Origin of the sequence: Paraliomyxa miuraensis, assembly GCF_026337845.1 — a bacterium.
In the GTDB taxonomy this organism is placed as follows: domain Bacteria; phylum Myxococcota_A; class Polyangia; order Nannocystales; family Nannocystaceae; genus Paraliomyxa; species Paraliomyxa miuraensis.
Genome location: NZ_JAOVZF010000153.1, coordinates 57,672 through 173,014, shown reverse-complemented (window position 1 = coordinate 173,014; position 115,343 = coordinate 57,672). Strand labels below are relative to the sequence as shown.

General features: G+C 70.0%; 89 protein-coding genes (2 of these 89 cut by a window edge). 48 read left to right on the top strand and 41 right to left on the bottom strand.

Annotation, left to right across the window (positions count from 1 at the left end):
• On the bottom strand, positions 1 to 141 hold the 5' portion of the coding sequence (tatA, locus tag OEB96_RS21365) for a twin-arginine translocase TatA/TatE family subunit (RefSeq protein WP_266218299.1). It extends 120 nt beyond the left edge of the window; 141 of the gene's 261 nt are visible here — the first part of the coding sequence; it begins with the start codon at positions 139 to 141; the stop codon falls past the left edge of the window.
• Between the two features lie 168 nt (positions 142 to 309).
• Between tatA and OEB96_RS21360 the strand changes: the two genes are divergently transcribed.
• The 11 genes from OEB96_RS21360 (at position 310) to OEB96_RS21310 (ending at position 11,949) form a co-directional block, all read left to right on the top strand.
• Positions 310 to 2,373 (top strand): transglycosylase SLT domain-containing protein, encoded by a 2,064-nt coding sequence (locus OEB96_RS21360; RefSeq protein WP_266218298.1) that lies wholly within the window; start codon positions 310 to 312, stop codon positions 2,371 to 2,373.
• Between the two features lie 10 nt (positions 2,374 to 2,383).
• Positions 2,384 to 3,394: an AAA family ATPase gene (locus tag OEB96_RS21355; RefSeq protein WP_266218296.1), complete on the top strand. Its 1,011-nt coding sequence runs from the start codon at positions 2,384 to 2,386 to the stop codon at positions 3,392 to 3,394.
• Positions 3,395 to 3,647: 253 nt separating this feature from the next.
• Positions 3,648 to 4,964 carry a hypothetical protein gene (locus OEB96_RS21350; protein WP_266218295.1) on the top strand — a complete coding sequence of 439 codons (1,317 nt, stop codon included), beginning with the start codon at positions 3,648 to 3,650 and terminating at the stop codon, positions 4,962 to 4,964.
• Positions 4,961 to 5,602: a hypothetical protein gene (locus OEB96_RS21345; RefSeq protein WP_266218293.1), complete on the top strand. Its 642-nt coding sequence runs from the start codon at positions 4,961 to 4,963 to the stop codon at positions 5,600 to 5,602. Before OEB96_RS21350 ends, OEB96_RS21345 begins: the two co-directional genes overlap by 4 nt.
• 129 nt (positions 5,603 to 5,731) lie before the next feature.
• Positions 5,732 to 6,298, top strand: a complete 567-nt coding sequence (locus OEB96_RS21340) for a hypothetical protein (protein WP_266218291.1) — start codon at positions 5,732 to 5,734, stop codon at positions 6,296 to 6,298.
• Between the two features lie 691 nt (positions 6,299 to 6,989).
• A complete protein-coding gene (locus OEB96_RS21335; RefSeq protein ID WP_266218290.1) occupies positions 6,990 to 7,115 on the top strand; it encodes a hypothetical protein in 126 nt (41 codons plus the stop codon).
• A 190-nt stretch (positions 7,116 to 7,305) separates the two neighbouring features.
• The gene (locus OEB96_RS21330) at positions 7,306 to 8,253 is read left to right on the top strand and encodes an MBL fold metallo-hydrolase (protein ID WP_266218288.1); all 948 of its coding nucleotides are present in this window, start codon (positions 7,306 to 7,308) and stop codon (positions 8,251 to 8,253) included.
• A gap of 100 nt (positions 8,254 to 8,353) precedes the next feature.
• Entirely contained in the window at positions 8,354 to 8,986 is a 633-nt protein-coding gene (locus tag OEB96_RS21325; protein WP_266218287.1) for a hypothetical protein, read from the top strand.
• Positions 8,983 to 9,837: an SEFIR domain-containing protein gene (locus OEB96_RS21320; RefSeq protein WP_266218285.1), complete on the top strand. Its 855-nt coding sequence runs from the start codon at positions 8,983 to 8,985 to the stop codon at positions 9,835 to 9,837. The genes OEB96_RS21325 and OEB96_RS21320 overlap by 4 nt, the downstream gene beginning before the upstream one ends.
• A 460-nt stretch (positions 9,838 to 10,297) precedes the next feature.
• Positions 10,298 to 11,221 carry a hypothetical protein gene (locus tag OEB96_RS21315; RefSeq protein WP_266218283.1) on the top strand — a complete coding sequence of 308 codons (924 nt, stop codon included), beginning with the start codon at positions 10,298 to 10,300 and terminating at the stop codon, positions 11,219 to 11,221.
• A gap of 38 nt (positions 11,222 to 11,259) precedes the next feature.
• Positions 11,260 to 11,949, top strand: a complete 690-nt coding sequence (locus tag OEB96_RS21310) for a hypothetical protein (protein WP_266218282.1) — start codon at positions 11,260 to 11,262, stop codon at positions 11,947 to 11,949.
• An 81-nt stretch (positions 11,950 to 12,030) separates the two neighbouring features.
• Here OEB96_RS21310 and OEB96_RS21305 read toward each other — a convergent pair whose 3' ends face one another.
• Positions 12,031 to 13,506 carry a hypothetical protein gene (locus OEB96_RS21305; protein ID WP_266218280.1) on the bottom strand — a complete coding sequence of 492 codons (1,476 nt, stop codon included), beginning with the start codon at positions 13,504 to 13,506 and terminating at the stop codon, positions 12,031 to 12,033.
• A gap of 209 nt (positions 13,507 to 13,715) precedes the next feature.
• Between OEB96_RS21305 and OEB96_RS21300 the strand changes: the two genes are divergently transcribed.
• From OEB96_RS21300 to OEB96_RS21255, 10 genes are all read left to right on the top strand, one after another.
• On the top strand, positions 13,716 to 13,943 hold the full coding sequence (locus tag OEB96_RS21300) for a hypothetical protein (protein ID WP_266218279.1): 228 nt from the start codon (positions 13,716 to 13,718) through the stop codon (positions 13,941 to 13,943).
• Complete coding sequence (locus tag OEB96_RS21295) at positions 13,940 to 15,208, top strand: hypothetical protein (protein ID WP_266218277.1); 1,269 nt, start codon at positions 13,940 to 13,942, stop codon at positions 15,206 to 15,208. Before OEB96_RS21300 ends, OEB96_RS21295 begins: the two co-directional genes overlap by 4 nt.
• A gap of 62 nt (positions 15,209 to 15,270) precedes the next feature.
• On the top strand, positions 15,271 to 16,296 hold the full coding sequence (locus OEB96_RS21290; RefSeq protein WP_266218275.1) for a hypothetical protein: 1,026 nt from the start codon (positions 15,271 to 15,273) through the stop codon (positions 16,294 to 16,296).
• A complete protein-coding gene (locus OEB96_RS21285) occupies positions 16,293 to 18,617 on the top strand; it encodes a TonB-dependent receptor (RefSeq protein ID WP_266218273.1) in 2,325 nt (774 codons plus the stop codon). The genes OEB96_RS21290 and OEB96_RS21285 overlap by 4 nt, the downstream gene beginning before the upstream one ends.
• Positions 18,614 to 20,134 carry a hypothetical protein gene (locus OEB96_RS21280; RefSeq protein WP_266218272.1) on the top strand — a complete coding sequence of 507 codons (1,521 nt, stop codon included), beginning with the start codon at positions 18,614 to 18,616 and terminating at the stop codon, positions 20,132 to 20,134. Before OEB96_RS21285 ends, OEB96_RS21280 begins: the two co-directional genes overlap by 4 nt.
• Positions 20,135 to 20,373: 239 nt before the next feature.
• The gene (locus OEB96_RS21275) at positions 20,374 to 21,645 is read left to right on the top strand and encodes a molybdopterin molybdotransferase MoeA (RefSeq protein ID WP_266218270.1); all 1,272 of its coding nucleotides are present in this window, start codon (positions 20,374 to 20,376) and stop codon (positions 21,643 to 21,645) included.
• On the top strand, positions 21,642 to 22,583 hold the full coding sequence (locus tag OEB96_RS21270; RefSeq protein ID WP_266218268.1) for a pseudouridine synthase: 942 nt from the start codon (positions 21,642 to 21,644) through the stop codon (positions 22,581 to 22,583). Before OEB96_RS21275 ends, OEB96_RS21270 begins: the two co-directional genes overlap by 4 nt.
• A gap of 217 nt (positions 22,584 to 22,800) precedes the next feature.
• Positions 22,801 to 23,568: a PP2C family protein-serine/threonine phosphatase gene (locus OEB96_RS21265; RefSeq protein ID WP_266218267.1), complete on the top strand. Its 768-nt coding sequence runs from the start codon at positions 22,801 to 22,803 to the stop codon at positions 23,566 to 23,568.
• 118 nt (positions 23,569 to 23,686) lie between these two features.
• Positions 23,687 to 25,168 carry an AAA family ATPase gene (locus OEB96_RS21260; RefSeq protein ID WP_266218265.1) on the top strand — a complete coding sequence of 494 codons (1,482 nt, stop codon included), beginning with the start codon at positions 23,687 to 23,689 and terminating at the stop codon, positions 25,166 to 25,168.
• Between the two features lie 11 nt (positions 25,169 to 25,179).
• Complete coding sequence (locus OEB96_RS21255) at positions 25,180 to 26,421, top strand: hypothetical protein (protein WP_266218264.1); 1,242 nt, start codon at positions 25,180 to 25,182, stop codon at positions 26,419 to 26,421.
• A gap of 45 nt (positions 26,422 to 26,466) precedes the next feature.
• On the opposite strand, the gene OEB96_RS21250 is transcribed toward OEB96_RS21255, so the two are convergent.
• Complete coding sequence (locus tag OEB96_RS21250) at positions 26,467 to 27,081, bottom strand: hypothetical protein (RefSeq protein ID WP_266218262.1); 615 nt, start codon at positions 27,079 to 27,081, stop codon at positions 26,467 to 26,469.
• A 354-nt stretch (positions 27,082 to 27,435) separates the two neighbouring features.
• On the opposite strand from OEB96_RS21250, the gene OEB96_RS21245 reads away from it, so the two are divergent.
• A complete protein-coding gene (locus OEB96_RS21245; protein WP_266218261.1) occupies positions 27,436 to 28,353 on the top strand; it encodes a sulfur oxygenase reductase family protein in 918 nt (305 codons plus the stop codon).
• 93 nt (positions 28,354 to 28,446) lie between these two features.
• Here OEB96_RS21245 and gcvP read toward each other — a convergent pair whose 3' ends face one another.
• Both gcvP and OEB96_RS21235 read right to left on the bottom strand, forming a co-directional pair.
• Positions 28,447 to 31,314: an aminomethyl-transferring glycine dehydrogenase gene (gene gcvP, locus OEB96_RS21240; RefSeq protein WP_266218259.1), complete on the bottom strand. Its 2,868-nt coding sequence runs from the start codon at positions 31,312 to 31,314 to the stop codon at positions 28,447 to 28,449.
• Positions 31,315 to 31,431: 117 nt separating this feature from the next.
• Complete coding sequence (locus tag OEB96_RS21235; RefSeq protein WP_266218257.1) at positions 31,432 to 32,352, bottom strand: glycosyltransferase family 2 protein; 921 nt, start codon at positions 32,350 to 32,352, stop codon at positions 31,432 to 31,434.
• 366 nt (positions 32,353 to 32,718) lie between these two features.
• Here OEB96_RS21235 and OEB96_RS21230 point away from each other — a divergent pair, with 366 nt between their 5' ends.
• Positions 32,719 to 34,626 carry an Ig-like domain-containing protein gene (locus OEB96_RS21230; protein ID WP_266218256.1) on the top strand — a complete coding sequence of 636 codons (1,908 nt, stop codon included), beginning with the start codon at positions 32,719 to 32,721 and terminating at the stop codon, positions 34,624 to 34,626.
• On the opposite strand, the gene OEB96_RS21225 is transcribed toward OEB96_RS21230, so the two are convergent.
• A complete protein-coding gene (locus OEB96_RS21225) occupies positions 34,616 to 35,227 on the bottom strand; it encodes a hypothetical protein (protein WP_266218254.1) in 612 nt (203 codons plus the stop codon). The two genes, OEB96_RS21230 and OEB96_RS21225, sit on opposite strands and share 11 nt — an antisense overlap.
• A 103-nt stretch (positions 35,228 to 35,330) precedes the next feature.
• Here OEB96_RS21225 and OEB96_RS21220 point away from each other — a divergent pair, with 103 nt between their 5' ends.
• Positions 35,331 to 36,059 (top strand): Bax inhibitor-1/YccA family protein, encoded by a 729-nt coding sequence (locus OEB96_RS21220; protein ID WP_266218252.1) that lies wholly within the window; start codon positions 35,331 to 35,333, stop codon positions 36,057 to 36,059.
• 81 nt (positions 36,060 to 36,140) lie between these two features.
• Here the strand turns inward: OEB96_RS21220 and OEB96_RS21215 are convergent, their stop codons facing one another.
• Positions 36,141 to 37,085, bottom strand: coding sequence for a LysR family transcriptional regulator (locus OEB96_RS21215; protein WP_266218250.1), 945 nt, complete (start codon positions 37,083 to 37,085; stop codon positions 36,141 to 36,143).
• A gap of 67 nt (positions 37,086 to 37,152) precedes the next feature.
• On the opposite strand from OEB96_RS21215, the gene OEB96_RS21210 reads away from it, so the two are divergent.
• Both OEB96_RS21210 and OEB96_RS21205 read left to right on the top strand, forming a co-directional pair.
• A complete protein-coding gene (locus tag OEB96_RS21210) occupies positions 37,153 to 39,087 on the top strand; it encodes an aconitase family protein (RefSeq protein WP_266218249.1) in 1,935 nt (644 codons plus the stop codon).
• 844 nt (positions 39,088 to 39,931) lie between these two features.
• On the top strand, positions 39,932 to 41,503 hold the full coding sequence (locus tag OEB96_RS21205; protein WP_266218247.1) for a 3,4-dehydroadipyl-CoA semialdehyde dehydrogenase: 1,572 nt from the start codon (positions 39,932 to 39,934) through the stop codon (positions 41,501 to 41,503).
• Between the two features lie 35 nt (positions 41,504 to 41,538).
• On the opposite strand, the gene OEB96_RS21200 is transcribed toward OEB96_RS21205, so the two are convergent.
• A complete protein-coding gene (locus OEB96_RS21200) occupies positions 41,539 to 43,188 on the bottom strand; it encodes a carboxypeptidase-like regulatory domain-containing protein (protein WP_266218245.1) in 1,650 nt (549 codons plus the stop codon).
• A gap of 231 nt (positions 43,189 to 43,419) precedes the next feature.
• Here OEB96_RS21200 and OEB96_RS21195 point away from each other — a divergent pair, with 231 nt between their 5' ends.
• On the top strand, positions 43,420 to 44,514 hold the full coding sequence (locus OEB96_RS21195) for a penicillin-insensitive murein endopeptidase (RefSeq protein ID WP_266218244.1): 1,095 nt from the start codon (positions 43,420 to 43,422) through the stop codon (positions 44,512 to 44,514).
• Between the two features lie 85 nt (positions 44,515 to 44,599).
• Here OEB96_RS21195 and OEB96_RS21190 read toward each other — a convergent pair whose 3' ends face one another.
• The 9 genes from OEB96_RS21190 to OEB96_RS21150 all read right to left on the bottom strand — a co-directional run bounded on the left by OEB96_RS21190 (position 44,600) and on the right by OEB96_RS21150 (position 56,735).
• Complete coding sequence (locus OEB96_RS21190; protein ID WP_266218243.1) at positions 44,600 to 45,142, bottom strand: hypothetical protein; 543 nt, start codon at positions 45,140 to 45,142, stop codon at positions 44,600 to 44,602.
• A 179-nt stretch (positions 45,143 to 45,321) separates the two neighbouring features.
• Positions 45,322 to 47,301 (bottom strand): proton-conducting transporter transmembrane domain-containing protein, encoded by a 1,980-nt coding sequence (locus OEB96_RS21185; RefSeq protein ID WP_266218241.1) that lies wholly within the window; start codon positions 47,299 to 47,301, stop codon positions 45,322 to 45,324.
• Positions 47,298 to 49,025, bottom strand: a complete 1,728-nt coding sequence (locus OEB96_RS21180; protein ID WP_266218239.1) for a complex I subunit 4 family protein — start codon at positions 49,023 to 49,025, stop codon at positions 47,298 to 47,300. The genes OEB96_RS21185 and OEB96_RS21180 overlap by 4 nt, the downstream gene beginning before the upstream one ends.
• Positions 49,022 to 51,355, bottom strand: a complete 2,334-nt coding sequence (gene nuoL, locus OEB96_RS21175; RefSeq protein ID WP_266218237.1) for an NADH-quinone oxidoreductase subunit L — start codon at positions 51,353 to 51,355, stop codon at positions 49,022 to 49,024. The genes OEB96_RS21180 and nuoL overlap by 4 nt, the downstream gene beginning before the upstream one ends.
• 106 nt (positions 51,356 to 51,461) lie before the next feature.
• A complete protein-coding gene (gene nuoK, locus OEB96_RS21170) occupies positions 51,462 to 51,764 on the bottom strand; it encodes an NADH-quinone oxidoreductase subunit NuoK (protein ID WP_266218235.1) in 303 nt (100 codons plus the stop codon).
• A gap of 63 nt (positions 51,765 to 51,827) precedes the next feature.
• The gene (locus tag OEB96_RS21165) at positions 51,828 to 52,520 is read right to left on the bottom strand and encodes an NADH-quinone oxidoreductase subunit J (RefSeq protein WP_266218234.1); all 693 of its coding nucleotides are present in this window, start codon (positions 52,518 to 52,520) and stop codon (positions 51,828 to 51,830) included.
• Positions 52,517 to 53,974, bottom strand: coding sequence for a complex I 51 kDa subunit family protein (locus tag OEB96_RS21160; RefSeq protein WP_266218232.1), 1,458 nt, complete (start codon positions 53,972 to 53,974; stop codon positions 52,517 to 52,519). Before OEB96_RS21160 ends, OEB96_RS21165 begins: the two co-directional genes overlap by 4 nt.
• A 42-nt stretch (positions 53,975 to 54,016) precedes the next feature.
• On the bottom strand, positions 54,017 to 54,553 hold the full coding sequence (locus OEB96_RS21155) for an NADH-quinone oxidoreductase subunit NuoE family protein (RefSeq protein ID WP_266218230.1): 537 nt from the start codon (positions 54,551 to 54,553) through the stop codon (positions 54,017 to 54,019).
• Positions 54,554 to 54,875: 322 nt separating this feature from the next.
• Positions 54,876 to 56,735: a GNAT family N-acetyltransferase gene (locus OEB96_RS21150; RefSeq protein ID WP_266218229.1), complete on the bottom strand. Its 1,860-nt coding sequence runs from the start codon at positions 56,733 to 56,735 to the stop codon at positions 54,876 to 54,878.
• A 282-nt stretch (positions 56,736 to 57,017) separates the two neighbouring features.
• On the opposite strand from OEB96_RS21150, the gene OEB96_RS21145 reads away from it, so the two are divergent.
• Both OEB96_RS21145 and OEB96_RS21140 read left to right on the top strand, forming a co-directional pair.
• A complete protein-coding gene (locus OEB96_RS21145) occupies positions 57,018 to 57,383 on the top strand; it encodes a PilZ domain-containing protein (protein ID WP_266218227.1) in 366 nt (121 codons plus the stop codon).
• Between the two features lie 42 nt (positions 57,384 to 57,425).
• Entirely contained in the window at positions 57,426 to 58,349 is a 924-nt protein-coding gene (locus tag OEB96_RS21140; RefSeq protein WP_266218225.1) for a DUF4037 domain-containing protein, read from the top strand.
• A gap of 7 nt (positions 58,350 to 58,356) precedes the next feature.
• On the opposite strand, the gene OEB96_RS21135 is transcribed toward OEB96_RS21140, so the two are convergent.
• The 8 genes from OEB96_RS21135 to mnmG all read right to left on the bottom strand — a co-directional run bounded on the left by OEB96_RS21135 (position 58,357) and on the right by mnmG (position 68,050).
• Entirely contained in the window at positions 58,357 to 59,694 is a 1,338-nt protein-coding gene (locus OEB96_RS21135) for a GH39 family glycosyl hydrolase (protein ID WP_266218224.1), read from the bottom strand.
• Between the two features lie 11 nt (positions 59,695 to 59,705).
• On the bottom strand, positions 59,706 to 60,836 hold the full coding sequence (locus OEB96_RS21130) for a glycosyltransferase family protein (protein WP_266218222.1): 1,131 nt from the start codon (positions 60,834 to 60,836) through the stop codon (positions 59,706 to 59,708).
• Positions 60,833 to 61,927: a glycosyltransferase family protein gene (locus OEB96_RS21125; protein ID WP_266218220.1), complete on the bottom strand. Its 1,095-nt coding sequence runs from the start codon at positions 61,925 to 61,927 to the stop codon at positions 60,833 to 60,835. Before OEB96_RS21125 ends, OEB96_RS21130 begins: the two co-directional genes overlap by 4 nt.
• Positions 61,918 to 63,030 carry a CgeB family protein gene (locus tag OEB96_RS21120; protein WP_266218218.1) on the bottom strand — a complete coding sequence of 371 codons (1,113 nt, stop codon included), beginning with the start codon at positions 63,028 to 63,030 and terminating at the stop codon, positions 61,918 to 61,920. Before OEB96_RS21120 ends, OEB96_RS21125 begins: the two co-directional genes overlap by 10 nt.
• Positions 63,027 to 64,004, bottom strand: a complete 978-nt coding sequence (locus OEB96_RS21115; protein WP_266218216.1) for an SDR family NAD(P)-dependent oxidoreductase — start codon at positions 64,002 to 64,004, stop codon at positions 63,027 to 63,029. The genes OEB96_RS21120 and OEB96_RS21115 overlap by 4 nt, the downstream gene beginning before the upstream one ends.
• Complete coding sequence (locus OEB96_RS21110; protein WP_266218214.1) at positions 64,001 to 65,056, bottom strand: NAD-dependent epimerase/dehydratase family protein; 1,056 nt, start codon at positions 65,054 to 65,056, stop codon at positions 64,001 to 64,003. Before OEB96_RS21110 ends, OEB96_RS21115 begins: the two co-directional genes overlap by 4 nt.
• Before the next feature lie 85 nt (positions 65,057 to 65,141).
• Positions 65,142 to 66,119: an NAD-dependent epimerase/dehydratase family protein gene (locus tag OEB96_RS21105; protein ID WP_266218213.1), complete on the bottom strand. Its 978-nt coding sequence runs from the start codon at positions 66,117 to 66,119 to the stop codon at positions 65,142 to 65,144.
• 134 nt (positions 66,120 to 66,253) lie between these two features.
• Positions 66,254 to 68,050 carry a tRNA uridine-5-carboxymethylaminomethyl(34) synthesis enzyme MnmG gene (gene mnmG / locus OEB96_RS21100; protein WP_266218211.1) on the bottom strand — a complete coding sequence of 599 codons (1,797 nt, stop codon included), beginning with the start codon at positions 68,048 to 68,050 and terminating at the stop codon, positions 66,254 to 66,256.
• A gap of 24 nt (positions 68,051 to 68,074) precedes the next feature.
• Here mnmG and cobA point away from each other — a divergent pair, with 24 nt between their 5' ends.
• Positions 68,075 to 69,703 (top strand): uroporphyrinogen-III C-methyltransferase, encoded by a 1,629-nt coding sequence (gene cobA, locus OEB96_RS21095; protein ID WP_266218209.1) that lies wholly within the window; start codon positions 68,075 to 68,077, stop codon positions 69,701 to 69,703.
• 38 nt (positions 69,704 to 69,741) lie between these two features.
• On the opposite strand, the gene OEB96_RS21090 is transcribed toward cobA, so the two are convergent.
• Both OEB96_RS21090 and OEB96_RS21085 read right to left on the bottom strand, forming a co-directional pair.
• The gene (locus OEB96_RS21090; protein ID WP_266218208.1) at positions 69,742 to 71,595 is read right to left on the bottom strand and encodes a cytochrome b N-terminal domain-containing protein; all 1,854 of its coding nucleotides are present in this window, start codon (positions 71,593 to 71,595) and stop codon (positions 69,742 to 69,744) included.
• Complete coding sequence (locus OEB96_RS21085) at positions 71,595 to 72,131, bottom strand: ubiquinol-cytochrome c reductase iron-sulfur subunit (RefSeq protein WP_266218206.1); 537 nt, start codon at positions 72,129 to 72,131, stop codon at positions 71,595 to 71,597. The genes OEB96_RS21090 and OEB96_RS21085 overlap by 1 nt, the downstream gene beginning before the upstream one ends.
• A 681-nt stretch (positions 72,132 to 72,812) precedes the next feature.
• Here OEB96_RS21085 and OEB96_RS21080 point away from each other — a divergent pair.
• From OEB96_RS21080 to OEB96_RS21070, 3 genes are all read left to right on the top strand, one after another.
• Positions 72,813 to 73,607, top strand: a complete 795-nt coding sequence (locus OEB96_RS21080; protein WP_266218205.1) for a DUF4331 family protein — start codon at positions 72,813 to 72,815, stop codon at positions 73,605 to 73,607.
• Complete coding sequence (locus OEB96_RS21075; protein WP_266218204.1) at positions 73,604 to 74,416, top strand: DUF4331 family protein; 813 nt, start codon at positions 73,604 to 73,606, stop codon at positions 74,414 to 74,416. Before OEB96_RS21080 ends, OEB96_RS21075 begins: the two co-directional genes overlap by 4 nt.
• Before the next feature lie 104 nt (positions 74,417 to 74,520).
• Positions 74,521 to 75,900, top strand: a complete 1,380-nt coding sequence (locus OEB96_RS21070) for a tetratricopeptide repeat protein (RefSeq protein ID WP_266218202.1) — start codon at positions 74,521 to 74,523, stop codon at positions 75,898 to 75,900.
• 41 nt (positions 75,901 to 75,941) lie between these two features.
• Here OEB96_RS21070 and OEB96_RS21065 read toward each other — a convergent pair whose 3' ends face one another.
• Both OEB96_RS21065 and OEB96_RS21060 read right to left on the bottom strand, forming a co-directional pair.
• The gene (locus OEB96_RS21065; RefSeq protein WP_266218201.1) at positions 75,942 to 77,039 is read right to left on the bottom strand and encodes a hypothetical protein; all 1,098 of its coding nucleotides are present in this window, start codon (positions 77,037 to 77,039) and stop codon (positions 75,942 to 75,944) included.
• Between the two features lie 184 nt (positions 77,040 to 77,223).
• The gene (locus OEB96_RS21060; protein ID WP_266218199.1) at positions 77,224 to 78,051 is read right to left on the bottom strand and encodes a hypothetical protein; all 828 of its coding nucleotides are present in this window, start codon (positions 78,049 to 78,051) and stop codon (positions 77,224 to 77,226) included.
• 137 nt (positions 78,052 to 78,188) lie between these two features.
• Between OEB96_RS21060 and OEB96_RS21055 the strand changes: the two genes are divergently transcribed.
• Entirely contained in the window at positions 78,189 to 78,920 is a 732-nt protein-coding gene (locus OEB96_RS21055; protein ID WP_266218198.1) for a hypothetical protein, read from the top strand.
• A 141-nt stretch (positions 78,921 to 79,061) separates the two neighbouring features.
• Here the strand turns inward: OEB96_RS21055 and OEB96_RS21050 are convergent, their stop codons facing one another.
• The 3 genes from OEB96_RS21050 to OEB96_RS21040 form a co-directional block, all read right to left on the bottom strand.
• A complete protein-coding gene (locus tag OEB96_RS21050; protein ID WP_266218196.1) occupies positions 79,062 to 82,424 on the bottom strand; it encodes a hypothetical protein in 3,363 nt (1,120 codons plus the stop codon).
• An 86-nt stretch (positions 82,425 to 82,510) separates the two neighbouring features.
• Positions 82,511 to 83,887, bottom strand: a complete 1,377-nt coding sequence (locus OEB96_RS21045) for an FG-GAP repeat domain-containing protein (protein ID WP_266218194.1) — start codon at positions 83,885 to 83,887, stop codon at positions 82,511 to 82,513.
• 399 nt (positions 83,888 to 84,286) lie between these two features.
• The gene (locus OEB96_RS21040; RefSeq protein ID WP_266218192.1) at positions 84,287 to 84,811 is read right to left on the bottom strand and encodes a hypothetical protein; all 525 of its coding nucleotides are present in this window, start codon (positions 84,809 to 84,811) and stop codon (positions 84,287 to 84,289) included.
• A 704-nt stretch (positions 84,812 to 85,515) separates the two neighbouring features.
• Between OEB96_RS21040 and OEB96_RS21035 the strand changes: the two genes are divergently transcribed.
• Positions 85,516 to 86,292 carry a hypothetical protein gene (locus tag OEB96_RS21035; protein ID WP_266218191.1) on the top strand — a complete coding sequence of 259 codons (777 nt, stop codon included), beginning with the start codon at positions 85,516 to 85,518 and terminating at the stop codon, positions 86,290 to 86,292.
• Between the two features lie 167 nt (positions 86,293 to 86,459).
• Positions 86,460 to 87,104 carry a DUF3102 domain-containing protein gene (locus OEB96_RS21030; RefSeq protein ID WP_266218189.1) on the top strand — a complete coding sequence of 215 codons (645 nt, stop codon included), beginning with the start codon at positions 86,460 to 86,462 and terminating at the stop codon, positions 87,102 to 87,104.
• A 24-nt stretch (positions 87,105 to 87,128) separates the two neighbouring features.
• Here the strand turns inward: OEB96_RS21030 and OEB96_RS21025 are convergent, their stop codons facing one another.
• Positions 87,129 to 88,301 (bottom strand): hypothetical protein, encoded by a 1,173-nt coding sequence (locus tag OEB96_RS21025; protein ID WP_266218188.1) that lies wholly within the window; start codon positions 88,299 to 88,301, stop codon positions 87,129 to 87,131.
• A complete protein-coding gene (locus tag OEB96_RS21020) occupies positions 88,294 to 88,995 on the bottom strand; it encodes an RNA polymerase sigma factor (RefSeq protein ID WP_266218186.1) in 702 nt (233 codons plus the stop codon). The genes OEB96_RS21025 and OEB96_RS21020 overlap by 8 nt, the downstream gene beginning before the upstream one ends.
• 246 nt (positions 88,996 to 89,241) lie before the next feature.
• On the opposite strand from OEB96_RS21020, the gene OEB96_RS21015 reads away from it, so the two are divergent.
• Entirely contained in the window at positions 89,242 to 89,457 is a 216-nt protein-coding gene (locus OEB96_RS21015) for a hypothetical protein (protein WP_266218184.1), read from the top strand.
• Positions 89,458 to 89,490: 33 nt separating this feature from the next.
• Here OEB96_RS21015 and OEB96_RS21010 read toward each other — a convergent pair whose 3' ends face one another.
• On the bottom strand, positions 89,491 to 90,282 hold the full coding sequence (locus OEB96_RS21010; RefSeq protein WP_266218183.1) for a hypothetical protein: 792 nt from the start codon (positions 90,280 to 90,282) through the stop codon (positions 89,491 to 89,493).
• Positions 90,283 to 90,805: 523 nt separating this feature from the next.
• Here OEB96_RS21010 and OEB96_RS21005 point away from each other — a divergent pair.
• Together OEB96_RS21005 and OEB96_RS21000 are read left to right on the top strand one after the other, a co-directional pair.
• Positions 90,806 to 91,741: an SRPBCC family protein gene (locus tag OEB96_RS21005; RefSeq protein ID WP_266218182.1), complete on the top strand. Its 936-nt coding sequence runs from the start codon at positions 90,806 to 90,808 to the stop codon at positions 91,739 to 91,741.
• The gene (locus OEB96_RS21000) at positions 91,738 to 92,913 is read left to right on the top strand and encodes a zinc-dependent alcohol dehydrogenase (RefSeq protein WP_266218181.1); all 1,176 of its coding nucleotides are present in this window, start codon (positions 91,738 to 91,740) and stop codon (positions 92,911 to 92,913) included. Before OEB96_RS21005 ends, OEB96_RS21000 begins: the two co-directional genes overlap by 4 nt.
• Positions 92,914 to 92,977: 64 nt before the next feature.
• On the opposite strand, the gene OEB96_RS20995 is transcribed toward OEB96_RS21000, so the two are convergent.
• A complete protein-coding gene (locus tag OEB96_RS20995) occupies positions 92,978 to 94,267 on the bottom strand; it encodes an endonuclease/exonuclease/phosphatase family protein (protein ID WP_266218179.1) in 1,290 nt (429 codons plus the stop codon).
• 8 nt (positions 94,268 to 94,275) lie between these two features.
• Positions 94,276 to 95,121 (bottom strand): SDR family NAD(P)-dependent oxidoreductase, encoded by an 846-nt coding sequence (locus OEB96_RS20990; protein ID WP_266218177.1) that lies wholly within the window; start codon positions 95,119 to 95,121, stop codon positions 94,276 to 94,278.
• 178 nt (positions 95,122 to 95,299) lie between these two features.
• On the opposite strand from OEB96_RS20990, the gene OEB96_RS20985 reads away from it, so the two are divergent.
• Positions 95,300 to 98,998 (top strand): serine/threonine-protein kinase, encoded by a 3,699-nt coding sequence (locus OEB96_RS20985; protein ID WP_266218176.1) that lies wholly within the window; start codon positions 95,300 to 95,302, stop codon positions 98,996 to 98,998.
• Between the two features lie 22 nt (positions 98,999 to 99,020).
• On the opposite strand, the gene OEB96_RS20980 is transcribed toward OEB96_RS20985, so the two are convergent.
• The 3 genes from OEB96_RS20980 to OEB96_RS20970 form a co-directional block, all read right to left on the bottom strand.
• Positions 99,021 to 100,313: a hypothetical protein gene (locus tag OEB96_RS20980; protein WP_266218174.1), complete on the bottom strand. Its 1,293-nt coding sequence runs from the start codon at positions 100,311 to 100,313 to the stop codon at positions 99,021 to 99,023.
• Between the two features lie 125 nt (positions 100,314 to 100,438).
• Positions 100,439 to 101,860: an NAD-binding protein gene (locus tag OEB96_RS20975; protein WP_266218173.1), complete on the bottom strand. Its 1,422-nt coding sequence runs from the start codon at positions 101,858 to 101,860 to the stop codon at positions 100,439 to 100,441.
• A gap of 73 nt (positions 101,861 to 101,933) precedes the next feature.
• Positions 101,934 to 103,076 carry a beta propeller repeat protein gene (locus tag OEB96_RS20970; protein WP_266218171.1) on the bottom strand — a complete coding sequence of 381 codons (1,143 nt, stop codon included), beginning with the start codon at positions 103,074 to 103,076 and terminating at the stop codon, positions 101,934 to 101,936.
• A gap of 54 nt (positions 103,077 to 103,130) precedes the next feature.
• Here OEB96_RS20970 and OEB96_RS20965 point away from each other — a divergent pair, with 54 nt between their 5' ends.
• The 3 genes from OEB96_RS20965 (at position 103,131) to OEB96_RS20955 (ending at position 105,885) form a co-directional block, all read left to right on the top strand.
• Positions 103,131 to 103,706: a hypothetical protein gene (locus tag OEB96_RS20965; RefSeq protein ID WP_266218169.1), complete on the top strand. Its 576-nt coding sequence runs from the start codon at positions 103,131 to 103,133 to the stop codon at positions 103,704 to 103,706.
• 74 nt (positions 103,707 to 103,780) lie between these two features.
• Positions 103,781 to 104,779, top strand: a complete 999-nt coding sequence (locus tag OEB96_RS20960) for a hypothetical protein (protein WP_266218168.1) — start codon at positions 103,781 to 103,783, stop codon at positions 104,777 to 104,779.
• 263 nt (positions 104,780 to 105,042) lie between these two features.
• Entirely contained in the window at positions 105,043 to 105,885 is an 843-nt protein-coding gene (locus tag OEB96_RS20955) for a M57 family metalloprotease (protein ID WP_266218166.1), read from the top strand.
• Positions 105,886 to 105,948: 63 nt separating this feature from the next.
• Here the strand turns inward: OEB96_RS20955 and wecB are convergent, their stop codons facing one another.
• Positions 105,949 to 107,052, bottom strand: a complete 1,104-nt coding sequence (gene wecB / locus OEB96_RS20950) for a non-hydrolyzing UDP-N-acetylglucosamine 2-epimerase (RefSeq protein WP_266218164.1) — start codon at positions 107,050 to 107,052, stop codon at positions 105,949 to 105,951.
• Between the two features lie 260 nt (positions 107,053 to 107,312).
• Here wecB and OEB96_RS20945 point away from each other — a divergent pair, with 260 nt between their 5' ends.
• From OEB96_RS20945 to OEB96_RS20925, 5 genes are all read left to right on the top strand, one after another.
• Positions 107,313 to 109,226: a hypothetical protein gene (locus OEB96_RS20945; protein ID WP_266218163.1), complete on the top strand. Its 1,914-nt coding sequence runs from the start codon at positions 107,313 to 107,315 to the stop codon at positions 109,224 to 109,226.
• A 170-nt stretch (positions 109,227 to 109,396) separates the two neighbouring features.
• Positions 109,397 to 110,461, top strand: a complete 1,065-nt coding sequence (locus OEB96_RS20940) for an AAA family ATPase (RefSeq protein WP_266218161.1) — start codon at positions 109,397 to 109,399, stop codon at positions 110,459 to 110,461.
• A 74-nt stretch (positions 110,462 to 110,535) separates the two neighbouring features.
• Positions 110,536 to 111,426 carry a DUF58 domain-containing protein gene (locus OEB96_RS20935; RefSeq protein ID WP_266218159.1) on the top strand — a complete coding sequence of 297 codons (891 nt, stop codon included), beginning with the start codon at positions 110,536 to 110,538 and terminating at the stop codon, positions 111,424 to 111,426.
• Positions 111,423 to 113,291, top strand: a complete 1,869-nt coding sequence (locus OEB96_RS20930) for a vWA domain-containing protein (protein WP_266218157.1) — start codon at positions 111,423 to 111,425, stop codon at positions 113,289 to 113,291. Before OEB96_RS20935 ends, OEB96_RS20930 begins: the two co-directional genes overlap by 4 nt.
• Positions 113,288 to 115,343, top strand: the 5' portion of a protein-coding gene (locus OEB96_RS20925) for a VWA domain-containing protein (RefSeq protein ID WP_266218156.1). Its footprint extends 608 nt past the window's final position; the window shows 2,056 of its 2,664 coding nt (coding positions 1-2,056); it begins with the start codon at positions 113,288 to 113,290; its stop codon lies beyond the right edge, outside the window. The genes OEB96_RS20930 and OEB96_RS20925 overlap by 4 nt, the downstream gene beginning before the upstream one ends.

Below are 115,343 nucleotides of genomic sequence, written 5' to 3'. Positions count from 1 at the left end.
CGCCTTCATCTCCTTCTTGAAGCCCCGCAGCATCTTGCCGACGCCTTCTCCGAGCTGCGGCAGCTTGGACGGCCCGAACAGGAGGAGGAGCACCACGATGATGATCGCGATCTCGAAGCCGCTGAGCATGCCGACGAGCATGGGTGGAAGGTAGTCCGCTTTCCTCGCCTTTGCTAGCGTGTGGCGCCGATGGTGGATGGCGACATGCGCAATCGGGGCGTGGGGGGCGGGGGCCCCCGGTACGCCCGTGGGACGAAGAACGGGGCCGTGGGCGGGCCCGGGCGCTCGCCAAGGGGGCTGGCGACGCCCATGTGGACGGCCGCGGTGGTGGTCGCGTGGCTCGCGGCGCTCGTCCCCCCTGCCCTCGCCAAGGGCCCCTCAGCGGCGGCGCAAGAGCGCGTGGGCCCCGTGTGGGCGTCCTCGGCCGGGCGGGCCCAGGTCCGCAGCGACCGTCCCGACGGCAACGCTCTGCACGTCGCGTGGGTGGCTCCGCCGCACGTCCCCGACTGGGAGCTCCACCAAGCGCTCGCCGCATTCGAACGCGCGAGCTTTCCCGAGGGCGGAGCTGCCCCCAGCTTGATCGAGGCACCGCCCGAGCCGTGGATGGCCGAGCTCGAGCGCCCGGCCCTCCCGGTGCGCTGGAACGATCGGCTGGTGGACTACCTCCGCTACTTTCGCGACCGCGACCCCGGCCGCGCGTTGATGCGCGGGTGGCTGCGACGAGCGGGTCGCTACGAGCGTCGGCTGCGAGCCATCCTGCGCGAGGTCGGGGTACCCGAGGATCTCGTGTTCGTGGCGCTGGCCGAGTCGGGCTTCGACCCGCGGGTGCGCTCGCGCGTGGGCGCAGCGGGGCTTTGGCAGTTCATGGAGGCCACGGGCAACGTCTATGGGCTCCACCAGGACTTCTGGGTCGACGATCGCTTCGACGTGGAGAAGTCGAGCTACGCCGCCGCGGCCTACCTCACCGATCTGCACGCGCGCTTCGGCTCGTGGGAGCTGGCGCTGGCGGCCTACAACGCCGGCTATGGGCTGGTGATGAAGGCCATCGAGCGGCACAACACCAACAGCTTCTGGGCGCTGGCCAAGATCGAGAGCGGCCTGCCCTACGCGACCGTCAACTACGTGCCCAAGATCGTCGCGGCAGCGCTGGTGGGACGCAACCGCGGGGCGCTGGGCTATGGGCCCAAGGACCTGACGCCCGATGCCGAGCTCGACTGGGTCGAGGTCAAGCTCGCGCGCTCCACATCACTGTCGGAGCTCGCACGCCTGCTCGACACCGATGCCAGCCGGCTCGCGGAGATCAACGCGGCGTTCATTCGCGGGCGCACGCCGCCCGAGCGCCCCACCACGGTTCGGATCCCCCGCGACAAGGCGCAGGCGTTCGCCGCGGTGCGTCCCGAGCTCGAGGCGCTGTGGCGCAGCGAGGGCACCGTCACCGTCAAGCACGGCGAGGCGCTCGCGGCCATCGCCAAGCGCCACGGGATCACCGAGAAGCAGTTGCGCACGCTCAACGGGATCCGCGACGCGGCCGAGGTCGTGGGGGGCGTGGTGCTGGTGGTTCCCGTCGATCCTCCCCCCACCAGCGGCCACGCGGCGGCCGGGGACCCCGAGCCGCTGCCCCTGGCGGCCGTGCCCGAGCTGGTGCCGGGGCCAGGGCAGCGCCTGGTGTTCCTGGAGACCAACCGCGCCAGCACGCCGCCGGATCTCGAGCGGGCGCTGGGCGTACGGTGGTCGGATCTCGTGCGGTGGAACGACCTCGATCCCCGCGCTCGGCTGCAGAGCGGGCTGTGGCTGCAGGTGCTGGTGCCCGAGGGCTTCGACGCCAGCGCGCGCAACGTGGAGATCTGGGAGCCCGCGCAGGTCGAGCACGTGGTGAGGGGATCGCGAGCGCACCTCGAGGCGGAGCTGCGGCGGCGCGGCAAGGTGAGGCGCGGCTATCGAGCGCGCAGCGGAGACACGCTGGCGAAGATCGGTACGCGCTTCGATCTCACGGTGGGCGACCTGTCGCGGATCAACCAAGTGCCGCGCGAGCGCGACCCGACCGTGGGAGACCTGCTGGTCGTGTACGTGGATCCCAAGCACACAAAGGGCACGGTGACGGCTCCGGCGCCGATCGGGTTCGAGGGGCATCCCAGCGAGGACGGCGTGGATCGGGCGCCGTCGACGGCCGAGAGCGCGCGGGTGCCCAGGGGCAAGCCGGGGCGCGGGGACGAGGGCCACACCACCAAGGCCGAAGCCAGGGGCCGCAAGGCTTCGACCGCAGAGACGGCCGGGGTTCCGGGCGCGAAGGATGGGGGCGAGGATCCGGGCGAGGATCCGAGGGACCAGGATCCGGGGGACGAACGAACGGCCGAGGAACGAGTCGGCGAGTAGGATCCCGTCGATGGTGGACCCACCCCAGCCCGCGCGGCTCCGGATCGAGCGGATCTCGGTCGACGGGGTGGGCCATCGCCACGACCACGAGATCGAGCTGCGGTACGAGGATCGCGTCACGATCCTCTGCGGGCCCAACGGGGTGGGCAAGACCGCGATCCTCTCGTGGATCGAGGGGCTGCTGCGGCTGGATCTTCGGCCGCTGCGATCGCTGCCGATCGAGCGACTCGTGCTGCGCTTTTGCGACGGGACCGCGCTCGACGTGACGCGCACCGAGCAGGACATGCCGTGGCTCGACTTCGAGGTCGATCCTTGGATCGACCTGTGCCTTCGGCACCCCGATGGCCGGGTCGAGCGTCACCGCATGCTCGGGTTCGAGGACGAGCAGGAGGATCTGCTGGCGGCCGACCCCAGCGTGACGCGGCGTGGGCCCGAGCGGTGGGAGCTCGACGGCGAGGTGCTCGGTACGCACGAGGCCTGGATGCGGCGGATCGGCGGCGCTCGCTGGCCGCTCGGAGAAGGGTGGATGACCGCGCTCGTGCGCAGGGTGGCGGTGCATCGCTTCGACGTCGTGCAGCGGCGACCGTGGGCGGAGGTGCTCGGCGACTCCAGCCTCGCCGCGGTGGCGAGCATCGAGCGGCGGATCGCGCTGTTTCACGCCGCGCTCGAGGGCGTGCTGCTGAACGGGCGGGCGTTCGTCGAGATGGAGCATGGGCTGCAGATCGAAGATCTCGACGAGGGGCCGCTCGGGCTGGATGCGCTGTCATCGGGCGAGCAACGCTGGATCTCGCTGTTTCATGCGCTGCTGTTCGACGTGGGTCCCGGCACGCTGGTGCTCGTGGACGAGCCGGAGCGATCGATGCACGTCACGTGGCAGCAGCGGCTCGTGGGGCAGCTGCTCGCGATCGCGAAGGCGGTGGACGTCGACGTGCTGCTGGCGACGCACTCGCCGTTCGTGATCGGGGAGCGTGAGGAGCTGGTGGTGGAGCTGCGAGCGGGACGAGCGACCGCGAAGCGGTGACGGAGCGGCGCGCCACTGCATGGCCCACCGGATGGTGATGGATCGATGCGACTCGGCGTTGGGTTCGCAAGGAATCTTTCGAATTATCGACCTTCGATGTGGACGGGTGGGGAGTGGAAGCTAGGCCGAGTCGTGGTGGCGAGCGACCACCTCGATGGAGGCGATGGCGGTGAGCGGTCGAGCGAGAGGACGGTATGGGGCAGCGTGTGTGCTCGGTGGATTGGCGTTCGCCTGGGCTGGGCCCGCGCACGCGGTGCCGCATCGGTTGTGCCTCTACTTCGACATCGGCGACCACTTCTGGGATGCGTCGCCTCGCGCCGCCGATGGAATGGAGTTCTGGGAGGAGTACGGGCGCAACCTGGGACCTACGGCCTATCCGGCGCAGCGGCGGCTCGCACGGATCCTCGATGAATCGACGGGCCAGGTCGTGTGGGGCTGGCGCCCGCTCGGAGGCTGGGCACCACTGCCGGGGGACTCGGATCCTGCGTGCAGCTGCGGGGTGCAGCCGCCGCCGCCCGATCCGGGCGATGCCGGGTGCGCCGACTTCGAGTTGGAGGACCCGAGCACGACGCTGACGGTCGAGTGGACGCGGTGGGCGATCTGGGATGACCCGCAGGATCCGACGGCGCCGGCCACCGGGAACCAGATCGTCGGGTACAACTGCGACGAGACCATGACGGTCTGCGACTTCGAGATTCCGAGCGTCGCCGGCGTCAACGCCGACCTCGCGGGGAAGACCACCGTGGTGATTCCCTTCCTTCCCACATTCGACATGACCCCGGTGGATCTACCGCTGTGGGCCATCACGTTCGCCGAGGATCGCTTTGCCGCCCTCGGGGAGCAGCCGCTCGAGGACACGCGGCTCTTCGTCGGCTACGACGCCGCCAACGTGCTCCCCGGGTACACGCAAGCCGACCGCACCTTTGGCAACCAGCCGAGCGTCGTGATCGCTGGCGAGTCGTGGCACAGCAAGTTCACGGCTGCCCACGAGTATGGCCACCAGCAGACGATGGCCGCCATCCACGCGGCCTTTGGCCCATCGGATCTCAACTACTGCTACCACCCGACCACGTATCCCTCCACCGACCCGACCTGCGACAGCCCCCAACACCTCATGTCCTCGAGCGAGTGGCAGGGCGCGGCCGCCATCGAAGGCATGGGGCACTGGTACTCGGTGGCGGCCTGGAACGACGTCGACGACGAGGAGTGCGGCGCTTGTGCGGTACGCACGCATTACGTGCAGGTCAATGACGCAACCAATGCGGTGGCCTCCGACGTCCCACGGAACTCGCCGGTCTGTCCGACAGCGATCGACGCCCCCTGCCCCGCGGGGGTGAACAACGAGCACGACTGGCTCAGCGCGCTGCGCATGTTCCGGCTCAGCGGCTCCAAACCAGGCTTCATGATGATGTTCACCATGCTCGCGACCTACTACGGAACCGGAACCTGGATCGCTGCGGATCCAAGCAACGCGTTTTGGCTCGGCTTCGACCAGGCCATGACGGGACACCTGGGCGCGACTCACCCCGACTGGCAGGCCGCGGCGCAGGCATGGAGGCTCGACCGATGACCATCAGGCGGAAGGTCGGTCACTCGGCGTGGCTCGCGATCCTCGGCGTCGCCCTCGCGGGTGCGGGATGCAGCCGCCACATCGTGCAGAGCAACGACGAGGGCGGAGACTCGAGTGGCTCGGGCCGTGAGCCCGGCGACGAAGTCTCCGCCAGCTACACGTCGACGAGCGTGGGTTCGGGCAAGGAGGACACCTCGGACATCGAGCCCCTGCGGTGCCACGATGGCGAGGTGCAGTGCGGCAACGAGTGCGCCGACCTTCGTTGGTCCGAAGACCACTGCGGATCGTGCGGGCACTCGTGCACCATGGTAGGTGCAGTGGGTGAATGCTGGGAGGGAATTTGTCCACCGACGGGCTACTGTGCGCTCGCCGAGGAGGGGCACATGACCTGCGCGAGTGTCTGTGAATCCCATGGCGAGACGTGCGTGGATTCGGAGCCCCAGATTCCATCCGCATGTGGAGGTGAATGGTATGGCCTCCGCTATGGGCTCACGGCGGACTTCGACTGCGATATTGGATTCCTTGCCTCGACCGCAGTCGCCGGGGGCTGCCACGACTCGATCCGCTGGGATCTCATTGGTGGTCCCAATGGAGGCACGCTACCTGAAGCAGTGGTGTGCTGCTGCACGCAGCCCTGACGAACCAACGAAGACCCTCTGGGCAGTCCGCCGACGGCCGCCCCTTTCGAGACCCGCACCGGCCGAGCCGGCGCATCGTGGAGCATCGCAATGTCGACGAATGGAACCGTACCAACGACGGTGCCACTCTTGGCGCTCGTCCTCACCGCCTGTCCACCGCACGGGGAGCACGACACCGGAGCCGGAACCACCGACCTCACGGCCACGAGCACCGCAACCGTCCTCGGCGGCGATCCATCCGGCCTCGACTCGACCGGGGCCCTCGTCGACCCCTGCGCCGACGACTATGACGGCAACCACGACCTCGCCTCCCCTCACCCGCTCGTCCTCGACACCACCGACACCGCTCAGGTCACCCTCGGCGACCAGCTCCTCTTCGGCTCGACCGCCGAGCAGGGCCAGGACCGCCTGGCCGTCTGTGCCGACCGTCCCGACTTCTTCTCGTTCGAGGCGGCCTGTGCCAGCTACCTCGTCGTCGATCTTCGAAGGATCGGTGACGGGGAGCTCGATCTCCACCTCCACCACGAAGGCATCGAGGTCGAACAAGTCCTCGGAACCTGGGGCGGCTTCTTCCTCAAGCCCGTGCTCCGGCCGATCGATCCCGGCTCGTACGTGCTCGAGGTCCGCCACCCGGGCAACGGTGCGCCGGAGTATGCCGTGCAGGTGCACGTGCTGCCGGGCTCACCGTGCCCGTGAGCCTCGTTGCTCGAGCACCGCCGGGCTGAAATCCCGCCGGGTGTCGTAGCGACCCACAACGGCGCTACTGGTCACCCGGAAGCAGGAGCGCAGCAGCGAGCAACCCGAGCCCCGCTCCCGCCAGTGCCCCTTCCCCTCGTTTCGACATCGCGACGCCCAACGCGGCTCCGAGGACAGCGCCCCCGATGCACCACGCATGGGGAGCATCACGCCGCAGATGCTCGCCGAAATCACAGTGGGGATGAACCTGATCGAGATGCACCTCCCAGCGATCGGGGTATTCGTGAACGTGGAGGCCGCGACATCGGGAGTCCGGAGGGAATCGGTAGTCGGCCGACTGACCCACTGGCCACCCTGCGCTCACGAGCGCGCCAGCTTCGAGCGGATGAGCCAAGGAACGTCTCGCAAAGGCGACTCTCTGTCCGGCGGGTAGTCCGGAGACGTGCTCGAATACCGATGCCCACTGTTGGATGGCGTACGTCATCGCGTCACCTCCAGGCCTTCGCGGAGGAGATCGATGCCGCTCGTCCCACTCCCGTGGCCACCCTCTGCGATCTGCTCGCGCGATTGGGATGACTCCCACGCTGGTCAGCTTGACGGCCCTGGGAACGAGACCTAGCGTGGCTCAGTGGATCGCCGAGGGAGGCCCCGTCGCGATTTCGCGAGCCGTGCTCACGACCGCGGTCTCCGCATGCAGCGTGACGACATCCGCGACGCGGTGACTCCCATCGAAGGCCCTTGCGACGCCCCGCTCGCGTTCTCCGGGGAAGGCTGGTTCGAGCTCTACCAGTGCTGCTGCGACGACCCCGAACGCTGATCGCCTCACACCGCGCAGTTTCCGCCAAATCGGCAAACGTTTGCCGATTTCTCGTTCTCGGTTTTGCGTCCGGTGACGCGCTGGTGCCGTCGGCCAGCGCATCTGCCTCGTGGCGCTTCATTCGAGGGGCTTCCCCATGTCATGGTGCGACATGCGCCACCCGTACACCGTCGTTCGTGCCCTACTCCTCATGGCGGCCTGCACGACGACGCCGGCCCAGCCCACTCGAGCGCCCGCACCGAGCACGGAACCCGAGGCCGACATGCCGCCCTCGGGCCTCGGCCAGCGCGACGACGCGGCGACCCTCGGGCCCTATGCCACCGATGGCCCGGTCATGCTCCTCGCCCACAAGTCGGCCGAGTACTCGGCGTCGGTCAACAGCTGGCTCATCGAGGGCCCGACCGAGATCGGCCTGGTCGACGCGCAGATGGTCATCCCCGAGGCCGAGGCCGTCGTCGAGCTGCTGAAGTCGCGCAACAAGGAGCTCGCCTGGGTCTGGATCACTCACGCACACCCGGACCACTACGCAGGCCTCGCGGTCATTGCCGAGGCGTTCCCCGAGGTCCGGCTCCTCGCCCGCCCCCAGACGGCCAACGATGCGCCGCAGCTGCGCGTGCGCTTCGACGAGCCGCTCCAGAAGTTCTTCCCGGGATTGATGGCCGCCCCCGTCGAGCTGACGCCCTACGAGGCACAGAGCCTGCACGTCGACGGCGTGGAGGTGCGGATCGAGTCCTTCGTGGGCGGCGAGCACGGGTTCTCGACCGCGCTGTCGATCCCCGTGCTGAAGGCGATGCTGATCGCCGATCTCGTCTACAACCGCGTCCATCCCTGGCTCAACGAGATGGACGTGGACACCCTGCTCGCACACGTCGAGACCCTCGCCCAACTCGAGGGGATCGAGACCTTCTACCCCGGCCACGGCGAGCCGTTCGGCAAGGACTACCTCCCGACCTATGTGCAGTACGTCGGCGACTTCCTCGCCGAGGCCGAGGTCGCAACCAGCCCGCAGGACCTCGTCGCTCGAGTCTGGCGACGCTACCGTGACTGGCGCACGATGGCCGGTCTGCGCTTCTCGGCCACGGCGCACATGGAGGCGCGCCGAAGGGCCGAGCAAGGAACGGCCGAGGTCGACGGCTGACGCGAGCACGTGAGGATCGGGTGGTCGGGCGGCGAGCGGAGCGGTCAGGTGCTCCCTCGTGGCGGCGACCCGTCACGGAGCGATGCGGTCCTGGACCAAGGTGACCCAACCTTGGCTGGTCACGGTCGACCGGCGTAGCCTCGACCTGATGCGGAAGCGGCGCCATTTCATCGTTCGTCGCCGGGACGAGCTGCAGATCGAGGCCGAGCTGCGCCCGAGCACCCGTGAGGATGGCCTGCGCTGGGCTCGAGACTGGGCGCCTCGTTGGCCAGCGGCGATGGCGTACGAAGATGCCCACTGGGACTGGGCGGAACTCATCGAGTTGGCGTTGGCGCTACCGCTGCGGTTTGCCTGCTACTCTCTGCTCGCAGACCGTCGGCTCCAGGGCCTACGGTTCTTGGAAGTGAGCGAGGACGAGGTGCATCTCTACGGAACGCACGCGCTGCGGGTGTCGACGGCGCCCTGGAATCGAGCGCCGGAGCTCGCTTACCGTGGGGTGGGCTCGCTGTTGGTCGCTGCAGGTCTTTGGCGGAGCCACGCCGATGGTCATGGGGGCCAGATGCACTGCTCGTCGCTGCCCGGTGCGGAGCGCTTCCACCGGCGCAACGGCATGGTGCGCTTCGATGGCGTGGATGAAGAGGGGCTCGCCCGCTATCGCTTCATGACTGGACGCAGCCAGATCTATCTCGAACGCCTGCGCCGCGATGGGTACTGGGAGGAGTCGGAGTCATGAGTTCATCGCATCCTTCGGTCTTCGTGGTGTTCGCCCAGGGATCGTCGGCGCTCGTGCAACGCGTTCGCGCCCTGGCGGATCGACTGCGGTCGGACGGCATCGACGTGATCCTCGACCGGGAGGTCGAAGACCCCCCACTCGAGTGGACGGAGCGGCAGCTCCAGGATTGCGACCGCGTGCTGGTCGTATGGACGACGGCCGATCGAGAAGCGCTCGAGCATGAGCACATTGCACCTCATCGACGGCAGTACGTGTGGCGGGGGGATGACCGCGAGCTGTTCTTGATCCTCTTCGAGGAGGAATCGGAGCCAGACGTCGTGGTGTCCGGCCTCGACGATGCGCTGTGGTTCCGGCTGCCCACGGACTACGATCGGCTCCGCGACTCGGTGTCCGTGGACGATGGTGCGATGGCGTCTCGAGCCCCAGCCAGCGAATCCTGGGGCGAGCGGATCAAGGCGGCACAGCATGCGGGCGGCCTCGAGGCCCGGGAGAGCCGGGGGCCGCTCTGGTCGCACGCGCCCAAACCCGATGTAGGTCTCGACGATCACCTCTGGGAGACCGGCTTCGCCGGTGCGCTCGACGTGCTCGCTCGTCGCATCCCCGTGATCACGCGCGGCTCCACGATCATCGCCAACGGGAGGGTACGCCACATGCATCGTCCGATCCCTCGGTGCCCCGACTGTGATGGCCCCCTGCAGCCGGCGCTCGTTCAGGTGCGCTTCGATCTCGCACCGGACGCCACGGCCGCGCAGCGCATCCCCGGGCACCGCTGTAGCTGCGGCTCACAGTGGCCCGATCCCTTCGCGATGCGATTGGCCCACGCGACCGCCTTCGGGCTGACGGGCGCGTGAATCGACTGGACCGTCGGGAGGCGCCCGTCTACGATGAGGGATGGGTCGTATGCGCCGACGAGAGGCTCCGGGCGTGGGGCTCGTGCTCTCGGTCGTCGTCGGTTGCAACGGTCCTACCCCCGACGGAGCCGAGGGCTCGGGTGATGACGCGAGCGGGATCCCACTGTGGCCCGAAGACTCGACCGGAAGCGACTCCGCGAACGACACCACTGGACCATCCGAGCCAGACTCCAGCTCCAGCACAGAAAGCTGCCCCGATGGTCCTCAATGCCCAGACTCCAATCTGGCGCGGTGCGAGCAGCTCGACGCACCGGTCTGCGGTGACGCGGCGATCGGTGCATGGGAGGAGTGCGATGGCGAGCCCGGATGCCGGGACTGCCAGGATGGGAGCGAGCCCGCGGAATGGATCGCGTTCGGAGACACGAGCATCCACTCGATCGTCCCGCTCCCCGATGGTGGCATGATGATCCTGGAGAGCTACCACGGTCCGTTGGCGCGCCATCACGCCGACGGTACCCGGATGTGGTCGGTGACGGTCGATGGAATCATTGGCGATCTGGCGGTGGACGTGGCTGGCAACACATACATCGTGGGGAGGAGCGACGTGAGCGAAGCCGCTGTGCCCTGGGTCGCTTCGTGGGACGACACGGGTGCATCACGCTGGTCGGTCCTGGGCACCTGGTTCGGGTTCTATGGGAGCGCAGCGATCGACGCCAACCGGCTCGTCACCGCCGGAAGGACCGAGCAGCAGAACACGCCGCAGACCCGCGGCCTGCTCGTGCAGTATGACCACGATGGCGGGCTGCAGTGGTCCCAGAAGCTCTCGTCGCTCCTGAGCATCGGTCCGATCGTGCTGGTAGGTGACGAGATCGCGGTGCTCGGCGTGGGTCTGGATTGGTACCGTCAACGGATCCTGCTGCGGTTGGACGGCCAAGGCGCGGTGCGGTGGTCGACCGACGTCTCGATCGTGAACGGGGCGGACGACGGCGCCAGGGGGTTCTTGGGCGACGGCGACGGTGGAACCTGGATCTACGGTCAGCGCGAGCAAGGACCCTGGGCGATCCACCACGACGAGAACGGCAACGTGCTCGAGGAGCTCGACTGCCTCGCCGCCACTGCGGGCTCGATCTGGCAAATGGTGGTCGAGCCCGACGGGAGCCTCGTCGCAGCGATCCTCCTGTCGGACGAGGCCCCGCCGATCGGTGAGATCACCCCGTGGCTCGTGTGGATCGACGAGGGGACCGTCACTGCAGGCGCGAGGCTGGGACCCGAGACGGCGCGGTTGCGCACCTTCGCGCTCGCCTGGTGGCCCGATGGTGGGCTCGCGGTTGGTGTGAAGGAGTACGATCCGGATGAGCTCCGCGTGCTGGTGATCGACCCATGACCACTTTCGCACCCAGGACGTCGCTCGCTGCCGCCACCATGGCCGCCCTCGTCTCGCGCCTCGTGCCGCTCGCAGGGTGCAACGACTACCCGACCGTCGACGGCTCGCAGGGCACGGGGACGACGACGCAGGGCTCGATGTCTGCGGCCGGCAATGCGTCTGCGATGGACGGGACCGCGGGGACGGATGCCCCGGTCGCCACGACCGGCAAGCCCCCTAGCGATGGCTCGACGTCGACATCCGGCTCCGTGGGCACGGCCAGCGACACGACCGACGACACGGGCCCGCCGTCCTACCCCGAGGAATGCTACGAGCCGGAGGCATTCATCGACGTCATGTCGGCCATCACCCCCGACGGGCCGCTCACGATCGGCGAGGCGTGGCTCGGGGTGGACGCCTGCACTCACCTTCCTTACGTCGTCCTCGTGCAATACCCGTCACCGGAGACGGGCCCCGCAGTCGAGGTCACCCTGATGCTACGACCCGAAGAAGAGCTCCCGCTCGAGGAGTACTTTGGGGTCCATCCGCTCGCCCTGAGCTTCTTCGGCTCCGAGCCGATCGGCACCTTCGACGTGCTCGAGCCGATGGACGGCTCGAACCTCGGAATGCCCGATGGGAACCGACACCTGCATGCTCGGATCGAAGCCCATGAGGCCGGCTGGGATCTGTCCCTCGAGGTCGACCTGCTCGATTGCGGCGCGGGGGAGTGCTTTTGCCCGTGCGAGTGACTCCCGGATCATCCTCGTCCGAGGCCGAGTGATGGTCGGAGCCTCCGGTCGTGCCCTCGGCTCCGGACGTATCGCCGGGCATCACTTCACCCGCGCCGCCCAGAGGCCCGAGCGGTTGCCATCGTGGACCGACCACACGACCACGTCGTCGCCGTAGGGCCACGGGTAGTCGATTCCCGTGCCTTCGAGCACCTGATGAGGCCCGAGCACGCTCATGAACACACGGCGATCCAACAAAGTCGACTCGCCGGTCTCGGGATCGTCGATCCACAGCTCGCCATGCCAATTGGCACCGATGTCGCGCACGGCCCCCAGGCGACCCTCCGAGAGGAATGCCGGCCAGTACGTGTGCTCGGCGAGGAGCTCGGGCTCGCCTCCCTGCACGGAAGTGCGCCAATAGTCGAAGTCCCACTCGTCGTGCTTGTCGATGAGCAGGAGGTCGCCATCGATGCTCGGGTACCAAATGGTCGTGTCGCCGATCAGCCACATGTCGCCGGACTCGGGCTCCATGCCGAACAACGCAATGCCTGGCGACGGGTCTCCCGTCCCCAGCACCAGCGGTCCGCTCGCATGACGATAGCTGACGAACAGCTCCGGCTCCACGGTGAGATCCTGCAACGATGGCAGCAGCACGACGCGTGTCGATTCATCCGGTTGCTCGATCAGCACCATGTCATCGTGGGACACATGGGAACGGGTGAAGTCCACGGTGCCAAGGTCCTCGATGACGTCCTCACCCGAGTCTCGATCGAGCAGACGGATGGTGCCCGGGTCCTCGGGCCGGGTGGTGCCCGGGGCTCCCTCCTGCCACAAGACCCAGCGACCGTTCGTGGATGCGTAGAAGGCTCGTACCGCGGTCCGCAAGACCGAATGCTCGCCCGTGCGGGGGTCGATCGAGAGCAGCTCGCCAGCCCGGGTCACGACGAGCACGGCCCGGTCGGAGGCGTGGAAGAACAGCGACGGAAACAATGGGTGCTCCGGATCCGTCTCCGGTACCGCGACTCCATCGAGCACGACTCGAGCGGGGATGGCGGGATCGCTGATGCTGGGTCGGAACACGAGCGTACCGTACGCTTCGCCAGGCTCGCGCTCGACCCCAACGATGCCCCCGGCATAGGGCCGCACGATGCACCCGACTGCCGACAGCAACGAGCGCGGAGATGCTCGTCCCTCGGCGTCGAGCACGAGCACGTCACCGGTGGCCGTGCGACAGCCCATCAAGACGGCATCGAAGGTCTCGAGGTCATAGACGACGTCGATGCCTTCGCCGATCGCGGCCGGGTCCTCCCCACACGGGCCCGTGGAGTAGATCGTGGTCGTCGAGATCGCCCCAGAGTCGTAGCTGGGATGGCTCGTGCCCGGTGCGTACGTCGCGTATCCGAGCACCCAGCGATCGCCGACCCGTTGAAACCCCGCGGTGTGTCTCGCCACGTAGTCGTCGGATCCCACCGACAGCAGCTGCACCGGCTCGTCGGAGCCGCAGAATTCCGCGAGCTCGGTCGGCGGCTCGACTGCATGCGGTCCACAACCGAGCCCGAGCACGAGCCCGCCACTCATCCAACGTCCGGCGCCACCCATACCGACCGAGTCTCAGCACGATCCTCCAAGGAACGCAATCTCCAAGGGACAGCCTTGGTGTGCCATTCGGAGGGCATCCGGCGTCGGTCATGGGGGCGAGAGCCCTCGGGCACCCGTGCGCTCCAAGATGTTCGATGTGGCCCGTTCGATCCGCTTTCGATGGCCGTCGGTCGCTGTTAGCGTGAGTCGTGAGCAACGATCGAGCACTGCTCATCGGGCCGAGGCTTCGACCCTGGATCGCGGCAAGTGCCCTCCTGCTCGGGTGCGGCCCGGGGGCACCGATCCCGACGACGCCGCTCGGCGAGCTGTGCGGCTCCGAGGATCGGGTGCGGCTGTTGACGGTGGGCCCGGACGACTACTTCGTCGGCACGTTGACCCTCCCGGCGTCCGAGGACCGCCTCCTGGTGGGTACATGACGTTGCCGCCCGGTGAGGGCTATCCGCCCCAGCGCTCGTCTCCCTCGACGACGGCGATCTACTCCATCGATCACTGCGGGGAGGAGCCCCGGCTGCTCGCGAACGACATCGACTTCATGTACACGTCCGAGGGCTACAGCGCTGCCCTCCTGGGTTGCAACGCCTCGTCCGGAGACGTCTTCGCGCTCGATCCTTCGGGGGAGCAAGCGCCCACACGGCTGCTGAAGGACGTCGGCGGGAAGATCTACCCGACCCTCGGTGGCATCCTCGGGGTGGAGCGCGGGTCCACGGAGGACTTCGGCACGCTGACGTTCCATCCGGACATCACCATGCCCAGTGCACCGTCCATTGCGCTACTCGACGAGGTGGTCGTTCCCTACACCGAACCCCGATACAACAACACGGTGTTCTTCTCGGTGGCCGCCGAGACGGCGTTCGCCGTGACACGCGACGGCGAGCTCGTGTCGATCGAGCTCCCCACGCGGCAGGCCACCGTCCTGCGCACTGGAGTGGCGGCGATGGACGTGTCCGTCGATGGCCGCTGGGTGCTTTGGCAAGAAGGCACGCCCGAGCCCCCGGCCCCCCAGGAGGCAGGACCCGTGCACTTGCTCGATCGGACCAGCGGCGAGGACGTCTACGACGACATCGGACGGGTCAACGTCTTGGACTCCAACATCCGGATCGACGTTGCGCTGATCGACCGTGCGGATGGGTCGTCGAGCCTGGTGGTGCTTCCCTCGCTCGAGCGGATCGATCTGGAGGGACCGGGGTGGTTCATCAGCCACCGCAGCCCACCCGATGGGCTGTTGTTGGGCCAGCGCCTGGACGAGCAGCGGAGGTTCTCGCTGTATCGCATGGATCTCGCATCCGGCGAGCCGAGCTTCCTCGCCGAGGTGGACGACATCAAAGTCAACGGCGAAGAGGTCATCGTCGCGATCGAGCACGATGAGTGGGACTACTCCTACTGGCGGGTCCTTGCGCGGGCGGGCGAGCCGGAGCTACTGGCCGAGCATGCATACTGGCCCGCGATGCTGTCGGAGGACCGCATCGCGACCGTCCGGGACATCGATGACTCTCACCACGGCGACCTGTGGATCGAGGACCCCGGCACCGGAGAGCACACCTTGCTCGATCGCGACGTATTTCGGTTCGTGCCGGGCCCCCACCCGGAGCTCGGACATCCTTGGCCGTATGACGACGACGTCGTCGCATGGTCGGTGCACGACGGCGATCGCTCGGGCTTGTGGGCGGCGCGAGTGCAGTAGCGGTGGGACGTTCGAGACCTTCCACCGGTCGTCACATTCGCACTCGGTGTATGATCGCCGGGATGGTGCGGAGGCCACCACAACGGACCGCGGGCGTCGGAGCGCTCTGCCTGTGCGCGTGCCTGCCCGGGTCTCCGCCGAGCAGCTTGCTCACCGAGGACTACGAGGTCATCGGCCTGAGCATGGAGGTGGTCGAGCCAGGGCCGCTGTCGACCGATCTGCTCCCGATCCCCGCCGACCGCGTTCGCAGCGAGGCCCTGCCGGGGGATCGCATACGCCTGACCGCCCTGGTCGCCAACGAGGACGGCGTGCTCGACCTCGAGCCGCTCGAGCCCCGCTGGCTGCTGACCAGCGTTCCCTACTTCGACGTCGCGGTGAGACCTCCGACGGGGCCCTGTGATCCCACGAAGCCGCTGCTCGGCGACACGAGCTGCGACGCAGGAAGCGGGGCCTCCATCGAGATCACGGTCCAGGACCTGGCCCCCGATCGCGTGTTCTACCGTCAGGAGACCAGCGTGTACTTCGTGGTCGGCGTGAGCATCTCCACCGAAGAGTGCATCGATCGGCTCACGACCGACGCCTCCCGGCTCTCGTGGGACTGCCTGGTGGGAAGGCGACGGATCAATCTCGGTCCCAGCCCGCGAATCGTGGAGATCATGCTCGAGCAAGGCATCCTGCTGGACGACACGGGCTATCTGCCCCTGGAGCTGCCCCCGGTGCCGTTCGATCTCGCTCCCAACTTCGCCCCCCGGATCTCCTGGATCACGCTCACTGCCCCCGGCGAGGCGCACCTGGTATGGCCGGGGGAACGGGCGCAGCTTCCCGCCGGAGCGGCGTTCCACCTCACCACGGCCCGCGAGGGCCGCGACTACCAAGACCATCTTGCCCTCCGTCCCAGTGGCTTCGCGGTCCGCTCCGAGTTCGTAGTGCACCGGTGGCATACCACCGCCGATGTCCTCGAGGACGCGGGCAAGCGCCTACGGGTACCCGACGAAGAGGGCTCGTCGTTCACCATGATCATCACCGCGACCGACGACCGCGAGAGCCAGACATGGTCGATCTTCGACTTCGACGTCGTGTCGCCATGATCGCGGTGGCGGTGGGGCTCGCGAGCCCATCGAGCGTACGTGCAGCCCCCCCGGTCTGCGAGGACGATCGAGCCGCGGCGTGTGTGGTGCTCCGCGTCACCGTACGGCGAGCCGGCGATCGAGTGCCGCTGCCGGACGTGCGCGTGACGGTCACCGCCCCCGACGAGCACCCGGCCTGGACCACGGTCGCGCAGACCGATGACCACGGTCATGTCGAGCTGCGGGTACCCACCGGCCGCGTGCGGGTGGTGGTGCTCGCGCCCGGCTTCGAGCGCTTCGACACCGTGCTCGATGCAGCTCCGGCCTCGCACGCGCTCGTCGTGCTCCAGCCGATGTCGTCCAACTCCTACCGCACCGTGGTCCCCACCCACCGCGACGTGCAGCCGGGGGTGTCGCCACGACGGCTCGACCGCGAGGAGATCGCCACCGTGCCGGGTGCGCAAGGCGATGCGCTGCGGGCCCTGCAATCGCTGCCGGGAGTGGCACGCACCCCCGGCGGCCTGGGCCTGTTGGTGCTGCGCGGGGCGAGCCCGAAGCAGTCGGTGGTGTTCGTGGGCGAGCACCGGGTACCGAGGGCCTTCCATGCGCTGGCGATCGCCAGCGTGGTCCCGTCCGATGCCCTCGACGAGGTGGAATTCGTGCCGGGTAACTTCTCCAGCCGCTACGGCAATGGCACCGGCGGCGCGGTGATGCTGCGCCCTCGCGTGGGCCGACGCGATGGCGTGCACGGCTACGGAGAGGTCGACCTCGCTGCCAGCGGTGGGATGATGGAGGGCCCGCTCGGTCCGGGCTCGTTCCTCGTGGCCGCCCAGCGCAGCTACGTCGACGCGTTCCTGCGGGTGGTGGAGAACGTCGATCCCAACGAGACCTTCGTGCTGCCAGCCGCCTGGGACTACCAGATGTTCATCGACGAGCCAGTGGGGCGAGGCGCCATCGTCACCACGCGCGTGCTGGGCTCGGAGGATCGGGTCACCAACCGCGTTCGCAACGGAGGCGTGATCGACGAGGGCCTCGAGCTGCGGGCCGGTTTCCACCGCGTGGACCTCGAGCTCCGACACCGCGGCGGACCGTGGCGGCTGCTGCTCACTCCCTCGTTTCGCTACGAACACCAATCGATCGGGGCTGGCGACGATCGCGCTCGACGTCGCGACTACGTGACCAGCGCGAGAGCCGAGCTCTCGGGTCGCCTCGGACCGCGGGCGACCCTCACCTTCGGCGCCGACGTCGAGCTCGATCCCTTCGACGCCGAGTTCGAGACCTTCAGCCCGGAGGGGATCATCGAGCAGCAGGTGCACGCGCTGCAGACCTCGACGGGCCTCTATGCCACGACCGATCTACGCCTTGGTCGGCTGAGCCTGATGCCCGGCGTGAGGCTCAACGCCTTCACCCTCGACCGCACGGCCAGGCTCAGCGTGGATCCTCGCTTGCTGGCCCGGCTCGAGGCTTCGGCGAAGTGGGTCTGGGCCAGTGGCATCGGCCTCTACTCGCAGCCCCAGCTCGACGTCGCCTCGAGCCGCACGTTCGCGTTCCTCACCGAGACCCTGGGCTTCGCCACCATCAACCGTTGGCGCTTCCCCTCCTCGGTGAACGACCTCCTCCCCGAGATCCTCCTGTCACCCGAGTCCTCCCAGGTCCGCCTGGCTCAGGCTCTGCAGATGAGCACCGCCCTCACCTACACTCCCACGAGCGCATGGGCGATCGAGGTGGGCGGCTACCTGCGTCTACGGGACGAGAGCCTCAGCCTCGCGCCCGACGCCAGCGGTGCGGTGATCCCCGGCTTTCCTCCCGCCACCCGCAACTACGGCTTCGAGTTGCTGCTGCGCCGCCACAACGTGGGACCCCTCTACGGCTGGGTCTCGTACACGCTGAGCTGGGCCCGCCGAATCGACGGCGAAGGACCTGCCGCGCGCCAGATCGTCATCGACCCCTTCGACCAGCGACACAACCTCGCCGTCGTGGCCAGCTATGCGCTACCACGGCACTGGCGCATCGGTGGACGCTTTCGCGTCGTCAGCGGCTCGCCCTACACCCCGATCGTCGGTGCGATCGACACGCCTGCCGAGCTTGGCGTCGGAACGACCGCGGGCACCATCTACGGACCGGAGAATTCGGCCCGCTTTCCGCTGTTCCACCAGCTCGACCTGCGCGTGGACAAGCGCTGGTACCGCTCCCGCGCCATCATCAATGCCTACCTCGACGTGCAGAACATCTACAATCGCCAGAACGTGGAGGCGTACCTCTACAGCCCCGACTACCGCCGCAAGGACGCGAGCCTGGGCCTGCCGATCTTCCCAAGCCTGGGCCTGAGGGTGGACTTTTGAGCACACGCCAACATCTGCGGCCGATCCCGCTGCTGCTGTGCCTGGCCTGCCCCGTGGCCGAGGAGCCCGAGCCCACCCCCGAGCCCCCGTCGCTCGACGAGCTCGGCCCGCTCACCGCCACGCTGCACCACGTGCTGCCCGAGCGCGAGGTGGATCCGGGGGCCGACGAGCTCACCTGCGTGAGCTGGACCCTCGACAACGAGGCGCCGCTCTACGTCCGCTCCATCCGCCAGGACAACGGCGGGGGCTTCCACCACGGCAACTGGTTCGTGGTGAGCGACGAGGTCTACCCGGGGCCCGACGGCTACTGGGACTGCGGCGAGCGGGACTTCGAAGAGATCTCGGCCGCGATGGCGGGAACGATCTTGTTCGCGCAGTCGACCCAGGCCCGCACCGAGCAGCAGCGCTTCGCCGAAGGGGCGGTGGTCAAGATCCCCCCCCGCTCTCGAGTGGTGGCCGACGTTCACCTGCTCAACACCAGCCCACGGCCGCTCACGACGCGGCTGTGGCTCGAGCTCGAGCTCGTGCACCCCGGCCTGGTCGACGCGGTGCTCTCGCCCGTGCTCTTGTCGTACCTCGATCTACACATCCCCGGGGACACACGCTCGCGGCATACGGGGAGGTGCCAGACCGCACCGGAGCCCGAGGATGGAGAGGGCCCTCGGCTCCCGCCGTGGCCTCCCATGGCGCTGCACTACGTGCTCCCCCACTTCCATGGCTTCGGCGACCACTTCGACCTGCGCGTGATCGGAGGGGAACACGACGGGGTCTCGGTGTACGGGGTGGAGGGCTTCGATGCCGAGGCGCTGGGCCATGCCCTGGATCCACCGCTTTCGATCGAGGACGCCGAGGGCCTCGCCTTCACCTGCGGCTACGACAACTGGCTCCCGCAGGAACTGCAGTGGGGCCTCGGCGAAGGGGAGATGTGCCTGGCGCTCGTCCTCGCCGATGCGGACTCGGTGGTGATAGGCGGCGTGCGCGAGGGCACCGAGCTGGTCGACGTACAGGATGGCGTGCGCATGCTCGAGGGGCCGTGCGAGTGGGTGCGGATCCCCAAGGGCCTCGCTCACACCATGCCTGCCTCCTACGAGCTCGAGCTGCCGCTGTACGTCCCGCCAAAGGCCGAGCCCTCCGAGGCCCCATCGCCGCCGAGCTGCGTCGATGTGGACCCCACCGCCGACCTCGTCGCACCCGCGACCCTCGCGTCGATCCGCGAGCATTTGTTCGAGCCCTCCTGTGTGTTCTCCTCGTGTCACGGCCAGAGTCGGGCGGGCAGTCTCGATCTACTGGCCGTCGATCTCCACACCGAGTTGATCGAGCATGCGATGCAGCGCGAGGTCTCGCGCCCCTTGGTGGCACCTGGCGATCCCGAGGGCAGCTACCTGCTCGAGGTGCTCTCCCGCTGCGAGCCCGAGGGCGGCGGGCCGATGCCCGCCAACGGCATCGCCCTGAGCGACGCCGAGGTCGTGGCGATCGTGCGGGAGTGGATCGAGATCGGTGCCCCGGAGAACGGCTGAGCCGTTCCCGCCTTCACCTACCCCGAGTTCACCAACACTCTCATCGCGAGCAACCTGCTGCCGCCCCCCCGTACCCGCGCGACGCCATCGACCCCGAGCGCTGATCGCCGCTCGCGCCACGCTGCCCCCTTTCACTGCGCAGCTTCCGCCAAATCGGCAACGATTGCCGATTTCTCGTCCTCGTTCCCGCCCCCGCCTCTCTCGCTGCCACCACGGCGCTCCCCGCCTATCATCCCCCCATGCCGATCTCGGTCGAAGAGGCCCAGCGTCTCGTCCTCGAGCACGCCGCTGCGCTGCCGGCCGAGGACGTCCCCGTCGCCGAGATCGACGGCCGCATCGCCGCGGCCCCTTTGCAGGCCCGCTGGGATCTCCCCCAGCGCGACGTGAGCATCATGGACGGCTACGCGGTGCGCAGCCTCGACGTCGCCACCCTGCGCGCCTGCAGCAGCGCGCTGGTGCTCACGGTCCGAGGCGAGAGCGCAGCCGGCCATCCCAGCGATGCACCGCTCGGCGAGGGCCATGCGGCCAGGATCTCCACCGGCGCCGTGCTGCCCGCGGGCTCCGACGCCGTGATCGCCCAGGAAGACACCCGACGCGAGGGCGATCGCCTGGTGATCGACGGCGACTCGCTCGGCACGCTCGAGCCCGGCACCTTCGTGCGCCCGGCGGGCAGCGAGCTGCGCGAGGGTGACGTGGTGGCACGCGTCGGGCGACGCTTCGGTCCCGGCGACATCGCCCTGCTCGCGGGCAGCGGGCACGCCACCGTGCCCGTCCACCGCCGTCCCACCGTCGCGATCCTCAGCACCGGCGACGAGCTGGTGCCCGTGGGCCAGCGCCCGGATCCCGGTCAGGTCGTCAGCTCCAATGGCCTCGTGCTCGCCGCGATGGTGCGCCGAGCCGGCGCAATTCCGATCGATCTGGGCCAGGTGGACGACGAGCCCGAGCGCCTCCGGGCCGCCCTGGCGCGGGGGCTCGAGCACGACGTGCTGGTGACGTCGGGCGGGATCTCGGTCGGCGATCACGATCTGGTCCACGCCGCGCTGATGGCCCTCGGTGCCCGCGTGGTGTTTCGCGGGGTCGCGCTGCGCCCGGGCAAGCCCACCACCTTCGCCGTGACCGACGGGGCGCGAGCCTTCGGCCTGCCCGGCAACCCGGCCAGCAGCCTCGTCGCGTTCGTCCTGTTCGTCCATCCGCTCCTGCGACGGCTCCTGGGCGTGCGTGGCGATCCCCGCTCCGCCACCATGCGCGTGCGTCTCCACGCGCCGGCCCGCGGCGCCGGCAACCGAGCCCACTACGTCCGCGCCCGTCTGATCGACACGCAGCCCCTCGACGGTGGGACCGAGGGTCCGCTGGCGCAGCCGCTCTCGGTGCAGCAGTCGGGCGATCCATGCTCGATCGCAGGCGCAGACCTGCTGCTCGCCCTGCCCCCGGGCGCGGGCACCCTGCCCGCGGGATCGCAGGTCGATGCGCTCGTCCTCGATCCATCCTCCGCCGAGCAACCCGAGCCATGACCACCGAGCACGAAGCGCTGGCGCTGGTGGTCGACGATCCCGCCGACGCCGGACAACGAGCCGACGTGATCCTGGGCCGTCACCTCCCTGGCATCTCGCGCCGGATCGCCCGCACGCTCGGCCTCGAGGGCAAGCTGCTGCTCGACGGACACCGCTGTCCGCCTTCCACCCGCGTGCCGCTGGGCGCCAAGCTCTCACTGCGGCTCACGGTTCCAGAGGCGACCGAGCCGGTGACCGTGCTCGCCCGTACCGAGCGCTTCGTCTACGTGGGCAAGCCGGCGGGGACCCACACCCACCGCTTGCGTCCGGATGGCCCCCCCACCCTCGCCGATGCCGTTGCGCTCGTGCACCCCGAGTGCGCCCATGCGAGCCCCGAGCCGCGCCAAGGCGGGGCGGTCCATCGTCTCGATCGCGACACCACCGGCGTGGTCGCGTTCGCCCGCAGCCTCGACGCATGGCGGGCGGCTCGACGCGCCTTCGGGGCCCGGCGCGTGCTCAAGGCCTATCGCGCGTGCGTGCTCTCCGGCCCCGACCCCTGGCCTCCCCCGCAGCTTCCTCTCACCGACGAGCCTCCCCCGATCGGACCGTGGCCGGCGCCGAGTTCGCCCGGCGTGTCCATCGCCGCCGCGCTCGGCCCCGCGGGACGCCATCGCGTGACGGTGCGCGAGGACGGACGGCCTGCGCTCACCTTGGCCTGGCGAATCCTTCATGACGATCCCGGGCGGCTCGAGCTGCTGCTGTCGCTGATCACCGGCCACCGCCACCAAGCACGCGCCCACCTGGCGTGGATCGGCCACCCCATCGTGGGCGATGCGGCCTATGGTGGCCCGTCGTCCCCGGCGATGCGCCTGCATGCCGCCGCGATCGATCTCCGCGCGGCCCACTCCGACGAGCCCGTCGTGCATGCGCCGCTGCCTGCGGGCTGGGGCGACGCGTGAGGCGGATGACACTCGAAACGACCGACGGGCGTGCGTCCTTTGGTGACCCTCTCACACCGCGCAACCGCGCATGCGCCCCTCCGACTGCCCCATTGGCGGCCCCGATGGCGGCCCCGATGGCGGCCCCGGAGCGGCCCTCGACCGCGACCGTCCGCGACCGCCACTGCGCTCACGGGCCGCTCGCGAGATCGCGAGCGCGCTGGTATCGTCGTGTTGGATGCGCATCCGCTACTTCGGCCACACGGACGTAGGCCTCGCCCGCGAGCACAACGAGGACTCGCACCTCGCCGATCCCGACCTGGGGGTCTTCGTGGTGGCCGACGGCGTCGGCGGTCGAGCCAAGGGCGAGGTCGCCAGCCAGGAGGCGGTCGAGCTGATCTGGGAGTGGCTCAAGCGCAACGAGGCCATCATCCGGGAGATCGCCGAGACCGACGCCAAGGATCGCACCGCCCAGCTGTGCCAGCTCGTGCGCGGCGCGGTGCAGAACGCCTGCTACATGGTGCACACCATGGGCCAGCTCGACCCCGAGCAGCGAGGCATGAGCACCACGGCCTCGGTCTTCCTGGTCTGCGGCAGCGTGGGCGTGGTGGGCCAGGTGGGCGACTCGCGGGTCTACCTCGTTCGCAACGGCGAGGTCGCCCAGCTCACCGAGGACCACACCCTCATCAACTACCAGCTCAAGCACGGGCTCATCACGCCCGAGCAGGCCCAGCGCTCGCACAGCCGCAACGTCATCACCCGCGCGGTCGGCCACAAGGACTACGTCGAGGTCGACACCCTGCCGATCCCGCTGTTCCCCGGCGACCGCATCGTGCTGTGCTCGGATGGCTTCCACTGCTACATCCAGAGCTACGAGGAAATGCGCTACTTCCTCGACATGGAGGTCGAGGACGCGGTGCTCGAGGCGATCCGCTTCGCCAACGCCAAGGGCGGCAAGGACAACATCACCGCGCTGATGGTCGAGCTCGAGGACGACGAGGAGTGAGGCGCAGCGGACCGTCTCGGGAAACCTGAGATCCCTGAGTCCGTCACGGGCCAGTGGGCTTGGACCGCCACGGCGTCGACCGCTGCGACCTGCGGTATGCTCCGCAGCGAGGCCCTCGATGACCAGCCGCTTCGCCCTGCCCCCACTCGCAGATGGCGTGACTCTGTGTGCGTTCGGGGTGGACAACCTGCGAGCGTTGCGCATGGAGCAGCCGGTAGAGTTGCGTCGCCTGACGCTGCTGGCGGGGCGCAACGGGATCGGCAAGAGCACGTTCGCGCGGGTGTTCCCTCTGCTGAGGCAGTCAGCCGCGAAGCGCAAGCGCGAGCCGCTGCTGTGGTGGGAGCGAGGGGAGGTCGACTTCGGCCGCTTCGACACGGCCGTTCGACAGGGCGCCGAGGACATGACGTTCACGTTCGGGTTCGCAGATGCCGATGGAACGCGGTGGACGGCACGCAGCGTGCTCGTCGGCGACAATGGATGGAGCCGTGTGCGACGGGTGGAAGTGGAGCACGGGGACCGATGGCTGTCGCTACGATTCGATGGCGGCGTCCTCGAGGCCGTTGAGGGCCGAGCCGCAGATGATTCGTTCCTGGCAGCAGAAGGGAGCGCCATCGAATGGTTGCTGCCCGGCTTGGATCTCATTCCCGGTGAGCTGTTTCCGATTCCCGACCCGGATCACGTGGAGGATGCCAAGGGGAGGATCATTCGAGAAGCCTACCCCGAGGAAGACGCCACAACGCAGGTGCTTCGGCTGATGCGCGCGCATCCGAGCTTGAACGACTGGCTTCCCTGGACGACCTCGGACGAGCTCGACCAGCTCTTCGAGGATCAGGAGCAATGGAAGCGACTGCTCGAGGATCCGGAGCTCGGTCACCGACTACGCCGTTCCAACTTCTGCCATTGGGCACTGCGGCGCCTCAGCGACGCGAGGTTCCTGGTCGAGGGGATCGGTAACCGTACCGCGTACATAGGACCGTTTCGCGAGGAGCCCGAGCGTGCCTATGCACCGCAGGGCATCGCGGTCGACCGGCTCGACCCTAGCGGGGCCAGCCTCGCGATGTTCCTGGTCGCATTGTCCGACGAGGAGCGCGCGGACCTGAACACGGAGCTTCGCGCCAAGCTCGGCTTCGAGGTGAACGTCGAGGCTGCCGGTGGGCGCTACTCCCTCTACATCGAGCTCAGTGACGGCCGCTACAATCTCGTGGACGTCGGCTACGGCTATTCGCAGGTCCTCCCCGTCGCCGTACAGCTGTGGGCATCACGGCGAACGCAGTCCACGAGCCGCTCCCCGACCTCGGACGCCGTCATCGTCATCGAGCAACCCGAGCTCCACCTGCACCCCCACCACCAGGTCCTGATGGCGCAGGCGCTCGGAGCCTTCGCGGCCGACGCCCAGGGTCCGATCCAGATCATCGAGACTCACAGCGATCACCTCATCGGCGAGATCGGCATGATGATCGCGCGAGGCCAACTCGCTCCCGAGCGAGCCGGTGTGCTCTGCTTCGAGCCCCATCCCGAGGGCGGTACACGAGTGTTCATGGCCAGCTTCAGCGAAGACGGCGCGCTCCGCGACTGGCCGGTCGGATTCCTCTCCCCCTGATTTCCGCTTCGATGCTGATCACCCTGCGAGAGCACGAGTACCTCCCGGTGCTCGAGGACTGGGTCGGCAACCCCGCATTCGGCTCGTTCGTGAGCACCCTCGGGGAGACGCTCTCCCGCGGCGATCATGCCGTGAGCACGACGCCTAGGCTGCTCGAGAAGTTCTCCCGGTGGAGCGGCCTCAGCGACGATCAGCGCACGGTACTGCAGACCACCGCGCGCTCGCTGGTCACCCCGCCCCTCGCCTTTCAAGACGTGACCGACAGCCTCTTGCTCCACGGCCCTGCGCACGATCCCTTGCTTCCGAGCGACCTGGTCCGATGGCATCGCCGGGACTGGACCTGGCTGCAGCAGCGCGGTCGCCTCGAGCGTACGGTGCTCGGCGCCGAGAACCTCGACGATGCCAAGTGGTTCGAATGGCTCGCGAGAGCATGGGCATCGAGGCTGCGCTCGCGCGTGCCAGCGACTGCCCACGAGCACCGATCGCCTACCGCGGCAGGTGAGCCGAGCCTCCGATGCCGAGGGCTCGGCGGCAACACGGCACAGCAGGAAGTCCCGCACGAAGCAGCCGACGGCGATCCCGTGCTCTGCATCCTCGACAGCGACCGCAACCACCCCAACGCGGAGCTCGGCGGCACGGCCAGGGGCCTCGCAAAGGCGCTGAAGGCCGCTCCGAGCGTCGAGCGCATGCTCCACGTCGAGCATCTACGAGCCCGCGACGTGGAGAACATCCTGCCGCTGGAGTTGGTCAGGACTGCCGGTCGAGGCAGCCCATGGCTCGAGCCCATGGAGAAGCGAGGGTTCTTCGCACGCCCAACCGTCGACGTCGAGCTGAGCTACATCGATCTCGGCAAGGACCAATGCGAACGGCGGCTCCTCGCGACCGAGGACAAGAAAACGAAGAACTATCGCACCAGAGCCCTGGCACGGATCCGACAGCTCGACCACAGTTGCACACCATCAGCGCAAACATGCGAGGGCGAACGGACGGTAGCGCCGGATTGCCTGGGCAAGGGAGCGGGACCCCTCCCCACGTCATGCATCATCGTGCACAGCGTCGGCAAGCCACTGCGCCGCATCCTCGAAGCGATCGATGCCGAGGATCGCGCCCCGCAGCCGGCTCGCTCCCACCCGAGCACCGCCGCCTGGCTCGCTGCCATGCTCCCGCCCGACGATCCCGCCGTGCTGACTCCGGCCCGCCTCGCCTGGTCCTGGGGCCTGTGCTCGCGCCCACGGATCCGCGGTGCGCAGTAGCGTGCACCGGAATCGACTTCCCCCTACCACGCGGCGTCATGCCCGTCACGCACAGACCTCGCCGAACCCGGTGACGTTGATGCACTGCATCGGCGCCGGGCAGGCCTGCCCCCCGGTGCACTGCAGCGCGCACGCGTTGTCGGCCATCCCGTTGACGGTCACCGGCACGCACACCGGCGTCACGACCCCGTTGGGCGACGGCGAGCAGTCCACCGCCGGGTTGGCGCAGCCGGTCTCCGAGCAGAAGCCCGCGATCAGCACGTCCATGTCGTCGACGATGGTGATGCACAGCGTGGGACTGAAGCCGCAGTCCTCGGGGATCTCGCAGGCCGAGTACATCCCCATCGCGGGCTGCATCCCGTTGCCGCCACCGTCGTCGGTGCTGCCCATGCTCACCCCGGTGGTCATCGGTCCCGTGGTGAGCGCCCCGGTGCTGTCGACCCCGTCGCTGCTGCCCGGACCGCCGCTGCTGGTGTCGCCCTCACCGCTGCCTCCGCTGCCGCTGCCGCTCCCGCTGCCCGAGTCGGTGCCGGGCGGCGTCGATGTCATCGTGGGCGTCCCGGTGGCAAAGGGATTGTCGTCGGGCGTCTCGACCACCGTGCACGCCAGCGGGAGCGCAACGATGATCAGGGCCGGCACGGCGGTGATGACTGCTCGCATGGGACCTCCGCGCCAAGCATACCGTGATCGCCAGGGCCGGGCTCAGATCTCCAGCACGCGCTCGGCGGGCGCCCCGGGTCGCCCTGCCGCTCTCGCGCACGATCGGCCGCTCTCAGCCGCCGCGCGCCGTGGAGGTGCGTTCCTACCGTCTGGTGCGCCGTCGACGAGCGCTGCGCCGCGGCCGAGCCGACCTGCCCCGCTCGGGTTGTGAACGAGTGCTCTCGCCCTAGATCGTGGATGTCGTAGGTGCGCCCCCTCGAACCGACCGTGGACATTGGCGGCCACGGGCGCGTGCGGTTTGCGAGCGCTCGTCGGTCGCGCGGCGGATCCGTGTGCGCACCCAAGGAGGGTGTCATGAGTACAGACGAGCTGATCATCGCCATCAACATGATCGAGGTGAGCAACTGCCCCGAGGCGTTCGAACGCATGAGGACCGCCGGGCCCAAGATGTGCAACCTGACCGCCAGCTACCCCGGCTTCCTCGGGTACCAGGCCCAGATCCAGTCCGGCGCGTTGCCGCTGGCGGGCCGCTACGGCGGTGCCGCGCTGCACATGATGCAGACGCTCAACCCACTGCCCATCTGGCAGTACACCGTCTGGGAGAACGAAGACGCGCACTCGGACTTCCACCGCAGTGCCTTCGCGCGCGCGTTCGAGATCTGTGCCCACTGCTTCCCCGTGCTGGTCGAGGGCCCGTGGGAGATGACCTATCGGGTGGTGGCCTCGAACCTGCCGGCGATCCGCAGCCCCGCCCAGATCGCCGCGTTTCCGAGCGAGACCGGGGTGCCGATGCCCTACGCACCTCCGCAGCGGTCGGTGGCCATCGCCGAGAACCTGGTCAAAGCAGGCCAGGAGGCGGCGTTCGAACGCAACGTAAAGGCCCTCATGGCGGAGATCGCCAAGGCTCCCGGATTCCTGGGCTACATGCTCATGCGCTACATGGACCTGAACCCCTGGGGGAGCTTGATGCTCGATCCCATCTCGACGCTCGAGCTCGGGCAGACCTTCGGCGCCAACCCGCCGTTTGCCCCCGAGCCGAGGTTCGAGCCGGAGCAGACCAGGATCGGGCCCGCGCCCTATCTCCTGCACACGGAGTGGGAGACGCCCGAGCTGGCCGCCGCCGGGCTCGATCGCGCAACGCTCGACCGACGGGCGCGGGAGCTCCTCATCCAGGGCCTCGAGCACGTCATGGCCGGCCCCTACGTCAAGCTCTTCACGCCGATGATGGAGCAGGCCGGCTGGCGCGAGACCCTGATCACCGACGAGCAGTGATCACCCACGAACCGCGATCACCGGTCGGCCGCGATCACCGACCCGAGCGCGTCGCCACGTCCGTGGCGGCGCGCTCGTCACGACGCGAGCGTCCTACTCCTCGTAGTTCGAAAGCGGCGGGCACGTGCACTGGAGGTGCCGATCGCCGTATGCATTGTCGACCCTCGCCACCGGCGGCCAGTACTTGTGGGCCACCACCCAGGGCGCCGGATAGGCCGCCTCGTGCCGCGAGTACGGATGCTCCCACGCGTCGGACGTGACCATGGCCGCGGTGTGGGGCGCGTTGACCAGCGGGTTGTCCTGCCGCGGCCACTGACCGGCCTCGATCTTGGCGATCTCACCCCGAATGCGGATGAGCGCCTCGCACATGCGATCGAGCTCCGCCTTGCTCTCGCTCTCGGTGGGCTCGATCATCAAGGTGCCCGCCACCGGGAACGACATGGTGGGCGAGTGGAAGCCATAGTCCATCAGGCGCTTGGCCACGTCCTGGGCCTCGATGCCGGCCGAGGCCTTGAACGGCCGCAGATCGACGATGAACTCGTGCGCCACCCGTCCCCGCGGCCCGGTGTAGAGCACCCGGTAGTGCTCACGCAGGCGCTGCGCCATGTAGTTGGCCGAGAGGATCGCCACCTGCGAGGCGCGTGCGAGCCCCTCCGAGCCCATCAGGCCGATGTACACGTACGAGATCGGCAGGATGCTCGCGCTGCCCCACGGCGCCGCGGCAATCGGGGCGATGGCCTGCTCGCCGCCCGTGGGCACCACCGGGTGTCCGGGCAAGAACGGCGCGAGATGAGCCGCCACCCCGATCGGACCCACCCCGGGCCCGCCACCGCCGTGGGGGATGCAGAACGTCTTGTGCAGGTTCAGGTGGCACACGTCGGCTCCGTAGTCACCCGGGCGGCACAGCCCCACCTGCGCATTCATGTTGGCGCCGTCGAGGTACACCTGTCCCCCGCGGTCGTGCACGATCTGGCAGATCTCGCGGATCGCCACCTCGAAGACCCCGTGCGTCGACGGGTACGTCACCATCAGCGCAGCGAGCCGCTCGGCGTGCTGGTCGGCCTTGGCCCGCAAGTCCTCCACGTCGATGTTGCCGAGATCGTCGCAGGCCACCACCACCACCTTCATGCCGGCCATCACCGCCGAGGCCGGGTTGGTGCCGTGGGCCGAGACGGGAATGAGGCACACGTCGCGATGCCCCTGCCCGCGCGCGCGGTGATGGGCGCGGATCACCGAGAGCCCCGCATACTCGCCCTGCGAGCCGGCGTTGGGCTGCAGCGACACCCGAGCAAAGCCCGTGATGTTGGACAGCCAACGCTCGAGCTCGTCGATCATGGCCCGGTAGCCCTCGGTCTGTGACGCGGGCGCGAACGGGTGCAGCTGCGCCACCTCGGGCCAGGTCACGGGGACCATCTCGGAGGTGCCGTTCAGCTTCATCGTGCACGAGCCCAGCGCGATCATCGAGGTGGTGAGCGACAGGTCCTTGGCCTGCAGCCGATGGATGTAGCGCAGTAGCTCGTGCTCGGCGTGGTAGAGCGAGAACACCTCGTGGGTCATGTACTCGCTGTCGCGCGCGTGCGGGGCCGGCAGCGGACCGTCGAGCTGCTGCGCGAGCGCAGCCAGGTCGACTCCTTCGTCGGGCGCCCCGAACACCCGCAAGAGACCCTGCAGGTCGTGCTCGGTCACCGTCTCGTCGAGCGCGATGGCCACGCGACGGTCGTCGAGCTCGCGCAGGTTGAAGCCAGCCGCCTCCGCGGCCGCGATCACGGCGCTCGCCGCCAGCGAGCCATGCGCCACCGTGATCGTGTCGAAGAACGGCGCATCCCCGACCTCGTGCCCCGCGTCGCGCAGCCGCCGGGCGAGCACCAGCGCGGCCACGTGCACCCGCCGTGCAATCCGCCGCAGCCCGTCGGGCCCGTGGTAGACGCCGTACATCGAGGCCATCACGGCCAAGAGCACCTGCGCGGTGCAGATGTTGCTGGTGGCCTTCTCGCGGCGGATGTGCTGCTCGCGGGTCTGCATGGCCATGCGCAGGGCCATGTGTCCTTGCGCGTCCTTGCTGACCCCGATCACCCGTCCGGGGATCTGCCGCGAGTGCTCCTGGCGCGTGACCATGAATGCCGCGTGCGGTCCCCCGAAGCCCATGGGCACCCCGAGGCGCTGGGCCGAGCCCACCACCACGTCGGCCCCGAGCTCGCCGGGCGGGCGCAGCAGGGTCAGCGCCAGCGGATCGGTGGCCACCACCGCCTGGGCTCCCGCCGCGTGGATGCGCTCGATGATCGGTGCGATGTCGACGATGCGCCCCTCGGTGTCGGGGTACTGCAAGAGCACCCCGAAGGTGGTGGCCAGCTCGACGCGGGCCGGATCGCCCACCTCGACCGTCAGCCCCAGGCCCTCCGCACGCCCTCGCACCACCGCAATCGTCTGCGGGTGGCAGTGATCGGCCACGAAGAACACGTCGCGCTTGGTCTTGCTCACCCGGTGGCACAGCGCCATCGCCTCGGCCGCCGCCGTGCCCTCGTCGAGCAGCGACGCGTTGCACAGCGGAAGGCCGGTGAGGTCGGCGATCATGGTCTGGAAATTGAGCAGCGCCTCGAGTCGCCCCTGCGAGATCTCGGGCTGGTACGGGGTGTAGGCCGTGTACCAGCCCGGGCTCTCGAGGATGTTGCGCCCGATGACGGTGGGGACCAGGCAGCCGTGGTAGCCCATGCCGATGAACGACCGCCGCACCTGGTTGCGGCTCATCGTCCGCCGCAGTGCCGCGAGCAGCTCCGCCTCGCCGCGCGCGGGCCCGATGTCGAGCGAGCCCTGCATGCGGATGTCGTCGGGGATCACGGCATCGGCCAGCGCGGGGAGGTCGGGCAAGCCGAGCACCTCGAGCATCTGCTCGATCTCGCGATCGGAGGGCCCGATGTGACGGGCGATGAAGGTGTCGGTGGGCGACAGCAGCGACGTGGCCATGGGTCGCCGACAATGATGCACACCCGCGGCCCCACATCGGACACCATGGCCCGTGCGGCTCCTCATCCGGTGCGCTCACACGACGCCTCGGCCCCGAGCCGTCGGGCAAGCGCCCGCTCAAGACTGGCGCCGCCGGAAGCGACGGCCGACCATGGGCACCCGCGACAGGAGGGTGCGGGCCTGGGCCCGCAGCAACCCCTCGCCGAAGTACTCGCGCAGCTCGGGGTCGTGGCTGCGGCGCTTGCCGGAGATCGCCGCCTCCATGTAGCCCGCCAGCATCGCCACCCTCCGCAGGTCGCGATCCTGTACGGCTGCCGTCACCACCTGCCCGGCGAGGACCAACGGGTGCATCCCCACCTCCCAGCCCTCGGCGCCGTCGCTCCGAAAGCCCTGCCAGGCGTCGCGCACCACCCCGGGCGTGGCCGCCTCGACCACGAGGTCGTCGTACACCAGGGTCGACCAGCCGCGGTTGCGCGCCCGCAGCCCCGTGGTCTCGGCCCAGCGCGGGGCCGGCTGCATGCCCACCTCCTCCACGCACGCCCGGCGCCACACCCGGAGATCGGCCCGCGGCATCCCGTCGACCACCTCGCGATGACGCTCGACGCGACCGTCGTCCGCGACCTCGGCCACCACGCACGACACGATCCCCACGTTGCGATCGCGCTCGGCTCGCTCGATGAGCTCGGTGATGAGCCCGGGCGGGCAGCGCAGATCGGCGTCGAGGTTGACCACGTAGCGGTGATCGATCCCCTCGGCCTCGGCGAGCTCGGCCGCATGACGAAAGCCGGCGGTGACCAGCTGGGCCGGCCGTCGCGGATCTCCTCGGGCGGTGCGCGGCAGCGTCACGCCGTGGATCCACGGATCCCTCGATTGCAGCCGGCGCAGCCGGTTGGCCGTGTCGTCGGTGCTTCCGTCATCGACGATGACCCACAGCTCCGGCCGACGATCCTGCGCACGCACGGTGGCCGCGAGCTCGTCGAGCAGGCCGGCCTCCTCGCGGACCGGCGTGACCAACACGTAGGACGACCGATACCCCACGCCGACCTTCCTCCTGGGCGCTACGGTACCGCGTCGTGCGTCCTGCGTCGCGTTCCCAACGTCCGGCGATGTGTCGAAGCATCGTTCCCGTCGGGCCTGCCCCTCGATCGCGGTGCCGCCGCTCGCGCCTGAGAGAGTCCTGCACGGGCTCGTCGATCGAACGTGAGCTAGCTCAGTCTCGACGATCGACGGAAGCGTACGAGTTTCGCCATTCGGCGCCTGAGAATTGCGACTCTTCGGGGCGCACGCCTCGCTTTCATCGCGTGCGCCCCGTTGCCCTCTCAGGAGATGCCCGTGCCCGCTCGTCCTGCTTCTGCCCCTGCCTGGTCGCTTCCGGTCGCCCTCCTTCCGATCACGCCCGCGCTCGTGGCCTCGCTGATGGTCCTGCCCCCGGGCTGCGCCCCCGAAGCGCTGGACGATGGCTTCGACGCGGCCCGCAACGGCTCGCTGGTCGACGGCGGCGCGATCGAGGGCCGCTACGAGAAGCGGATCGCCACGCTGCTCGACGGCGGCAGCCGCATCAGCCACCACGTCAAGACCGACGACGGCGTCTACGAGCTGCTGATCGACGAGGTGCCCGAGGACCTCGCCTACGACAGCTGGGTGCGGGTGCCGGGCGAGGCGCTCCCCGAGGCGCCCACCGGCGCGCGCTGGCAGGCCGACGAGCTGCAGCTGGTCGCTCCGCCGCCGCAGCCGATCATCGACGCCACGCCTCGCGACCCGCGGAGGATCGGCACCGTGCTGGTGTTCTGGGACCAGATGGGCCTGAACAACGGCAACGCCACCAACAGCATGTACACGGACAACGAGTCGACCAACGTGTACTACGGCGAGATCTCCTACGGCATCGAGACCATGTCGGGCAAGGTCTTCGGGCCCTACCAGATCGACATGCCCAACGGCTGCAACACCGATCTCATCGTGCAGCGAGCCGATGCCGCGATGATCGACAAGGGCCACGACCCCACGCAGTTCACCCAGATGATGTACCACTTCCCCGGTGGCCTGGGCTGCAGCTTCGCGGGCCTGGCCAGCGTCGGCTCGCCGGACTTTCCCGCGCGCAACAGCTGGTACGCCAACGCATTCGGCTGCAACGTCCGCAACCAGGAGCTCGGCCACAACTACGGCATGGGCCACTCCCACGCCTATAGCTGCCCGGCCGTGCCCATGGGCATGGACCACAACCTCTACGAGGACTGCTCGCACGTCGAGTACGGCCATCCCTACGATCCCATGGGCAACGGCTGCGGCCACATGAACGTGGTGCAGAAGACCTACATGGGCTGGCTGCAGGAGTGCAACGTGGTCACCGCCACGTCGGACGGGGTGTTCAACCTCATGGCCACCGAGCTGCCCTGCAACGGCACCCAGGCCCTGCGCTTCCCCGCCTACGACGGACGGCTCTACTACCTCGAGTACCGCAACGGCGACGGCCCGTTCGACAATTCCCAGCCGGGCGTGCTGGTCAACATCGCCTACGAGATCGGCGGCTTCGGTCCGCCCAACTACGTGCTCGACGAGCTCGGTCAGGACCAAAACGGCTACCTGCGCGAGGGCGACTCGTTCACCGATCCCGGCGGCAGCGGCACGTTCACCGTGCTCGCCTTGCACGACACCTACGCCGAGATCCAGATCACCCTGCCCGGCGGCGGCGATGGCCTGCCCCCCACCTGCCGCGATGGCGGCGAGCCGCTCCTCGACGGCTCCAACATCGGCTCGCTCGAGTGCGCCGCCATCCCCTACCCCGGCGACGACACGGCCCCCGTCGTCGACCTCACCTACCCGATGGACGGCCAGTGGTTCGAGCCGGGCTCCGACTTCACCATCACGGCCGAGGCCAGCGACGACCGCTTCGTGGCCGAGGTCACGCTCTACCTCGGTAGCGATCCCTACGACACGCGCATCGACCCCCCGTGGGAGTGGGACGCCACCAACATCCCCGCCGGGGACTACGTGTTCGGCGTGGTGGCCCTCGACGCGCGCAACAACCAGGGCGTGAGCCAGGCGGTCACCATCCACGTGGGTACCCCCTCCGCCGACTCCACCGGTGCCGACGAGACCGCGGGAAGCGACGACGCGATGGGCACCACCGGCCTTGCTCCGGGGGACACGGGCGACGAGGACGACGAGAGCTCGGGCACCACCCTGCCCCAGGGCGGCGAGCTCGACGATGGCTGCGGCTGCCGCCAGCGCGACGGAGGCCGCGGCGGCCTCGGCTTCGGCCTGATGGTCCTGGGGCTCGTGGCGCTGCGGCGCCGCCGACTCAGGGCGTAGGCGCCACTCGGTCATCGGCCGGCGGCTCGAGATCGTCGAGCCGTCGAGGAACCACCAATTGGATCCCTTCGATCCGATGCCCCGCGGGACCACCGAGGGTGATCCGCTGCTCGACCAGCGGCCGCGCCTGCCCAGGCGTGCGCACGACCAGCACGTACTCGCCCGACCGCAGCATCGCACTCACCACGAACACCCCCTGTGGATCGGTCGACGCGTGGGCAACCCGACCGCCGATCGGTCCATCGATTGCCTTGGGTGCTTCGTGCACCACCACCTCGACGCGGCCCGGTGAGCGCCCCACCGTTCCCGGCGATCCCTCGAGGGACACTCGACCGCGGATGCGGGTGGGGATGCTGCCGGTCCCGTCGTCGTAGGAGCAGCGCAGATCCATGGGCGACGGCGTGCCATCCCCATGGGGATCCACCGCGCCCTCGGGGCAGGTCTCCGGACGTCCGTAGGCGATCTGGGTGGCGAAGGGCGTGCGCCGCTGCGCACCGTCGCGCGGCCCACAACCCACCGAGCCGATCACCGCGCTCCCCAAGAGCGCCACCAGCGCCATCGTGACGGCAGCCGAACGATGATCCACGGGCCCGTGAGACATGACGCGCTCATCCTGCCATCGAGACCGCACGCCCGGCCAACCCCGAGCGACGGGGCCCTCCGGCCCGGTTGACCGCCAAACCGAAGGTGGTATCACTGTGCGCATGCAGGGGTATCAGCAGCAGCCCGCCTACCAGCCCCCCGTGGGCCGCACTCCACAGCTCCACACCGGGGTCAGCCAATTCATGAACGGCGTCTACGCCTGGATGACCGCCGGGGTCGCCGTGACGGCCGCCGTGGCCTACGGGATCTCGCAGTCGCCGCAGATGCTGATGACCTTCTTCGACTTCCGCAACGGCGGCATGACCGGGCTGGGATGGGTGGCCATGCTCGCGCCGATCGGCCTGCTGCTGATCTTCGGTCGCCGCATGATGAACATGAGCCGCGGCGCCGCCACGGCCATCTTCATGGTGCTGGCCGTCTGCTACGGCATCACCTTCTCGCTCATCCCGCTCGTCTTCGCGGTGGGCACCATCTTCAAGGCGTTCGTCGCCACCATGGGCATGTTCGGTGCGATGGCGGCGTTCGGATACCTCACCAAGAAGGACCTGACCGGCATCGGCCAGTTCCTGCTGATGGCCCTGTTCGGGATCATCATCGCATCGCTGGTCAACGTCTTCTTCGTCAAGAGCGCCGCCGCCCACATGGCCATCGACGTGGTGGTCGTGCTCGTGTTCGCCGGCCTGACCGCCTACGACACCCAGAAGCTCAAGCAGATCTACCTGGTGCACGGCGCGGTGGGCAACATCGCCATCCTCGGCGCGCTGAACCTCTACCTCGACTTCATCAACATCTTCATCCACCTGCTGAGCCTGTTCGGCAGTCGCGACTAGGGGCGCGCCCGAAGGGCCGCCACCATTGGCGAGACGAACGAGGCCCGAGCAAAGTGCTCGGGCCTTCGTCGTTTCGAACGTCTACGACTCGCGCGCTCGCCCCGAGAGCGCGCGGAAGCGTCGGCGGGCTCGATCCACCAGCTCGGCCGTCACCGCCGATGGCCGGGCCTCGCGGCGGTGGAACACGCCCGCCACCAGCGGCGCCGGCCCATCGCGAAGCGGCCTCACCTCCACCCCGGGCGGAAGGAACGAGAGCCGAAAGCGGCTGACCACCGCCGGGCCAAAGCCTCGCGCCACCATGTCGACCACCCGCGGCGTCGAGGCGACCTCGAACGCCGCGTTCAGCACCAGCGGCCCCGACCGGTACTGCGCAAACTCCCGCTCGAGACGATCGCGGGCCGGACCCACCCGCGTCACCACCATCGGCACCCCATCGAGGTCGGCCAGGCGCACGCGATCGGGCAGCGAGCCCGACCACTTGGCGGGCACGATCACCGCCCACGGCAGCGGCCCCAGGCTCTCGAAGTGCAGGCGCGGCGGCACGCCCTCCGGGTCGAGGGTGCCAAAGCCCAGATCGACCTCGCCGGCGTCCACCGCATCCAGCAGCCGGTCGTCGGGGTATTCGATCACGGAGAGCGCGAGGTCCGGCGCGCTGCCCCGCAGCTCCATCAGGATGTCGGCCAGCAGATCGAACGACCCCGCCAGCGTGCCGACCCGTAGCGAGCGACGCAGCTGCTGCAGGGCGTCGCGGGTGGCCACCGTCCACCGCGACCACGATCGCAGCTGCACCCGAGCCCGCCGCGCCAGCTCCTGCCCCGCCGGGGTCAGCACCCCCTGGCGCTGACCCCGAGCCCGCTGCAGCAGCTCGGGAGCATCGAAGGCGTTCTGAAGGGTCTCCAGCACGCGCATGTAGGTGGCTCGCGAACGCCCCGTCGCGCGGGCCGCCGCCTGGATCGAGCGCCGCTGCACCACCTCGAGGAACGCCTCGAGATCGCCCAGCGTCAGCGCCGCCAAATGCTCGTTCATCGAGTCATTCTATGCACAGAAAATCGCCATCTTGTGAACATCTTTGGACGCGGTACGCTGGTTGGCGATGAAGCTCAGCGGTCGTGTGTTGTGGCTGACCGAGGACCCCTCGCTCGTCTCCCGCCAGCTCGCGGGGGAGGATCTCGACCTCCAGCCCGACGACCCTCCCGAGCTCCACTACGGCGTCAACACCGACGCCATGATCAGCGGAGCCGCCTGCACCCTGGGCTACACCGGCGAGATCCTCGGTCCCTACTTCCTCGAGACCTTCAAGGAGGCGGTGACCAAGGACGGCATCAAGAACGGGGGCTACCAGGTGGTGGTGGGCGGCGATGCCTACGGCTCCGGCAGCAGCCGCGAGGTGGCCGTGGTGGCCCACCAGGGCGCGGGCATCGAGCTGGTGGTGGCCAAGAGCTTCCAGCGGATCTTCCAGGAGAACATGGTCTATAGCGGCCTGCCGTTCACCACCGACTTCGGGGTGCTGCAGCAGCTCCGAGATGGGCACGACGTCGACCTGGGCGCGCTCGCACGGACGCTGCCGCCGTTCTTTCGGGCGGTGGCCGAGCACGGGGGGCTCATGCGCTACGGCACCGCGCTCCTGGCCGGAGAGGTCGAGCCCACCTACGACACCGACGTGCCGGCGCGGCCGATGACCTGCATCGAGAAGATCTGCGCCGGCAAGGCCTGGACCGGCCCGGCCGAGCCCGCGGGCCTGGGCTCGGTGCGCCCGGGCGATCAGGTCCTGTGCGAGGTGGGCTTTCGCGGCGTGCACGAGTACACGGGCGCAATGGTGATGTCGCTCTACGCCGACGAGTGGGGCCAGGCCCCCGTGCAGCACCCCGAGCTGGTGGCCGCGTTCGAGGACCACTTCGTGCTCATCGATCACCAGACCGTGCCGCAGAAGGTCCGCCTGCAGCGGCTCGAGCCCGCCCGCAAGCTCCGCGACGAGATGGTGGAGGTCTGCGAGCGCAACGGCATCCGCCTGCACGGCCCCGGGCGTGCGCTGCCGGCCGGCGTGTGCCATCGCCTGGTGGTCGAGGACTACGCGCGCCCCGGCGACGTCATCGTGCTCACCGACAGCCACACCCCCACCGCGGGCGTGCTCAACGCGTTCGCGTTCGGGGTGGGCTCGCGCGCCATGGCCTTTGCCCTGCGCACCGGGCTCATCCCGGTCACCGTGCCCAAGACGGTGCGCGTGATCGTCGAGGGCGACGCCAAGGGCGTGCTCACCCCCAAGGATCTCATCCTCCACCTCATCGGCGATCCGTACTTCCGCGAGGAGCAGTGGCGAGAGTCGCCCACCGACACCTGCGCGATCCAGCTCGGCGGCTCCGGGCTCGAGCAGTGGAACGTGGACGAGCTGTCGGTGCTGACCAACATGACGGTCGAGGGCGGACTGATGACCGGCATCGTCGAGCCGTGCGAGTCGGTGCGTCGCTTCTTGATCGAGCGCCGCGGCGACGCGGCGGCCGAGCTGATCGCTCGGATGATCGAGCCCGATCCCGGCGCCGAGTATGCCCGGACGATCCACGTGGACCTGTCGAAGGTGCCAGTGACGGTGGCGACTCCCGGCGACTCTCGCAACCGCCGACCGCTGTCCGAGGTCGAGGGACAGCCGGTGCACAACGTGGTGATCGCCTCGTGCACGGGGGGGTCGCTGGCCGACCTCCGTGCCGCCGACGAGGTGCTCCGTGGACGCACGCTGCAGCAGGGCGTGCGCCTGACCGTCACCCCCTCGAGCGCCGCGGTGGCCCGCGACGCCGAGGACGAGGGGATCCTCGAGCGTTTCCGAGCGCTGGGTGCGGTGGTCACGGCGCCCGGGTGCGGCTCCTGCATCGGCAATGGCCCGGGGATCCCGCTGCCCGGAGAGACCACCGCGAGCACCACCAATCGCAACTTCGACCGTCGCATGGGCGCGCCGGGGCCCGTCTATCTGGTCTCGCCCGCGGTCGCGGCCGCAGCGGCCATCACGGGGACGCTCACCGACCCGCGCTCGCTGTAGCTCTGCACGAGGACCGCGTGCGACCACCCATCGCGTGCTAGGGTGTGACTCGTGGCTTGGGCGGCTCCACTCGCGCTCGCATGGCTCGTTGGGGCCAGCCCTGCGCCCAGCCCCAGCTCCACGGGCCCCAGCTCCACGGATGGTTCCCCGAGCGCAGGCGAGTCCGCCCCCACCTCGGTCGACGCACCCAGCCCTGGACCTTCGCCCGATGGGACGTCGAACGCCTCGGGCACGCATCCGTCCTCGGACGCCGCCAACCCCTGGGCCAACGTCCCGGTGCAATCGGTGGTGCCCGCTCCCTCGAGCCCCACCACCGCGCCCTCGTCCGAGCCCACCGCCGCTGCGCTCGAGCTGATGGACCCCTGGACTGGGACGAGCCGGGTCTACGTTCCGCGCCGCATCGACCCCGAGCTTCGCGATCCCTTCTCGGGGTCGCGCGCCGCGGCCACGCCTCCGCCTCCGGCTCATGCCCATCCGCGTGCCGCTGGCCCTCGCCTGGCGCATGCCGAGCTCCGCGATCCGTTTTCCGGTCAGGTTTCGGGTCAGGTCTCGAGCCCCGTCTCGAGTCGGGCGTCGAGCCCCCCGGGCGCTCCGCCGGCCCCGCCGCCTCGTCCTTCCGCAGACGCCGCAACGCCTCGCCATCCCGAGCTCCGCGACCCCTTTGCGTCCGAGCCCCGGGCCAGGCCGCGTGCATGCACGCAGGCCCCGTGCCCGCCCGCTCTGCCCACGCCCTAGCCGCCCCGCCGAGCCGCGCTCGCACGTGAGCCAGCCACCATCGACCGCGCCACGGAGGTGAGCGGGCCTCGTGGTCGGCGCGGGGACGGGCTGCTAGCGTGTGCGCGCCATGAAGCAGTGGAAGAGCTACCTCGCGGGCGCCTGGAACGAGGGCCAGGGTGATCCCATCATCCTCCACAACCCCGCCACGGAGGCCCCGGTTGCCGAGCTTCGGCGCGCCACCGACCTCGGGGCAGCCCTTCGCCATGCGCGGACGGTGGGCGGGCCGGCCCTGCGCGCCCTGTCGCCGTCCGATCGCGGCGCCTTGCTGTCGCGTCTGGCCAAGCTCGTGCACGACCATCGCGAGGAGCTCATCGAGATCGCGATCGACAACGGCGGCAACACCCGTGGCGACGCCAAGTTCGACATCGACGGCGGAACCGCGGTGCTGGCCGCCTACGGTCACCTCGCGGGCGAGCTGGGCCCCGGCCCGTGGATCCTCGAGGGCGAGGCCGAGCCCATCATGCGCGGCTCCAAGATCCGCGCCCAGCACGTGCTGGTTCCCCGCCTGGGGGTGGCGATCCACATCAATGCGTTCAACTTCCCCGCCTGGGGCATGCTGGGCAAGCTCGCGGTGGCGTGGCTGTGCGGCATGCCGGTGCTGTGCAAGCCCGCCACCAGCACCGCGGCGCTCGCCGCCCGCATCGCCGAGATCCTGATCGAGGAAGGCCAGCTCCCCGAGGGTGCGCTGTCGCTGCTGCTCGGACCCGTCGGTGATCTACTGGACCACGTGGATCCCCAGGACGTGATCGCCTTCACCGGCAGTGCCGACACCGGCGCCAAGATCCGCAACCATCCCGCGGTGGTGGCCGGCAGCGTGCGCGTCAACGTGGAGGCCGACAGCCTCAACGCCGTGGTGCTGGGCCCCGACGTCGAGCAAGGCACCGAGCTGTTCGATCTGGCCATCCGCGATCTGGTCACCGAGCTCACGCAGAAGGCGGGCCAGAAGTGCACCGCCACCCGTCGCGTGCTCGTGCCCCAGGATCGCCTCGAAGAGGTCCGCGAGGCGCTGCTGGAGCGCCTCCAGGAGCTCGCCAGCAAGACCGGCGACCCCGCCCTCAAGGAGGTGCGCATGGGCCCGCTGTCGACGGCCCAGCAGCTCCACGATGCGCGCACCGGGGTGGCCGCCCTGGCCAGGAGCGCCGAGCGGATCATGGGGGACCCCGAGCGCAGCGAGTTCGTGGGGGTCGACCGGGGCAAGGGTTGGTTCCTCGAGCCGATCTTGTTCCAGGCCACGGCCGAGGCCGCGCTCGATCCCGAGGCCGCGTTCCACCGCCTCGAGGTGTTCGGGCCGGTCGCCACGCTCTTGCCCTACGACGGCACGATCGCCGCCGCCGCCACGATCGTCGGTGCGGGTCGGGGCTCGCTGGTGAGCACCGTCTACTCCGACGATCGCGGCTTCGTGGCCGAGGCGGTGACCCGGCTCGCGCCGTTCCTCGGTCGCCTGGTGCTCGCCGACGAGAAGACGGCCCAGGGCTCGATGAGCCCCGGCTGCGTGTTCCCGGTGGTCAACCACGGCGGGCCGGGCCGGGCCGGGGGCGGCGGCGAGCTGGGGGGACGCGCGGGCATGCAGCTCTATCTGCAGCGCACCACCATCCAGGGCGGGGCCGGTCCGCTCGCGCGATTGCTCGGCACGACGTAGAGCGGCGTCGCCGGCCGCCGGCCCGCGATGCCGGCTCAGTCCCCCGTGGTGTCTCCACCGGTCGAGTCGGCGCCCGAGCCCTCGGGATCGCAGTCCTCGACCGGTGCGGCCTCGCCGGTCACGAACACCCCGCGTAGGTCCTCGGTGCGCGAAATGTAGAGCCGCTCTCCGCTGGGCTGATCGCGGAACGAGATCGAGCGGAACTGGTAGTACATGCCGGGCAGCAGTGGATCGCCGGCGTAGGGTACGTCGACGCTGTCGCTGCCGCTCACGCCCGGGAGCTCGGTCTCCCACACCAGGGTGCCGAGCGCGTCGAACACCCGCAGCTCGTAGCCGTCCTCGCTCGAGTCGTCGGCCCACGACAGCATCGGCATCGAGTCGACGGCCTCGGGGGCATCGGCTCCGGGCCCGAACACCGCGAGGGCCTCGGTCACCTTGAAGCCGTCCTGCAGCTCGAGATCCTCGCCCGGAGCCACCGCGATCTCGAGGATCGCCGTGCCTGCGATGCCCTCGTCGGGGTCGCGCACCAGGGAGTCGTTCTCGAACGCCACCAGCACCTTGTAGGACCCGCTGGGCACGCCCACGAAGGCAAACTGACCCGTCACGTCGGGCGCCTGCGGCGGGTCGGGCACGCGAAGTCCGACCGGGACCGGCCCACGCTCGAGCAGATCGTTGTAGACGCTCGTGGGGACCAGCACCACCGAGGTCTGGCTGCCGCCCGGGGCGTTGACGATGTTGAGGCTGCCGCTGACCGTGGCCAGGTCATCGTCGTTGGTGCTGATCACCGGCAGGTCCACGTCCTCGACGGCCGTGCCGCTGGTCATCACGCTCTGCGCCTCGACCTCCACCCCGCGCCGATAGCCGCGGATGGTGGACAGCCCGTCGGGCACGTTGAACAGGGTGTAGTGGCCGCCGGCATCCACGATGCCATAGGGCGCACGACCACCCGCGTCCTCGGCCACCACCAGCATGCCGGCCACGCCCTCGCCCGCCACGGATCCCGAGACCACCGAGCCCACCGCCTCGTTGGCGGGCAAGTGGATCAACGCCACGCGGGTCGCCGCGTTGTCGATCACGTCGCTCGTATGGGTCTCGCCGTCCGTGTCGGTGTCGGTCCCGCCCGTGGTCGCCGGCCCATCGGGATTGGGCACCGCGTCGGCGATGTCGATCGGCAGTGCGGGCCGAATGCCCTGGGGAAACGGCAGGTAGTCCTGCGCCGTCACGAACAGCGTCCACTTGGGCGTCTGTGCGAAGTCACCGTCGGGGGTCCGCCGCACGCTCACCGGCAGCACGTAGCCTCCGCACGAGTCGGTGGTGGCCACGTCGGTCACCGGCTCGCCCGACTCGTTGAGCGCAGCCACCAGCGCGCCCTCGATCGGCTCGCCGTCGGCGGCATCGGTGACCAGGCCGCGAATCTCCACCGCAAGGCCGCATACGAAATCGTCCGTTCCCCCATCGACCGGCTCGCACGCCAGCCCGGGTGCGCACGTTGCGGGTCCGTCGTCGCCATCGCCCTCCGTCGGATCGTTGGCCTCTCCGGGCTCCGCATTGGGATCGCAGGGATCGCCCTGGCCGAGTTCCTCGGGCTCTTCGGGCGGCGGTTCGTCGTCCTTGCAGCCGACCAGGCTGGCGCCGATCCATGCCCACAGGGCCCACGGGGCGACACGAAGCTCGCGTATCCTCACGCCCCATCAGACCGGGCCCGCGGGGCGCATTCCAAGTGCATCGCCGTGCGCGCTCGTGAGGCCATGCGCGACCGAGCACCGCCGACAAAGGGGGCCCAGGCTGGTAGCCTGCCGCCCAGCGTGGGCAAGCGAAAGCGACGCCGAGGCGGCTCCCGAAGCCGACACCGCGAGACCCAGGCCTCACCCTCGACCGGCTCGTCGGTTCCCGAGCCAGCCCCTGCTCCAGAGCCGGTGCCCATCGAGCCCGTGGCCGAAGCGGTCTCCCGAGACGGACCGCGGGTGGTGCCCTTCGCCTCGGCCAACCCGCTGCTCATGTCTCGGACCGAGCGTTCGTCCTCGCTGCCGCGATCGATGCGCGTGGCGCTGGTGGCCAGCGTGGGCGCGGCCTTGCTCTCGGCCTCGGTGGCGCTCTACGTGGTGATGCGCGATCCCGAGGTCGGCATCCGCGATGCGGCGGCCGCCATGCCCGACCCATCCTCGGCGTCGTACGATCCGAGCGAAGCGGCGGGGGTGAGCACCGAGCCCGAGCCCTCCGCGCCATCGATGCCGGAGGCGACGCCGCAGGCCGAGCTCGAGACCGAGCTCGAGTCCGTGGCCTGGCCCGACATGCAGCTGGGCGCACTGCCTCCGGTGGGCGCGGCGCCCGAGACCATGGGACAGAGCGCCGGCAGCCCGCGCGATGGGGCGCTCTTGCGGCCCATGCAGCTCCCTCCTGGCCGGGGCTACGTGATCCGCAACCCGCAGACGGCCTGGGGCACCCGCAACACCGTCGAGCGCCTGCGTGCGGCGATCGAGAAGGTTCGCCGGGCGCATCCCGAGCTCCACCAGCTGGTGATCGGCGACATCTCCACGCGACGCGGCGGACCGCTGGCCGGGCACCAGAGCCATCAGTCCGGACGCGACGTCGACATTGGCCTGTGGCTGCGACCGCAGCCCGAGTCCTCCGGGCCCAGCGACTTCGTCGAGGGCAACAGCAAGAACCTCGATCGCCGCGCCACCTACGATCTCATCGAGGCCCTCGCCGCCTCCGCCAACGAGCCGGATGGCGTCGAGCTCATCGTGCTCGACTACAACCTGCAGCGCGTGCTTCGTCGCTACGCCGAGCAGACGCGCGGCGTGCCCGAAGCCAAGCTCGAGGCGCTGTTCCAGTTTCCCCACGGGCCCAACTCGCGCCACGGTCTGGTGCGCCACATGCCTGCGCACAGGGACCACCTGCACGTGCGCTTTCGATGCCCGCAGGGCGATGCCTACTGCCGCGATCCGCTGATCGGCTTCGGCGGCATGGAGGCGGCCGAGGAGCCCTCGACGGCGCCCTCGGGGATCTGACGCGCAAGTAGGCCGCTCCGCCGGCCTCCGCTCCGGCCAAGCCGTGCGGGCGCGAACCTTCGGCTTCGGAGGGCACGTCGTGGGCTCAGGGAGGACAGCCGCACTCGAGCTGGCCGTCTTGCAGCTCACCCGCGATGCAGTTGGGGCCGTCGCACACCGTGCCCACGCACGTCAGCTCGTCGACGCCGAGGCAGAACGGGGTCAGGTCCTCGGGCTCGGGCGCACAGCAAGCACCACCCTCGCAGGGATCGGGGCACTGCCCCGCGAGGTCGGGCTCGTATCCGGCCGGACAGGTGCCGTCCGGCTCCTGGGGCTGGCACGGAGGCTGGGCTCCCCCTCCGCACGGGTGCACGCAGACCTGGCCTGGATCGCACATCGTCTCCGCACACACGACGGGACCGGTGGTGGTGTCATCGCCAGGCGCTCCGGTCGATCCGGTGCCGCTCATGGTTCCGCTCCCGACGGAGGTCGCTCCTCCGGTCGTCATCCCCCCATCGGTGCCCGAAGCCCCCGTCGTCGTCGGGCTCGCGGTCGACCCGGCGCCCTCGTCCATGCTTCCGTCGTCGCTCGGACATCCCGTGCTCGCGAGCACCACGACCACCATCATCCCTACCCAACCACGCACCATGTCCACAGCCTAACAGACTCTCCGCGACGACACCGTCGCGAAGGTGTGCACCCCACCCTCCCCTGCACGACACGAGGGCGAGGCGCCGCCCGAGCAGTGCGAGTGACGAGCACGCGTGCGCCGAAATTGGCGAAGGGCCGCACGAGGCGGCCCTTGCTCGCGCGTGAGCTCGTGCGACGTCAGCCGCCGTCGTCCAGCGCCTCGGCCTCGGCCGGCGGCGTGCCGCCCTCCGCGGAGGGGGCAGCGGCGGCGGGAACTTCGACCTGGGCCTTCTCGTCCGGCTGCTGGCCGGGCTGCTGGCCTGCCTTCTGGCCAGGCTGCTGGCCTTCCTCTTGGGCGGCCTTCCGATCCGCCTCGGCCTCGCGCTGCTCCCACTGTGCGCGCAACTCGTCCACGCGCTCGGCTCGCGCCTCGCTGGGCGGGATGCGGAAGCCTGCGCTCGCCAGGCGGCAGCGCTGCATCATCGCATCGGCGCCGATGCCGATGAGCACCGACAGCGCCGCGGCAGCGGCCAGCACCACCGGGGCTCCGCGCCCCTCCACATGGCCGAGGTCGCGCTCGAGCGGCGGCCGGAAGTACATGCTCACGATGAGCCGCAGGTAGTACACGGCGCCGATCACCGAGTTGACCACCGCGATCACGACCACGATCCGCAGCGCCTCGCTGCCGTGCTCGAAGGCCGAGCGGAACACGAACAGCTTGCCGAAGAAGCCGCCCATGGGAGGCATGCCCATCAGCGACAGCAAGCACACGGTCATGCCCAGCGCGATGCCGGGGTGCCGCTGCGCCAGGCCCGACCACTCGTGCGCGGCGCTGGCCTCCTTCTTGTCGCGGCCCAGCCAGCTCACGCAGGCGAACGCACCGAGCGTGGCCACCGCGTAGGCCAGCAGGTAGTACAGGATCGAGGCCACCGCGGTGTCCCCCGCGTTGGAGGCCCACGCGTGCTCGTCGGCCGTGGGCAGGTAGCCCTTGGCCGGACGATCGCCGTAGAAGCTGGCCGCCGCCACCACCCCCACCAGCAGGTAGCCCACGTGGGCCACCGACGAGTAGGCGAGCAGGCGCTTGACGTTGGTCTGCCGGACGGCGGCGAGGTTGCCCACGATCATGGTCGCGGCCGCCAGCCACAGCACCACCGAGGTCCAGCCATAGGGCGCCTGCACCAGGCTCCCCACGATGAAGGTGCCCACGAACAGCTTGAGCAGCGCCGCGAACGCGCCGATCTTGACCCCGGCCGCCATGAACGCGGTGGTGGGGCTGGGCGCGCCCTCGTAGGCATCCGGGGTCCACATGTGGAACGGGACCGCGCTGACCTTGAACAGCAGGGCTCCGAGGACGAGCAGCACCCCGGGGATGAGCAGGGCCGCGGGCGCGATGCCCAGGGCCACCTTGTCCTGCGCCATGTCGACCATGCCCGCGGGGAAGCCCTCGGGGGCCTCCACCACCGCCACGTAGTCCTGGGCCGCGCGCCACTTGGTGAACACGGTGCTCACCTCGTGCGAGAGCTGGTCGAGCCCGGTCACCCCGGTGGCCCCGTAGACGAGCGCGATGCCCATCAGCAGCAGGCCCGAGGAGAACGCACCCATCACGAAGTACTTGAGCGCCGCCTCGGGCGACTGCCGGGAGTTCCAGCGCGCCCCCACCATCACGTAGACGGCGATGCTCATGGTCTCGATGCCCAGGAACAGCGCGACCAGATCGCCCGCGTGGGCCAGGATCATCACCCCGAAGGTCGCGATGAGCACCAGCGACTCGTGCTCGCCATACTCGAACCGATGCGAGCGGTTGTAGTCGCCCGCGAACAGCACCACCGCCCCGGCCACCCCGAGGATCCCGAGATCGACGAGCAGCGCGAACTGGTCGACGTAGAGGAAGCCCGAGAACACCTCGATGCCGCCGTCGTACTCGTAGTGGCCGAACTGACCGACCGCAGCGAGCACCGCCAGGCCCAGGCCCAGCAGGGTGAGCGTCTGCTGGAACCGACGCAGGCCGGGCCGGGCGAACGCATCGGCGACCAGGACGATGAGCGACCAGATGCCCACGATCATCATGGGCGCCAGGTGCACCATGTCGACCAGGGCCTGGGCGGAGGCGGTGGTGGCCTGGCCCGCCGCGGCGGCCGGCTCGGGAAGAAGGGGCACGGGTCCGAGCGCGAACGTCATGGCTGCCCTCCTTGGGGCGCGGCGGCCCCCTCGGCGGCTGGGGGTGGTGGTGGCGGGGCTGCTGCCGCGGGTGGCGGCGTGGTGGGAGCCGACGCGTTGGCCGACAGCCGCTGGTCACCGTAGGTCGCAGCGATCACCGCGACCGGATCGGCACAGCGGTCGACCAGCGTCTCCATCATCACGGGACGCTCGCCCAGCGCGTGCCGGATGGAGGCGCAGCGCTTGAGGTTGAAGCTGGCCACCGCGGCCTGCGAGGTGGGGTCGATCCGCGAGAGGAACGGCTGCGGGTACACGCCCATCAGGATGATGAGCGCGATGACCGGCAGGAACACCAGCCGCTCGCGCAGGCCCAGATCGGCCAACCCCTCGTTCTTGGGGTTGGTGAGGGGCCCGAACATCAAGCGCTGGAACAGCAGCAGCAGGTACACGGCCCCCAGGATCACGCCCACCGCGGCCACCGTGACCAGCACCGGGGCGTTGATCAGGGTCAGGCCGCCCTCGGCGAAGGCCCCGACGACGATCAGGAACTCGCCCACGAAGCCCACCAGGCTGGGCAGACCGGCCGAGCCGAGCATCGCGATCATGAAGAACGCCGTGAACCAGGGCATCACCTTGGCCAGGCCTCCGAACTCCGAGATGAGCCGGGTGTGCCGGCGCTCGTAGAGGACGCCGATCGCCATGAACAGCGCGCCGGTGGTCAGGCCGTGGGCCAGGCTCTGGAAGGTGGCGCCCGTGAACCCCTGCGTGGAGACGGACGCGATGCCCAGCACGATGAAGCCCATGTGGCTCACCGAGGAGTAGGCCACCAGCCGCTTGGCGTCGGTCTGTACGTAGGCGACCAGCGCCCCGTAGATGATCCCGATGATCGCCAGGATCGCCAGGATCTGCGCCCCCTCGCCCGCCGCCAGCGGAAACAGCGGGAACGCGAACCGCAGCATGCCGTAGGTGCCGAGCTTGAGCAGCACGCCGGCCAGGATCACCGAGCCGGGCGTGGGCGCCTGGGTGTGCGCGTCGGGCAGCCAGGTGTGCACCGGGAACAGCGGCACCTTGATCGCGAAGCTGGCCACGAACGCCCAGAAGCACAGCGCCTGGGCCTGCGGGGTGAGCACCACCTGCTGCAGCGCCTGCAGATCGAAGGTCCACACCCCGCCCGAGGCCTGCCAGTGCGCGACCGCCAGGTAGATCATGGCGGCCAGCATCAGGGCCGAGCCCACCATCGTGTAGATGAAGAACTTGATCGCGGCGGCCACCCGCTGCTCGGAGCCCCACACCCCGATGATGAGGTACATGGGGATGAGCATCAGCTCCCAGAACACGAAGAACAGGATGAGATCGAGGGCCACCAGGGCGCCGATCATCCCGGTCTCGAGCACCAGCATCGAGGCCACGAACTCGGCCCCGCGCTTGTCGATCGAGTTCCACGCGCCCCAGATGCAAAGCGGCGTCAGCAGCGTGGTCAGCAGGATGATCCACAGCGAGAAGCCGTCGACGCCCACGTGGTAGTTGATGCCGAACTCGGCGATCCACGGCACGTTGGTCTCGAACTGCATCCCCGCCTGACCCACCGCGAAGCCGGAGATCAGCGGCAGCGACACGAGGAATTCGAGCACGGCGAAGGCGATGCCCACGCCATGGGCGAGCTTGGTCTCGGCCTTGGGGAGCGTGGCCACCACCAGGGCGCCCACGATCGGGAGCACGAGCAGTGCAGTGATGAGGTGGTTCACGGCTGACCTCCCGCCCCCCCATTGAGGGGACGACCGTCGGGGTTCTTGGCGGGCTCGAGCGCGGGCGCCCTGATGATCTCACCGCCAGGGGGACCGCGCCTGGCCGCGGCGTCCTGCTCGGCCTTGCCCGGGAGGTGGATCTTGAACAGGCCCCAGAACAGATCCATGTTGACCGACTGCGCGCCGAACGTGCGGCGCAGACCGATGTCGGGGGCCAGCTCGCGCTCGCCCGCCGCATTCTTGGGCAGGATGTCGCCGCGGCTGACCTGCGGGTTCAGGTAGATGACCCCGAGCAGGATCGCCACGCCGAAGGTGAGCGAGGCCAGGTAGCGGCGCACGTTGCCGTTGTGCCAGGCCTTGGTCAGGGTGCCGAGCACGCCGACCGCCCCCGCCGTTCCCTGCACGCCCACCCCGTCGATGAGCAGCATGTCGCCGACCTGATGGCAGAGCTGGCCGATCATCCGCACCGGCTTGACGAACAGCACGTCGTAGATCTCGTCGACCCAGTACTTGGCCGAGCTCGCGGCATGGAGGGCCGAGAAGCGCTTGGCCAGCATCGCCGCCTGCTCCGACGGGCCGTCGAGGTAGAGCCGCCGTGCAAACACCCACCCCGCGATCCCGATGCCGAGGCCGATGGCCATGCCGGTCAGCTCCATGCCCGAGCCCACGTGGCCCTCGTGCAGGAACTGCTCCCGCACCCCCACCGTGTACTCGCCCCCGTAGGTGCCGGACAGCGAGGTGATGGGCTCGAGCCACTGCTCGAGCACGTGGTCGATGTGGATCACGCCCCCGAACACGTGCGGCCAGCCCAGCAAGCCGCCGATGGCCGCGAAGCCGGCCAGGATCACCAGCGGCAGCGACATGATCCAGTGCTCGCGCACGTAGTGGTGCCAGGTGTGGTGGTCGCCCCGGAACTTGCCCTCGAAGGTGAGGTAGTAGAGCCGGAACATGTAGAACGAGGTACACAGCGCCGCCAGGGCGCCCAGCGAGTAGAGGATGTAGTTCAGCTCCATCCCCCCGGGCGTGAAGATGCCCCGGCTCTCGTTGGCGTAGGCGTGCAGCAGGATCTCGTCCTTCGAGAAGAACCCCGCGAACGGGAAGATGCCCGCGATCGCCAGGCAGCTGACGAAGAAGGTGCCCGCGGTGACCGGCATCTTCTCGCGCAGGCCGCCCATGGTGCGGATGTCCTGGTTGTGGTGGCAGGCCTCGATGACCGCGCCCGAGCCCAGGAACAGGCACGCCTTGAAGAACGCGTGCGTCACCAGGTGGAAGATGGCCGCGACCCACGCGCCCATGCCCGCTGCCAGGAACATGTAGCCCAGCTGCGAGACGGTCGAGTAGGCCAGCACCTTCTTGATGTCGTTCTGGGTGATGCCGATGGTGGCCGCGAACAGGGCAGTGGCGGCCCCGATGACCGCGATCACGGCCATGGTGACGGGCGCGAGCGCGAACAGGAAGTTCAGCCGGACGATGAGGTAGACGCCCGCCGTCACCATGGTGGCCGCGTGGATGAGGGCCGAGACCGGGGTCGGGCCGGCCATGGCGTCGGGCAGCCAGGTGAACAGCGGGATCTGGGCGCTCTTGCCGGTGCAGCCCACGAACAGCAGCATCGTGGCCACGGTGGCGATGGGCACCCCGAAGATCAGCTTCTGCACCAGCGGCGACTGCTCGCCCAGGGCACAGGCGCGCGCGATCGCGTCGACGTCGAGGCTGCCGACCACCGTGTAGATGAGCAGCATCCCCAGGATGAAGCCGAAGTCGCCGACGCGGTTCATGATGAACGCCTTGCGGCCGGCGGTGGCCTTGGCGTCGTCGGTGAACCAGAACCCGATGAGGAGGTAGGAGCACACGCCCACGCCCTCCCAGCCCACGAACGTGAGCACCAGCGACTTGCCCAGCACCAGGATGAGCATCGCGGCGCAGAACAGGTTCAGGTAGGCGAAGTACCGGCCGTAGTCCGGGTCCTTGGCCATGTAGCCCACGCTGAAGATGTGGATCAGCAGGCCCACCCCGGTGATGACCAGGCACATCACGGCCGACAGGTGATCGAGCACCAGGTCGAAGCCGATGTGCAGGTCGCCCGACACGATCCACGGGTAGACCGAGTCGACCAGGCGGTCGTAGTCCTGCCCCACCATCACCTCGAACACGGCCGAGATGGTGAAGAAGCACGAGAACGCGATGGCCCCGATGGCCACCAGGTGCACGACCTCGCGGCCGAGCCGGTCGCCCAGGCTCCGCAGCAGCTGCTTGCCCAGCAGCAGGTTGAACACCGCGCCCAGCAGCGGGAACAGCGGGATGAAGTGGAGATTGAACTCAGTCTCGTTCACGGCGCGAAGTCCTGACGGAATCCGAGATCGACGAGCGCGGCGCCTAGCCCCCCTTGGGGGGGCACCTCGAGGGTGGCTCGCTGAAGGTGGTTGCGGGGGGGCATGATTAGTCGCGCAGAAGGCTCAGATCGTCGATGTCCGAGCCGGTGCGGGAGCGGAAGATGCTGACCACGATGGCGAGGCCGACCGCGGCCTCGGCCGCAGCCACCGCGATGGTGAACATCGCCAGGACCTGCCCATCGAGGTTGCCGTGGAAGCGCGAGAACGCGACCAGCGCGATGTTGGCCCCGTTGAGCATCAGCTCGACGCTCATCAGCACGATGAGGACGTTGCGCCGCAGCATCACGCCGAGCAGGCCAATGACGAACAGCGTGCTGGCCAGGTAGAGGAAGTGGGTGATCGGGACCACGGGATGTCGCCCTTTCTCGACGTGCTCGCTCGACGGTTGGAAGGCCCAGGGGTGATGCTCTGGCTAGTTTCCGCCCTCGTGGCCGATGGCCGACGGCTCACCGAAGTCGGTCTGGGCGTAGGGGCCGGCGACCATGCCTTCGTGCTGGTCCTGGTCTTGGAGGTGCTCGTGCAGCCCGGCCGCGTGCATGTGCTCGAGCGTCATGCCGGCGGCGAGGGCCTCCTTCTCGCGCTCGCGACGGCTGCGCGCCACCACCACCGCGCCGATCACGGCGGCGAGCAACAGCAGCGAGACGGCCTCGAACGCGAACAGGTAGTCGGTGAACAGCAGCCGCCCCACCGCGTTGGCCGAGCCGAACTCGGCGTCGGGCGGGATGCGGGCGCCGGGGGTGATGAACTGCTTGCTCAGGGTCGCCAGCAGCACCCACACGATCATGCCGCCCGACAGCAGCAGCCCGAAGTAGTAGCCGAACCGGCCCACCCGCGACGGTCGTCGCGACTCGGCGGCGCCGGTCTCGTCGACGTCGAGCACCATGATGACGAACACGAACAGCACCATCATGGCGCCCGCGTAGACCAGCACCTGCAGCACGGCGAGGAAGCTGGCCGACATGAGCACGTAGTTGACGGCCACCGCGAAGAACGAGGCCACCAGCCACACGGCCGCGACCACCGGGTTCTTGCGCGTGATCGTGGCGATGCCCGAGGCGATCGCCATGAACGCGAACACGTAGAAGACGATCTCGCTGCCGCTCACGACGTCACCCCCCCCTGCTGCACGGCCTTGCTGGCCTGCACGGCCTTGCTGGCCTGCACGGCCTTGCCGGCCTGACCGGGATGCACGGCCTGGCTGGCGGCCGCCTCTGCCGCCGCCCGCTGCTCGGCCACGAACCGGCTGCTGCGGATCTTGGCCTCGAACTCGCCGCGGTACTTGGTGAGGAACGCCAGCGTGGGCCATGCGGCGGCATCACCGAGCGCGCAGATCGTGTTGCCGGCGATGCCGTCGGCGATCGACGCCATCAGGTCCACGTCGCCCGGGCGCCCCTGGCCCGCGTCGATGCGCTTGGCGACCTTGGTCAGCCACCCCGTGCCCTCGCGGCACGGCGTGCACTGCCCGCAGCTCTCGTCGGCAAAGAAGTGGAGGATGCGCCAGCACGCCGACACCATGTCGGTCTGGTCGTCCATCACCACCACGCCGCCCGAGCCGGCCATGGTGCGCAGGGTCCGGCCGCCGCCGAGGTCGAACTTGACCCCGGGCTGCACCTCGACCTCGGCGATGCGCTCGTCGGTCTGCAGCGCATCGAACTCGAACGGCACGTCGAGCTCGGCCTCGGTCAGCAGCGGCATCGACACGCCGCCGGGGATGACCCCCTTGACCTTGCGGCCGTTGCGGATGCCCCCGCAGACCTCCTCGATGAGCTCGCGCCCCGTGACCGACAGCGGCAGCTCGTACACGCCGGGTCGGTTGACGTGGCCGCACACGCTGACGATGCGCAGGCCGCCCGAGCGCCCCACCCCCAGGTCCGCGAACGCCTTGCCGCCGTGCTCGATGATCCAGGGCAGGTTGGCGATGGTCTCCACGTTGTTGACGATGGTGGGCTGGCCCCACAGGCCCTTGACCGCGGGGAACGGCGGCTTGAGCCGCGGCCACCCGCGTCCGCCCTCGAGGCTGGACAGGAGCGCCGTCTCCTCGCCGCAGATGTAGGCCCCGGCTCCGCGGTAGATCGTGATGTCCAGCGGCATGTCGGAGCCGAAGCACCGCGCCCCCAAGAAGCCCTTCGCGTAGGCCTCGTCGATGGCCGTTTGCAGCACCGGGTACTCGCGCAGCATCTCGCCGCGCATGTACACGTAGGCGCTCTTCACCCCCAGCGCCCGCGCGGCGATGATCATGCCCTCGATGAGCATGTGCGGGTTCCAGAACAGGATGTGGCGATCCTTGAAGGTGCCCGGCTCGCTCTCGTCGGCGTTGACGACGAGGTAGACGGTCTGGGCGCCCTTGGGGACGAAGCCCCACTTGATCCCGGTGGGGAAGCCCGCGCCGCCGCGACCGCGGAGGTTGGACTCCTTGACCTCGGTGGTGATGGCGGCCGGATCCATGCGCACGGCCTGCCGCGCCGCGGCGTAGCCCCCGTGCTCCACGTAGTAGTCGATGTCCTTGGCCTGCGGGACGTCGAAGTGGCGACTGATGATCTTGAGGTCGAACCAACCCATGCGATCCTCTTGAAGCTTCCGATGACGGCGATGGAGCTCCGGTCAGGACCCCAGGTCGACGGGCACGCGCCCTTCGGCCAGCGCGTCGAGGATCTTCTCGATGCGCTCGAGGTCGAGGTTCTCGAAGTAGAGCGGGATGTCGGGCTTGCCCCGCTCGGCGATCTGCGCCACGGGCCCGTAGCCGCAGGCGGCCAGGCACTCCACCTCCGACAGCGTCACGTTGCCGTCCTCGGTGGTGCCATGGTTTTCGACGGCGAGGCGCTGCTTGCAGCGATCGAACACCCCATAGGCGCCCGTGATCTGGCACGCGATGTTCGTACAGATCTGCAGGTGGAAGCGACCCACCGGCTTCTTGTTGAACATCGTGTAGAACGTCGCCGTGCCCTTGACGTGGGCCGCCGGCAACGAAAGACGCGCCGCGACCAGGTCGACGACCTCGTCATCGACCATGCCGAACTGCTGCTGCGCGAGATAGAGAACGGGGATGCACAGGGCTTTGGCAGCGTTCTGAGGGGGAAAACGCGGCCACAGCTCCTGAATGCGGGCCTCGATCTCAGGGGAGAGTTGCTTTGTCGTCACCTTGGTCTCAGCCGCCGCGAACCCTAGGATGGGCTCCCCCACCAAGTCAACCCGGGAGGAGGCCCCGAGCGCCAACCAGAAGGCCCCCACCCCGACCGCCAACCAGAAGGTCCCCACCCGACCGCCAACCAGGAGGGCCACGCCCGACCGCCGGAAGGGCCCCCCGCACCACCGCCAACCAGGAGGGCCACGCCCGACCGCCGGGGAGGGGGCCCCGTGACGGCTTTGCCGGCACGGGGGAGGGGCTGCGAAGCCCCTCCTTCAAGACGTAGTAAGAGACTAGTCCCCTGCCGGAAGCTCCTACGGAGCTTCCGGCAGGGGACTAGTCGAGCGACAGCGCCATGCACACGGCGTTGTCGAAGGCGACGCTGGCCTCGAAGTTGGCCGCCTCGCGAATGGTCGGGTCGATGTCCGCCGGGTCGACCGGCCGAAAGCCGAGCCGCGACCCGAAGAAGTCGGCCGCCACCGTCGTGGCCAGATACACCGTCCGGACCCCCAGCGTGCGGGCGAACCGGAGGATGGCATCGCCCACGACCCAGCCCAGGCCCTGGCCCCGGCGCTCGGGCGCCACCGCCAGCCCGAACAGGAACGCGTCGTCCCCTACCGTCTGCAGGCTCACGGCGGCCGAGATGCCCCCCTCGGGGCTCTTGACCACCAGCGTGTCGATCAGCTCCGACGCGATCACCGCGGGCAGGCCATAGCCCTCGAGGAGCGCGTCGACCAGCGGCTGGTCCTGCGACGTGCCCAAGGTCACGGGGTCGCCAAAGCCTCGCAGCAGGCGATCTCCGAGCCCATCGAACGAGCCCGAGGACAGCAGCAGCACCGTGTCGCCGGGACCGGCCTGCTCGAGCACCGCGGCCGCCAGGTCCTCGACCGTGGAGAACGCGTGCGCATCCACCCCCCGGGCCGCAATGGCGCGAGCGAGGGCCACCGGATCGAGGCGATCCGCCTCGGCGACCTTCTGCGGCCGGTAGAGCGGCGCCACGTAGACCCGGGTCGCCGCGTCGAAGCTGCTCACGTAGCCCTCGGAGAATTCGCGGCGGTGCGAGGAGGAGCTGCGGGGCTCGAAGCACACGTGCAGCGCCTCGTCGGGGTAGCGTCGCCGCAGCGCCCGCACGGTGAGCTGGACCGCGGTGGGGTGGTGCGCGAAGTCGGCGATCACCCGCACCCCCTGGGCCAGGCCCAGGAACTCCTGGCGCCGCTTGACCCCGCGAAAGCGCCGGATGGCCTCGCGCAGACGATCGGGGTCGACCCCCTCGCGCCGGGCCACGGCCGCGGCCGCCAGCACGTTGCCCACGTTGTAGCTGCCGGTCAGCTGGGTGGAGAACCGGCCCAGGCTCTGGCCCCGCTCCAGCAGCTCGAAGGCGGTCCGACGCGCGCCGGCGCGGCTGGTGATCCGGGCGCAGTACTCGACCTCGGCCAGGTGCTCCGGCGTGTCCTCCTCGCCCTCCGCCAGGACCCGGTAGCGCAGCACCGTGCAGCGGGCCCCGGCCGCGATGCCCATCGCCTCCGGGCTGTCGGCGTTGACCACCAGGTCCCCGTCCTCGGGGATGGTGTCCACGAACGCCGAGAACGCCGCCCGGACCTCGGGCAGGCCCGCAAAGATGTCGGCGTGGTCGAATTCGACGCTGCTGAGGATGGCCCGGCGCGGCCGGTAGTGGAGGAACTTGCTGCGCTTGTCGAAGAACGCGGTGTCGTACTCGTCGCCCTCGATCACGAAGGGGCGGCCGCCCCCGAGGTGGGCCCCCGACGACAGGTTCTGCGGGACGCCGCCGATCAAGTAAGAAGGATCGAGCCCCGCATGGTGGAGGATGAAGGCCAGCAGGCTGGAGGTGGTGGTCTTGCCGTGGGTCCCCGCCACCACCAGGGAGTCGCGCCCGGGCAGCAGCGCCTTGGCCAGCATGCTGGGGAAGCTCTCCAGAACGAGGCCCGCCGCCTTGGCGGCCACCACCTCGGGATGGTCGGCGCGGCAGACGTTGCCGACCACCACGTGATCGGGGCCCCACGCGAGGTTGTCGCCCTCGAAGCCCTCGAAGACCGGGATCCGTGCCGCCGCGAGCTGGTCGGACATCGGAGGGTAGATGCCGCTGTCGGAGCCTCGGACCTCGTGGCCGGCCTCCGCGAGCATCCGCGCCAGCGCCCCCATCCCGGTACCTGCGATCCCGATGAAATGGACCTTCAAGGCGCGCAAGGATGGACCTGCGATCGGTTGAGGGTCAACCCGGCTCGCCCGAGCGCACGACGTGCACTCCGGAGATCGACCCCTGATGGAATCGTGTTCGATACTACTGCTGGTGCTTCGTGCGATGATTCGCTCGCTGCCGCCGCCCCATCGAGTCGGGCTCGTCGGAACCGCGCGAATTCGCGAGCCTGGCCCCTCCCCGGACCCCCTGCCCTCGGGGCTGCTACGATCGAGGCGTTGTCCTGCGGTTTATCGCGCCAGGCCAAGGTGGTATGACCCCCCATGGTGGACGGAGAGTACGGAGGCAGCCGCGAACGCCGTAGCAAGCCGCGAACGCTCGTATCGGTGCCGCTCGTGCTGTACTACGGCCGCGAGCGCCGCATGATGATCCGGGGCCGTACCGTCGATCTGTCGTGTGCCGGTGCGCTGGTGCACGGCGCCGGTCCGATTCGCGTGGGTCAGTGGGTGGAGGTCGAGGTCTCGCGCGGCGACGATCGCAATCCGCTCACGCTCAAGGCCGAGGTCGTGCGGATCTCCACGCCCGACGAGCACCGCAAGCAGCACGGCGTGGCGCTGCGCTTCATCGACGTCAGCGAGCTCGACGAGGCGATCATCGAGTCGATCATCGCGGCGGCGCGGCGATACTAGCTCGGCGCCGTGGGCGTCACCCGGCGCACCCGTCGATGCACCATGCAGGGCCTCGAGCTGGCCGAACGGTTCTTTGCGCAGGTCGGTGCCCCCATGATCACCGCGCGGTTCCCCGCGCTCGATCGACGACTGGCCGTGGGGCTCGTCGGGCACGGCTCGGAGTGCTACGGCTTCGACGATGAAACCTCCCGGGACCACGACTGGGGCCCGAGCTTCTGCGTGTGGCTGACCAGGCGCGACCATCGGACGCATGGCCAGGCGCTACGGGAGGCGATCGATGCGCTGCCGCGCTCGTTCGCCGGGTTCGACCGCACCCACAGCGCCTGGGGATCGAACCGAGTGGGCGTGTTCGAGATCGGTGACTTCTATCGAAGCCTCATCGGGCTCGCCCGCCCACCCCGGACCCTCGGCCAGTGGCGAAGCATCCACGAGGAGTCGCTGGCCATGGCCACCAACGGCCGGGTCTTCGTCGATCGCCTCGGCAGCTTCACCCGCTTTCGCCAGGCGCTGCTGGCCTTCTATCCCGAGGACGTGCGGCGCAAGAAGATCGCCGCTCGCTGCATGGCCATGGCCCAGTCCGGTCAGTACAACTTCATGCGCTCGATTCACCGAGGAGAGCGCGTGGCGGCCCGCATGGCCGAGAGCTGCTTCATCGGGGAATCGGTGTCCATGGTGTTCCTGCTCAACCGGGTCTACAAGCCCTACTACAAGTGGATGCACCGCGCCCTGAGGAATCTGCCCATCGCGGGCCCGACCTCGTACCAATTGCTGCGCGACCTGGTGAGCGCCCGCGGGCACGAGGCCAAGCACGCGCTCATGGAGGCCGCGTGCCAGGTCGTCATCGCCGAGCTGCGCCGCCAGGGCCTGACCGACTCCAGCAGCGATTCCCTGATGGACCACGGCCCGGAGGTCCAGGCTGGAATCGAGGACCCGACGCTCCGAGCGGTCAACGTGTGGCTCGAGTAGGCACCCGTCAGCCGGTCGTGACCACGGCGACCCCGTGGCCAGAGAATCGCACCGTGCCGTCGAAGCGCTCGCTGACCACTCGGTCCCCCGTGCTCTCGTCCACCCGCAGCAGCACCTGGCCGTCGCCGAGGGTCTCGTCCCAGTCGGAGACCACCACGGTGCGTGGGCCCGGGCAGGTGTGCACGAACACCCCGCTTCGGCGGCCGTCGGCGCACGCGACCACGGCCTCCACGTCGAGAGCGCCCGGCGGGCCGCAGGGAAAGTGGACGAGGTCACCGTAGCGGACGTGCCCCGCGAACAGCTCCTTGCCCAGACAGGCGACCGAGGGCTCCCCCTCGCGCGAGAGCAGGGCGTAGGCATCGTCGCCCGTCGCCGTCCACCGCATCTCCACGTCGGCTCCGCCGCGCAGCAGGTGGATCAGGGCGGAGGCATAGTAGGCGGCACCGAACGCGCTTTGGTTCGAGCGCCGGGTGTAGCGGTGATCGTGGTGGGAGATGCCGTTGACCTCGCCACAGACGTTGAGGATGTCGCGCCCGACCAGGAGGCGGCTCACCCCCCGGGCCCGGGCCTCGTAGGTGGGCGTCTGGGCCATCAAGAGGCGCTCGTACGCGGGGCCGTGGGGCGCCTGCGGAGCCCCGTGCATCTCGACGCCGAGCGTCTCGCTCGGGACCGCCGGCCGCCAGTCGCCGTAGCGATGCCAGGAGACGAAGCCGACCATCGCGTCGTCGACCTCGCTCACGAGGCGGGCGATCCAGTCCATCCAGAACGGCTGGTGGGTACCGTCGACCGCCGGTCCGCCGATCCGCGCCTTGGCCCCGCGAAGGTGCGGGCCGATGAGCTCGAGGATGGCCGCGGCCACCTCCTCGTAGATCCGGCGGTACTGTTCGAAGGTGAGCCCGCCCCCGATGATGAAGTTGTTGGGCTCGTTCCACACGCACCAGTACCACTCGCTCACCGCCCTTGCGCCCCACTGCTCCATGCACCCCCACACGATCTCGGTGCAGCGCGTCACGAACGTCCGGATGTTGCGAGGGTCGTCGTGGGGCGGATGGAACTTGGCGAACGTGATCATCGGCACGGCGCCCACGTCGAGCACCCCCTGCACGTAGGCCGCGAACATCGGCCACTGCGTCACCGGGTCCGGGACCGGCTTGCCGTACACGAAGATCCGAATGACGCTCGTGCCCATCCGGCGCAGGTGCTTGCGGATCCGGTCGCGGTGCTCCCCGAGGCAGAACGACCACCAGGCCTCGATCTCGTTGAACCCGTAGCGAAGGCGCATGCGCTGGACCCCGCACGGGGTCCCGGGCCGGGCGCCGGCCGGGATGGCGTCGCGCGTCGTCATCGGTCGAGCCCTCAGCCTTCGATGATGTCGAGGAGCTCGCGCAGGCGCGCCCTCGGCGAGTGCAGCCGGGCGAACGAGCGTCGGACCTCATGGACGATCTGTGCGTAGTCGCCGGGTCGCGCGAGCACGTCGAGCACCTTCTCGGGCGCCCGCTGGTCCCCCAGGCACAGCGCCGTGGCCCGCTCGCCGTAGATCTCGCGGATGTAGTCCTCGCCGAGGAGGAACAGCGGGATGGTCCCGGCCGCCGCCGTCTCGAACGTCCGGCAGGTCACCATCTCGAGGTGCGCGAACAGTGGCCGGTAGATCACGGGATTGAACACGGCCCGGCTCATCGTCCCGATCACCTGCGAGAACGGCACGGGCGGCAGCGCCTCGACCCCCAGCTTCGCGAGGTACGACCGATCACAGTAGAAGTTGTCCTCGAACGCCGCCATCGTGTGCTTCGGGCTGGGCTTGGCCCACCCCTCGCCGACCAGCGCGATCCGTCCCAGGCGATCCCGCACCGGCTCGACCGCGCGCAGCACCCTGGACATGCCGTGCCAGCGGAACTTGGTGTGGCCCACGTACACCATGTCGAGTTCCTTGTGGGTGAAGTCGAGCGGCGTCTCCCAGGTGGGATCGTAGATGTGGAAGAAGAACGTCCCGACGTTCGCACGCCGCGGCCTCGGCGTGGGCTGGAGGATCTTGTCGGACAGGCTGTCGCAGAACTCGATCCACGCCCGGCTCGAGGCCTCGGCGTCGACGTACTCGGTGGTGCGCCCGAACCGCTCGTCGGCCCACTTGCTGCCCACCCACGACATCCGTCCGGCCGTCGAGGTGTGGTTGTAGTCGCCGTCGACCTCGATCGGAGCGTTGTAGGCTCCATCGCAGTCGATCACGACCCGGCGGCGGCGTGGGATCGATGCCACGAGCCGGACCCAGTCGAGCAGGTCGCCGTGCTTGAGGCACGTCGTCCACTCGAACACGAACACCACGGCGTCCGCGTCGTCGAGGACCTTGGAGTACAGCAGCTCGTGCCTGGGGTTCGGCGGTCCGTAGACGATCACCTCGTGACCGATGTCGAGCGCCGCTCGCTGATAGCCCTGGAGATCCAGCATGCTGCCCGCGTCGTCGTAGCCCCAATACACGAATACGATCTTCATGAGGGAATCTCTCCTGGGGCCGCGGAGCCTCGCAAGACCGAGACGAGCTCCTCGACCCTGTGCTCGTAGAGGTGGTGGGCGACGAGGTGGCGACGAACGTCCTCGACGACCTGCTGGTAGTGCGCGGGACGCCGCAGCGCATCGAGCACCTTCTCCGCGACGCGCCCCGGCAAGGTCAGCTCCCGGGCGGCCGGCCCATACACCGCCACGGCCAGGTCCGTGTCCAGCATCAGCAGCGGGATCGTGTCGGCGCAGAACTCCTCGAAGTAGCGCTGCGTCAGGTACCGGACGTGCTTGAGGAACGGCCGCTGGAGGAAGATGTTGACCCGGCCGGTGCTCATCGTGCGAATCACGTCCGTGTACGGCACCGCCGTCCTCGCGCGGATCCGCAGCCGGCGGAACGCGTCCGCATTCACGCGAAAGGCCGGCTCCAGGCAGGGGTGCGATGCGAAGCCCGAGGGGGGTGCATCCCACCACAGGCCCACGAACCCGATCTCCCCGAGCTGGTCCCGGATCTGCTCGAGGGCGGGCAGCACGTCGCGCTCGAGCTCCTGCCAGCGCCACCAGTTGTGTCCGACGTACAGCACGTCGTAGCGCTTGGGCGGAGCCGCCTCCGGGGTGATCAGCAGCGCCGGATCGTAGCCGTAGAAGGGCAGCGCGGTGACCCGCTCGTCGTCGGACGGGCGGAGCTGCGGCTTGAGGATGCGATCGGACAGCGCATCGTAGTGCCGCAGCCATCGCGCCCGCTCCGCATCGCTGCAGTAGTTGCGGTCGTAGCCGTCGACCTCCACCATCGGGTGGTACTTGGCGTCGGTGTCGAGCACGAACCGGCGCGAGCGCGGCACGCTGGCGAGCTGGGCCACCTCCGCGAGCCGCGTGACGCGATAGAGCTCCGACTCGAACGCGAACACGATCCGGTCGAACGCCCGAGCATCGGTCGAGAAGCGAACCCCCGGGAGGTCGGGGCGAGGCGTCCCGTAGAGTGCGATCGTGTGGCCGAGCGTGCTCCCGACGCGGATGTAGTTCACCAGCGCGTGCATGTTGCCTGCGTTGGGTCGGGGCTCCAGCACGAACAGGACGTTCACGAGCACCCCCGCGACCCGCCGCCGAGCATGGTCGAGAGCTCCTCGAAGCGCCGCGCGAACGAGTGATGGCTCGCGAGGTGGGCGCGAGTCCGAAGCACCGCCTCCCAGTGGGGCTCCGGCCGGCGCAGCGCGTCCATCAGGTGTGCGGCCAGATCGTCGCCCGGCACGAGCGCCAGGGCGGCCGGTCCGTAGATCGCCTCCACGAAGTCGCGGGGCAGCATGAGCACCGGGAGGGTGTCGGCGTAGAAGGTCTCGAACGTCCGGTTCGTCACGAAGCCGAGCTGCCGAAACAGCGGCCGGTGGAGCACCGGGGCAAAGCGGGCTTCGCCGAGCAAGCCGACCACCTCGTCGAACGGCATCGGGCGTCGCGTCTCCACGTCGAGCTGCGCGAGGAAGGCCGCGTCCACGTCGACGCCCGCGATCCCGTTGTCGATCGCCCAGTCCGGCCGCCGATCCCAGTGCCAGCCGATCACACAGGCCCGGCCGATCCGGTCGCGGACCGGGCCGTACTTCGACAAGAAGCGGCGGAGCTGGTCCCAGCGTTGCCAGTTGTTCCCCACGTACATCACGCCGTGGCGCTTGGCGTGCGGGCCGGCGTCGCGCCAGGCGTCGGCGGCCTCCTTGGCCGACTCGTGGGGCCGCGCGATCGCGGCGGGATCGAAGCCGTAAAAGAAGAACGTGCGAGCGTCCGGCCGCAGCGGGGTCAGGGTCGGCTGCACGATCACGTCCGAGACCGCGTCGAACGCCTCGATCCACTCCCAGCCCTGGTGCCCATCGAGCTTCTCGAGGTGGTTGAAGTCGTGGTCCACCCGGATGGCCTCGCCGTACCGAGCCCACAGGTCGGCGATCACCCGCCGCGACCGCGGGACCTCGTCGAGCAGCCAGGCCAGCTGCGGCATGTCCGGGAAGTCCTGCACGATCCCGATCGCGAAGAGCACGAGATCGAAGCCCGCCACCTCCGTGGTGAAGGGCAGCGACGGCAGCTTCGGATCCGGGTCGCCGAAGACCCAGACCTCGTGCCCGAGCGCGGCGGCGGCGGCGACGTAGCCATGGACGGTCGCCACGCAGCGTGCGTAGGGATCGAGACCAGTGACGAGCAAGAGCTTCATGGTTCGTCTCCAGGGGAGTGGGTGTGCTGGGCCCACTGGGCCGTCTGGGCGAGGCCGCGCTCGAACGAGGTCGCGGGCTCCCAGCCGAGCGCGGCCCGCAGCGCATCGATCCTCGCCGCGACCCGACGCTGCTCGCCGGGGCGCGCGGGCGCGTGCACGATGCCTGCGGCGGGCCTCACCCCCATCGCGGCGATCGTCGCGTGGGCCTGCTCGGCCAGGGCACGGATCGACAGCTCCCGACCGCTCCCGAGGTTGTAGACGCGGCCGTGGGTGCCCGGCTGCGGCAGCGCGCGCGCCCACGCGTCCACCACGTCGGCAACGTAGACGAAGTCGCGGGTCTGGAGGCCGTCGCCGAAGATGCGGATGGGCTCGCCTCGCAGGAGGTTGCCCAGGAAGATCCCGAGCACCCCTTGATAGGGATTGTCGAGCGCCTGCCGCGGTCCGTACACGCTGTACATCCGGAACGTCGTCACCGCCAGCGGCGTCGCGAGATCGGTGCGTGCAGCGGTCGCGTGGACGTAGCGCTCGCCCGCGTACTTGGTGATCCCGTAGTACGAGATCGGTGCACACGGTGCGTCCTCTGCCGGTCCGATGATCTCGGCCCCGGCGTAGACCGTCATCGAGCTCGCGTACATCAAGCGCCCTACCCCGTGCTCGAGGCACTGGCCGATGACGTTGAGCGTGCCGAGGGTGTTGGTCCGTAGATCGCGGACCGGATCCGTGAACGAGCGGATCAGCGAGACGTGGCCGGCGATGTGACAGACCGCGTCGATGGGGCCGAAGCGCCGGAACGCCGGCGCGAGCTGGGAGACGTCCGCGACATCCCCCCGGACGTAGCCGGCCCGGGCGGGGACGTTGTCGCGATGGCCGGTCGACTCGTCGTCGATCACGACCACCTCGTGCCCGTCCGCGAGCAGGCGCTCGGCGAGGTGGGAGCCGATGAACCCGGCACCTCCGGTGACGAGGACCCTCATCGCGCCCTCCCGCCGGTCGGGCCGTGCGCGACGAACAGATCCATGTTCGCCTGCACCCAGTCCCACAGCCGGCGCACTCCGAGCTCCGCGTCCACCGCCGGAGCCCACCCCAGATCGCGGGCGGCCTTGCGAATGTCGCTCACGTAGACCTTCTGATCGCCGGGTCGCCACGCGCCCCAGCCGACGGGGACCGCCGAGCCACGCAGCTCGGCGATCATCGGCCCCAGATCGCTCCAGACCGCGAGCGTGTTCGCTGGGCCTCCGCCGATGTTGTAGACCTGGCCAGCCGTGACGTCGATCTCGTCGACCGCCAGACGCAGGGCGCGAACGAGGTCATCGACGAACAGCACGTCACGGACCTGCTTGCCGTCGCCGAAGATGGTGATCGGACGGCCCTGGGCGGCCGCGATCAGGAAGTGCGCGAGCCAGCCCTGGTCCTCGTTGCCGAGCTGACGCGGGCCATAGATGCAGCTCATCCTGAACACGACGGTCGGCAGCCCGTAGATCCGCGCATGGTCGCGGACGTACTGGTCCGCCGCCCCCTTGCTGCAGCCATAGGGAGAGTGGAAGTCCAGCGGCTGGCTCTCGTCCACGCCGTGCGGCCGGTCTCGGTAGGCGTGGCGCGTCCGCGTCTCCTCCACGGGGATCCCCGTGCACTCGCCGTAGACCTTGTTGGTCGATGTGAACACGACGACCGGCTCGTGGCGAGACCGTCGCGCCGCCTCGAGCACGTTGATGGTCCCGAGCGCATTGACCTCGAAGTCCTCGCGCGGTCGGGTGACGGAGGTGGTCACCGCCACCTGGGCCGCGAGGTGATAGATCGCGGTCGCGTGGCTCGCCGCGGCGGCCACGGTGTTCGCATCGCGGACGTCGCCGTACACGAGGTCGAGCATCCCCGGCCGCGCCAGGCTCCTCAGCCAGTCGAGGTTCCGGTCCGTGCCCGGCCGAACCAGCGAGTCGAGGACGGTCACGGTGTGCCCATCACCGAGCAAGCTCGCCACGAGGTTGCAGCCCACGAACCCCGCTCCTCCGGTTACCAGTACATGACTCATGCGCTCGCCTCCTGTTGCGCCGCGCGCGACCCAGCCGCGCGCGGATGTTCCCCTCCGGGGTCGATCGATGGGATGGACTCGATGCTCACTCCGCGCGCCGTCGGTGCTCCTGCTCGAGCCGCGCGACGAAGTCCGCATGGGTCGCGGCGATGCCGTGCTCGATCGAGACTCTCGGCTCGAAGCCGATCATCGAGCGGGCCAGCGAGATGTCGGGCCGACGTCGCCGGGGGTCGTCCGGCGGCAGCGGGCGCCGGACGACCGGGAGGTTCTTGCCCACCACTCTTCGCAGGACGTCCGCGAGCTCCGCGATGGTGAGCTCGTGGGGATTGCCCAGGTTGATGATGCGGTGGGTGATCTCGTCCTTGGTGGCGAAGCGGACGAGCCCCTCGATGAGATCGTCGATGTAGCAGAACGAGCGCGTCTGCTGGCCATCGCCGTGCAGGGTCAGCGGCACGCCCTCGATCGCCTGGCGAACGAAGCTCGAGATCACTCGCCCGTCGTCGAGCGCCATCCGTGGGCCGTAGGTATTGAAGATCCGGACGATGCGGATCTCGGACCCCCGCGCCCGGTGGGCGTCCATCAAGATCGTCTCGGCCGCGCGCTTGCCCTCGTCGTAGCAGGCGCGCTCGCCCACCGGGTTGACGTTTCCCCAGTAGGACTCGCGCTGAGGATGCTCGAGCGGATCGCCGTAGACCTCGGACGTGCTCGCATGGATGATGCGCACCCGCCGTAGGCTGGCTTGCTCGGCCAGCCTCAGGGCTCCCAGCACGCTCGTGGTCAGCGTCGCGGCGGGATCCGACTGGTAGTGGACCGGCGAAGCCGGGCACGCGAGGTTGAAGATCATCTCGGCGTACACCGGCAGGGTGTCGCGCACGTCACCGATCTCCAGGTGGAAATGCGAGTCGCGCCCGGCCGCGGCGAGGTTGGCGATGTCACCGGTCATGAGGTTGTCGAGGCCCACGACCTCGAATCCCTCGGCGAGCAGCCGCTCGCTCAAGTGCGATCCAATGAACCCCGCCGCCCCGGTGACCAGCACCGTTCGTCGAGCCGCTCCCAAACCCATCTCGACACGAGCTAGCATGGGACGAGCCGACGGCCAGCCCACGATCGACGGCAACCGACGGCGCTCGACGGCGACCTACGCACCGCGAGCCGGCGTCGGCGGCGGTCCACGCCGCGCCCGAAGGCTCGTCGCGCTCAGCCTCGACCGGCGTGCGTCTGGCCCTCGAGCCACGCTCGCCGCCGCGCCCACGCCCACAGACACATCACCGCCGCGGGGGTCATCCCCGGAATGCGCGCGGCCTGGCCCGTGCTCGACGGACGCACCACGGCCAGGCGCTGCGCGGCCTCGGTGGACAGGCCCGGGAGCGATCCGTAGTCGAGATCGATCGGCAGCGGCAGGTCGGACGTCTCACCGCGGCTCCGCTCGACCTCGGTGCGCATGCGATCGACGTAGCCGGCGTAGAGGTGCTCGGTGCGGGCGCGCTCGAGGATCCACGGGGGCTCGCCAGGCGCGTCGGTGGTCGTGTCGGTGGTCGCGTCGCGCAGCCGCGCCACCTGGGCCCGGACCCGCTGCGCTCGCGCGAGCACCCGCTCGTGCTGCGGGCCCGTGATGAGGCCAGCCGCCCGCGCCGCGTCGCCAAGGCGCACGTCGGCGTTGTCCTCTCGCAGCAGGATCCGGTACTCGGCCCTCGAGGTGAACATGCGATAGGGCTCGTCGCAGCCCTGCGTGACCAGATCGTCGACGAGCACCCCGAGGTAGCCCTGCTCGCGGCTCACCAGCAGCGGCGCGCGCTCGAGCACGCACAGCGCCGCGTTGGCCCCGGCCAGCAGCCCCTGCGCGCCCGCCTCTTCGTAGCCCGAGGTGCCGTTGACCTGGCCGGCGAACCACAGGCCCTCGACGTCCTTGGCCGCCAAGCGATGATCGAGCGCGCGCGCATCGATCGCGTCGTACTCCACCGCGTAGCCGGGGCGCAGCAGCACCGCGTGCTCGAGCCCCGGGATCGTGGCGACCATCTGCGCCTGCACGGCCGCGGGCAGGCTGGTGGAGATCCCGTTGGGATACACGCTGTGCGTGTCGAGCCCCTCGGGCTCGAGGAACACCTGGTGGCGATCGCGGTGGGCGAAGCGCACCACCTTGTCCTCCACCGACGGACAGTAGCGCGGGCCTCTGCCCTCGATCTGGCCCGAGTACATCGGTGACTCGTGCAGGTGGTCCCGGATGAGCGCATGGGTCTTCTCGCAGGTCCACGTGAGGTGGCAGTGCACCTGGGGCAGCAGCGGCGGCGGCGGCTCCACGTCGTCGGGCGCACAGAAGCGCGGCACGGGATCCTCGGTCGGCTGCAGCTCCAGGCCATCGAATTCGATCGTGCGCGCGTCGAGGCGCGGCGGCGTGCCGGTCTTGAGCCGCCTTGGACCAAGGCCCAGCGCGCGCAGCTGCCGGGAGAGCCCCGTGGCGGGGGCCTCGCCCACGCGGCCGCCCGGGGTGCGCTGGCTCCCCGTGTGCAGCACGCCGCCGAGGAACGTCCCCGTCGTCACCACCACCGCATCGGCCACGACCTCGGCTCCGTCGTACAGACGCACGCCGGTCGCACGGGGTCGGCTGCCCTCGCGCACGAGCACCGCGTCGACCAGCCCCTGCACCACCTCGATCCCGGGGTGTCCGAGCAAGGCGGCGCGCGCGTGCTCGCCGTAGCGCCGCTTGTCGACCTGCACCCGGGTCGCCCGCACCGCCGGGCCCTTGCTGCGGTTGAGCACGCGCCCATGGATCGCGCACGCATCGGCGGCCCGGCCCATGAAGCCGCCGAGCGCATGGATCTCGGCCACCAGGTGCCCCTTGGCCACGCCGCCCACCGAGGGGTTGCAGGGGGTCTGCCCCACCGTGTCGATGCTCCCGGTCACCACCACCACGCGCGCGCCGACCCGCGCCGCAGCAAAGGCCGCCTCGAGCCCCGCGTGCCCGCCTCCGACCACGAGGACCGTGCGTGCCGTCATCGCCGGCTCTTGTACCATGCCGCCATGCACGAGACGGACGCGTCGCGGTCGACCCCCGTGGGCACGGCGGGTGGGGTGGGCATGGTCTCCATCGTCGGGGCGGGGCCCTGGGATCCCGAGCTGCTCACGCTCGCGGGACGGCGGCGGCTTCGCCAGGCCGACGTGGTCATCGCCGACTACCTGGCCAACCCCGCGCTGCTGGCCCACTGCCCCCCGCACGTGGTGATCCACCAGCGCACCGAGGGATCTCGTGGCTACCGATCCGGAGCGCCTCGCCTGGCGTCCGAGGGACCGCTGCGGCAATCCGAGATCAACCGCCTGATGATCGAGCACGCGCGCGCCGGTCGATCCGTGGTGCGGCTCAAGGGCGGCGACCCCTGCATGTTCGGACGCGGCGGCGAGGAGGCGCAGGCGCTGCGCGAGGCGGGCATCCCCTTCGAGCTGATCCCCGGCGTCAGCGCTCCGATCGCCGCCCCCGAGGCCGCGGGCATTCCGGTGACCCACCGCCACTTCACCCCCGCGGTCACCTTCGTCTCGGGCTGGGAGGCCTACGAGAAGGCGGGTCTGCAGGTCGCGTGGGAGCACCTGGCCAAGTCGGCGGGGACGCTCGTGCTGATGATGTCGATCCGCAACGCGAGGGCCAACGCCGAGCGCCTGATCGCAGCGGGCCGCGATCCGAGCACGCCCGCGGCGATCGTGCGGTGGGGCACCCGCGGGATCCAGCACACGGTGGTGGGCGAGCTGTCCACGATCGCCGATCGGGCCCGCGACGAGGGCATCCGTCCGCCCGCGGTGCTGGTGGTGGGCGAGGTGGTGCGGCTGCGCGAGCAGATCCAGTGGCTCGAGCAGCGCCCGCTGCATGGTCGCCGCGTGGTGGTCACCCGCGCGGCCGACCAAGCCGAGGCGCTGCTCACCGCGCTCGGCCAGCTCGGCGCGGACGCGGTGGCCCTGCCCTGCCTCGAGGTGGCACCGCCCGAGGATCCATCGGCGCTTCGCACGGCGGTGGCCTCGATCGGCGAGCACGACGGCGTGGTGCTCACCAGCCCCAATGGCGTCCGTGCGTTCTTCGGGGCGCTCGACGAGGTCGAACTCGACGCACGCGCGCTGGCGGGCAAGCACGTGGTCGCCGTGGGTGCCGGCACGGCGGCCGCATGTCGTCGGGCTGGCGTGCGGGCCGACCTCGTGCCCGCCAAGGCCCGCTCGGAGGGCCTGGTGGAGCTGCTGCGCGCGCACGACCTGCTGCACGCCCGCTGGCTGCACGTGCGCGCCGACGAGGGTCGCGACGTGCTCGCGTCGGCCGTGGCCGAGGCCGGAGGCACGCTGAGCCTCGCGGTCGGCTACCGCACCACTCGCCCCGCCGTGCCGCAGCGGCTGCTCGCCTCGCTGCGTGCGCCCGCCGACGGCGGCGAGGGCTTCCATGCGGTGACGCTCGCCAGCGGCAAGACGGCCCGCCACCTGCTGCTCACCCTCGGCGAGGCGCTCGGCGACGACGAGGCCCGCCGCCTGCTCGATGCCGCCAAGGTCGTGTGCCTGGGACCGGTGACCGCGGCAGAGGTGCAGGCGCTGGGCCTGCGGGTCGATGCGATCGCCGACGCACCGACCGACGAGGCCGTGATCACCGCGCTGAGGACCGTGCTCGACACCCAGCCCTGAGGGTGCAGGCCAGGCCGTGACCGCGAGCCCGCGGACGGCTACTCGTCGGGCTCGGGCTCGGCCTCGTCGTCGGGCTCGGCCTCGTCGTCGGGCTCGGGCGCCTTGGCCTCGGTCGCGCCGTCGTTGGCCCCATCCTTGGCTTGGGCCGCCTTCGTGGCCGCCGCTGCGGCCTCCGCGGCTGCCTCGGCCGTGACCTCGGCGCCTCGCTGCCGCACGATGAACGCGGCGAGGTCGGCGAGCTGCTCGTCGGAGAGCTTGTCGTCGCCGAACTTGGGCATCTGCGCCTCTTGCCCGAACAGCTCGGGCTTGCTCGAGTCGCGGATGACGCGAGCCACCCACGCCACCGAGCCGTGCCCGAGCAGGTTGGGTCCGCTGCCCTCGGACTTGCCGTCCACCTCGTGGCAGTTGTTGCAGTCGAGCTCGTCGTCCCACAGCGCCTTGCCCTGGGTGGCGAGGGTCGCATCGACGTCGGGCTCGCCCTGCAGCTGCCACAGGTACTCGACCAGCGCGTGGAGCTGCTCGTCGGAGATCGCGGTCTGCTCGTCGTTGCCCGCCACCTCGGGGTACGCATCCATGTCGCGGTGCTTGGTCCCCCCGAAGAAGCGCTTGGCATTGGGGTCGCGCACCAGCGCGAACAACCACTCGCGGTTGCCGTACTCGGTGAGCGCCGGCGCTTCTTCACCGCCAAAGCCGTCGAGTTCGTGGCAGTTTTGGCAGTGCTCCACGTAGAGGGCGCGCACCTTGTACTCGGGATCGTTTTGGAACACGGCCGGGCCGCCCTCGGGCAGCACGCCTTCGCTGGCGAACCCGCGCGCCCGCTCGGCCTCCTTGTGGGCCTGGGCCAGCGCCTTTTGGTACGACTCGTTGCCTGCGTCGCTGCTGATCGAGACCGCCGTCAGGGCCACCACCCCCGCGAGCAGCAGGCCCAGCCCGCCGAGCACGCCGATCCGCCCCACGCGACCGGCCATGGCATCGAGGAACGGGGCCGCCACCAGGAACGCCCCCATCGCGCCGGGGATGACCATGGTGGCCACGGGCTCGAGCGGCCCCTCGAAGAACATCCTCAGCTTGTAGAGAAACAGGAAGTACCACTCTGGTCGGGCCTGGAAGCCCGAGGTGGGATCGGCGGGCGCATAGAGCTCGGACCCGTGGGTCTGCACCGTCGTCGCCACCAGGGCACCGGCCACCAGCAGCATCGCCAGCATGTCCACCAGCAGCTGACCGGCCCCGAACGTCTGGACCTTGGCGCTTGCCTCGGCCTCGCGGGCCTCGGCGCGCCGCCCCAGCACCACGATGCCGACCACCAGCGCCACCGCCAAGAGCGGCAGCAGGAACGCGTGCGCCGCGTAGATGCGGGTCAGGGTGAGGTTGCCGGCCTCGGCTCCGCCCTGGACCACCGCACGCAGGGCTTCGCCGCCCGGCGTCTGCTCCACGATCCCCAGCTCGACCTGTGCGGCCCAGTAGCCCTGCTCGTCCCACGGCAGGATGTTGCCGGTCATCCCCAGGACCATCGTCACGAGCAGCAGCCCCAGGGTGGAGATCCACACCAGCTCGCGCGGCTTGCCGTACTCCCGGGTCACCGCCAGCTGGACGAGGTAGGCGATCGCGGTGAGGATCAGCGCCGAGGTGCCGTAGTGATGCAGCCCGCGGATGAACCACCCCGAGTCGAGCCGATCGTTGAGGTAGGCCGTGCTGGCCCATGCATCGGTGGCCGAGGGGCTGTAGTGGGCCGCCAGCAGCACGCCCAGCACCATCTGCTGGACCACCAGGTACACCAGCACCGCGGGCAATACGTTGCGCATCCGCGGACCGCCGGGGACGGGATGGTCGACGAACCGCCGCCAGATCCCGGGAAGCGCCGTGCGCTCTTCGAGCCAGTCGATCCACTGCATCAGACCGGCTCCTTGGTCTCGGTTCCCTGGCGAAAGCGCTGGTAGCGAATGGCGACCAGCTCTCCCTGGGTCTGCACCTCGAGCGCATCCATGCCGCGCGGCGAGGGGCCCGTCTCCACCGCGCCATCGAGCGAGAAGTACGAGTCGTGGCACGGGCACACGAACTTCCCCCCCTCGGCGTCGAAGTCGATCGCACACCCGAGGTGGGGGCACACGGTGGACATCGCGACGAGCTTGTCCTCGTGCTGCATCACCCAGGCCGAGCCGATCTTGACCTGCACGACTCGGTTCCACGCATCGACCTTGTCGGCGTAGAGATCCACCTTGATCGGCACGGTGCCCTCGAACTGCGCCAGCTTGCCCGCGGGGATGAACGCATCGGAGCCGCTGGTGGTGGGCGTGCGTAGCGGGTGGGTCAGCATCGACAGAGCCGGAGCCGCCGTGATCCCGGCCACGCATGCGCCAAGCACCCCTGCTCCTGCGAGCATGAACTTGCGTCGGGACTCGTCCTCGTCTCGTGGTTCGCCTTGCGCCATCGCTGGTCCGTCCTCGCCCGCGTCGGTGGAAGGCGCGGTCGGGCGAGCACCACGCCTGGTCGGTTGGGATTGGTTGGGATTGGTTGGGATCGGTTGGTTGGCCCGAGCCCGATCCGCCGGGGCGATTGTACGAGCCTCCGTCGTCGACTCGGAGACCAGGCCGCAATCGCGCCCTGACGCGCTCTGAGGCGGGAAAACGAGCATTTCCTCGCCGCCCGCCGTAGCTCGGCCCCGGGGGTGATCTACCCCGCGCCGTTGGCCCACCTCGGGCCACGAGTGCATGGACCACTACGAAAGCGGCATGCGCTGCCACGGCCATCGACGTCTGCGCGCCGCGTCCACCACGAGGCTCGCACGGGCCACGTGGCGCGACGGCGAGCCTCGGTCGACGCGACATGCTCACCAAGGCCAGCGGAACAACGCTCACGGTCGATGGGGCTGGCACCCCACCGAGACTCCGGTAGCCTGCCTCGGCGGAGGTGGACGCTCCCGATACGTCGTTCGAGACCGACGAGCGCGTTCTCGAACGTCGTCCACGGGCTGCAACGACTCCTTGCCAGATCCGGCTCGGGGGTACACTCTCGCCTCTCCTTCCTTAACTCGTTCACCCTCTGGCTTTTCCCTTGCTCGACGTATCGATCCAAGCCGTCTGCCGCTTCGTAGACGCACGTCCTCCCGCTCGTGACCGGCTGTTGCCGGCGCGTGGTTGGTGGCAGCGCGTTCACGGTGGCGGGTCGGCATGGCCTGTCTAAACCCTTGGCACGACGTGCCCTTGCTCGAAGAGATAGGACCAAGATGAGGACCAAGAACAAATGGATCACCGCGTTGGGGGCCACGGCCCTCGTTGCGGTGGCCGTACAACTGAAACCGCAAGAGGTCACCGCGGCAGATCACGCCGACGCGCCGATGACCCAGGCCGACGGCGCAGCCGACATTGCGGACTTCTACGCCTGGCATACCGACCGCGGCACCGTGGTCGCCATCATGACGTTTGCAGCCCTGCGCGCCCCCGGTGACGCACCGGTCTACGACGCGACCAAGCTGTACACGATCAACATCGACAACACCTTCGATCCGGGGGTCGGCAACCCTGCGTTCAACGACAACGAGCCGGACATCCAGATCCACGTCCGCTTCGGCCAGAACAACCTCGGGGAGTGGGGCGTGCAGGTCAACAACCTGCCCGGAGCCGATGACGAGACGTTCGACGGCGCCGTGCAGACGGTGCTGACCAACGGGGTGGCCTCGGCCATCGCCGGCGACTTCGACGACCCGTTCTTCTTCGACTTCGAGGGGTTCCTCGCCACCCGCGACAACCTGCTCGACGACTCCGACCCCATCGACGTCGCCTTCACGGCGGCGGACTTCTTCGCCGGCACCAACGCGATGGCCGTCGTCGTCGAGTTCGACGCTGCTGCCGCCTCCGACGGCAACAACTTCGTCCAGCTCTGGGCCACCACGGGGGTGACGCCATGAAGTCCTTCAAGCTCGCCCTTCCCACGCTCGCGGTCGCAGGGCTCGTACTCGCGGGTTGCCCCGCCGACGACGCCCCGCCCGGCTCGGATTCCTCCACCGGAGAGGATTCCACCACCACCGCGGGGCCGACCACCACGCCGCCGCCCACCACGACCGGCGAGGACACCACCGAAGGCACCACCGTCATGCCCACCACCACGGTGGGTGAGACGGAGGACACCGAGAGCAGCACCACGGGGCCCGAGGTGGGACCGTACGTGTTCGACGACACCGCGTTCGAGGACTACCTGCAGGTCGACCGCATGGGCTTCCCGGCGATCAACACCGGCCTGAACCTCCTCGGGGACAAGGACGCGTACAACATGGCGACGCCGGACGACGACGCCAACCTCGTGTTCCTGCCCAACATCCTCGACTCGTTCGAGACGCTGCACATCGGCGCGCCGATGATGCAGACCGCGGACAACACCGGTCTCGACGACGACCTCATCACGCTGGGCCTGGCCCCTTGTGACTGGGATCCGTCGGGCCCCGGAGACGACTGCGTGGAGCAGGGAGGGCCGTTCGCCATCCCCGACACCCTCAAGATCGCGCTGGACCAGCCGGCGGGCTTCCCCAACGGCCGCGAGCTCAATGCCCCGGTGATGGACCTCATCCTCGCCGTGCTCCTGCTCGACCTCAACGCGCACGCCATCACGACGTTCCTCGACCTCGATGGCGACATGGTGCCGGGCCCCTCGCTCAACCCGCTCGAGAACGACGTGCCGTTCGACACCGAGTTCCCGTACCTCGCACCGGCGCACCAGTAGTGCGATTGCTCGCCTGCGCATGCAGGCATCTCGCCCCGGGGGTCCACTCCCCCGGGGCGTCGTCACATCCAGGCCTCGTCAAAATGCCCACTCTCGAGAGCACCGTGCGTCCCGTTTCGATCCTGCTCCTGGTCACGCTCGCGGCATGCAGCGAGCCACCGGCTCCGGTGGCCGTCCCCTCGCCGTCGGCCGAGGTCGATGCCAAGGCGGCCGACACCAAGGCCGCGGATGCCAAGGCCGAGACCAAGGCCCAGCCCCAGCCCAAGCCCAAGCCCGTCGTGGTCGAGCCCACCTGGGAATCCCAGCTCGCTGCGCTCGATCGTCGCATCGAGGGCCACCGCAAGGTGGCCGAGCGCAACGGCCGGTCCTCGCTGGCCTTTGGTCGACTGGCCGAGCTCATGCTCGCCCGAGCGCGGCTGACCGGCGACTACGACGACTACGCCGACGCCGAGGAGGTGATCGAGAAGGGCTTTACGGTCGGTCCCAAGGACTTCGGTCCGTTCATGACCCGAGCGCGGCTGAACTACACCCTGCACCGGCTCGACCGCGTCGACGAAGACTTCACCCGCGCCACTCGGCTGCCCACCAGCGATGGCGACGAGCTGTTTCGCCGCGGGCTGTTCGCGGCCAACCTCGCGTTCCAGCGCGGGCAGTACGAGCAGGCCAAGCAGGGTCTGCAGCAGCTGGTGGAGGCGGAGCCCACCGCGCTGCCGGCCCTCGCGGGCCTGGCCCTCTACCACTGGAAGGCCGGCGAGTTCGACCAGGCCGAGCCGCTCTACCAAAGGGCGATCGAGAGCTACCGCGGCGACGAGGCCGAGCCCAAGGCGTGGCTGCACCTGCAGCTCGGCCTGATGGATCTCGATCGCGGCCGCCACGACGAGGCGCTCGCCCACTACCGCGAGGGAGAGGCGCTGATCCGCGGGTTCTGGCTCATCGACGAGCACATCGCCGAGATCCTCACCCTGCAGGGCGCGACCGACCCCGCCAAGACCGAGCAAGCCAAGGCGCTCTACCTCGACATCATCGAGCGCACCGGCAACCCCGAGTTCATGGACGCGATGGCCGGGATCCACCTGGCCGCGGGCGAGGAGGCCCAGGCCAAGGAGTGGATCGCCAAGGCCAACGCCAAGTTCGAAGCGCAGCTGCAGCGCTTCCCCGAGGCCGCCTACGGGCACGCGCTCGAGCACTTCCTCGAGTTCGGCGACGATCCGGCCAAGGCGCTCGACATGGCGCAGAAAAACCATGCGCTGCGACCCAACGCCGACGCCAAGCGGCTGCTGGCGGAGGCTCAGCTCGCGGCCGGGAAGGCGAGCGAGGCCAAGGCGATGGTCGAGCAGGCGCTCGCGACCCCGATGCGCAGCGCCGATCTGCACGCGACCGCGGCGGCCGTGTATGCCGCGAATGGAGACGAGGGCAAGGCGAAGGAGCACCGCGCGGCGGCGCGGGCGATCGATCCGACGATCGAGCTGCCCGAAGGCGAGTGACCCGGCGCGAGCGACGGCAACCGAGAGCGGCCCAGGGTCGCTCAGCCGCCGTCGCTTCCGCTCGTGCAGCAGAACGTGACCGGATCGCTGCCCGCCGCGTCCCCCGTGGGCACGACCTCGGCCGGAGTGCAGCTCCCGGCCGGAGTGCCGGGGTTGTGGATCAGCGAGCGCAGCGCAGCGCCGCCGAAGCCGTTGGTGCACACGTTCGGCAGCAGCGCTCCCGTCAGGATGCTGCAGTTGGTGCTCGTGGACACGACGACCGAGGTGTTCTGGCACGGAGTGGTGGGCTTGGCGCAGGTGCACGGCTCGCAGCCTCGCGTGTCGTCGATGCCCTGATGGAGCAGCGTGCGCTCGCCATACGGCCCCTCTGGACACGCCACGTCGCCGGCCTGCCACACACACCAGCGAGGTGCGAGTGGATCCGTGGGCGGTGGGGCACACAGCTCCCCCTCCGCGCAGCCCATGGCGGGAAACGATCCTCCGCAGGCGAGGTGGCGAGTGAGGAAGACCGCCGGATCGAGCACGACCTCGGGGAGCGCGAGGCAACCACCGCCCTGGACCGGCGGCACATCGGCGTAGTAGCTCCCCAAGCTCGACCATCCGCCTCCAGGCAGAGTGACGCAGGTCTGACCCAAGTTCTGCGTGGCCGTGACCGCGCCGCATGCCGCCCCGGCGGTGTACTCGACCGAGGCCATCGTGGGACACGTGCCCCCCGAGTAGGCACCGCAGTCGCAGCCGCAGCCCGCCGCCGGGGCCAGGACGGTGGAGAACGCCTCCACCAACGGCTCGTCGAACGGGGCCGGGCACGACGGGCGAGCGCCGTCGTCGAGTTCGTGCTCGAGCCAGGCGAACGGGCCCGAGAAGCCCTCGGGTGCCGCGGGGACGCACTCCATGCCCATGTCGGCGCAGGCGGGCGGCGGCGGCCCGCTGCTCGAGTCGTCCTGCGTGCCGGTGGACGTGCTCGTGGTCGGGCCGGAGCTCGGATCGGGATTGGGGCCGGTGGAGCTGCTCGAGGCCGCGGTGGTGCCCGTGCTCTGGGTGGGGTCGAGGTAGGGGTTGGGCTCGGTGCAGGCGGTCACGACGAGCGCCCAGGACAGCACGGCCAACGAAGTCCGAGAGACGCGGGGGGTCCGGCTCACGGAGTCGATCATCCCTCCATCGCGTCGGGCCGAGCAACCACCAGCCGTTCACCCTGGCCTCGATGTCATCCAACCCTCGGTCCCGATGTCCACCGCGGTGCGGGCCCAATGATCGCTCGGGGCGTCCCAGACGTAGATCAGCTCCCACTCGATCACGCCGCCCGAGCAGGCGGAGATCGCCGATTCAGCCCGCGTCGCCCCACGTCCCCGACGTCCACTGACCGCCGTCCGTTGCGCCGTCCCCCGTCCCGGTAGCCGCACCCCATGTCCCCGAGGTGGACGGACCAGCTCCGGTCCCCAGGTCGCCGCCCCACGTCCCCGTGCCGAAATCGTCGGGATCGTACTCGCAGGGGATCGCGCCCGTCGTCGTCTCCCCACCTCCCGTGGCTCCGCCCGTCGTCGACTCGTCACCCCCCGCGGTGCCGCCATCGCCCGTGCCGCCCGACGTTCCGGTGCCAGCGAGGAGGTCGACGCAGTGGCAGTAGGCCGAGTCGATCGTCGCTCCATTCGGGTGGCATACGACCGGCTGATTCTGTCGGCACTCGCCACTCGACGCTCCCTTGGCGATGCACAGCGCGTCGCAGTCGAACGACTCGGCGTATAGGTACCGCGAGCATACTCCGTTGCCACCGTCCATCTCCCACAGCGTGGTGCCGTTGAGGCACGAGTCCGCCAAGGACGCCCGATGGACCGCGCATGCACCATCGTTGAACTCCTGGATGCATCCGGCGACGAACGGGTCGGCGTTGATCTCGCTGTCCAAGACGCTGTCGGCCAGCGAGGGCATGGGTAACATCGGGATCAACATCGGCGCCGACAGAGGGTCGCCGCTCGGGCACGGGATGTGCTGGCCCCATCCCAGCGGTGGACCATTGACCTCGGCGTCGCCGCCCGCATCGTCCCCGACCGCCCGGTACCGCTGACGCTCGGGCTCCGAGTGAACGGAACACCCGGCACTGCCGATCGACATGATCCAAACGAGCACACAGGGGCGGAAGAGGGCGACCTTCATGGTGATGCTCGACGGTAGCAACCCGAGCCCCCGGTCGCTCACGAATTCTTCTGACGAACCGGAAAACTTGGTTGACTGTCCCGCGGCGTCTTAGCATGGGCACCAGACGGTCGACGACTGCGTAGCGGCCAGCCACCATGGACGACACGCGCAAGAAGGCTCAGGCGGCCGGGTTTTGGGTCGGGAAGGCGCCGCGGCCCGAGCTGATGCCACGCGCGGGGCGAGGGACGGCGGGACAGACCAAGGTGCCGGAGTTTTGGGCCGGGAAGGCGCCGCAGCCCGGGTTGATGCCAGACATTCGGGCCACCCGAGTCGAGGCGCGGCTCACCAGTCGCTCCACGATACAGCCCGCGGTCGCCACCGGTGGAGCCCCTCCTCCACCGCCGGGAGGCGGAGGCGGGGGCGGCAAAGGACCGCCAAAGTGGCCTGACTTCACGGACACCCACCGAAAGCAGCTGGGCAAGGGAACGTGGAGGGGCAAGCTCATCTACATCCATTACACCGATCTCGCGGGACTGCTCGCGATCTTCGGGGCTCGCAGGATCACCGACGCGAGGCGGGGAGAGACCCGAGCAGGGAGCAAGGGGGGCATCTATGTCAACCCGCCGAGCCAGATGTTCAACCCGAGCAACGTCGAGACCCTCCTGTTTCTCGGCAATGAGCGATATGTGGGCCGCGGCGACTATGTCGTCATCTTCACCGCCGACAACGAGCACAGTGGTTGGGTGCCCGTGACGAGCGAAAGCTGGGTCCTCGAGGGCACGCTCTCCGAGGATGTGGTGCTCACTGGTGCGAACGTCCTGTACATGGGCCCCAACCCGTTCCCGGACGTGTTCGAGCCCGACGATGGCAAGGGTGGCAAGCAGTGACCACTCCCGTGTTCGAAGTCCTCCTCCGCGTCGAACGTCCGCCGATTCACGCCCCGAGCACGGGCACATCCACCATCGGCACCCGAGACAGCTCCAACGAAGTCCAGCGCTCGTGTCTCCGAAACCTGCCTCGCTCGCCTCTCACTTGCACGCGACGGACTTGGTCACCGTGGTGGCCGCTCCTCGTGCGTCATGGGCAACGAGCCGCAGCTCGTGGTCCCGGGTCATCGGCAGCGCGGTGACGTCCGGGTGCACGAGCACGTCGTCGACGTACCAGCGCAGGTGATCGAGGTCGCCATCCGGGTCCGCCACGCTCGAGATCAACGGGAGCACCGTCGGGCACGGGACCGCGTCAGGTGTGGTGATCGCGGCGATGGGCGGCTCGCCGAGCACCGCGTGCGTGGCGAGCTCGAAGCGGATCGTCAGCGGAAGCACGTCGTCGCCGCAGGGGATCGGGACGCTGGCGTCGAGCTTGGCCGCGAACAGGCCGGCGTCGCCCGCCATGAGCGTGACGACCTCCTCGTTGACCCCGCGGACGGTGTACGGGACATCATCGACCATGACATCGGCCTGCAGCAGCAGCGCCCCCGCCGGGAATGCCTTGGTGTAGGAATTCGCGTCGGCGATGCCCATCGCGGGCTGTAGCAGATGGACGTCGAGGTCGCCGACGTCCAGCAACAGCGGCGTACCGTCCGGGCACGTGTCGGCGATCGTTGCCTGGTTCGTGCTCGTGAGGAACAGCGAGCCCAGGTAGAAAGGGCAGGTGGTGCCGGTCTCCCCGTCGGGGCACACGGAGTAGCCGAGCTGGCCGCTCAGGCCCATCGAGGTGATCGCGTTGGGCGTGATGAACTCGACCCGGCTCCCGTCTTCGTCTCCGCCGAGCGCGAGCAGGTGCTCCTCTCCACGGTGCAGGGGTTGGCGCGCTTCGGTGGTGCGCTTGGCCCTTGCCGCGCACACCGCCTCGTCGAAGACCTCGCAGCAGTCGCCCTCGAGATCGCACGCGAGCGCCTGGCCGGGGAAGATGCCGTGGCCGTCTGCCCGCGAGTCGGGGATGTGCTGGGTGGGTCCGATGGCCGAGATCGGGCGCAGGGTCGGGGTCGAGAAGACGCCAGGAGCATCGCAGTTCGCATGCACGTCGCGATCATCCGACCACTCGAGCTCACATGCCTCGATACAGGCTTGCGTGATGAGGTCGAGTTCCTGGGTGGTTGGGTGGTCCGGGTCGAGCACCCAGCCCTTCGGTGCGTGGACGACCCAGCCCTCGAAGGAGTCACCGGGAGGGCCGTGGACGGTGGGCACCGCGACGGGAGCGATGGAGGTCGAGCCGCAGCTCCCTTTGTCGGGTTCGACCAGGCACGACTTCTCGACGGGCGCGAGCCCGGCCGTCGCGGGGCAGTTCCACGCCGTGTCTTGGTAGCCGGGCGCAACGAGGCCCATGCTCGAGGGATCCCGGGTGAATTCGATCGTGTCGACGAGTACGTGCTGCGCCTGATCCGACGAGAACCGCAGCCGGATGGCACCGAGATCCTCGATGGCGATCGGCGCGAAGCGGGTCAACGGAATGCGGATCGTCTGCATGAAGTGGTGCGCACGACAGTTCATGTCGCCCTGGTAGATCGTCAGCTCGTCGTGCGGCTCGAGGATTGGCTCGGTGATCACGGTGCTCGCCTGCGCCACGCCGCTCTGGTCCACGAGATCGATCTCGAACGAGAGCGCCGCATGCTCGGACTTGCACTCCTCCGGGTCGAGGTTCTCGTAGATTCGGCCCGCTCGCAGGCTCAGGTGCGTGAAGCCGCCAATGCCCGCAAGCGGTGCGCCGTCGTCCTCGAGCGACCACTCGACCACCAGCTCGTCCGTGGGATTGCCGCCATAGTCGACGCGCAGCGCCGCGGTGTCGTGCGAGAAGTAGCTGCTGTCCGAGAGGTCATCGTAGAGCCCCGCGCCGGAGTTGGTGCACGCGTTGCCCCCCGAGCCGGACACGGTCACCGCTCCGCCCAGGGTCGAGGCTCCCAGGTTGGGGCCGCACCCGAAGATCGGGCGGTGGAGGTTGTCGATCATGAACCGGTCCGCGCCGGGCGGCGCGTGGCCTTGCGTATAGTCGATGAACGTCAGAGGCCGCTGCTGCACGAGGTCGTGGAAGTCGACGAGGTGGCCCTGCCAGTCGACGCCCGTCAGCGCGCAGTGGAAGCCATCCGCAGGGTTGCCGCCCTCGGGAGGTAGATCGGCGGATCGGAGGATCTCCTCCCGCGCGGTGGCGTCCCCGAAGAGCGTCCATGCCGCGAACCGCCCCACGAAGAACGGGCCGAGGACGTCCCCGATCGCCCGTCCATAGTGCGAGCCGGCTGTCCTGGTCACGCCACCCCAGTCGGTGTGGGTGACGCCGAACACATTGGCCAGCACCGCGTCGTTCTCCGCTGCGGCCGCGGGATCCCGGGGCTCGGTGAACGCATCGTCGGAGAGGCGGTTGTCGTACGCGGCAACCTGATCGCCGAGCGTGTCGTCGTCGATCGATCCGAGCAGCCCGAGGAACGGCGGGGAGCTCACGTCGGTGATGGGCCCGACGTCGGTGGGGTCTCCGACGCCAACCATGGTGCCGTCGCCATAGCGCTGCGCGATCGCAGCGTGGCTGCACAGCTCGTACTCACCGATCGTCGTCGACAGCGACGTCGCGTAGGATTCGAACGACGCGGGTAGCAGGTATGCCCCCGAGCCGCTGCGACTGTGGCCGACCACGAACGTGCTGTGAGCGAGCCGAGGCGGATCGTCGACCACGCCCGACCAGGGACTGGTCGCACTGGGATCCCTTGCCCAATGCATTGCACACGCCAATGCCTTCTCGCGCTTCTCGGAGCTCCAGTTCGAGTTCGGAGGAGGCTGAACGCTGAACACCACCATGCCCCGGCGAGCCAGGTCCTCGGCCAGAACGTCATAGAAATGCTGACCGGGAGACAGCGGCGGCATGGCCTCCGGAAACACGGAATTCAAGCCATTCCCGGGCCCCAGGAACGCACTGGGGAACCCGACGTCGCTCGGGGGCCACGTGTCGGGCGGGTTGTCGTGGGTGTTCTGCGGGTTGCACTCATCGGTCGGGGCGCCGACCAGCGGCGCGGGGTGATGGACGACGATCTCGAAGTCGTCGACATCGCTCCCTCCCACGAGCTTGGGACCTGCCCCTACTTGCCACAACACGCCCTCTGGTCCGCAATCCTCGTCCACGTCGACGTCATACTTCGCCCCCTCGAAATGGGCGTCGTAGACACCGTACATTCCAGCCATCTGGCACGGTGCCTCGACCTGTGGAAACCCGCCGGTCTCATCGACCCCTGCGGTATCGTCCAGCGGACTGGAATCCCCGAGGCTGCCCGTGGAACCGTTACCATCGGCCACGGAGGTCGAGTGGTTGCCCGGTGCATCGAGATCGCCACCACTGCATGCGGGCACCATTCCGAACGCAATTGCCAGGAAGGGCCGAACGCGAACCCCGTTGCTCGTGCTGCGTGTCATCGTTCCAGCCTCGCTCTCCGAGTACACCGCCACTTCCGCGCCATCACGACGCGTGCGCATACCCGCTTCACGTGGCGGTCTACGACCTACGGAGCGGAGAGCAAGGCGATCCCATCCCGAGGCTTCGCGTCGCTCTCGGTATCCTTCAGTAGTATGTCCGTCAGGCCATCTCCATTGAAGTCACCAATGCCGTATGTACCCGAATCGCACGAGTCGGCGACGACACGAATTCGTGCCGGATCTGGCTCGGGTTCGAGTGGCGCAATGACGCATGAACGATCCGTCCACATCAGTATGTCCGGCCGGCCGTCTCCGTCGAAGTCGGCAATGTCGATGAGGAAATAGCCCGTCTCCTCGGGGGCCTGGTACACCACGGGCTCGTCGAACGTGCCATCACCGTTCCCGCGAATGAACGATAGTCCCAGGTAGACATGGAAGATCAGATCGAGGTTCCCATCCTCGTCGAAGTCGACCCGATACATGCCGATGGCGTGCGTCCCTCCGGCCGGGAACGACCCCACGTATTCGACCGTCTGCAGGCTCGGCCGCGTCAGGAACACGTAGAAGCGCCACCACTGAGGGTCGTAGTCCGCAACGTACGGGTCGCAGACGTCTCCGAATTCTCGAACCACGAAGTCGTCGACGCCGTCGCCGTCGAAGTCGCCAAACAGCGACTCCCCGAAGCTCTGGCACCCGGAGAGTTCGATCGGCCCCTCGATTCCTTGCCAGGTCTCCCCCTCCCGCTCGAAGATCCACCCTCCGCGGACCTCCCCAGGCATCCACATCGTCGCCACGATCTTCTCGAGCTCGCCGTCTCCGTCGCCATCGATCGGCACGGGCAGCCCGCTGGCCAGCCAGTCGTCATCTCCGTACCACGTGTTCGCGAGGTGCGTGACCGGGGCGAGCGTGCCGCCGAGGTTCTCGTGGTACGAGACAATCCCCGGGCCGTATTGAAAGAGGACGTCCGGGTCGCCATCGCCATCGAGGTCCCGATCGGTGCTGGCCACCCCGAAGTTGCCGACCCCCGGCTCGGTCTGCCAGCGCTTCACGAAGCGCCCGTCCTCGTACACGATCGACATCATGTCGGGAAACGGTTCATCGATCGGATTGGCGAGCGCGAGCAGCTCGTCGCGACCATCCTGGTCGAGATCGGTCGTCAAGATCTTCGATGCCGACAGCACCCCGATGTCGAGGTCGGCCCACACCACGCGCTGCTTGGCGTAGCAGAGCTGCGCAGGATCGACGATCCCATCCCCGCACCCCTCGGGCAGCGGCTCACCCACGTCCGGTGGCACATCCTCGCTGTCACTCGCCGAGGTCGAGCTCGGCGCGGGTGGCAGCACCGAGGACCCGAGCGCGACCTCGTCATCGGAGCCGCAGGCGCTCGCGGCGAGCGTCAATGCCAACGCCGCGAGCGCCACCTCGCTGCGCGTCGGCTTCCTGCGGCTGCCCGTCGCCTCCATGGAGCCCATTGTTGGCCAGCACCGCGGGGTGGCACCCAGGCAATTCGGAAATTTCGCAGATGACGCGCAGCCGGCTGCTGCCGCCGCCAAGCGCACCGGAGTGGGGGTGTCCACCGTGCCCTCGTGCTCAACGCCTTGCGGCATCACGGCAAGGAAGACAAGCCTAGAAGCGCCGGGTGCGGCGGGACGAGTCGCTGCTGGCGTTCTCCTCGCGGTCACGGGCGTCCTGGCTCCTCCATCCGGGCCCGCTGCGGGCGCTCGACGTGCTACCCGAGGGCGAGCGCGTGGTCGTGGCCCTTCGCCTCGGCCCCACCCTCGTCGTGGATCGACGGACCGGATCCTCCGGTCCAGATGACACGGATGCTCCTGGGCGTTCCTCGAAACACCAACCAACGACGCCTACTCCTCTTGCCACGTGCACATGCTGAACCCCGAGTTGAGCCCGGCGCCCTCGTAGAAGTTGCCGAGGTCGAGACACGCGTGCTCGAACGCAGCGGGGCACGGGCGGCACACCATCTCCGGGTCGGGACAGTCGGTGTCGACCGTGCACGGGATGATGCAGACGTAGGGTGTATCGAAGTCTCCGGGGCAAAGCGCGGCGAAGTCTCCGAACGGGCAACGTCCGGGGAAACCTGCCGGCCCATACTCGAGGCACGCCGGGCCGCAGATGCAGGTCTCGTCGGTGGCAATGCACAGCGGATCGCGCTCGGTGCCGCCACAGCGCGAGAATTCCATGATGTCGATCTCGGGCTCGGGTTCCACGCCGACCTCGGAGGAATCGACGGTTCCAGCGGCGTCCGCCGTCGATCCCGAACTCGAGCCGGAGGTCACCGACTCGGTCTCCGTGTTCATCCCCTCCCCCGGCTCTCGTGGATTGCAGCCGGCGATCAGCCCAGGGAGCACCACCATCAACGACCATCTCATGCTCGGCCTCACAGTTCGTTGGACAACAGGTAGATCGCCCATGAAGACGTCGTGCGGACCGTGGCACCGGTCCCGCCGTTCCCGTCCGTCGCCGACCGTGGCCATCGAGCCGTGCGTGTGCGTGGGGCTCGACATTCCCGGTGTCCTTCCAGCGCGCACCGTGTGGTTGCACGACCCGTCCCGACGATCAACCTCCCCGCTCACTCGTGGTCCGAGGTACGACCACCGCGCATGGATCTTTCGGGTCACGACCCCCCGCCCCGACGTGCAGGCACCAACCCATTCCCCACCGCACCGCACCTTCGACGCCCGTTCCACCGGCCCATGACCGGGGTCGCCCTTCCCATGACCACCTCCACCCGCCCATGACCGGGGGTCGCCCTTCCCATGACCACCGCCACCCGCCCATGACCGGGGGTCGCCTCGCCCATGACCACCTCCACTCGCCCATGACCGGGGGTCGCCCTTCCCATGACCGGGGGTCGCCCTTCCCATGACCACCTTCACCCGCCCATGACCGGATGGACGGCCCGCCCCCTGGTCATGGGCCCGAGTGGTTCACATTGGAACTCATTCACCGGCGATTTTCTCCTCGCCGATCTCATCGATTGCCGAACACTACCCAACGACCAAGAGACACGAGCGTAGGCTCGCCAACAAACCACACCCAACCGACCCCGTAGGTCGAACGAGGACCGCCCCCAATGTCCGAGCTCGAGACCCTGCTTCCCATCCTTCATGCCCTCTCCTCCTCCAGCATCACCGAGCCCAATGCACCGATGGCAGTGGCGCTGCAGGAGGCCAACGACCTCCACACCGTCGTGCAGACCGCCGACACCTGGGAGCGCCTGCTGAAGGTCGGCGTGGATCCCAAGCTGCTCGATACGCTGCCGATCGCGGTGACGGCGGCCCGCCAGGCGCAGTCGCGGTGGGTGGTCGTTCGCGATCGCAGCAAGGAGCAGGCGCAGCGCGAGCGCGAGCAGGCGGCCATGGAGCTTCGCGCGGACGTCGTGGCCGCGTGCCGCTGGAACCTGCGCGACGATCCCAAGGCGCTGGCCGTGGTGGATGCGGTCATGCAAGGCGAAGGGATCGTCGATCTGATCCAGGATCTACAGGACCTCGCCGCGCTCGTGGCCGAGCACGAAGCGGGCTTCGACGCCGACGACACTTTCGATGCCTCGGCCCAGGCCGAGGCGGCTCGCAGCACCGCCGAGGAGCTCTCCGCGGGCCTGAGCGAGTCACGGACCCCCGGTGATCACGAGGCGGCCAAGGACCTACGCGACCGCGCCTACTCGCACCTGGCCACGCTGGTCGCCAACGTACGCGAGGCCGGCCGCTACGCATTCCGCAAGGACCCGCGCCGCGCGGCGGCGTTCGGCAGCGCCTACGTGCGCCGGATCAAGGCCCGCTCGCGTCGCCGCACGGCCGAGCGCACCGAGCCCGAGGTCGCGGCCGAGCCCGCGGCCTCGGCCGGGCTCTGATCACCACCGCCCGCGAGAGCTGCGGGCGAACCCACGAAGGGCGGGTCCGAGCGCGTACCGAGCGGACCCGCCTTTGCCATGGCTCGAGAGCCCCAAACGCCCTGCGCCTCTTGCGCCAAATCGGCAAACGTTTGCCGATTTCACCCCACCCCGTTCCGGACCCAACGATGGCAACCACCCTGGCCCGACGCACCGACGAGCTTCTCGAGTGGACGCGCAACCGCGACGTGCAGCGGCTTACCAAGGAGATCCTGGCACTCCAGCGCGAGGCCGGCGGTCAGGTCGTGGAGGCCATGGTGCAGATGGGCCAGAGGATGCGCCAGATCCAATCCACGCTCGGGCACGGGCAGTGGCTGTCGTGGATCCAGACCGCGGTGCCATTCTCCCCGCGCACGATCACCAACGCCATGCGCCTGTCGGAGTGGGCGCAGGCCGAGCCCCGCGAGCTCGCCCGTCTGCGTCACCTCGGCCCCGCCAAGCTCTACCTGCTGGCCCCGCTGGCCCCCGAGCGCCGCCGCCGGATCACCGGCCGCGTGCCGGTCGTGATCCCCGGCCACGAGAAGCCAAAGACGATCGAGGTGATGACGGTGATCGACCTGACCAAGGTCATCGGCAGCCTCGCCGCCCGCCCTTCCCCACCCAAGCCGATCGGCAAGCTCGTGCAGGGCCTGCGCCACCGCATCGCCGGCGTCGACGCAATCGCCGACGAACTCGTCCGCCGCAAGGACGAGGTCGACGAGGCGCAGGCGACCGAGCTCCTCGATGCGCTACAGACCGTGCTCGACGAGCTGCACGCGGCGTTCGACGCCTGAGCCGGTCCGAGCCCCTCCGAGCCCCTAGTCCCGCGACTGTACCGCTTGCTCCTCGGCCTCGTCGGCGTTGGCGCGGGCCGCCTCGATCGCGGCCAGCTCGGCGTCGATGAAGCTCCCGACCCCGGGGTACGATGCCCTGGCCTGCTCGAACAGCTTCATGGCCGTGGTCGAGTTGCCGGCCGCGGCCGCGCACAGGCCCAGCCCCGCCAGGGCCCGCCCTCGGATCTGCGCGTCGTCGGACTGCCGCAGCTTGTCGTAGCGCATCTTGGCCAGGCCACAGTTGCCGCTGCGACGATCGGCGTCGGCACGCTTCAGCTCGCTCGCCGGATCGGGCGCGTCCTTCTTCGCGTCGGTCTTGGCTTCCTGCTGCGACCCGCCGCTCCCGGCGTTGCCGTAGGGCACGCTCCCCGGCAGCCCACCGCCCTTGCCTCCGGCGGTGGCCGGAGCCTTGGTCGCGGGCTTGGGCATCGCGCCCCCCGAAGCGGCGCTCGTCGCCTTGCGCTTGGCCCTCTTCGGGCTCGCGGCCTCGTCGTCGGCCGCGGCCAGCTCGGACTCGGGCTCGGACTCGGGCTCGGGCTCGGCCGGCTGTTCCTCTTCCAAGGGCACGGCCGCAGCCGCGGGATCGGGCGCACGCTCGCCGACCTCGACCCCCTGCCCTCGCCTCGTGCCCTCGCCCCGTGCCTCGGCCTCGAGGCGATCGAGCTCGGACAACGCCAGCCGCCCATCGGCCAGCTCATCCGCCGTTCGGGCCTCGTCCTTGGCGGTCGCGCCGGGCTCGGCCCGCGCGACCGCGGAGTTCGCCGCTGCGGGCTCGTCGGCGCCCTTGGGCACGAGCACCAGCAGCAAGAGCGCGGCGCTCCCGGCAAAGGCGAGCGTGGGCACCCACACCGACAGCCGCCAGCGCGACCAGAACGAGCCCTTCTCGGTCGACGCGGGGCCCCCACCGACCGCGGCCACGCTCGCGGCCTGCCGGGCCTCCGCCATCACGCCATCGAGCAGCCCCGCGGGCACCTCCTGCAGCGGCAGCGCCTCGCGCGAAAGCTGCAGGAGCTCGCGATACTCCGTGAGCCGCTGGATCACCGGATCACCCGGGTCGCGCTCGAGCTCCTCGAGCATCGAGTCGAGCTCGAGATCCTCGAGCGCATCCTCGAGCCGGTCGAGCTCGGCCGGCGACAGGGCCGAGAGCTGGCTAGACATGAGCCTCCTCCTTGCCCCGCGACCCGGCCGCCGGAGTGCTCGCCTGGGCCCGGGCCGGTGCAGTGCTCGCCGGCGCGTCGCCGTGGAGATCGTGCAGGTGCTCGCGCAGCTTCTCGAGCGCGTAGCGCATGCGGCTCTTGACCGTGTTCTCGGGCACGCCCAGGGTCTCGCCGATCTCGCGGAACGAGAGGCCGCTGACCTGACGCAGCAGGAACACCTCGCGCTGCTCGTCGGGCAAGGCGTCGATGGCCGCGGTCATCCGCTTGCGCAGGGTCGGCGCCTCGGCGGCCTCGTCGGTGGGCACGTCGGGCGAGGGCAGCCTCGACAGCAGGTTGCCGCCCTCCTCGCCGTCACGCCCGGGTCGCTTGGCATCGAGCGACTTGTGATCGCGGAAGCGAGCGCGGCGGCTCTCGTCCACGCACAGGTTGCGAGCAATGGCATAGATCCAGGTGGTGAACTTGGCGGTGCGCTCGTAGCGGTCCTTGGCCCGCACGACCCGCAAGAACACCTCCTGCAGCAGCTCCTCGGCGCGCGAGCGGTCGCGCACGCTGCGAAGGATGAAGTTGTAGATGCCCCGCTGGTGCCGCGAGATCAGCTGCTCGAAGGCGCGGGCATCGCCCCCGCGAAACGCCAGCATCAGGTCGGCATCGGACGGGCCGGGCGCGTCGCCCGGAGTCTGGAGGGAGGAGGCCATGAGGCGGCGGCGGCCCCCAGTGTGCGATGCCCCGCACCCCGGGGGCAACCGCCCGCACCCGCGCCGCCACGTGGCCCACGACGGCGCTCGGACGCGACCGGCGGGTCGATGGAGCGGAGCGCGAGACGCTGATACGAGCGCTTCCATGGTCGGTCGGGGTCGGTCGAGCGAAGCTCCCCATCGAACGCAGGACCGAGAACCCCGGTCTGCCCTGGTGTGGAAAGGCACGTGGCATGCTCGGACCCCGTGGCCAGCCAAGCCGTGCGACGTGTCTTCGAACTCCGACCGCGTGGCGACGATCGCTCGCGGGTGGTCGCATCGCTGGAGCTGCAGTGCGGATGCCCGCTGACCGTGGAGGTCGCCGAGGATCGCGTGGTGGAGCGACCCGATGGCGAGCGCTTCGTGGTGGGCAAGTTCCCCTGCCCGGCCGGTCACCCCGTGCGCGCGCCCTCGAACGGATGATCCCACCACCGTGGCCCCATGGACCGCCGGCCCTCAGAACCAGGCCGACAGTCCGAGCGTGGCCGCGACGTTGACCACATGCCCGAGCTGGTCGTGGTCGGGTCGATCGCCGCTTCGAGTGGGCTCCACCTGGAGCGCTCGCCCGAACGGCGCAACGTAGTGGAGCGCCAGTCCGGCGTCCACCGAGACGCGATCGAGGAAGAACATGTAGACCCCTCCTTGACCTCCCACGATGGGGTAGATGGTGTCGACGCGGAGGCGGACCTCCTGACCCGCCAGCTCGGTGTGGGAGGTCACCGAGCTTCCGCCGAAGCCCAAGCGCAACCCCGCGTAGGGGCGAATGCGGCGCCATGGGCCGAACATGTAGTCGAAGTAGGGCACGAAGCGTCCGGTCACGGCGGCGTCGCTCCACGGGTCGCCCAGGAATCCGTCGACGGCGAATGCCACCCGGCCACCAACGATCGCGTGGCCATCGAGGATCACCGCACCCACGCCGATCGAGACGAGGGAACGATCGCGCGTGAAGGGGCTGGTCCCCGCGTCGGAGAGCGAGAGTCGACCGATCCCGAACCCGATCGTGTGGGTCGGGTAGCCGATGTCCGCGGCCCCGGGCTCCGATGCGAAGTACGTGTAGCCGAGCAGGTCGGTGTCGATGCTGACGCGGAGACGCGGCCTCACGGCTTCGTCGTCTCGTCGTTCGTCGGAGACCCCGAGTGAGACCTCCGCCATGGAATCGGGCGGGGATGAGGGCGGACTCGTGGCGTTGGCAAGCGTAGGTGGCGTCAGCACGAGGATCGGAGTCGCGAAGAAGAGGGGGAGCTGCATGCGAACGTCATAGCCAGCCCGAACCCCCTGTCACTTGGCGACGGACTCCCGCGCGCTCATGGCGAGCCGCCATCGGCGTCGGCCTCGGCCTGCTGCTCCTCGAGGAACTCGAGCACCTGCTGCTCCTCGGGGCCATGGCACGGCGGCTGCTCGTCATGGCTTGGTCACCCCCGATGAGTTCAAGGCGCGTGCCATCGCGCCAGACGGGCGCCAGGCCGAAGCGTCGCGAGCCCCCCGGTCGCGAGCCCCGGTCGATGGATCCACCACGGGCGCCGACGCACGCCGTGACACCCGGGCTCACCACACCTTCGGCTCGGCTTGCCGTGTTCCTGCCCCCACCACGAGCCCGTGATGGCGTGCTTCCTGCACGGGACCCGCACCCATGAATCGCACGAGTGCTCCCCACGACGGGAACGAACGAGGATTCGCGAGCCGACACGCTCGAGCGAGTCGACGGCAACGCGGACTGGTCCGCTCCGACACGCTCGGCTGGCTGGGCGTGGGCCTCGGGCTCGCCGAGGTCGTGGCCCCTTCCAAGCTGGCCCACCTGGTGGGCATGCGGGCCGACCAGACCACTCGACGAGCGCTGCGGCTCCACGGGCTCCGAGAGCTCGTCACCGGCGTGGGCGTGCTGGTGGCGGCGCGACGCGGCCGCTGGCTGTGGATGCGCGTGGGCGGCGATCTGCTCGACCTCGGGATCCTCGCCATCACGGCCACGTCGCGGCGACCCACGCGACGTCCACGAACGCTGCTCACGGCCCTGGCGGCGGTGACGGTGCTCGACGTGCTGGCGGCCAGCCGGGCCGCTCGTGGCGAGGAGCGCTCACACTCCACCGTGCGGGCGCTCCCCACCCAGCCACGCACGGTCAAGGCGGCCGTCACCATTGGACGGCCGATCGAAGAGGTCTACGCGTTCTGGCGCAAGCTCGACAACCTCTCCGCCGTGATGGTCCATGTCGAGTCGATCGTGGAACTCGACGAGCGTCGCTCGCACTGGACGGTGCGCGGCCCGGCCGGCACCACGCTCGAGTGGGACGCCGAGATCACCGAGGATCGGCCCAACGAGATGATCGCCTGGCGCTCGACGCCCGAGGCCGACGTCCGCAGCTGCGGCGTCGTTCACTTCGTGCCCGCCCCCGGCGGTCGGGGCACCGAGATCCACGCGCAGATCACCTACGATGCACCGGGCGGTCGCGTGGGCGCCATGCTGGCGACGCTGTTCGGACGTGAGCCAGGGCAGCAAGCGCGCGGCGATCTTCGACGCCTCAAGCAGGTGCTCGAGACCGGCGAGATCCTCCACTCCGACGCCAGCATCCACCCGCGACCCCATCCGGCCCGACCTCCCACGAAGCGCGACCTCGTCCGCTACGGCATCGCACCACGGGCGCTGGAGCCCCCCGAGCCACCAATCCCATCCGAGATCTCGTCCTTCGTGATCTTCGAGGAGATCGTCCAATGAAAGCGACATGCTGGTACGGCAAGCACGACGTTCGCGTCGAGAACGTGCCCGACCCCAAGATCCTCAACGCGCGCGACGCCATCGTGCGGGTGACGTCCACCGCGATCTGTGGCTCGGACCTGCACCTCTATAACGGACTGGTGCCGGGGATGGAGCGAGGCGACGTCCTCGGCCACGAATTCATGGGCGAGGTGGTGGAGGTGGGACCGAGCGTGCGCAACCTCGAGATCGGCGACCGCGTGGTCGTGCCCTTCCCGATCGCCTGCGGGATGTGTGGCGCTTGTCAGGCCGAGCGGTTCTCGCTGTGCGAGAACACCAACCCCAACGCGGAGCTGGCCGAGAAGCTGTGGGGCCACTCACCGGCCGGGATCTTCGGCTACTCACACCTGGTGGGAGGGTTTGCGGGAGGACAGGCCGAGCTCGTGCGCGTGCCGTTCGCCGACGTCGGTCCCATCAAGATCACCGGTGACCTGCGCGACGAGCAGGTGCTGTTCCTCTCGGACGTGCTGCCCACGGGCTACATGGCGGCGGAGATGTGCGGGATCCGACCCGGCCACGTCGTCGCGGTGTGGGGGGCGGGACCAGTGGGCCAGATGGCCATGGCGAGCGCGCGCATGCTCAGAGCCGAGCGGGTCATCGCGATCGATCGCTTCGGGGAGCGCCTGCGAATGGCCCGCAGGCATGCGGGCGCCACCGACACGATCGACTACGAGGAGCACGACGTGCTCGAGAGCCTCGCCGAGCTCACCGGAGGTCGCGGACCCGACGCGTGCATCGACGCGGTGGGCATGGAGGCGCACGGACACGGGCTGCTCCACGCCCACGACCGCGTCAAGCAGGCGCTGCGGCTCGAGACCGATCGGCCGACCGCGCTGCGTCAGGCGATCCAGGCCTGCGCCAACGGAGGCACCGTGGTGATCGCCGGCGTGTATGGCGGCGTCGTGGACAAGATGCCCTTCGGCTCGCTGATGAACCGCAGCCTCACGGTGCGGACCGGGCAGTGCCACGTACAGCACTACATGCGACCGCTGCTCGCGTGCATCGAGCGCGGCGAGATCGACCCCAGCTTCATCGTCACGCACCGCTTGAGCCTCGAGGACGCCGCGCGCGGCTACGAGCTGTTCCTGCACAAGCAGGACGGGTGCACGAAGGTCGTGCTCGAGGCATCCTGACCGAGGGCACGGAGCCGAGCGGCGGCGCGCGCCCACGGGCGGCGGGCCCGGTTGATCGCTTTGCCTACCGCGGGTCGTGGAAGGCAGGAGGGGCCCATGCGAGCTCGACCCCGATCGGATCGTGATCGGACACGTGCTCGCCGCGAAAGCGCGGGCGCGTCACCGTCCACGCGCGGCGTGGGACCACCCCGCGCCCCGCGAGCCAGTCCATGCGCATGGGCACGGCGCCGTTCCACGGCTCGACGCGCCGCTGCAACCACGAGAACAGCGGCCGGGGCAGCATCCGCTGCGCCTTGTCGAGGTACTCGGGATCGTTGAGGTCGAAGCGAATGGTGTCGGTGTCGCGATCGACGAAGCCCTCGGTGGTCAGGCCCGATTGCGCGAGCACGTCGAACACGGGCCGCTCGAGCTGCTGGTCGGGGATCATGTAGTGGGCGATCGTCCCGGCAAAGCCATAGCGCAGCATCTTGCGACCCAGGCTCATGCACAGGCGCGGCAGGCTCCCCAGGTCGTAGGTGTTGGTGTTGAAGTCGCCGCCGAGCAGCACGTGCCGGCCATCGAGCTCGCGCAGCGATTCCATCACCCTTCGCATCTGCCGGGCGCGGTGCGCCGGCGAGGAGAACGGATCGAGGTGCACCACGGCCACGGTGAGCACGCCACCGGGCGCGTCGAGCTCCACCAGCACCGCCCGCTTGGCGCCCAGGCGCCGCTCGAGCGCGTGGAGCTTGTCGCCGTACTCGGGCAGGCCCACGCCCAGCACCCGTCGCACGGGAAAGCGGGTGAGCAAGGCCGAGCCATGGAGCGCCAGGGTGTTGGGCACGCCGTGATCCTGCTCGGCGTGATCGCCGGGCGACAGCACGAGGTGGCTGTTGACGAACACGTGGCCCATGCCCAGGTGCTGGCCGAGCATGGCCGCCACGTCGCGATTGCCCGAGCGCCCCATGCCGTGATCGACCTCGGTCAGCAGCATGACGTCGAGATCCTGCAGACCGGGATGCTCCTGCAGCACCCCGCACAGCGCTTGCCAGCGCTTGCCTCGCTCCACGTTCCAGGCGGCGGCGCGCAGCCGACCGGGCCGGGCGGTGGCGGTGGCGGTGGCCTGCCGCAGATCCCACTGGAACCCGTGCAAGAGCGCCTGCACCTGGGCCCGGTGGAGTCGATAGCCCTCGTCGCGCTCGATCGCCGCCCGGCTCGGCAGGCTCGACCAGCGCCGAAGCTCCTCGCCCAGCGCGTGGTCGATGCGACGCACGAGCGCCTTGGGACGCACGGGAGCCTCGCGCGCGCACTCCTCGGCCCAGCGTCGCCGACGGGCCCGCGCCCGCTCGCGTCCGGTCAGCTCGACGATGCTGCCCATGGCGAGGGCTAGGCCTCCCCTGCTGGTTCGTGGGGGGACGCCTCCGCCGCGCGCATGGCCCTGGCCATGCGCACGGTGACCCGACGCCACAGCCAGCGCGGCGTGATGGCGTGCAGCCGCAGGAGGTTGCGGATCACGAAGCCGGGCACCACCATGGCCCGCCCCCGCTCGAAGCCCTCGAGGGCCTCGGTGGCGCATTGCTCGGCCGAGATCGCGGCAAAGCGTGGCGGTCGCAGGCCGGTGGTGTTCTCGGAGACCTCGTGGAACTCGGTGAGGACGGGGCCCGGGCAGACCTGGGTGACCACCACCCCGCGGTGACCCACCTCGGCGCGCAGGGCCTCGGAAAAACCGCTGACGTAGTGCTTGGTCCCCACGTACACCGCGACCCCCGGAAAGGCGCTGAGCCCGAAGCCGCTGCTGATGTTGAGCACGCCCCCGCGACCGCGCTCGACCATGCCCGGCACCACGCGGTGCGCGAGGTGGGTGAGGGCCACGACGTTCAGACCGAGCATGCGCTCGAGCTTGTCCCAGCGACCGCGCTCGAACAGGCTCTGGTCACCGAAGCCCGCGTTGTTGACCAGCACGTCGATGGGGCCGCCCTGCTCCACCGCGTCGAGCATGCGGGTGCGAGCCCCTGGATCGCCGAGATCGCATGCATGGACCTCGACCTTGAGTGCGACCGATCGTCCGGTGCGCTCGCGTCGCAGCACGCTCGCGAGCGCCTGCAGACGCTCCTCGCGGCGTGCGACCAGGACGAGCCGACGCGCCCTCGAGGCCAGCTGGCGCGCCAGCGCCTCACCGATTCCGGCCGACGCGCCCGTGACCAGCACGGTACCGTCCAGTGGGGGGTGCATTGGCCGATCCATGACTCCGTCGGCGATGCCGTGCAAGACCTCTGGCTCACGGGAGGGGACGGTCGGACCACCGAAATAGTGAGCGCTCCCACGCTTCGGGCACGACGACCCGGCTCGGGTCTCCCTCGGGGGCCCGTCCCCCCACGCCCGAGCGGTTGGCCTATGATGGACCCTCAGGGTGAGCGACCGAGACCTACCACGGCGCCTCGCCGATCGCTTCGTCGTGCAGGCCCTGCTGGGCGAGGGAGCGATGGGTCAGGTGTTCCGCGTCGTCGACGAGCGAGACGAGCGCACGCTGGCGCTCAAGCTGCTCAAGCCCGAGCGCACCGAGCCCGGACAGCTCCAGCGCTTCAAGCGTGAGTTCAGGGCGGCGGCCCGCCTCCATCATCCGCACTGCATCCGCAGCCACGAGTTCATCGAGCACGGCGGGCTCGCCATGCTCACGATGGAGCACGTCGAGGGGGGCCCGCTGGCGATCCACCGCTGGGAGCACGCCCGCGACGTGGTGCGGCTGGCCCTGCAGCTGTTGGCGGGGCTCGACCACCTCCACGCCAAGCGCCTGATCCATCGCGACCTCAAGCCCAGCAACATCTTGATCGAGCCCACGTCCACGGTGCCCCATCCCCGCCTGGCCGACTTCGGGATCGCCGACGTGATGGAGCTGTCGCACGAGGACACCGCGGTGGGCCTGGTCCAGGGCTCGCTGCGCTACCTCGCGCCCGAGACGCTCGAGAACGGGGTGGCCGATCCTCGCTCGGACCTCTACTCGCTGGGCCTCATCCTCTACTCGCTCCTGGCCGGGCAGCATCCCTATGGCGGCTCCCACCGGTCGCTGCGCGAGTGGCTGTCGATCCACCGGCGGGGGAGGATGCGACCGCTGACCCAGCTGCGGCACGACATCCCGGCGGCGCTGGCCGAGCTGATCCATGGCCTGTGCCAGCGACGTCCCGAGGAGCGCTTCGGCGACGCGGCCACCGCTCACGACGAATTCCTGCGGCTCTGGCAGGAGCTGCCGCAGGCCACCGAGCCTCCGTCCTATCCCGAGCTGCTGCGCCAGCCCTACCTGGCCGCCCCGGCCTTCGTGGGCCGCGAGGACGAGCAGCTCGCCCTCTGTGGCGCGTGGGAGCAGGGACGCGAGGGTCGAGGCCCTCGCGTGGTGGAGCTGGTGGGCGACGCGGGCCAGGGCAAGTCCCGACTGCTGCGCGAATTCCTGGTGGAGGTGCTCGACGGAGACGGCATGGTGTTTCCCAGCACCTGTCGACCCGAGGTCCACGCGCCCTACGAGCCGCTGAGCCAGCTGCTCGAGACGCTCGGCGAGCTCGAGCTCGACGGCAACACCACGCCGGTGCAGATGAACCCGGCGATGGTCGGGCGCCTGGCCGGCCCCGATGATCCAACGGCCGACATCGCGGTCGGCGGGGATTCCTCGGCGGCCAGCTCGGTGGTGGCCGAGCTGCGACCATCGCTCGACGAGCCCGAGGACGCCGTGTCGGCGCACCTGCAGGCGCATGCGCGCTGGGCCGCCCGCATGCGCCTTCTTTGCCGGCGTCGACCGGTGCTGGTGATCCTCGAGGACGCGCAGTGGGCCGACCCGCCGACGCTGCAGCTGCTGGGCACGATGGTGCGGACCCTGATGCTGGCCCGACAGCGCGACGAGCCGGTGCGCGTGATGCTGGTGGTGAGCCATCGCGGCTCGACGGAGGTGCCCGATCTCGACACGCTGCGGGAGACGGCGCAGTCCTACGCGGTGCTCACCTCGCTTCCGCTGTCGCCGCTGACGAGCGACAGCGCGGCCTCGATCCTGGCCTCGATGCTCCGGCTCGCCCCGCACGACGTGCCCCCGTCGTTCTCGGAGCCGCTGCTGGCCCAGGCCGAGGGCAACCCGCTCTACCTCGTGCAGATGCTCTACAGCCTGCTGGGCCGTCGCCAGCTGCGCCGAGCCCCCGACGGGCGCTGGGACCTGACGAGCGCGGAGCTGTCGGCGGCCCGGCTGCCCGGGAGCGTGACCAAGGCGATCGGCGAGCAAGCCGCTCGCCTGTCCACCGAGCCCAAGCAGATCATGGTGGCCGCCGCGGTGCTGGGCCGTCACTTCGATGCCGAGCCCCTGCCGTCGATGATCGGCCGGCACGAGCTGGTGGTGCTCGATGGCCTCGACGAGCTGATCCGCGAGGGCTTCGTCGAGGACTACGAGCGAGGCTATCGCTTCGTTCACGACCGGGTCCGAGACGCGATCCTCGAGGCCGCACCCGCCGCGGAGCTGCGGCACCTCCACGCGCGCGCGGCCGAGCACATGGTGGAGCGCGACGGAGAGCGACCCGCCGCGTGGCCGACCATCGCCTACCACTTCGAACACGCGCAGCGCTATGAGAGCGCGTTCGAGCACGTGCTGCGCGCGGCCCGGCACGCGTCGGAGGAGCACGCCTACGGCACGGCGCTCGAGCACTACGACGCCGCTCGACGCATCGCCACCCAGGGCAAGCTGCCGCTGGCCGACGAGCTGTGGGAGTGGGAGGGCGATGCCCTGTCGGCGCTCGGCCACTACGAGCATGCGGTGGAGGCCTACGCCGAGCGCCTGTCGAGCCTGGGCAATCCCACCGAGCGCGCGGGCCTGCTGTCCAAGGTGGGGCTGGTCGAGTACAAGCTCGGCAACTATCAACGGGCGATCGCGGTGCTCGAGGAGGTGCTCACCGAGCTCGGCCTTCGGCGGCCTCGCCTGCCCTTGCCCACCCGGGTGTGGTTGGTGCTGTCCGCCATCGCCAGCCTGCTGCCGCTCCCGCGCTGGCGCGGCTCGGCGTCGGCCGCCGAGATCGCGCTGCGATCGCGCACGCTGCTGTCCGAGTGCTCCTACATGAGCAACAATCCGGTGGATACCGCCTGGCACAGCATCGCGTCGGCGAACCTGGCCCGGCGTCTGCCGCCCAATCCCGAGTCGATCCGCGCGCTCGCCCTCGATGGACTCGGCATGCTCATGTACGGCCAGCGCCACCTGGGCATGCGACAGCTGCAGCGCGCCAGGGTCATGTGCGACGAGATCGGTGCTCCGGAGAGCGTGCGCTGCCGCGTGCACGTGACCCGCGGCCTCGCCCTGCTGCTGCAAGGCCAGACCGCGCCCGCGCTCGAGCAGCTCGAGGACGCATGGCGGCGCCATGGCGCCGGGGCCAGCGCCGAGGCGCGGGTGTACGTGCTCACCACCCTCACCCATGCCCTGCTGCTCTCGGGCAGCGACCGCCAGCGCTGTGAGCACTACGTACGGCGGATGCAGGCCCTGGCCGAGGAGCTCCGGGATCAGCGAACCCTGGGCTTTGCGTACTACTGTCGCGGCTACCTGATGACCAGCGACGGAGACTTCGAGACCGCCGTGGATGCGCTGCACCGGGCGCAGGACCTGGCCCACGAGATGGGGGACCAGCGCAACGGCCTGGCGGCCTCGGATCTGCTGGTCATCGCCCTCGCCCTCGTCGGCGAGCTCGACCAGGCGCTCGAGCTCGGCCGCGCCGCAGCCGAGCGTGCGCTGGCGACCCCTGGCGTGCGCAGCTTCATGAGCCACGACGCGGGCCTGGTGCTCGCCGCCGCCGAGGCGCACCGGTGCGAGCACCCCGTGCCCCCGTCGACCGACGCCCTGGTGCGCAGGGTCTTGCGAAGGCGGCGCAAGGAAGCGCTGGCGCTGCCCACCGCGGCCACGCTGTTCCTGGTGGCCGAGGCCGCATGGCGCAAGCAGCTCGGACGACCGTACGAGCTGGCCGCCCCCCTGGTGCTCGCCGAGCATCACGGCCTGCTCGGGGAGTGCCGACTGGGCCGAGCCATCGCGGCGCGGTTCGAGGCGAGCCTCGTCGAGGCCTCGGACGCGGAGAACTCCGCGCCGCGCCTGCTGTTGTGACTCGATACGGACCGGAGGACCGTCAGCCGCCCGCGGAGCCCGATGCGCTTCCCGAGGCCGACGCGCTCACGCTGGCCTGGACCTGCACCGAGACGTCGACGTTGGCCTTGAGGCTGGCGGCGGCATCGAAGGCGGCCTTGAACGGCACGCCCACGCAGGCGCTCAGCCGCGCGGCGATCTCGGGGGCGCCCTTGAACGCCTTGACGGTGGCCTGCACGCCCTCGACCACGGCCTTGACGTTGGCCGCGGCATGCAGCGCCTGGTCCTTCATGCCCACCGAGATCTCGAGCACGGCGGGCAGGTTGCGCTCGATGGCGGCGCGGTAGGTGGCCGCGAGCTGGGCGTCGGCGCTGCCCTCGACGATGAGCGCCACCTTGGCCGGCTCGCACTTCACCTCGGCCTGCACGTGGGCGTCGCACGCCGCGTTGCACTCGGCGCTCGCCTTGGGGGGCTGCATCTCTCCCTCGCACGAGGGCGCCTTCATCTCCGCCGAGCACTCGCCGGTGCACGTGCCGTTGCACTGACCGGCGGCCTTCATCTGGCACGAGCCGTCGCACTGGCCTCCGCAGCTGCCCTCGGCGAGGGCCGAGCACGAGCCCTCGCACTTGCCCGCGCACGAGGCCCCGTTGACCTTCTTGCCGTCGCACGTGCCGACGCACTGGCCCCCGCAGCTGCCCGAGAACTTGGCGCTGCACGAGCCCTGGCACGTGCCGTCGCACTTGGCCGCGGCCGCGAGGTCGCAGCGACCGCTGCACTGCGCCTCGCAGGTGCCCGAGAGCTTGCCCTTCTCGCACTCCACCTGCACCGAGCCGGGCTCGACCGAGGCGTCGCACTCGGCCACGCACTGCGCCATCGCATCCATCGAGGCCCGACAGCGCGGTGGCTCCATCGACAGCGCGATCTTGGCCGAGCCGCCGAGCTTGGCCTTGACCTCGGCCATCGCATCCATCGCGGCCTTGCAGGCGGTCGGCCCGTCCGCGAACTCACCGCCCTTGCCGAGGTCTCGGGCCAGGTTGCCGCACGCGGTCACGAGCTTGGCGTCCACGCTGGCCGCAAAGCCCTGCAGCTCGACCGCGGCCTGGGTCCCGGCCTTGACCGTCCCCGCCATCGCCGCGTCGATGCCGAACTCCTTGGCGAAGTCGATCTTCATGATCGCGGACACGCTGGAGACGTCGGGGCAGCTGGCCGCCGCCTGCACGATCGACCCGGGGTTGGTGGTGATGCCGGAGGTGTCGCACGACGCGATGGCCGCGGCCGGGCCGAAGACGGCGATTCCGAGCACGAGACGAGAGAGGAGCTTGGGGGACGTGGACATTGGCGGCAGACCGTACACCAATGCGCCGCCGGTGGCGCCCCCATGCCCGCGCCGGTTCCCGGGGAGGCCCGCGCGCGCGGACGAAACAGCGTCTCGCGGCCAGGTTGTGTCCCGTCAGGGTCCCGTCAGCGCCCCTCGAACCACTCGGTGGGCATGCTCTGCGTCACCAGCTCGGCCACGCTGAAGGTGTGGATCCCCGCCTCGCGGGACACCTCCTCGGCGAACGTCCACCGCGCCTCGCTGCGAGCCATCACGAACCCCCGCGGGTACTTCTGGGCCAGCCACATCGCCGTGCGCAGGTTGGTGCGGTCGACCCCGGAGCCCAGCAGGAACACGGGCTCCTTGCGTGCGAGGGAGACTTCTTCGGCCAGGGTCTTCCACAGGCTCGGGTCGCGCAGGTCGCCCGAGACGATGTCGCGGCGATACTCCCCGGTGAAGCCGACCTCCTCCTCGAACACCAGCGCACGTCGCTCGGCGTCGGAATCGATGATCACCACGTGGTCGAAGCTGCCGGCGGCGCCGCGCTGCAGCTCCTCGAGCACCGTCTCGCCGAAGCGGCCGAAGCCGGCCAGGATCACCAGGTCGCGCGGGGTCGTGCGGCGAAAGTGATCGAGCACGCTGGTCTGGACCAGGTGCGAGGCGGCGATCTGGTGGCCATTGAAGATCTGACAGCGCCGCGCGAGCCGGGTGCCCGCCATCGAGTGCAGGAACCGCAGGTCGGACACGTGCACCACCACGTCGGGGCCCATGTGCGGGGCCTCGGCCAGGATCTGGGTGGCGGCGTCGAGGTTGGTGAAGTCGTCGTCGGTCAGCAGCAGCACCCGTCGCGCGCGCTCGATGCCCAGCCGCCGCAAGATGCCCGGGCTGGCCACGTCGCCCATGATCACGCGCGCGCCGTAGAGATCGCGCAGCTCCGAGGTGCCGGGCGAGCCCGGCGGCACCACCACGACCACCGCGGCCCGGGCATCGGCCTTGCGCAGCCGCTGCAGGTAGAGCGTGGTCAGCTGCCCCGCCCCCGCCACCACCACGTGGTCGCGCAGCCGCGCGAGCCGACGCTCGGGCGACAGCACCCGCAAGAGCGCGTCGATCACCGCCGACGCCGCGATCGCAGGGGCCAGGAAGTAGGCGATCCACAGCATGCCCCGCCCCCACATGGGGCCGCCCGTCGGGGTCCCGAGGTCGGTCCCTCCGAACAGGAACAGCGACAGCGAGTAGTAGAGGATGGTCAGCAGGTCCGCGTCGGCGATCTCGCCGCGCTCGGTGACCTCCACGCCCGAGTAGAACCCGACCACGCCGAGCATGAACGCGAGCACGGGCAGCCCGAAGCGCCACGACAGCGAGCCGATCCGGAACCGCTTGGGGCGCTCGACCGGGACGACCGGCGCGACCACGGTGGCCGTACGCGGCGCGCGACGGGGCTCGAACACCGCCGACTGCTCGAAGCTCGCCGCCCCCCAAAAGCCCGACGCGCCGCCCTCCAACGAGACGCTCTGGTGGGCAAGGGGCGAGATGCCCGAGGCGCCGGGATCGTGGCGATGCGAAGACACGAGGTCCACCGAGGGTCGCACGTATCCACGGCTCCCGGCTACGGTGTTCGTCCCCGCGCGCGGGGGTGCGACCTCAGGGCGCGCGGTGCAGAATCACACCCACGTGCGGCGGCGCCATGTCCAGGCTCCCGCCCACGGCCCAGCGCGCGACTGCAGGGAAGCCAAAGACCCCGTGGAGCGCGAGCGGCGTGCCGCTGTCCTCCAGCTCCACCGTCATCGCGCCCGTGGCCACGACACCGGCGCCCCCCTGGGGACCGACCACCGTGGCCGTGCCGTCGGGAGCCATCCACACCCCGTTGAGTCCGGCCAGCGCGGGGACCTCCACGGCCGTCCACTGCGCGCCATCGAAGCGACTCAGCACGCCCGTGGTGCGCCCGCCCACGGCGAGGACCTCGTCGGGACCCGTCCCCCACACGGAGATGAGGTCGAACTCGGTGCCCGACGGCAGCTCGGTCCAGCCCTCGAGCTCGCCTCCGTAGTGCATGAGCAGGCCCTCGTCGCCCACGGCCCACACGTCGTCGGCGGCCGTCCCCCAGATCTTGTAGAGCGCGTGGCTCTCCATCGAGGGCTCGGGCAGCTCGACCAGGGTCCACGTGATGCCGTCGAAGTGACAGGCGACCGGGTCGCGGTGAAAGCCGTCCCCGCCCACGGCCCACACGTCGTCCGCGGCGGCGCCCCACACCCCCCAAAGCGGCAGGATCGTCCCGCAGCCGTGCTGCGTCCACTCGCCCTCGTCACCGTCGCGCACGAGGATGACGCCGAAGTCGCCGACGAGGACTCGCCGCGAGCCCACGCCGAACACCCAGTTGAGCGCGGGGATCCCCGCCGGCAGCGGCTGCGGGCTCCAGCGCGCGCCGTCGAAGCGGTAGAGCGCGCCCTCGCTCAGGCCACCGCCCGTGGGCTGCCCCGCGACCGCATACACCAGGCTCGGCTCGGGGCCCCACACGCTGAAGAACGCGCCCACCGCTTGATCCACGTCGAGGCTCGGCCCCCATGCCGGCGGGGGCTCGCCCGTGCCCGTGTCGGCCGCGGTGTCGACGGTGTCGGCCGTGCCCGCGGTCGCCTCGGCCGTGCCCGCGGTCGCCTCGGCCGTGCCAGCATCACCGGTCGCGACGCCCGTGGTGTCCTGCGCCGCCGGCCCGTCGTCGCCGACGCAGGCCGATCCGAGCCCGCCCACGAGCACGCCCGCCCACCCGATGCCGCGGGTCGCTCGCACGCGCGATCGTGGGCATGCCGTGCTCGTGATCCGCACCGCCGGTATCATACGCCCATGCGCCCCGTCCTTGCGTCTTGCGTGATCCTCCCGCTCGCGGTCACCGCTGCGTGCAGCGACGACGGCCCGTCCCATCCGAGCGCCGGGCAGGCCACGGCCTCGACCAGCGCCGGCTCCGAGGGCTCCGGGGCCGAGCCCACCACGGGCTCGGCCACCACCCATGCGAGCGCCACCACGAGCACGACCACCGCGAGCACCACCGGCGAGCCCCCGGCCGACTCCAGCACGGGGGGCTCGAGCGCGACGACCGGCAAGAGCACGAGCACCTCGAGCGACACCGGCGAGGGCACCACCGAGACCGGACCCAACGCCGCGTGCGCGGCCGGCTGCGCGGTGGAGTTCATGTGCGGCGACGAGTGGGCGATGGAGGAGGACTGCGTGGCGTGGTGCGAGGCCAACCTCGTCGAGGCCGACCGGTTCTCTCCATACTGCCGCGACGCCTGGGAGGGCGTATCCGCGTGCCTGGCCACCCTGACCTGCGAGGAGTTCGCCCAGTGGCAGAGCCCCGCGATGTTCCCGTACCCGTGCTCCGACGCCGACGTGGTGCTCGAGATCGAGTGCGAGGGGCAGTGATGCGACCTGCGAGGTCGCGCGTGGGCATCGCAAGACGGCCGCCGATCTCGTAGGATCTCGCCACAATGACGCCGATGAAGCCCGTCATCCCGACCACGACCGTGCTGGTGCTCGCCGCGTCGCTCGGCTGTGCGAGCGGGAGTGACCGAGAGAGCACGACCGCCGCCTCGGTGGGCGACGCCAGCTCGACCGCGACCAGCTCGGACCAGACCGATCCCACGGCGACCAGCAACATCATGCCGACCACGGTGGCCACGGGCGCGGTCGACTCGGGCGACACGGGCGGCTCCGACGTCGATCCCGACTCGACGGGCTCGACCACCGGACCCCCGCCCGCGAGCTGCGACGACGACCCGGCGGCCTGTACCGCGTGGATCCTGACCCCGGGGAGCGCCCAGTGGGTCGCCACGGCGCTCGACGCCGGCTCGACGCTCGCCCCCACCGGGCCCGTCCGCGCCGCCTTCGACGTGGAGTCCGAGCTCGAGGGCTTCGTGATCACCGACACCCGGGTCCACGTGGTCGACCTCGCGTCTCGACTGTGGGTGCGCAGCGACAACCGCAGCGACGTGCTCCCGGAGCTCGGCGACGACGAGATCAAGATCGCATACTCGGTGCCGGCCTACTGGGGCGAGATGTTCGGGGGACGGCCTGGACTGGAGTCGATCACCTTCTTGTCGGCCACCACCGTCTACGCCTACGTCTACGAGATCGACACCCAGTCGTTCACCTTCGACTTCTCGACCACCGACTTCGGCGCGGCCTGGAGCGCCCCCGCTGCGCCCACGCGACCCGCGATGCAAGCGGCCTGGCTCGACGTGACCAACGACGAGGGCTGGGCGCAGGGCGACATCATGCGCCTGTGTGGCGTGGCCGGAGCGGTCGTCCCCCACGTGGCCGTGCTCGGCGAGGGCGACGTGCACGTGTCCGATGCCGGATACTGCTTCGAGTTCTTCGACCCCGTGCCCTACGCATCGTTCGAGCCGTTCGGGCGCCCCGGCGCCCCGCCCGACGACCTGCCGGGCGCCGCGCTCTACAACGAGACGATGGGGCTGTGGCTCTTCCGCGGGCCGTAGTCCCTCGGCCAGGATCGGAGCGGCGGATTCCGAATCGGACGAGACCGATCTCCGTGAACCGGATGCCCCACATCCGCTCCCGAGCAGCCACCCCATGCACGCGTGCCGCTCGGATTGCCCAATGTGCTGCGCAGCTCATGGAATGAATTGCTTGAACCAGCGAGCGCCGATCTGCATCATCCGGCCCCGAAGTGGGGGGATCGAACATGATGAAGAACCAGGTGGCCCGATCGTGTCTCGTTGCATCTTGTCTTGCGATCTCGATGCTCGCGATCGGCTGTGCCGACAGTGAGGACGAGTACGACGACATCGAGTCGCGAACCGCCGAGATCGTGGACAATTTGCTGGCCGCAGGCTTCTCGGACGACGACATCGAGATCCGCGAGTCCGAGATCATCGAGGACCTCGAGCTGGTGGAGGGCGAGCCGCAGGTGTTCGTGGACGGCGACACGCACGTGACCCTGGAGGCCTCGCGAGAGCTGGCCGCGGGCGGCGAGGGCGATGGATTCCGCCTGTGGCGAACGCCCGGCACCGTCAACAACAACACGACGATCTGCCTGGCCAAGGCGACCTCGGCGGCGGCGGGCTTTGCCTCGTACGTGCTCACCGCGAACATGCAAGCAGGGGTGGATCAGGCCAAGGACAACTATGCCGCCCTGACCGCCGCGGGCTCGTTCGGTCTGACCTTCAAGACCGGCAATGCGTCGATCAGCGCCACGGGCTCGCTGTCGCACGCCATCCCCGGCTGTACCAGCACGATCTGGATCTACCAGGTGAGCGGCGGAGCCGGCGGCTCGGCGGGCTTCCCCTCGGGAGGCGCTCCGTACAACCAGGTGAAGCTCAACTCGGGCCTCACCGGCTTGACCCTCGATGCACACGAGCACGTGGCGACCCACGAGATCGGCCACGCGATCGGCCTGCGCCACTCCGACTGGAAGACGCGCTCGAGCTGCGGACAGAACACCAACGAGGGCCAGAGCGGCGCCGTGCTGATCCCGGGCACCGTGGACCAGACCACCAACTCGCTCATGGCGTCGTGCTTCGCGGCGAACACCAACGGCGAGTTCAAGGGACAGGACGCGCAGGCGCTCAACACGCTGTACTGATCGCGGATCGCGGATCGCAGCATCGGGTCGGCGCGTCGGCCGTGGGGGTCGGCGCGTCGGTCCTCAGGCCAGCGCGTCGGCGAGCACGCTCACGATCCGCTCGGCGGCATGGCCGTCCCCAAAGGGGTTCTTGGCCCGCGCCATCTGCCCGTACCACGCCTCGTCGCTCAGCAGGCGCGAGGCCTCGTCGAAGATCCGATCCGCGTTGGTGCCCACCAGCATCGCGCAGCCGGCTTCGCAGGCCTCGGGCCGCTCGGTGGTCTCGCGCAGCACCAGCACCGGCTTGCCGAGCGCGGGCGCTTCTTCCTGCACGCCCCCCGAGTCGCTGAGGATGAGGTGGGCCTGGCTCATCGCCAGCACGAACGCCTCGTAGCCCAGCGGCTCCTCGAGCGCGATCCGTGGGTGCCCCTGCAGCCGCTCGAACACGGTGGCGCGCACGCGCGGGGACAGGTGCACGGGAAAGCGCACCCGCACGTCCTCGAAGCGCTCGCACAGGCGCACCAGCGCGCGGCAGATCTCCGCCATCGGCTCGCCGTGGTTCTCGCGGCGGTGCGCGGTCACCAGGATCCGGCGCTCCGGTCCCGTGGCCGCGGCCCGCTCCCCGGCGCGCTCCAGCGTGATCCGCAGGGCATCGATCGCGGTGTTGCCCGTCACCCAGATCCGCGCGTCGGGCACTCCCTCGCGCCGAAGGTTGGCCTCGGCGCCCTCGGTGGGCGCAAAGTGGAAGTCGGTGACCTGGGCGGTCAGGCGGCGGTTGACCTCCTCCGGAAACGGCTGGAAGCGATCGTGCGTGCGCAGCCCGGCCTCGACGTGGGCCACGGGCACGCGGTGATGGAAGGCCGCGAGCGCGCCGCAGAACGTGGTGGTGGTGTCCCCTTGCACCACCACCGCCGTCGGCCGGAGCGCCGCGATCGTGCGGTCGAGCCCTTCGAGCGCCGCGGTGGTGACCTGCGTCAGGCTCTGGTCGTGGCGCATGATGTCGAGATCGACCGCGATCGGCAGCCCGAACGCCTCCACCATTTGATCCAGCATCTGGCGGTGCTGGCTGGTCCGCACCACGACCACGCGCATCCGACCGTCGCGCTGCGCCGCGAGGGCCACCGGCGCGAGCTTGATCGCCTCTGGCCGGGTGCCCATCACGATCATGAGCGTCTTGTCGGAGGTCATGGCAGCGACCGGGCAAGCCTATCGTACCGCCCCGCCGACCGGCGTACGGTGAGGCGCGCCATCCCCGCGACCAGACTTCGGGGGGTCGTCGAGGCTCGTCGGGGGAATAGCGCCCCCGGAGCCTGCCGTTGGGGCAGCCTCAGATCGGCCCCCTCCCTGCGCGCGTTGTCCCTGCCCGCGAACGAAACGCCCCCGGTGTGGTCCTCCCCCCTGACGGGGCCGCCGCCCCGGTCCACACTATCGCCCCAAGGCCGCTGCCCATGTCGTCCGACCTCGCCGCCACCGTCTCGCGCTGGACCCGCAGCACCAACCGCCGGGTGCTCTTCGAAGAGCTGCTGCGCGCCACCGGGTGGCTGGCCATCGCGAGCGTGACGGCGCTGGCCTTGCACCGCTTGCCCGACTTGGTCGCGCGGGCCCACGCCACCTGGCCGCAGTGGCTGCCCGGCGCCACCACGATGGCGGTGCTCGCCTACGGCCTCGGCGGTCTCGCGCTGGTCGCCATCGTGGTGCGTAGCGGTCTGCGGATCTCCCGGCGACGCATCGATGCCCTGGGCATGGCGCGGCGCATCGATGCGCAGCAGGGCACCAAGGATCTGGTGGCCACCGCACTGGCGGTGGAGGCGGGCACGGTGGCCGGCAGCGCCGACGTGCAGCAGGTCGTGCACGACCGGGCCCGTACCGCGATCACCACCGTGGATCGCCCCCTGCCCCGCTTCGCCGCCCCGGGTCGTGTGCTCGCCGCGGCGGGCGTGCTCGGGGCCGCCGCGCTGACGATCCCGTGGGTGGCCGACGAGCTGGCCGCGATCGCGATCGCGGAGGCCGAGGCCGCCGAGGCCGAGGTCGCCGCCGACGAGGAGCCGCCGGTCCCTCCGCTCGACGAGGAGACCAAGGCCCGCATCGACGAAGCGATCGCCGAGCTGCAGCGCCACGAGGAGAACCCGGCCTTGCGCCGCGATGCTCGTGAGCAGCTCGCGGCCGCCCGTGATCACCTGCAGCGAGCGCTCGACGATCCCAAGCAGGCGGCCGCCTCGCTGTCGCGGGCCGAGCAGGCGCTGCGACAGCTCGCCAAGGAGGCCAAGCGCCAGGGCCTGTTCGACCAGGAGCCGCTGTCGAACATGGGCGAAGAGCAGCTCACCGAGGCCATGAGCAAGGCCATGGAGGAAGGCCAGCACGACACGGCCGCGGCCATGGGCGAGGAGCTGGCCCGCCGCATGGAGAACGCCTCGGAGCCGGACCTTCGCCGCATGGCCGAGGCGTTTCGCAAGCGCTTCCCTCCCACCAGCAGCCCGCGGCCCGAGGAGCGTGGGCCACGGACGGGCGAGGACGAGTCCAAGTCCGGTGAGTCCAAGTCCGGCGAGTCCAAGTCTGGCGAGTCCAAGTCCGGCGAGTCCAAGTCCGGCGAGGGCGAGTCCAAGCGGGAGACGGCCGAGGAGCGACGCGAGCGCTGGCGCAAGGCCCTCGAGGACATGGCCCGCGACATGGAGCGCGGAGAGTCCGGTCTGTCCTCGTCGGAGATGCGCAAGCTCTCCGAAGAGCTGTCCAAGGAGGCCGATCGCGGCAACGGCAGCATGGGCCGCTCGCTCGACGAGACGCTCTCGGAGATCCACGGCGCGCGCCGGCGTCACCTCGAGGAGCTCGGCCGCGAACGCGAGGGCAAGGGTCCCGGCGAGGGCAAGGGCCCCGGCGAAGGCAAGGGCCCCGGCGAGGGCAAGGGCCCCGGCGAGGGCAAGGGTCCGGGCGAGGGCAAGGGCCCCGGCGAGGGCAAGGGCCCCGGCGAGGGCAAGGGCTCCGGCGAGGGCAAGGGCCCGGGCGAGGGCAAGGGCCCCGGCGAGGGCGAGGGCCCGGGTGGCGAGGGCGCGAGCGAGGGCGAAGGGCCCCCTGGAGGCCGTCCCGGCCCCGGCGGCGGGCTCGGCCGCACGCCCTACGGCATGGGCTTCTTGCCGCCCGGATCGATCTCGGGCGAGCGCGTCGACGTGCCCTCGGGTGGTCCTCCCAAGGGCGCGGTGCGGATCATCGAGCGCGCGGCCCAGGGCCCCGGCCGCGAGTCCGAGGAGTACGCCGACATCCACCACGAGTACTCGGCCGTGGCCGAGGCGGCCGTGCGCCGCGAAGAGATTCCCCTGACCCGCCGCGACTACATCCGCAGCTATTTTCAGGCCGTTCGGCCCCACTGACGTTCGGCCCCACTGACGTTCGGCCCCACTGACGTTCGGCCCCACTGACGTTCGGCCCCACTGACGTTCGGCCTCACCGAGGCACCGACCTCACCGAGGCTTCTCCCGCACGAGCCTCGATCCCTCCGCGCCGGTCCTCCGGTGCTCCGACCGCGCTACCCGGCCCCGCCATGCAGACCGTCATCCCCTCCCAGTCCCCCATGCAACCGCCCCCGGGTCAGCCCGCTCCCGTGGGCGTCATGCCGATCACCGAGCAGCGGCTCTACCAGGCCCAGGAGGCCCTCGGAGGGCTCAAGGCCGAGATCGAGCGCCGCCTCTACGGCCAGGAGGCGCTCGTGGTCCAGGCCATCATCGGGCTGCTCGCCCGCGGCAACGTGCTCATCGAGGGCCAGCCGGGCCTGGGCAAGACGCTCCTGGTGCGCGTGATGTCCGAGGCCCTCCACCTCGACTTCTCGCGCATCCAGTTCACCCCCGATCTCATGCCGGCCGACATCACCGGCTCGCAGAGCCTGGTCCACGACGAGCACGGCCGCGCCAGCCTCGAGTTTCGCCCGGGCCCCGTGTTCGCCAACATCGTGCTCGCCGACGAGATCAACCGCGCCACGCCCAAGACCCAGTCGGCCCTGCTCGAGGCCATGCAGGAGCAGTCGGTCACCGTGGGCGGAGGCCGGCGCCCCCTGCCCGCCCCGTTCATGGTCATCGCCACCCAAAACCCCATCGAGATGGAGGGCACCTATCCCCTGCCGGAGGCCCAGCTCGATCGCTTCCTGCTCAAGCTCGAGGTCGCGTTCCCCTCGTTCGAGACGCTGCGCGACATCGGCCTGCACACCACCGGCAAGGACGAGCTCGCCACCGCGCGGGTGATGGACAAGGCCACGCTCGTCTCGCTGCAGGAGCTGGTGCGCGAGATCGCGGTGGCGCCCCATGTGGCCGAGCACGCGGCGCGCCTGACCATGGCCACCCACCCCGACGCCCCCGACGCGCCCGAGCCGATCCGCAAGTACGTGCGCTACGGCGCCAGCCCCCGCGCCATGCAGGCGCTCATCCTGGCCGGCCGTGCCCATGCGCTGCTGTGTGGACGCGCCTGGATGAGCGAGGAGGACATCCACCAGGTCGCTCACCCCGTGCTGCGGCACCGCATGATCCAGAGCTTCGACGCCAAGCTCGACAACGTCACCAACAACGATCTGGTCGATCAGCTGCTGGCCACCGCCGCCAAGCACGTGCGCGCCTGACCTCCAGCGTCACGCGTCCTGCCTCACCGTCCCGCCCTCCCCTCGCTTCCTCCCTTCACCGTCATTGCTCGGGCATGCTCGTCGATCGCGGCAACCTCACGCGCTTCTCCAGCCTGCGCCTGGCCTCTCCGGGGGCCGCCACGGCGCTGCAGATGGGCGATCGTCGCTCGCCGTTCCGCGGCCGCGGGGTCGAGTTCGCCGACTACCGCCCCTACGATCCCGGCGACGACGTGCGCCTGGTCGACTGGAACGTGTACCTGCGCCTGGGCCTGGCCGTGGTGCGCCAGTTCAACGAGGAGCGCAGCCTCGCCATGAAGCTGTGCGTGGACACGAGCGAGTCCATGGCCTTCGGTGAACCTCGCAAGGCCGACCACGCCGCCCAGCTCGCGGCCGCCCTGGCCCTGGTCGCGCTCACCCACCGCGATCCGGTGGGTCTTTGCTTCTACGGGGGGGAGCGCCGGCTGTCCCAGACCAAGGCCTCCAACCTCGATGGCCTGGCCGAGATCCTCCACGTGCTCGAGCGCGTCGAGCCCGGCGGACGCGGCGATGCGCACGCCGACATCGTGCGCCAGCTGGGCCAGGGCCGCTCCGATCGCCTGGTGCTCATCACCGATCTCCTGCTCGAGGACGACGCCCGCGATGCCATGCTCCGGCTCATCGCGGTCAGCAGCCGCCATCCCGTGGTGCTGCACGTGCTGTCCGAGGACGAGCTGCGGCCCGACTTCTCCGACGTGGCCAAGATCGTCGACGCCGAGACCGGCGAGGAGTTCGTGATCCGCGACGACGCCGCGGCCCGCCGCGACTACCAGCGCGGGCTCGAGGCGTGGCTGTCGGGCATCGAGCAGCGCTGCCGCGGCCTGGGGATCCGCTACGTGCCCGCGTTCACGCGGACCCCGGTCCCCGAGCTCTTCAACGACCAGCTTCGGCGGGCTCGCGTGGTCGAGCACGCCTTCGGAGGCGCATGAGCCTGGCTCAGCCCTGGGCGCTCGCGCTGGCCCTGCTGGCCTTGCCGGTGGTGGTGGCCTACTTCCACCGCCGGCGGCGCACGCCCCTGCGGGTGCCCAGCGCCATGCTGCTGCGCGTGATCGCGGGGCAGGCCACCCCCAAGAGCCGCGCCATGGCCAAGCCGCGGCACCTGCTGTCGCTGCTGCTGGTGCTGCTGGCCCTCACGGGGCTCGTGGCGGCGATGGTCGACCTGCAGCGCGACGAGGAGCACCCCCGCAACTACATCGTGGTGCTCGACACCTCGGCCAGCATGGGGGCCACCTCGCCCGGCGACGAGCAGAGCCGGCTGCAGGACGCGATCGAGCGCCTGCGCAGCGCAATGGACCGGCTGGGCCAGCAGGATCGCGTCGCCCTCATCACCGCCGACGACAAGGCCGTGGTGCGCGTGGGCCTGACCGAGGACCACGCGCGCGTGCTCGAGGTGGCCCGCGACCAGCGGCCCCAGGGCACCAGCGAGGGCACCCCGGCCGCGCTGCGGATCGCCGATGCGCTGTGCCGCGCCAACGACTACGCCCAGGTCGTGCTGCTGTCCGACGGCGTGGGGGTGTCCGTCCCCCAGGGCCGCTGCGCCATCGAGCACGTGCCCGTGGGACGCATCGGGGCCAACGTGGGGATCAACGCGCTCTCGGTCCGCGAGGCCGACGCGCTGGGCCTGGCCGAGGTCTACCTCGCCGTCGGGGCCGATCGCGAGCAGCCCAGCGAGGTCGAGGTGGAGCTGTGGCTCGACGACCAGCTGATGGAGGTCGTGCCCTTCGATCTGCCGGCCGAGGGCGAGGTCAAGCGGCTCTTGCGGGTGCCCATGCCCCCCGGACGCCGCGTGACGGCGCAGCTCCGCGCGAGCGAGGACGACGAGGACCTGCTGGCCGCCGACGACATGGCCTGGGCGCCGCGTCGGATCGGCGGGCGCGTGCGGACCCTGCTGGTCACCAGCACGCGCCTGTCCTTCACCGCCGAGGCCCTGCGCCTGCATCCGCGGGTCGACCTCACGGTGATCGGGCCGACCGACCAGACCCCCACCGAGTCGTTCGACCTGATCGTGCTCGAGGCCGGGCGCCCCGCCCCCGCCTTGCCCCAGGCGTCCCACGTTGCCGTCTTCATCGGCCATGCGGAGTCGTCACCCTCGGCGCCGGGGGCCACTCGAGCGCCCGGCGCCGATCTGGGCTTCTCCGTGCGCGAGGCCGGGGTCGAGGACGCGGAGATCGTGCGCTGGAGCTTCGACGATCCCCTGTTTCGCTTCGTGAGCTTCGACGAGGTGCAGGTGCCCAAGGCCAACGTGCTCGAGGTGGGCGAGGGGCAGACCTCGATCATCGACAGCGATCGGGGCCCGCTGGCCGTGGTCGCCCACGAGGACGGCCGCGAGCTGCTCGCGTTCGGCTTCGTCCCTCACGAGTCCGACTTCGTGCTGCGCGTGGGCTTCGTCAACCTCGTGGCCAACCTGGTCGAGTGGGCCGCCCCCCCGCTCCCCCAGGCCGAGGGCGAGGAGGCCGAGTCGTTCGCCATGCCGGCGATCGAGTCGCGCGTGGATCCGCCGATCCAGATCCCGGGAACCACCCGCGGCGAGTGGAGCGGCCCCGTCCGCACCCACCTGGCCGTGTGGCGCCTGCTGGCGTGGCTGGCCGCGGCCGTGCTCGCGCTCGAGTGGCTCCTGCCCGGGCTCGCCCTCGGGATCGGGCGGCTGTGGCTGCGGCTCGCGCCCCAACGGGCGCGCCGCGGGCGACGGGCCCCTCGCAAGCGCCCGCTCGGACGATCCCGCTCGGACGATCCCGCGGATGGTCGCTCGAATGGTCGCGCGGATGGCCGAGCCGAAGGGAGCAAGAGCGAGTGATCGAGCTACTGCACCGCTGGTTCTACTCGCCGCAGTGGCTGTGGCTGATCCCCGCCCTGCTCCCCCTGCTGGCGTGGGACACCCTGCGCACCTGGGACGGCGCCGCGCACCTGGGTCGTCGCGTGGCCGGAGCGTTCGTCCGCTTCGTGATGCTCGCCGCGCTGGCGGCCGCGCTCGCCGATCCTCGCTGGCACCGCAACGAGCCGGTCGCGCACGTGATCATGGTGGTCGACCGCTCGGCCTCGATCCCCGATGACGCGCTGAGCTCCGCCATGGGCCGCATCGACGAGCTCCGCCGCGAGCTGCGGGAGGACGTCGTCGTGGGCCTGGTGCTGTTCGACGACGACCCCGAGATCGCGGTGTTCCCCGGCGACGCCTGGGAGGTTCCCTCGCCGCTGCGCGGCGAGTCGCCGGTGGAGGTCAGCGACATCGACGAGGCGCTCCAGCTCGCGCTGGGGCTGATCCCCGCCGACGAGGGCGGCGAGATCGTGCTGTTCTCCGACGGCCGTGCCACCGGGGGCTCCACCGCGGCCAGCTTTGGCCTGCGCGCCGCCACCGAGCGCGGGATTGCCGTCCATGCGATCCCCCTCGCGCCGCACCGCGCCGATCCGGCCGTGACCGCGGTGGCGCTGACCCAGCGCGAGGTCCGTCCGGGGGCCACGGTCGAGGGCACGGTGGAGCTCGACGGGGCGACCCAGGCCACCTCGGGCACGGTCGAGGTCGCGCTCGGCGACGAGGTCATCCTGCGCGCGCGCGTGCAGATGCCGGCCGAGCAGACGATCGAGGTGCCGTTCTCGCACCAGCTGCCCGCGCGGGCCGAGCCCGGCACCACCACCGTCACGGCCACCTTCACCCCCGACGACGGTGCGCAGGGCGACCCCGATCCCACCAACAACCAGGGCGTGGCCACGCTGGTGGTGGGCGAGCCCCCCAAGGTGCGGATGATCGCCGGCTCCGATGCCGACGCCGAGTCGCTCGCCAAGGCGCTCCGGGCCGAGCGCATGGACGTGGAGGTGGTGCCCATCGAGGCGCTCGAGCCCACGCATGCCGAGTTCTCGGCCGTGGATCTGGTGGTGCTGGCCAATGCGCCCGCGCTCGCGGCACCGGGCGGCAAGGCGATGGACAAGGCGTTCATCGAGAGCCTGGGCCGCTACGTCGACGCGGGCGGGGGCCTGGTGGTGCTCGGTGGGCCGCAGGCCTACGACATGGGGGGCTACCGCGACACCGATCTGGCGCGGGTGCTCCCCGTGCGGCTCGACCAGGTCGACCCCGAGATCGAGTCGGCCGCCACCATCGTGATCATCCTCGACAAGTCGGGGAGCATGAGCGCCTACGCGGGCCTCGCCAAGACCAAGATGGAGCTGGCCGACGAGGGGGCCGCCGCCTCCGTGAGGCTCTTGCGCCCGTTCGATCGGATCGCGGTGATGTCGGTCACCGAGGACGTGTTCTTCGACGTGCCGCTGCAGTCGGTGCACAGCCCCAAGGCCATCGAGAACAAGATCCTCGAGGTCCGGGCCGGCGGCGGCGGGATCTACGTCTACACCGCGCTCGAGGCCGCGCGCGAGGTCATGAAGAAGACCGACACCCCGCTGCGCCACGTGATCCTGTTCTCCGACGCCGCCGACTCCGAGGAGAAGATGAAGGGCGTGCCGTTCGGCGACTACGGCACCGGGCCGCGCGCCGAGGATCTGGCCAGGTCCATGCGCAGCGACGGCATCACCACCTCGGTGATCGGGATCGGCGAGGAGTTCGACTCGGACAAGAAATTCCTCGAGGACCTCGCCGCGGCCGGCGGCGGGCGCTTCTACCTCACCAACGACGCCGCCAAGCTGCGCGGACTGTTCGTGGAGGAGACCGAGCGGCTGGTCGACTCGTCGCTCCACGAGATCAAGTTCCGGCCCGAGGTGCGGCTGGCCCACCCCACGGTGGCCGGCATCGACTACCAGGGCGGGCCGCAGCTGCGCGGGTACCAGGAGATGGAGGCGCGCAGCACCGCCGAGGTCGTGCTCACCGGGCCCAACGGCGATCCCCTGCTGACCACGTGGCGCTACG

What these genes read in the sequence shown, in the direction of transcription:
- OEB96_RS21160 (WP_266218232.1), bottom strand. Translation starts at nt 53,974, where the DNA reads ATGGGTTGGTTCGACCTCAAGATCATCAGTCGCCACTTCGACGTCCCG.
- OEB96_RS21245 (WP_266218261.1), top strand. Translation starts at nt 27,436, where the DNA reads ATGAGTACAGACGAGCTGATCATCGCCATCAACATGATCGAGGTGAGC.
- OEB96_RS21255 (WP_266218264.1), top strand. Translation starts at nt 25,180, where the DNA reads ATGCTGATCACCCTGCGAGAGCACGAGTACCTCCCGGTGCTCGAGGAC.
- OEB96_RS21030 (WP_266218189.1), top strand. Translation starts at nt 86,460, where the DNA reads ATGGCAACCACCCTGGCCCGACGCACCGACGAGCTTCTCGAGTGGACG.
- OEB96_RS21035 (WP_266218191.1), top strand. Translation starts at nt 85,516, where the DNA reads ATGTCCGAGCTCGAGACCCTGCTTCCCATCCTTCATGCCCTCTCCTCC.
- wecB (WP_266218164.1), bottom strand. Translation starts at nt 107,052, where the DNA reads ATGACCTCCGACAAGACGCTCATGATCGTGATGGGCACCCGGCCAGAG.
- OEB96_RS20960 (WP_266218168.1), top strand. Translation starts at nt 103,781, where the DNA reads ATGAAGCCCGTCATCCCGACCACGACCGTGCTGGTGCTCGCCGCGTCG.
- OEB96_RS21135 (WP_266218224.1), bottom strand. Translation starts at nt 59,694, where the DNA reads ATGACGACGCGCGACGCCATCCCGGCCGGCGCCCGGCCCGGGACCCCG.
- OEB96_RS21040 (WP_266218192.1), bottom strand. Translation starts at nt 84,811, where the DNA reads ATGAGATGGTCGTTGATGGTGGTGCTCCCTGGGCTGATCGCCGGCTGC.
- OEB96_RS21050 (WP_266218196.1), bottom strand. Translation starts at nt 82,424, where the DNA reads ATGACACGCAGCACGAGCAACGGGGTTCGCGTTCGGCCCTTCCTGGCA.
- OEB96_RS21285 (WP_266218273.1), top strand. Translation starts at nt 16,293, where the DNA reads ATGATCGCGGTGGCGGTGGGGCTCGCGAGCCCATCGAGCGTACGTGCA.
- OEB96_RS20935 (WP_266218159.1), top strand. Translation starts at nt 110,536, where the DNA reads ATGCTCGTCGATCGCGGCAACCTCACGCGCTTCTCCAGCCTGCGCCTG.
- OEB96_RS21270 (WP_266218268.1), top strand. Translation starts at nt 21,642, where the DNA reads ATGACCACCGAGCACGAAGCGCTGGCGCTGGTGGTCGACGATCCCGCC.
- OEB96_RS21055 (WP_266218198.1), top strand. Translation starts at nt 78,189, where the DNA reads ATGGACGACACGCGCAAGAAGGCTCAGGCGGCCGGGTTTTGGGTCGGG.
- OEB96_RS21105 (WP_266218213.1), bottom strand. Translation starts at nt 66,119, where the DNA reads ATGGGTTTGGGAGCGGCTCGACGAACGGTGCTGGTCACCGGGGCGGCG.
- OEB96_RS21025 (WP_266218188.1), bottom strand. Translation starts at nt 88,301, where the DNA reads ATGTCTAGCCAGCTCTCGGCCCTGTCGCCGGCCGAGCTCGACCGGCTC.
- mnmG (WP_266218211.1), bottom strand. Translation starts at nt 68,050, where the DNA reads ATGACGGCACGCACGGTCCTCGTGGTCGGAGGCGGGCACGCGGGGCTC.
- OEB96_RS21210 (WP_266218249.1), top strand. Translation starts at nt 37,153, where the DNA reads ATGAAGCTCAGCGGTCGTGTGTTGTGGCTGACCGAGGACCCCTCGCTC.
- OEB96_RS21130 (WP_266218222.1), bottom strand. Translation starts at nt 60,836, where the DNA reads ATGAAGATCGTATTCGTGTATTGGGGCTACGACGACGCGGGCAGCATG.
- OEB96_RS21265 (WP_266218267.1), top strand. Translation starts at nt 22,801, where the DNA reads ATGCGCATCCGCTACTTCGGCCACACGGACGTAGGCCTCGCCCGCGAG.
- OEB96_RS21335 (WP_266218290.1), top strand. Translation starts at nt 6,990, where the DNA reads ATGCAGCGTGACGACATCCGCGACGCGGTGACTCCCATCGAAGGCCCT.
- OEB96_RS21215 (WP_266218250.1), bottom strand. Translation starts at nt 37,085, where the DNA reads ATGAACGAGCATTTGGCGGCGCTGACGCTGGGCGATCTCGAGGCGTTC.
- OEB96_RS21140 (WP_266218225.1), top strand. Translation starts at nt 57,426, where the DNA reads ATGCAGGGCCTCGAGCTGGCCGAACGGTTCTTTGCGCAGGTCGGTGCC.
- OEB96_RS21275 (WP_266218270.1), top strand. Translation starts at nt 20,374, where the DNA reads ATGCCGATCTCGGTCGAAGAGGCCCAGCGTCTCGTCCTCGAGCACGCC.
- OEB96_RS20980 (WP_266218174.1), bottom strand. Translation starts at nt 100,313, where the DNA reads ATGTCCACGTCCCCCAAGCTCCTCTCTCGTCTCGTGCTCGGAATCGCC.
- OEB96_RS21045 (WP_266218194.1), bottom strand. Translation starts at nt 83,887, where the DNA reads ATGGAGGCGACGGGCAGCCGCAGGAAGCCGACGCGCAGCGAGGTGGCG.
- OEB96_RS21305 (WP_266218280.1), bottom strand. Translation starts at nt 13,506, where the DNA reads ATGAGTGGCGGGCTCGTGCTCGGGCTCGGTTGTGGACCGCATGCAGTC.
- OEB96_RS21345 (WP_266218293.1), top strand. Translation starts at nt 4,961, where the DNA reads ATGACCATCAGGCGGAAGGTCGGTCACTCGGCGTGGCTCGCGATCCTC.
- OEB96_RS21145 (WP_266218227.1), top strand. Translation starts at nt 57,018, where the DNA reads ATGGTGGACGGAGAGTACGGAGGCAGCCGCGAACGCCGTAGCAAGCCG.
- OEB96_RS21110 (WP_266218214.1), bottom strand. Translation starts at nt 65,056, where the DNA reads ATGAGTCATGTACTGGTAACCGGAGGAGCGGGGTTCGTGGGCTGCAAC.
- OEB96_RS21120 (WP_266218218.1), bottom strand. Translation starts at nt 63,030, where the DNA reads ATGAAGCTCTTGCTCGTCACTGGTCTCGATCCCTACGCACGCTGCGTG.
- OEB96_RS21185 (WP_266218241.1), bottom strand. Translation starts at nt 47,301, where the DNA reads ATGACGTTCGCGCTCGGACCCGTGCCCCTTCTTCCCGAGCCGGCCGCC.
- cobA (WP_266218209.1), top strand. Translation starts at nt 68,075, where the DNA reads ATGCACGAGACGGACGCGTCGCGGTCGACCCCCGTGGGCACGGCGGGT.
- OEB96_RS21330 (WP_266218288.1), top strand. Translation starts at nt 7,306, where the DNA reads ATGGCGGCCTGCACGACGACGCCGGCCCAGCCCACTCGAGCGCCCGCA.
- OEB96_RS20945 (WP_266218163.1), top strand. Translation starts at nt 107,313, where the DNA reads ATGTCGTCCGACCTCGCCGCCACCGTCTCGCGCTGGACCCGCAGCACC.
- OEB96_RS20990 (WP_266218177.1), bottom strand. Translation starts at nt 95,121, where the DNA reads ATGCACCCCCCACTGGACGGTACCGTGCTGGTCACGGGCGCGTCGGCC.
- OEB96_RS21075 (WP_266218204.1), top strand. Translation starts at nt 73,604, where the DNA reads ATGAAGTCCTTCAAGCTCGCCCTTCCCACGCTCGCGGTCGCAGGGCTC.
- OEB96_RS21115 (WP_266218216.1), bottom strand. Translation starts at nt 64,004, where the DNA reads ATGAGGGTCCTCGTCACCGGAGGTGCCGGGTTCATCGGCTCCCACCTC.
- OEB96_RS21060 (WP_266218199.1), bottom strand. Translation starts at nt 78,051, where the DNA reads ATGAAGGTCGCCCTCTTCCGCCCCTGTGTGCTCGTTTGGATCATGTCG.
- OEB96_RS21020 (WP_266218186.1), bottom strand. Translation starts at nt 88,995, where the DNA reads ATGGCCTCCTCCCTCCAGACTCCGGGCGACGCGCCCGGCCCGTCCGAT.
- OEB96_RS21250 (WP_266218262.1), bottom strand. Translation starts at nt 27,081, where the DNA reads ATGCGAGCAGTCATCACCGCCGTGCCGGCCCTGATCATCGTTGCGCTC.
- OEB96_RS20930 (WP_266218157.1), top strand. Translation starts at nt 111,423, where the DNA reads ATGAGCCTGGCTCAGCCCTGGGCGCTCGCGCTGGCCCTGCTGGCCTTG.
- OEB96_RS21295 (WP_266218277.1), top strand. Translation starts at nt 13,940, where the DNA reads ATGACGTTGCCGCCCGGTGAGGGCTATCCGCCCCAGCGCTCGTCTCCC.
- OEB96_RS21090 (WP_266218208.1), bottom strand. Translation starts at nt 71,595, where the DNA reads ATGCAGTGGATCGACTGGCTCGAAGAGCGCACGGCGCTTCCCGGGATC.
- OEB96_RS21315 (WP_266218283.1), top strand. Translation starts at nt 10,298, where the DNA reads ATGATGATCCTGGAGAGCTACCACGGTCCGTTGGCGCGCCATCACGCC.
- OEB96_RS20965 (WP_266218169.1), top strand. Translation starts at nt 103,131, where the DNA reads ATGCGCCCCGTCCTTGCGTCTTGCGTGATCCTCCCGCTCGCGGTCACC.
- OEB96_RS21225 (WP_266218254.1), bottom strand. Translation starts at nt 35,227, where the DNA reads ATGTCTCACGGGCCCGTGGATCATCGTTCGGCTGCCGTCACGATGGCG.
- OEB96_RS21205 (WP_266218247.1), top strand. Translation starts at nt 39,932, where the DNA reads ATGAAGCAGTGGAAGAGCTACCTCGCGGGCGCCTGGAACGAGGGCCAG.
- OEB96_RS21085 (WP_266218206.1), bottom strand. Translation starts at nt 72,131, where the DNA reads ATGGCGCAAGGCGAACCACGAGACGAGGACGAGTCCCGACGCAAGTTC.
- OEB96_RS21320 (WP_266218285.1), top strand. Translation starts at nt 8,983, where the DNA reads ATGAGTTCATCGCATCCTTCGGTCTTCGTGGTGTTCGCCCAGGGATCG.
- OEB96_RS21355 (WP_266218296.1), top strand. Translation starts at nt 2,384, where the DNA reads ATGGTGGACCCACCCCAGCCCGCGCGGCTCCGGATCGAGCGGATCTCG.
- OEB96_RS21000 (WP_266218181.1), top strand. Translation starts at nt 91,738, where the DNA reads ATGAAAGCGACATGCTGGTACGGCAAGCACGACGTTCGCGTCGAGAAC.
- OEB96_RS21010 (WP_266218183.1), bottom strand. Translation starts at nt 90,282, where the DNA reads ATGCAGCTCCCCCTCTTCTTCGCGACTCCGATCCTCGTGCTGACGCCA.
- gcvP (WP_266218259.1), bottom strand. Translation starts at nt 31,314, where the DNA reads ATGGCCACGTCGCTGCTGTCGCCCACCGACACCTTCATCGCCCGTCAC.
- OEB96_RS21310 (WP_266218282.1), top strand. Translation starts at nt 11,260, where the DNA reads ATGGCCGCCCTCGTCTCGCGCCTCGTGCCGCTCGCAGGGTGCAACGAC.
- OEB96_RS21190 (WP_266218243.1), bottom strand. Translation starts at nt 45,142, where the DNA reads ATGGTGCGTGGTTGGGTAGGGATGATGGTGGTCGTGGTGCTCGCGAGC.
- OEB96_RS21220 (WP_266218252.1), top strand. Translation starts at nt 35,331, where the DNA reads ATGCAGGGGTATCAGCAGCAGCCCGCCTACCAGCCCCCCGTGGGCCGC.
- OEB96_RS21260 (WP_266218265.1), top strand. Translation starts at nt 23,687, where the DNA reads ATGACCAGCCGCTTCGCCCTGCCCCCACTCGCAGATGGCGTGACTCTG.
- OEB96_RS20955 (WP_266218166.1), top strand. Translation starts at nt 105,043, where the DNA reads ATGCTCGCGATCGGCTGTGCCGACAGTGAGGACGAGTACGACGACATC.
- OEB96_RS20940 (WP_266218161.1), top strand. Translation starts at nt 109,397, where the DNA reads ATGCAGACCGTCATCCCCTCCCAGTCCCCCATGCAACCGCCCCCGGGT.
- OEB96_RS21290 (WP_266218275.1), top strand. Translation starts at nt 15,271, where the DNA reads ATGGTGCGGAGGCCACCACAACGGACCGCGGGCGTCGGAGCGCTCTGC.
- OEB96_RS20995 (WP_266218179.1), bottom strand. Translation starts at nt 94,267, where the DNA reads ATGGGCAGCATCGTCGAGCTGACCGGACGCGAGCGGGCGCGGGCCCGT.
- OEB96_RS21360 (WP_266218298.1), top strand. Translation starts at nt 310, where the DNA reads ATGTGGACGGCCGCGGTGGTGGTCGCGTGGCTCGCGGCGCTCGTCCCC.